The organism is Pseudomonas sp. BIGb0381, from assembly GCF_024809815.1.
GTDB lineage: Bacteria > Pseudomonadota > Gammaproteobacteria > Pseudomonadales > Pseudomonadaceae > Aquipseudomonas.
The window spans coordinates 170821-280112 of sequence record NZ_JANUEN010000009.1; the positions used below are offsets into that span (position 1 = coordinate 170821).

A 109292-nucleotide genomic window follows, 5' to 3' on the forward strand; every position below is an offset into this window, starting at 1 on the left:
GCAACCCTAGGTGGTTCGTTAGCCTGGCCGCTGCTGCGCCGACGCATCGGTATCCCCGGCTGCAATGCGCTGTTGCTGAGCCTGTTGGGCCTGGGATTGTGGCTGCTGATGCGCGCACCGAGCTACAGCATGGTGTTTGTGGCAGTGCTGATCCATGGCCTGGGCGCCGGGCTGCTGGTGCCCAACGCGATGGCGCCGGTGATGAATGCCCTGAGCGCGAAAACCCGTGGGCGCGGCTTGGGTGGGTTCACGGCGTTTCTGTATTTTGGTCAATTTGTCAGCCCGCTGGTGGTGGCCTTGCTCAGCGTTTACTCGGGTGACGTACGTCGTTCAATCCTGTGGCTGGCCTGTGCCAGTTTTGCCTCGGCCCTGGCCTGGGCACTGGCAGGCCTGCAAGCACGGCGCAAAGCGCTGACCCAGGCATTCGGATCAAGTCATTCATAATCAATAGGAGACGAACATGGACATCCACAACCTGCTGGACAGCGAGGACGCCACCGGTTTGGCCGAATGGGTCAGGCGCGGTGAGGTGCAGCCCGCCGAGCTGCTGGAAGCGGTGATTGAGCGTATCGAACGGGTCGAACCGCAGCTGAACGCGGTGGCCGAGCGGCTTTACGATTCGGCGCGGCAGTCGGCACGCGCATCGCGCCCCGGCCACGGTGTGTTTGCCGGGGTACCGACCTTGATCAAGGACCTGTTTTCACCGGTTAACGGCGCGGCGATGACCAATGGCTCGCAGGCGTTGGGAGGCGCTCGCGCTGACTTTGAAGCTGAACATGTAAGCCGTATCCGTCGTGCCGGGTGTGTGATTCTCGGCACCAGCACCTCACCCGAGTTCGGCACGTCGTACTCCACCGAGTCCAACCGCTTTGGCGCCACACGCAACCCCTGGAATATCGGCCACAGTGCCGGCGGTTCCAGCGGCGGCGCGGCAGCCTTGGTGGCGGCGCGCGTCGTACCGTTTGCCCATGGCAACGATGGCGGCGGTTCCTTGCGCGTGCCGGCGTCCTGCTGTGGGGTGTTCGGCTTCAAACCCAGCCGTGGGCTGTTGCCGTCCGGGCCGATGATCGGCGAGGGCTGGGCCGGCATGGGCACCCCCCATGCGATTACCTTGTCGGTGCGTGACAGCGCCGCGCTGTTGGATGCCACGGCCGGGATCGACCTGGGCGCACCTTATGCTGCGCCGCTGCAGGCACAGCCCTATGTCACCGCGCTGCAGCGTGATCCCCGGCCGCTGCGCATCGCCCTGGTTGAGCACCTCGGGCCTTGGCCGACTTCCAGCGAAAGTGTGGAAGCCGTGCGCCAGGCCGCCAGGTTGTGTGAATCCCTGGGCCACCGCGTTGAACCGGTCAGCTTGCCGGTGGTGTTGCCGACGTTTCTTGATCAGGTCTTCACCATCATTGGTGCAAGTACTCGCCACTATGTTGATGTGTTGGGCCAGATGCGCGGTTTCGCTGTGCAGCCTGAAGAGCTGGAAGCTCGCACCCGCATCATTTTGCGCAGCAAGGGCGATGTCAGTGGTGCGCAGTACGCGGGGGCCGTGGAGTGGATTCATGCCTTGGGTCGGCAGTTGGCGGTGTTCATGCAGGATTACGACCTGATCCTCACGCCGACCCTGGCACGCGAGCCGGTGCCAATCGGTGAGCTGGACCTGCAAGACGACCGTCTGAGCCTGGAAGATCTGATTGAACAGTTCCACAGCTACTCGCCGTTCACGGCACTGTTCAATGCCAGCGGGCAACCGGCGATGTCGGTGCCGTTGTACTGGAGCGCTGCCGGCTTGCCGATGGGCGCTCATTTCGCCGCGCGCTTTGGCGAAGAAAGTACCTTGTTTGCCCTCGCGGGGCAGTTGGAGCGGGCCCAGCCCTGGCGCGGTCGGGTACCGCAGGTCAATGCCTGTCGGCTATAAGCGTCCGAGGGGTTCTGCATTGGGCGGGTGACCGACCTGCCCGATGCGAAAAACCGCCTTGTCACTCAGCCGCAAATCGGCGCCTTTTTACCCGGTACATATCTCCGTCCGCATGGCTGAGCAGGCTATCGGCGTCCTCTCCGTCCTGGGGATAAACCGCCACGCCGATACTGCAGGACGGCATCACTACCCCGCCAAACTCTGGGCCCAGCGGCTCGGCCATGACCGCGAGTATCTGCACCACCTTGGCAGAAATAGCCTCCCGCGACGGGATGTCCGTCAGCAGCACCGTGAACTCATCACCGCCCATCCTCGCCACCAGGTCGCTCTCGCGCACGCAGCGTTCCAACCGTCGGGCAATCACACACAGCACCCGATCGCCCATGGCATGGCCATGCACATCGTTGATGCCCTTGAAATCATTGACGTCCAGAAACAGTAACGCCAAGTTGCGGTTGTGGGACTGTGCTAGGTGCAGGGCGCGGTCCAGCCGATCATTGAACAGTGACCGGTTGGTCAGGGCGGTCAGCGGATCATGATGGGCAAGGAAGCGCAGTTCTTCTTCGGCCTGGGTGAGCGCGGTCACGTCCCGTGCGACCCCGATGCGCGCGCGCACTTCTTGGGACCAGAAGGCCGCCCACAGGATGTGCACGACACTGCCATCCTTGCGTATGTAGCGGTTGCGGAAGTCGACATGGGATTGGCCATTCATGACCCGCACAATGGAGGCCCGGGTGCGCGCCAGGTCTTCAGGGTGCATGTAGTGGGTGATCAGGGTGCCGATCAGTTCGTCGGCACGGTAGCCGAGCAGGGCCTCACAGCCATCGCTGACGAAGACAATCTGGCTGTCACCGTCGACGACAAAGACCGTATCCAGCATCAGGTGGATCAGTTTCGGGTAGAGAGCTTGCAGATCAACAGACATGGGGCGTTGGGCATCCGGTTCATATCGGCCGATCATAGCCCGATCATGCACCGAGGCGTTGAGCAATCCTGCACATTTTTAGTCCGCTCAGTAACCGTCGAGAGCGGCCTGGCAGAGTCTTTCGTGTAGGCGAAGGCGCTGCGAACGGACAGGAAAGGTTGTCGTACAACCGAATGCGCTATGATGCGCGTTCCTCCGCTAACCGAGATACCCGTTCTTGATGGACAACCCGAACGTCCAGCCCACCGTTCGCCGCCGGCACCGCAGCCTGGCTGAAGAACTGGTCACCGAGCTTTCCCGGCGCATCTGTTCCGGTGAGCTGCCGCGTGCCACCAAGCTGCCCACCGAATCTGAAGTGATGGCCGAACATGGCGTGAGCCGCACGGTGGTGCGCGAGGCCATTTCGCGCCTGCAAGCCGCGGGCCTGGTGGAAACCCGGCACGGCGTCGGCACCTTTGTGAAGGATATCCCCAGCCCCAGCGGGTTTCGCATCGACCCGGACAGCATCGTGACCTTGCAGGATGTGCTGGCCGTGCTGGAGTTGCGCATCAGCCTGGAGGTGGAGGCCGCCGGCCTGGCGTGCGTGGGGCGCACCGACGAGCAGTTGCGGGTGATGCGCGACTCGCTGGATGCGCTGAACTCGCGGGCGGTGAGTGCCGACTATGCGGTGTCGGCAGACTTTCAGTTTCACCAGCAGATCGCGTTGGCCACGGGCAATCGCTACTTCACCGACATCATGTTGCACCTGGGGGTCAACATCCTGCCGCGCACACGCCTGCACTCAAAACGCTTGGCCAACGACAACAAGGAGCCCTTCCTGGAGCGCTTGAGTCGTGAGCATGAGGACATCTACAAAGCCATCCTGCGCCGTGACGCCGATGCGGCTCGGGCGGCGATGCGCCTGCACCTGTCCAACAGTCGCGAGCGTATGCGCCGGGCCTATGAAGCCGCCGCCGCCGAGTTATCGAACGGCCCCGCCGCGGTGAATGCGCCGCCCTGAAGCCGGCTGCCTGGTTCATCAGCCGGCGCTGGCGGTTGTTGCTCGACCTTGGCGCGAAACGCTTCCGAACTGTCCTTGGGTGCAAAGCCCAGGTGCTCCGTGTGCCGAGTGCTCCACCAGCGGTCCCGATTGTCCGAGACGCCATACACCACACTGTGCCCGACTTCCTTGGCCAGCAGGGCGCGCGCCACCAGATGGTCCAGGTCGGTGTAGCTAAGCCACGTCGAAAGCATCCGCCGGTTGCGCGGCTCGGGGAACGACGAGCCGATGCGCAAACTCACGGTTTCAATCCCGTAGCGGTGAAAGTAGAACGCCGCCAGGTCTTCGCCGTAGGCCTTGGAGAGGGCGTAGTAGCCATCCGGACGGCGCGGTGAGTGCACGTCCAGTTCAACGTCTTGGGGATAGAAACCGGTGACGTGGTTGGAACTGGCAAACACAATCCGCTTGACCCCCTGTTGTCGCGCCGCTTCATAAATGTGGAATGTGCCGCGAATATTGGCGTCGAGAATCTCCTCGAACGGCCGCTCCACGGAAATCCCGCCCAGGTGAACGATGGCGTCGACGCCGTTGACCAACGCCGCAACGGCGGCCTTGTCGGCCAGGTTGCAGGTGATCACTTCGTCGTGCTCACCACGGCTGGGCGCCATGGGGCTGATGTCCGAGGCGCGGACGATGCCGGCATGGGCGTGCAAGGTGTTCCGCAGGATTTGCCCCAGGCCGCCGGCGGCGCCGGTGAGCAAGATGCGCGTGAAGGGTTTGGGTTGTGTGGTCATGGTCAGGTCTTCCATTGAACGCTGAATGCAGGTGGCTTGCCTGTCGAGCGATGCGCACTCGCCAGGCAAGTCGTGGAGGCTTTACATGAAGTTGTACTGGATGCCCAGGCGCCACCGCGCCTGGCGGTCTTCGGACGTGGCGTTGACCTTCACATCACCAATCTCCATGAACGGGGCCCATTCCTTGTTGAGCTTGTATTTGACGCTCAGGTTCTGTTCGTAATCGCTCTTCTTGTTGTCGTAGCGGATGTAGTCAGTCTTGAAGTAGATGAACTGATATTCGTACGCCCACTTACTGGCCGGCGTGTAGCCGAGCCAGCCCTCGAAACGATGGGTGGTCTGGTCATCCTTGATGTGGTCGGGCAAGTCCTCGTTGACCTGATCGCGGTCCAGCTTCTTGGCATCCAGGCGATAGCGCGTGGCGGCGTAGAAGGCGTCGTTGATCTTGTAGTTGTACTTGAGGCCGAACTTGTAGGTGGTCGAGTCTTTCGAGCTGTCCATCTGGAACGCCGGGGTCAACGTCGATTGCGCGCTGAGTTTGTAGTTGTAGCTCACGGTGAACTCGTGCCCGTTGTTGACCATGTTGTCGTAGGCAACGTCTTCACGGTCTCCGGCGGTGCGGTATTTCATTTCCGCTTCAAATCCCAGGCCGCTGTCCAGGCGGTAGTTGAGCTTGATTCGGTCAGCGTGGGCGCTGTCCTCCTCGGTGAACTGGTGGCGGTAGTTGATGCTGGCAGAGTCAGCGCTGACATACAGCGGCAGGCCGAGGGTCAGGGCAGTAACGAGCGTGCGTAGGGTGGTGTTCATACGGTCTTCTTTTTTGTTTTTGTTAGGGTCGTTTGACGGTTGCTACGGCAGTGCGTTGTTGCGTATGGATCTCATCTAAGGTGCCGATATACGTTATCGTACGACAAGACGACTCGTCTATGGGTTATCGGTGGTTTTGAAACACTTTGAAATATATGTGCCCAATGAATAGGGCTTTACAGCAATCCTGGTTATTCCTTGGTTGTCTTTAAAAATAAGGGTTTTGTCGGGATTTACTGAAAATGTACGCAGGCGAGAGGCGGGTTATTGGGTCTTTTCAAGCGTTGTACGATGACCTATGATCGATCGCAACAGACGACACTTCCGTCACAAATCCAATAAGAAGGCTTACGACGTCCATGAGAATCACAGCAGTCAACGTCCAGGTATTTTCCTACCCGACCCGCCGCGCAGTGGACAGCGCCGGCCATGCGCACCCGGGTGATGTCACCCAGGCGCAGATGGCTTTGCTGCGCATCCAGACCGAAGACAGTCACGAGGGTTATGCCTTCGGCGCCCCTGAACTGATCCGCCCGTATGTGCTTGATGGTTTCGTGCGCAAAGTGCTGGTGGGGCAGAACGCCTTCGATCGCGAAAAAATCTGGCATGACCTCGCGCATTGGCAGCGTGGCAGTGCCAGCCAGTTGACCGACCGCGCCTTGGCGTTGGTGGAGCAGGCCCTGTGGGATTGGGCTGGGCGCAAACTGGGTGTACCGGTACACAAGTTGATTGGTGGTTTCCGCGACAAAGTGCCGGCCTACGGTTCCACCATGTGTGGCGACGAACTGCCCGGTGGCCTGGCGACCCCTGAAGACTACGGGCGTTTTGCCGAGACCCTGGTGCAGCGCGGCTACAAGGCCATCAAGCTGCACACTTGGATGCCGCCGGTGTCCTTCGCCCCGAGCCCGCGCATCGACGTGCAGGCTTGTGCTGCGGTACGCGAAGCAGTCGGCCCGGACATCGCCCTGATGCTCGATGGTTATCACTGGTACAGCCGCACCGAAGCGCTGTACATCGGGCGTGAGCTGGAGAAGCTCGACTTCGCCTGGTTCGAAGAACCGATGATGGAAGAGTCCGCCGAGTCCTATGCCTGGCTGGCGGGGCAGTTGGACATTCCGGTGCTGGGCCCGGAAACCCTGTCCGGCAAACACCTGAGCCGCGCCAGTTGGGTCAAGCACGATGTGTGCGATATCTTGCGCGCCGGTGTGGCGGGTGTCGGCGGTATTGCGCCGTGCCTGAAGGTTGCGCACCTGGCTGAATCCTTCGGCATGGATTGCGAGATTCATGGCAACGGTGCCGCCAACCTGGCTGTCGTCGGCGCGATCAAGAACTGCACCTGGTATGAGCGTGGCCTGTTGCACCCGTACCTGGATTACGACGAAGTACCGGCCTACCTCAAGCGTCTGGTAGACCCGATGGACAGCGACGGTTTTGTGCACCTGTCCGACTTGCCGGGCCTGGGTGAAGATATCGATTTCAACTTCATCGAGACCAATACGCTTAAAAGCTTCTGACGTGTACACGGTCAGTCCGGCATAAGTCGGGCTGATCAAGAGCCCTATAAATATAAAAAAGGCACTCTTGTTATGAACATTTTCCCCTCGCTGTGGGCGCGGGTATTCGTCGCCGCCCTGGCCGTTACCGCCGTACCTGCAAGCTTTGCCAAGACACCGGCCGATCAGCTGATCGTCGGCATGAGCATGATCAACCTGCTGTCCCTCGACCCGGCGGCGGCCACCGGCCTGGACGTGTCGGAGATCAACGCCAACCTCTATGACATGTTGCTGGTGCAGGACGTCGCCCAGCCGGATCGCCTGGTACCGGCGCTGGCCGAGCGCTGGCAGGTCAGTGATGACCGCAAGACCCTGACGTTCAACCTGCGCACCGGCGTGAAATTCCAGTCCGGCAATGACCTGAGTGCCGAAGACGTTGCCTGGTCGTTGCAGCGCGTGCTCAAGCTCAACCTGGCGCTGGCTTCCACCTGGAAGGCCTACGGCTTTACCGCCGAGAACGTCGAGCGCTACATGCGTGCCACGGATGCCGCGACCTTCGTGATCGAACTGCCTCGGCCGACCGACCCGCTGTTGGTGCTCAATACGTTGGCGACGTCGCCGAGTGCGTTCATCCTCGATCGCAAAAAAGTTCTCGAACACCAGAAAAACAACGACATGGGCGCCGCCTGGCTGGTGACTCACGCCGCCGGCAGCGGTGCGTTTGTGCTCAATGACTGGCGCGCCAACGACGTGATCCTGATGACCCGTTTCGATGGGTACTGGGGCGGTCCGGCCAAGCTCAAACGTATCGTCATGCGCAACATGACCGAGTCGCAGTCGTTACGCCTGATGATCGAACGCGGCGACCTGGACATCGCCAAAGGCATGTCCGCGCCGGACATCGAAGCCCTGCAGAAAAGCGACAAGGTCCGCACCCAGACCTTGCAGCGCGGCACGCTGTACTACGTAGCCCTGAGTGTGAAGCAACCGATGTTTGCCGATGCGCGTGTGCGCAAGGCCGTGCGTGCGCTGATCGATTACCAGGGCATCAACCAGACCGTCATGCCCCATTACGGCGTGATCAACCAACGGCCGCTGCCGCTGGGCCTGGCCGCGCGCCTGCCGGATCCGGGTTACACGCTCAACGTCAAGCAGGCCAAGGCCTGGCTGGCCGAGGCCGGTTACCCGAACGGTTTCAAGACCACCATCCGCGTGCTCGCCGAACCGCCGTTTATCAACATTGCCTCCAACCTGCAGTCGACCCTGGCCCAAGCCGGTATCGATGCCAGCATCATCACCGGCACGGGCAACCAGATCTACGGCGCGATGCGTGAGCGCAGCTTCGACATCATCGTCGGCCGCGGCGGTGGCGGCGCGGAGCGGCATCCGCACTCCAGCCTGCGTACGCTGGTGTACAACCCGGATAACCGCGATGAAGCCAAGCTCACCAACTTCCAGGGCTGGCGCACGTCCTTCTACAGCCCTGAGCTGAACCAGCTGATTGAGCGCGCGGAAGTCGAGCCTGACACAGGCAAGCAACTGGCCCAATACCGCGACATCCAGGAGCAGGTCGATCAGCAGGTCGGGGCCATTTTGCCGGTCTCGCAAATGACCGACACCGTGGTGGTGTACGACGACGTGGCCGACTTCCAGGGCCATACCGCCGCGACCACGCGCTACAAAGACGTCTACAAGAAGCGCTGACCGATTATCAGGAGCTCACTATGTTTGTTATGACTGCCTCTGTCATGGGCGCTCGCGCGTCCAACACAGCCCGGCGTGCCGGTACGGTGCTGGTGACCTTGCTCGGCCTGTTGGCCCTGACGTTCATCATCGGCCGGGTCATGCCGCTCGACCCCGTGCTGGCGGTAGTCGGGCCGGATGCCGACAGTTCCACCTACGATCAGGTGTACCGGTCGATGGGCCTGGACAAGCCGATCTGGACCCAATTCGGTCTTTACCTCAACGACCTGCTCCACGGTGACTTCGGCAATGCGCTGTTGACCGGCCACCCGGTGCTCGACGACATCCTGCGCGTATTCCCCGCGACGATCGAACTGGCCACCCTGGCGATCCTGTTCGGCGTGCTGATCGGCTTGCCGCTGGGTGTCTGTGCGGCCAGCAACCAGGGTCGTCTCGGCGATCACGTGGCGCGGGTGATCACTTTGTTCGGCTACTCCACGCCGATTTTCTGGCTGGGCATGATGGGGCTGCTGGTGTTCTACGCCTGGCTCGGCTGGGCCGGTGGAGCGGGGCGCATCGACCTGGCCTATGACGGCATGGTGCCCGAGGTCACCGGCCTGCTGCTGATCGACTCGACCCTGGCACGTGACTGGGAGGCCTTCGCCAGCGCCCTGCGCCACATCGTGTTGCCGGCGCTGATTCTGGGCCTGAATTCAGTGGCGTATATCAGCCGCATGACCCGCAGCTTCATGCTCGAGCAGCTGTCCCAGGAGTACATCATCACCGCGCGGGTCAAGGGCCTTTCCCGTCGCCAGGTGGTGTGGGGGCATGCGTTTCGCAACATCCTCGTGCAATTGCTGACGGTGGTTGCGCTGGCCTACGGCTCGTTGCTGGAGGGTGCGGTGCTGATCGAAACCGTGTTTGCCTGGCCGGGGTTCGGCCAGTACCTGACCAGCAGCCTGATGCTCGGCGACATGAACGCGGTGATGGGCTGCGTGCTGGTGATCGGCTTGATTTTCGTCGCGCTCAACCTGATCAGCGACGCCTTGTACAAGGTATTCGACCCCCGTACCCGTTAACGCACTGCGCCGTACCGATAAAACTATAAAAAGAAGGAATTTTGCATGAAGACGGTCTTTTCAACACTGCACCTTGGCCTGTTGACGGCGATACTCGCCCTTGGGCCGATGACAACGGCCAGCGCCAAGACCCCCGCCGATCAATTGATCGTTGGCATGAGCATGGTCAACCTGTTTTCCATCGACCCGGCCAATGCGCCCGGCCTGGATGCCTCCGGCGTCAACGCCAACCTCTACGACACGCTGATCAAGCGCGACCAGGGCAACCCGGAAAAACACCTGCCGCAATTGGCCGAACGCTGGGACATCAGCGAAGACGGCAAGCAGGTGACCTTTCATCTGCGTCAGGATGTGAAATTCCATTCGGGCAACCCGCTGACCGCCGAGGACGTGGCGTGGTCGCTGTACCGGGTGATGAAGCTCAATTTCGGCCTGGCCACCACATGGAAGGCCTACGGCTACAGCGTCGAGAATATCCAATCGCTGATCCGCGCTACGGACACCCACACCCTGGTCATCGACCTGCCGCAGACCATGGACCCGCTGCTGCTGGTGGACTCCCTGGCGATCTCGCCGAGCGCCGTGGTAGTGGACCGCAAGACGGCCCTGGCGCATGAAAAAAACGGCGACCTCGGCGCCGGCTGGCTGGTGACGAACGAGGCGGGCAGTGGCCCCTTCGTGCTGACCAAATGGAGCGCCAACGATTCGCTGCTGCTGACCCGTTTTGACGGTTACTGGGGCGGCGCGGCCAAGCTCAAGCGCGTGGTGGTGCGGCACATGACCGAATCCCAATCCTTGCGCCTGATGCTTGAACGCGGCGACCTCGACCTGGCCTACGGCATGGCGGCGCCCGACATTCGCGCCATCGACGGCTCGGACAAGATCCAGGTGCAATCATTGCCGCGCGGCACCATGTACTACGTGGCGATGAGCATGAAGCAACCCGAGTTTGCCAAGACTCAGGTGCGTGAAGCCGTGCGTAACCTGATCGACTACAAGGGCCTGGATGAACAGGTGATGCCGTATTACGGCAAGCTCAATCAGCAGCCGATGCAGTTGGGGCTGGAAGCGCGCTTGCCGGATCCGGGCTATCACATGGATGTGGCCAAGGCGAAAAAGCTGCTCGCCGAGGCGGGTTACCCCGACGGTTTCAACACTACTATTCGCACGCTGTCGGAGCCACCGTTCATCGACATCGCCGCGCGCCTGCAAGCGACCCTGGCCGAAGGTGGGATCAAGGCCAGTATCGTCACCGGCACCGGCAACCAGGTCTACGGCGCCATGCGCGCGCGCAATTTCGAGATCATCGTGGCCCGTGGCGCCGAGCGCTATCCGCATCCGTATTTCAGCCTGCGCACCTTCGCCTACAACCCCAACAACAGCGATGACGCTGGCTTGCCGAACTTCCAGGGCTGGCGCGCTTCATTCTTCAATCCGCAGCTCAACAGCCTGATCGACCAGGCGGGCGTAACGCGCGATTCGGCACAGCGGGTCAGCCTGTATCACCAGGCGCAGACGCTCTATGACCAGCAGGTGGGGCCGATCCTGATGATCTCGCAGATGACCGACACCGTGGTCAGCGCTGCCGACGTCAAGGGTTTCAGCGGTGACGATGCCGAGGCCACCCGTTACCTGGGTGTCTACAAGCAGCGTTGAGTGGGGCTGCGGCCCTTCAGAATTCACACAGAGAAGATGCTTATGAATGCCAATCTGTCTTCCATCGACACGGCGGCGAAGCGGCCGGTGGATCGCTCGCCGGGCTCCAGCTTCGATGCCTTCTGCAAGAGCGGCCTGCGGGTGCTGCGTCACCTGTTGCGTAACCCAATGACCCTGGCGGGCCTGCTGGTTGCGCTGTTATTGGTGGTGGTCGCGGCCTTTGCGCCGTGGATCGCCACCCATGACCCGGTCGCGCAAAACCTCGCCACTGCCTTGCAGGCGCCGGGCTCGGCGCACTGGTTCGGCACCGACGAATATGGCCGGGATATTTTCAGTCGGCTGGTCTATGGCTCGCGGATCACGCTGTACATCATTGCCCTGGTAACCGTGATCGTCGGTCCCATCGGGCTGTTTATCGGCACCGTCTCGGGCTACTTCGGCGGGGCGGTCGACACCGTGTTCATGCGCCTGACCGACATCTTTATTTCCTTCCCCAGCCTGGTCCTGGCGCTGGCCTTTATTGCCGCCCTGGGCCCTGGCCTGGAGCATGCGGTGGTGGCGATTGCCTTGACTTCATGGCCACCGATTGCGCGGCTCGCGCGGGCCGAAACCTTGTCCCTGCGCAACGCTGACTTTGTCGTCGCCGTGGAACTGCAAGGTGCGTCGCCGGCGCGGATTATCCTGCGCCATATCGTGCCGATGTGCCTGTCCTCGGTGATCATCCGCCTGACCATGAACATGGCCGGGATCATCCTCACCGCCGCCGCGTTGGGCTTCCTCGGCCTGGGTGCCCAGGCGCCGCTGCCGGAGTGGGGCGCGATGATCTCCACCGGGCGCCGCTACATGCTCGAGTGCTGGTGGCTGGTGGCGGTGCCTGGGGCGGCGATCATGTTGGTCAGCCTGGCCTTCAACCTGTTGGGCGATGGCCTGCGGGACATCCTTGATCCGCGCAGCGAATAATCGGAGAACACCTTATGTCCGCCATCAAACTGAATGTCGAAGGGCTTAATGTGCGCTTCGTCAGTGGCCAGAAAGAAACCCACGCCGTGCGCGATGTGTCCTTTACCTTGGGGCGGGAGAAACTGGCGATTGTCGGTGAGTCCGGCTCAGGCAAGTCCACCGTCGGGCGCAGCCTGCTCAAGCTGCATCCGCCCAGCGCCAGAATCACCGCCAAGGCCATGGCGTTTGGCGAGGTCGATCTGCTCTCGGCCAGTGAAAAGGCGATGCAGAAGATTCGCGGCCAGCGCATCTCGATGATCATGCAAGACCCCAAGTACTCGCTGAACCCGGTGGTCAAGGTGGGCGACCAGATTGCCGAAGCCTACCTGGCCCACCACAAGGCCAGTCGCAGTGATGCGCGCGAGCGGGTCATGCAGATGCTCGAGCAGGTGCATATCCGCGATCCGAAGCGGGTCTACAACCTGTACCCCCACGAGGTGTCCGGCGGTATGGGCCAGCGCATCATGATCGCGATGATGGTGATCACGCGTCCGGAAGTGATCATTGCCGATGAGCCCACGTCGGCGCTGGATGTCTCGGTGCGCCAGCAAGTGCTCAGCGTGCTGGAAGAACTGGTGGACCAGCAGCAGATGGGGCTGATTTTTGTCAGTCACGACCTCAATCTGGTGCGCAACTACTGTGACCGCGTGTTGGTGATGTACGCCGGGCGTGTCGTCGAATCCCTGGCTGCCTGCGACCTGCAATACGCCGAGCATCCCTACACCCGTGGCCTGCTGGCCGCGCTGCCGAGCATGGATAACCGTCGCGTGCACCTGCCGGTGCTCAAGCGCGATCCACTTTGGCTGACTCAATAAGGAACCTGACCATGCCCATGATCCAAGCGCACGCCTTGAACCTGAGTTTCGGCACAGGCGCTGCCATCAACCAGGTGCTGCACGATGTGAGCCTGAGTGTCGCCGACGGCGAATCGTTCGGCCTGGTGGGGGAGTCCGGTTCGGGCAAGACCACCGTACTGCGCTGCCTGGCCGGGCAATACCGGCATTGGAACGGGGAGCTGAGCATCGCCGGCGCGCCGTTGCAGCACAAGATTCCCAAGGAGCATTTTCGCAAAGTGCAGATGGTCTTCCAGGACCCCTACGGCTCCCTGCACCCCAGGCACACCATCGATACCGCCCTGCGTGAGCCGCTGATTATCCACGGGGTAGGAGACAAGGACGACAGGATCAACGAGATCCTGCTCAAGGTCGGCCTCAACGATAGCTTCCGCTTCCGCTATCCGCATCAGTTGTCCGGTGGGCAGCGCCAGCGCGTGGCCATTGCGCGCGCATTGATCCTTGAGCCCCGCGTGCTGTTGCTGGATGAGCCGACCTCGGCCCTGGATGTGTCGGTCCAGGCCGAGATCCTCAACTTGCTGGCGGACCTGCGTCAGCGCGAGAAACTCACCTATCTGCTGGTCACCCATGATCTGGGGGTGGTCACTCACTTGTGCGACCGGGTGGCGGTGATGCAGCACGGCAGGATCGTCGAATTGCTCGACTGCCAGGCCTTGAGTCAGGACCAGGCCGTGCACGACTACACGCGCATGCTGGTGCAGGCCAGCCGTGACTTCAGTCAGGAGTCTGTAGGGCGTAAGGTCGGCTGATCTCTATAGTCATCGTATGACTATGGCTTATTGATGATGCGTGACTTCATGTTTTGTTCACGCAAGCTTATGGTTTTATTGATTAAATAATAATGGCACAAACAAAAGCGCTTAGAACTAGCTAACGACCTTCTACAGTTGTACGATGACGTACCTCTTTAGGTATCCCCTTTATTTTTCGATTTGAGGTTTGCGAACATGACGCCACAAGAACTAAAAACAGTCCTGTCTTCCGGCTTGCTCTCGTTCCCGGTTACCGACTTTGACGCGGCCGGTGACTTCCGTGCCGACACCTATGCCCGCCGCCTGGAGTGGCTGGCACCCTACGGCGCCAGCGCGTTGTTCGCGGCGGGGGGCACCGGGGAATTCTTCTCCCTGGAAGCCAAGGAGTACACGCAGATCATCAAGACTGCCGTGGACACCTGCAAAGGCCAGGTGCCCATCCTCGCCGGGGCAGGGGGCCCTACACGCCAGGCCATCGCCTACGCCCAGGAGGCCGAGCGCCTCGGTGCCGCCGGTATTCTGCTGATGCCTCACTACCTCACCGAAGCCAGCCAGAAAGGCCTGGTGGCCCATGTTGAGCAGGTGTGCAACTCGGTGGATTTCGGCGTGGTGGTGTACAACCGCAACCTGTGCCGACTCAACGCCGACAGCCTGGAACAGTTGGCCGAGCGCTGCCCGAACCTGATCGGTTTCAAGGATGGCATCGGTGAAGTCGAATCCATGGTGTCGATCCGTCGCCGCCTCGGCGACCGCCTGACCTACCTCGGCGGGCTGCCGACCGCCGAAGTCTATGCCGCGGCCTACAAGGCCCTGGGCGTGCCGGTGTATTCCTCGGCGGTGTTCAACTTCATCCCGAAAACCGCGATGGATTTCTACCGCGCGGTGGCCGCCGACGACCACGCCACCGTGGGCCGCTTGATCGATGATTTCTTCCTGCCGTACCTGGCGATCCGCAACCGCTGCGAAGGTTATGGCGTGAGTATCGTCAAGGCCGGTGCACGCCTGGTCGGCCACGACGCCGGCCCCGTGCGTGCGCCGTTGACCGACTTGTTGCCGGAAGAAGTGGAGCAATTGGACGTGCTGATCAAGGCGCTGGGCGCCCAGTAAGCCCCTTGTAGGAGCGGGCTTGCCCGCTCCTACAACCGCCTTATCAACTACCTCGAAGAATCCGGGCGGCAGATGTAGCGCCCCTCGGTGTGAATACCGGCAAAAACAAGGAGAACAACATGCCGTATCAACCCTCGAAAAAAAGACCGGTGCGTTGCGCGCTGGCCCTGGTGGTCCTCGGTTGCAGCCCGCTGTCATGGGCGCTGCAAGCCCCGTCAAAACTGCAAGTACCGACGCTGGCCTTTGATGACCGGCAAATCATCCTGGTGTGGGAAAAGCCTGCCGATCACGCCGACATCAAGGATTACCGGGTCTACGCCAATGGCACGCTGCTGGGCAGCGCCAATGCCAACAATGACCAGGTGTCACCGGCCAAACCCTACATCGACCGGTTTTATCGGCAAGACACCGCCAACTTCCACCATCGCATCGGCATTCACAGCTTCACCGCCCAGGGCCTGAAGCCCGACACCGCGTACCGCTTCACCGTGCGCTCCGTGGATGGCAACGGCAAAGAGTCCGCCGACAGCGCCCCGGTGCTGCAGCGCACCACCCAGGTTGCGGCGGTATTTGACGTGAAAAAATACGGCGCCAAAGGCGATGGCAGCCATCTCGATACCCAGGCGATTCAGAACGCCATCGATGCCTGCAGCGTCGGTTGCAAAGTCTTGCTCCCTCAAGGCACCTACAAAAGCGGCGCGCTCTACCTCAAGAGCAACATGATCCTGGAGATCGCCGAAGGCGCGACCTTGCTCGGCTCCGAGCGCGCCGAAGATTACCCGTTGGCCGGCTACATCCAGTACCCGTATTCCACCACCGTGCGCCCGGCCTCGCTGATCAACGCGTTGCCTCGCGATCCACGCCAGCATCAGTCATTCGAAAACATCCGCATCGTCGGCAAGGGCACCCTCGACGGCAATGGCTGGAAGCGCAACGCCGATGTCGTCGACGAACGTGGCCAGGCACTGCCGTTCTACCTGCCCAGCGACAATACCCGCTATGCCCAGGACGGCATCCTCGCCAAGGCGCAGGTGGAACAGGCCGTGGCGCGCGGCATGAACGTCAAGGATGCCTACGGGCAGATGCGCTCCTCGCTGATCACCCTGCGCAATGTGAAGAACGTGTTCTACGGCGGCTTCACCGTGGTGAACCCGGCGTTCCACGGCATCATGAACCTGGAGACCGAGAACGTGGTGCTGGCCAACACCACCCACAAGACCTACGACGCCAACAACGGCGACGGCATCGAGTTCGCCAACAGCAAGGGGGCGATGGTGTTCAACAACTTCTTCGACACCGGTGATGACTGCGTGAACTTCGCTGCCGGCACCGGTGCCGATGCCGTGCATCAGCCGCCGCAGGAAGATGCGTGGATCTTCAACAACTACTTCCGCAAGGGCCATGGCATGGTGGTCGCCGGCAGCCATACCGGCGCCTGGATCCAGAACATCCTGGCCGAAGACAACGTGTCGGACGGCACTGATGCCGGGTTGCGCATGAAGAGCACCAACTTCATGGGCGGCGGCGCGCGCAACGTGACATTCCGCGACTCGGCGATCCGCAACACCGTCAAGCAGGCGTTCATTTTTACCCTCGACTACAACGACCCGAACGCCAAGCTCGACTATCAGCGCTCAACGATAGCGGGGCAGTTCAAGGACATTCGGGTGAGCGACGTGAGCGTCGAGAATGCCCAAGGGGCGGCGATCGAGGTCAAGGGTGATGCCTTGCACAACGCCTACCATCAGGGCCTGGTGTTCGAGCGTGTGCGCTTTCGCGGCGCAGCCAAGGCGCGTATTGATGGACTGAAAGACTCACGCTTCGACCACGTGGTCTTCAGCCAGACCGGCGGTGCCAATCCATGGCAGGTCAGCGATAGCCAAGGGCTGGTGTTCAAGGATGTGGAGCCGGCGCCGTAAGCGTAAACGTTATGACGAATGGACCCTTGTAGTGAGCGGGGCAAGCCCGCTCACCACAGGTACGGTGTTCGCTCTTAACTGAACGGTCCGCTCACCACTGGGGAATCTATTGCGTCCTGCGTTAATAGACCTGCGGCACGATGATTTCCACCGGCGTCGGGCTGCGCGAGTAGTCCTCCTGCCTGACCCGTTGCGGCAGCTCGATCACCGGCAGTTCCACTTCCTCATAAGGCATCTGCCCGAGCAGGTGGTGGATGCAGTTGAGTCGGGCTTTCTTTTTATCATCGGCCTGCACCACCCACCATGGCGCTTCGGCGATGTGGGTGCGCTCGAGCATGACTTCCTTGGCCTTGGTATAAGCCTCCCAGCGCCGACGCGACTCCAGGTCCATGGGGCTGAGTTTCCATTGCTTGAGCGGGTCATGAATGCGGCTGAGAAAGCGCAGGTGCTGTTCCTGGTCGGAAATGGAGAACCAGTACTTGATCAACTGGATGCCGGAGCGGGCGAGCATGCGTTCGAACTCCGGCACGGTGCGGAAGAATTCCTCGTACTGGTCTTCGTTGCAAAAGCCCATGACTTGTTCGACGCCGGCGCGGTTGTACCAGCTGCGGTCGAACAGCACGATTTCACCGGCGGCCGGCAGGTGCGAGACATAACGCTGGAAGTACCACTGCGTCTGTTCGCGGTCGTTGGGGGCGGGCAGGGCGGCGACGCGGCAGACCCGCGGGTTGAGGCGCTGGGTAATGCGCTTGATCACACCGCCTTTGCCGGCGGCATCGCGGCCCTCGAACAGGATCACCACTTTGGCGCCGGTCTTGACCACCCAGCTTTGCAGCTTCACCAGTTCGCCTTGCAGGCGAAACAGCTCGCTGAAATAAATCCTGCGCGCGGCCTTTTCCGGGCTTTCCTCGACGTGCTCATCGAACAGCGCATTCAGGTCGTGCCCGTCTTCGGACAATTCCAGTTCCAGCTCTTCGTCACTGTGATCCAGCAGCTCTCGGTGGATGCGCTGGATCAAGGCGTCGTCTACTGCAGACATGGGAGGCACTCGCGTCGTGGGGGGGAGATGGCAAAGTCTTAGTCGCATTTTGTTACCAACCAATTACATCGAAATGCATGGCAGTGGCGGAAAGGCGGGAAGAAATAGCGGTTTGCCACTCAATTTTCATAAAAGCGTAACAAAGCTGCTGCAAAGTGCCGGGAGCCCGTAATCACAAGGATTTCCCTGAATGAAACGTCTGATGAAGTCTGCTGCACTCGCCGTTGCGGTTTCTCTAAGTGCCACCTCGGTATTTGCTGCCGAGAACGTCCGTCTGACAGGTTCTGGCGCCAGCTTCCCGGCGCCGATCTACCTCACCTGGTTCAAGGATTTCAGCAAGAAGACCGAAGGCGTCACGGTTGACTACCAGTCCAAAGGCAGTGGCGCGGGTGTACAGGACTTCCTGAACAAAACCGTGGACTTCGCCGCCAGTGACTCGGCCATGAAAGATGAAGACATCGCCAAGGTCGCCGAAGGCGTGCAGTTGCTGCCGATGACCGCAGGCGAAATCGTGCTGGCGTTCAACCTGCCAGGCAATCCTAAAGAACTTAAGCTGCCACGCGATGTGTACTCCAACATCTTCCTGGGCAAGGTCACCAAGTGGAACGATCCGCAGATCGTCGCCGCCAACCCTGGCCTGAAACTGCCGGATATGCCGATCACCGTGGTCGTGCGTGCAGACTCCAGCGGTACCACTGCCGTGTTCACCAAGCACTTGTCGGCCATCAACCCACAGTTCCAGAAGGACTTGGGTGAAGGCAACACCGTCAACTGGCCAGCCAGCGACAAATTCATCAAATCGCCGAAGAACGATGGTGTGACCGCCACCGTACGCCAGACCCCAGGCGCGATTGGCTACATCGAATACGGCTTCGCCAAGCTGGCCAAGGTTGACTTTGCCCAGTTGCAAAACAAGGCTGGCAAGTACGTGGTACCTAACGCCGAAAGCGGTGCCGAAGCACTGGCGGCGGTGAAGATGCCGGAAAGCCTGGTGGCCTGGCTGCCAGATCCGGACGGTGCCAAGTCCTACCCGATCACCTCCTACACCTGGATGATCTTCCGCAAGGACAACGGCAACCCGGCCAAGGCCAAGGCCATGCGTGAAATGGTCGAGTACAGCCTGACCGAAGGTCAGAAAATCGCCGACTCGATGGGCTATATCCCGCTGCCGCCATCGGTGGTCGATCAGGTTCGCAAAGCGTCTGCCAACATCAAGTAACGCTCGTGAGGCCTCTCTCGGCGGGTGCTGTCAGCCTTGCTGGGAGAGTTACCCCCCTGTTCCGGAATTAGCCAATGAACACACCGTTTGTCGTACCGGGTAACCCGGATTCTGCCTGCCAGCCACCTTCTACGAAGGACTTCCTGGTTGACCGCACCTTCCGTGCGCTTGCGCGAATAGGCGTGGTTCTGGTGCTGGCGTTGGTGTTTGCCTTGGTGTTCGAAGTCGGCCGCAAGGCCCTGCCAGGCATGGAAAAGCACGGGTTTGACGTGCTGCTCGGCAGCGTGTGGGATGTCAACCAAGGCAAGTACGGCATTCTGCCGGCCATCTGGGGCACGCTCTACAGTGCTTTTATCGCGTTGCTGATCGCAGGCGTCTTTGGCGTCAGCATGGCGATTTTTCTCACCCAGGATTTTTTGCCGGCGAAGCTGGCGGCGGTGTTTCGTACCATCGTCGAACTGCTCGCGGCCATCCCCAGCGTCGTTTACGGCCTCTGGGGCATTTACGTGGTCATCCCGGCGATCCGGCCGTTGACCGCATGGTTGAACACTGAACTTGGCTGGATCCCCTTTTTCGGCACGTCCCTGAGCGGCCCGGGGTTGCTCCCGGCGGCGCTGGTACTGGCCATCATGATTCTGCCGACCATCGCCGCCGTGTCGCAGGATGCGCTCACCGCCGTGCCGATGAAAACCAAGCAAGCCGCCTACGGCATGGGTACCACCCACTGGGAAGCGATTCTCAAGGTGATGGTGCCGTCCGCCGCCACCGGCATCTTCGGTTCCCTGGTGCTGGGCCTGGGCCGCGCACTCGGTGAAACCATGGCCCTGGCCATGCTGGTGGGCAACGCCAACAACATCTCGCTGTCGCTGTTCGCACCGGCCAACACCCTGGCAGCCTTGCTGGCGCTGAACTTCCCTGAAGCCGGGCCGAACGAGATCGAAGTATTGATGTACGCCGCACTGGTGCTGATGTTGATCACGCTGATCGTGAACATCTTCGGCTCCATGATCATGATGTACGCCCAACGGGGTAATAAGTGATGACTGATCTCACTGCTGCAACCGACCTGACGTCCCCTGCAGGCGCACTGCCCAGCCTGCAGCGCCGGTTCGAAGGCCGTGCCCTGCGCAGCCTGGTGTTGACCACCCTGGTCTGGGCGGGCGCGCTGCTGGCCAGCGTACCGCTGATTTCCGTGCTCTACATGCTCATCACCCGCGGCGGTGCGCGCCTGAGCCTTGAAGTGTTCACCGAGCTGCCACCCACCGGTTTCGAGACCGGCGGCGGTTTCGGCAACGCGATGGCCGGTACCTTCGTGATGGTCGGCATTGCCGCTGCCATCGCCGTGCCGGTCGGCATCATGGCGGCGATCTTCCTCGCCGAACTGGGGCCGGACAGCAAGCTGGCGAACGCCGCGCGTTTTGCCGCGAAGATGCTCACCGGCCTGCCTTCCATCCTGGCGGGTGTATTCGCCTACGCCCTGGTGGTGATGACCACCGGCACCTACTCGGCCCCGGCCGGTGGTGTGGCGCTGGCGGTATTGATGCTGCCGATCGTGGTGCTGACGGCTGAAGAGTCGATGCGCATGGTGCCCAAGATCATGAAGGACGCCGCCTACGGCATGGGCTGCACCCGCTCCCAGGTGATCTGGAAAATCGTCCTGCCCACCGGCCTGCCGGCAATCCTCACCGGCGTGATGCTCGCCGTGGCCCGCGCCGCAGGCGAAACCGCGCCGCTGTTGTTTACCGCGCTGTTCAGCAACTACTGGATCTACCACGACGGCAGCCTGGCGGTGATGAACCCGACGGCCTCGCTGGCCGTGCTCATCTACAACTTCTCCGGCATGCCCTTCGACAACCAGCTTGAACTCGCATGGGCGGCGTCGCTGGTACTGGTAATGATCGTGCTGGTCGTGAATATCGTGAGCCGTATCTTCGGCAAGCCAAAGTATTGAAAACGGGAGCATCTGAATCTTGAACGTATCAACTGCGCAAATAGCCGCTCCGTTTGTCACCCAGGCGCCTGTGGTCATGGACTGCAAGCTGGACAAGATCTTCTACGGCAACTTCATGGCCGTGCGTGACAGCCATGTGCCGATCGAAAAGAACAAGATCACCGGCTTCATCGGGCCTTCCGGCTGCGGTAAAAGTACCGTGCTGCGTAGCCTCAACCGCATGAACGACCTGGTCAAGGGCTTCCGTTTCGAGGGCCATGTGCACTTCCTCGGCCAGGACGTCTATGGCAAGGGCGTGGACCCGGTGGTCGTGCGCCGCTATATCGGCATGGTGTTCCAGCAGCCGAACCCGTTCTCGATGAGCATCTTCGACAACGTCGCTTTCGGCCTGCGCCTGAACCGCTACAAAGGCGACCTGGGCGACCGCGTCAAGCACGCCCTGCAAGGCGCTGCGCTGTGGGATGAGGTCAAGGACAAGCTCAAGGTCAGCGGCCTGTCGCTGTCCGGTGGCCAGCAGCAACGCCTGTGCATCGCCCGCGCCATCGCCACCGAGCCTGAAGTGCTGTTGCTCGATGAACCCTGCTCGGCGCTTGACCCGATCGCCACGCGCCGGGTCGAGGAATTGATGGTCGAGCTGAAGAAGGACTACACCATCGCCCTGGTGACCCACAACATGCAGCAGGCGATCCGTGTGGCCGACACCACGGCGTTTTTCTCGGTGGATATTTCCCAGGGCACGCGCACCGGCTACCTGGTGGAGATGGGCCCGACGGCGCAGATCTTCGAGAATCCGCGTGAACAAATGACCGGGGACTACATCAGCGGCAAGTTCAGCTGATGCCCCTGCGGGAGCTCGGATGCTCCCGTATTTTCAACTGCTTATGGGAATGCCAATGCCTGCAACACGACGCCTTGATTTGCCCGCGATTGAACGCGCACTGCGTGAGGTGCAACAGCGCTTCGCCGAGCTCAGCCGGGACTTTACCGAGCCGCGCGATCCGTTGACCGACGAAGTGCTGCACAACGTGCTTGAAGGCTACGCGCTGATTGATGACTATGTGGCGCGGGGCGTCGACCTGTTTGACCTTCAGCAACTGAACCTGATGCTGGAGATCAACGCCACCGTACTCTGTGGCAGCGACCCGGCGCGCCGCCTGGAATACGCCCAGCACCTGGCGGCGACCGAGGAACACTTCTTCAACAACGTCGAGGGCGGCATCAAGGACTTGTACAACTGGTACTGCGCGTACCGCAGTGAATCAGTCTGGAAGCGTGCAGCCGGGGTGTATGTACGCATCCTCAGCAAGCCGCAGTTGTTCATTGAAGGCAACAACCGCAGTGGCTCCCTGATCGTCAGCTATTTGCTGATGCGTGCAGGCTTGCCGCCGTTCGTGCTGACGCTGGAGAACGCCGAGGGCTATTTCAACCCCTCGTCTGTCATCCGCAACTCAGCCAAACATGGAGTCAAGGCGTTGTACGAATTGCCCAAGATCAAGAAAAAATACGCCGCCTTCCTGGAAGAACAGGCGCCGGATCCGATGAAGTTTTTTCTTAAAGGCCAGTCCTTGCCCGTCTATCAAGGGGGCCATTGATGAGCGGTTATTCCCTGTTAGCCAGGGCAGGGCAGGCGCTCCAGCGCGTGCTCTCGATGCAGCTGGTCAAGCGGCCGCGCATCCGCATTTCGTTCGATATCGACGACACGTTGGCTTGCCAGCTCCACCACTGCGACGTCGAGCCGAGCCGGCTGCCGGCCTGCGTGCACCGTTGGCTGGGTGAGCCCTTGCGTATCGGCACACGGTCCCTGACCCGCGAACTACGCCGCCAGGGCTGCAGCATCTGGGTCTACACCTCGTCCGGTCGCACGCCGTCGTATATCCGCCGCTGGCTGATGCTCTACGGCATCCGCGTCGACGGTGTGGTCAACAGCGTGCTGCACAACCATGCGCTGACGGCGCACGGCCTGTCGAACGCACCCTCTAAATTCCCGCCGGCTTTCGACATCGACCTGCATGTGGATGACTCCGAAGGCGTGCGCAGTGAAGGCCATGACCATGGTTTTCGCGTGGTAGTGGTGGACCCCCAGGACGAGAACTGGGCACAGCGGGTGCTGGATGCCGTCGCCCAGGTTCAGGCGCAGCTTGTTCGACAGCAGCCGGTCCGGCACAAAACAACAACACAGGGTGCGCGGAGGTTTTTTCTGCCTGAGGCACTCTGAAGCCCCATGCAAAGGCCACCCTCGGCGTACTCTACGCCGCTGCGCGACGACCGTAGCCCAAGTCGGCCACCTCAGTCGGAGCGTTCAGCTTCCATATCGCGCCGAATGCGCATCAGGTCCTGATAGGCCTCGGTGCGCTTAGCGTCCGCCACCTGTTTTGCCTCGGTAAAACGCAACCACGCGCCGGCATCAGCCAGGCTGCTGCCAATGATGGCGTAGGCCTGCGTTTCCAGGCGGTCTGCCTCGTAGAACAGCTCGGTGTTCCTGGCCAGCTCTGCTTCCCAGTCGGTTTGTTTCGACGCTTCACGCATGTTTGCTGCCATGGCCTTCACCCCAAGGTCGTCATGTGCGAGCGAAGAGTGCAGGGGCCTGATCAAGGCCGCCGGGGTCGTAGCTCGCGTAGGAGCGACACAAGCCGCTCTCGTGTCTGATAGGTCCTTCAGTGTTGATGGATAAACGTGGGGGTTCGTTCAAATTAGTTCGGGGTGCGGGCCGCACCCTCGGCTCGATCTATGTGATACCGGCAGCAGGCTTGGTGCTGGTACTGGGCGTCTACCGGTTTATCTCCGAAGGCGGCGCACTGATCAATGTGATCGGCAACGGCGTGGCCACCCTGTTCATTGCCCGCTGGGATGGGGCGCTGGACCGTTAGCCACTCAAGCGGGAGTTGGGGCAGGTCTCAGAAAGCCTTGGTCAATCGGCCGGTTTGGCTGTGCCCAGCACGCGATTCAACTCGCCAGCGACAGCGATGAGTTGTTGTTCCAGTGCTTCAACCTCAGAAAGGCTAATGCCATTGTTGATAACTTGCAGGGTTTTAGCCCGCTTCTTTGGGGCGGGCGCCAGATTGTGTGCTTGTTGCGAAATCAACGCCTGACGCAACAGATTGTTGATCACGGTTTGATAGCCCGTACCGGCGCTTTCTGCGCGTTCACGGGCGGCATCGATTACCGCATCGTCAAGCATGATGGTGATGCGGGTCTTGCCCTTGTTGCTGGCGACAGCACCGCGTTTGCTGTGGGTGAAATCGTATTCGTCTTTCATTGTTCAAGCCTCCAGATAACGGCGCCGTTCATTTTTTGATGCGAGCCTGGCGCTGATAACGCGTACGAAATTCGGATCGCGGTAAGTGTATGTCACTACCAAAATTCGTCCCCTCGCGTCAGTGCCCATGGTCACCCAGCGCTCTTCATCGTGATCGTGGTCTTGTATCGTCAGGGCGATCTCATCGTTGAACACCGGTTCTGCGTCCGCCAGGCTTATGCCCTTGTGCTTCTGCTGATTGGCGATGTTTTTTGCCTCATCGTATTGAATCCTGAACATCTTCATTATGCATACTTTATATGTATGAAAAAGCGGTTGAAGGAACCGTCAGTCAGGAAGATGGCCAGCCATAAATAGCGGTAGTGTGAATTTGCCATGTTCCGCTCGGTCAGTTGGGTCTCGATCTTGCTGAGGTTGCCAACATATTTCCGTGCGTAATGGTTAATCCGTTACGTAGAAGGATTCTGTTTTGATTGTCGGAAGAGGCGAGCTTGAATAGGCGAGTAATCGGACAGATCAACGTTCGCGGGGCCGGATCAATACTAAGTTTGTTCACATCAACCCTTATTCCCCGGCATGCTCATTTCACTGCCCACGCCGGGGAAAAGGTCGGGACGCTACCTTCAACGCATATGCAAAATAATCGGACTGCTGCTGGCCGGGTCGGTATGCCCGCGCAGCTTGCCGACGGCCTTGGCATCGACCGCATCACCGTGGTTGCCCCAGGTGCTGCGCACGTAGGTCAGTACCTGGGCGATTTCCGCGTCGGACAGTTGCTCACGAAACGCCGGCATGCGGTAGGCGTCCGGTACGCCGGCGGCCACTACCCGTTGTGAGCCGTTGAGGGTGATGTTGATCGCCGAGGCGCTTTCCTTGGCCAATGCCGAGGTGGCGCCGGCCAGGGGTGGCATCCATTCGGGCTGGCCCTTGCCGTCAAGGCCATGGCAGGAGGCGCAGCGGGTCGCGTAGGTGTGGGCTCCGGGGGCGTCCTGGCGTGTATCGGCGGCCGCGTACTGCCAGGCTGTGCCGTCACGCTGTGGGTCGCCGGGCAGTGACTTGAGGTAACGGGCGATGGCGGCCAGGTCGGCGTCTTCCATGAACTGCGTGGAGTTGTTGAAGGCTTCGGTCATCGAGCCGTAGACCACCGCATGGGCATTGCGCCCGGTCTTGAGGAACTGCACGATCTGCGCCTCGCTCCAGCGCCCCAGACCGGTGTTCGGGTCCTGGCGCAGACTCGGAGCGTACCAGCCGTCGAGCAGGGCGCCGGCGAGGAACGGCTTGCCGGACTCGTCCAGGGCTTTTTCGTTGAAGGCCAGGCCGCGCGGCGTGTGGCAGCTGCCGCAGTGGCCAGGGCCTTGGACGATGTAGGCGCCACGGTTCCACAGCGCGTCCTGGTTGGGTTTGGCCGCGTAAGTGGCGGTCGGCGCGAAGAGGCCGTTCCACAGGGCGATGGGCCAGCGCAGATTGAGCGGCCAGGGAATGTCGCTGGGGATGTTGGGCTCGTTGGCCGGTTGTATGCCTTTCATGAAGAACGCATACATCGCGCGTATATCGTCGTCGCTGAGCTTGGCGTAAGACGGGTAGGGCATCGCCGGATAGAGCCGGCGGCCGCCCGGTGCGACGCCGTGGCGCACTGCACGGTCGAAGTCGGCGAGGCTGTAGGTGCCGATACCGTGGGTGCGGTCCGGGGTGATGTTGGTGGCGTGAATGGCGCCCAGCGGCGTGGCCATTTCCAGGCCTCCCGCGAACGGCGCCTTGCCAGGCAGGCTGTGGCAGGCAACGCAGTCGCTGAGGCGGGCGACATACTCGCCGCGACTGACCTGTGCGGGGTCGACGCTGGCGGCCTGTTCCTGCTCAAACGGGGTGGCGGGCTGGCGGGTGACATACCAGGCCAGCACGCCGGGGGCGACCAGGCAGGGCAGCACCAGCCAGCCTGCGGTTCTTGCGAATCGACGGTTGTTCATGGGCGGTCTCGCTCGGTCAGCTGAAGGTGTGTCGGCTTAATGGCAGGCTGCGAACACGCTGGCCGGTCAACTGCGCTACCGCATTGACCACGGCCGGCGCCACAGCGGGGAGCGGAGGCTCACCGATGCCGCCCATCTTCTCGCCACTCTCGACGATCTTTACGTGCACCTGCGCCATCCGTGAGGGCGGCAGGATTGGGTAAAGGTCGTAGTTGCGCGCCCGTGGCTTACCGTCCACGTACACCGCCTCCTCCAACAGGGTTTGCGATAAGCCCAGGGCCACCGCGCCATTGACCTGAGCTTGCACAATCGCCGGGTTGACGATGCTGCCGGGGTCGATGGCTTCCCAGATGTGGTGGACCCTGACCTGGCCGTTCTCAAGCGAGACTTCGGCGATCACCGCCGCGTGGGAGCCAAACGGCGAGGCCATGGCCACGCCACGGGCGCGCCGGGTGCCGTCTTCGGCGGTGTAGGGGCCACGCTTCCAGCCACCGGACAACTCGCCCACGGCCTTGAGCAGGGTGGTCAGCCGTGGGTTGTCACGCAGCAGGTGCAGGCGCAGCTCATAGGGATCGCGGCTGCCTTTGTCCGCCAGCTCATCGAGGAACGCTTCGTAGAAGAAGTCATTCAGCGAATTGCCCACCGAACGCCAGTAACCGAGCATGGCCGGGCCCTTGACGTAGATCTGCGCGATGCGTTTGTTGGGGATGGCGTAGCTCTTGCCCGACAGGCCTTCAAGGGCGGTGGGGTCGAGTTTTTCGCCCTGCTTGCCGGCGATGGCCTCGGTAGGGCCTTCGGTTGCGCTCACCGCTTCGATCGCCACCGGCAGGCCGTCGGCGTCCAGTGCGGCGCGGAACTTGACCACGGCGACCGGGCGCAACACGTCGCGCAGGAACTCTTCCTCACGGCTCCAGATCAGCTTGACCGGACGGCCCACCGCCTTGGCCAATGCAATGGCTTGCGGGTAAGGGCTGGCCGAGTCATACAGGAAGTGCCGGCCGAAAAAACCGCCCAGCAGCGGCGAGTGCAGGGTCACTTGCGCGGGGTCGAGCCCGGCGCGCTTGGCGATGTCGGCGCGGAACATATCGGGCGCCTGGTTGGGCAGCCAGATCTCCAGCGAACCGTCGGGGTTGAAGCGCGCCAGGGCTGACGGTGGCTCCAGCTGGGCATGGTTGAGGTATTGGTTGTGGTAGGTGGCCTCGACCTGGGTCTTGGCGTTTTTCAACGCGCCGGCCACATCGCCTTCGTTCTCGTCGTCACGGGCCGGACCTTGCTGGGCCGCGAGAAAATCGCGAAAGCCGTCGCTGGAGAAATCCGCGGGCATACCGCGCACTGTTGAGTCGGCCGTCGGTTCCTGCCAGTCGACCTGGATCGCCTCCACCGCACGCTTGGCGTGCCACCAGCGTTCGGCCACCACGGCCACCGCACCGGGCAGCACATGCACCGAGTGCACGCCTTTCATGGCTTCGACGTGCGATTGGTTACGCAGGCTGCCCACGGTCATGCCCAGGCGCGGCGCGTGCTGCACGGCGGCGTGGAGCATGCCGTCGACCTTCATGTCGATGCTGTACTGCGCCTTGCCGGTGGATTTGTCATAGGCATCCAGGCGCTTGACCGGCTTGCCGATCCAGCGGAACTGGCTCGGGTCGCGCAGAGTGATGCTGGCCGGGTCGGGCACCGGCATGTCCAGCGCACGGCCGGCCAACTCGCCGTAACCCAGGGAGCGGCCGGACGCGGCGTGGACCACACGGCCGGGTTGGGTGGTCAGTTGGGCCACCGGCACACCGAGCTGCTCGGCACCGGCCTGCAACAGCATGGCGCGGGCGAGGGCGCCCAGGCGGCGCATGACCGGGTAGCTCATGCGCACCGACATGCTGCCGCCGGTGATGCGCATGCCGTTGTCCATCACCACGTAGGCCTCACCGGGTGGCGCGGCTTCGACGATAAAGGTGGCGGGGTTGGCATCCAGTTCTTCGCCGACGATCTGCGCCATGGCGGTATGGGTGCCTTGGCCGCCTTCCATAAAGGGGCTGAGCAGGCGCACCGTACCGTCCGGGCGAATCTCCAGGAACGCGGGCACCTGGGTGCCGCGTTCTGCGGCACTGGCGGCCTGTACCCGCGCCGAGCCCAGCGGCAGGCCGAAACCGATGACCAGCGCACCCACGGCCGTACTGGCCAGGAAGCGTCGACGCGACAGGTTGATCGGCTCGCCCAGGGTGATGCCAGGGATGACGGATGGCGTGTTCATCAGGCGCTCTCCTTCCCGGCAGCCAGGTCATGCATGGCGGCGTGGATGGCGTTGTAGGTGCCGCAGCGGCACAGGTTGACCATGGCCGCGTCGATCTGCGCATTGGTGGGCGCGGGGGTGTGCTTGAGCAGCGCGGTGGCCGCCATCACCTGCCCGGACTGGCAGTAACCGCATTGCGCCACCTGATGCTCGACCCAGGCACTGACCACCCGCTTGCCGACTTCATCGGCTTCGATGGCCTCGATGGTGGTGATCTCACGCCCGACCACCCCGGCCACCGGCGTGACGCACGAACGCACGACATTGCCGTCCACCAGCACTGAGCAGGCGCCGCATTGGGCCAGGCCGCAGCCGTACTTGGTGCCGGTCAGCCCCAGGTCATCGCGGATCACCCACAGCAAAGGCGTGTCCGCGTCGGCGTCGACCTGATAGGCCTTTTGGTTGATGCGTAATTCCATGGCTGACTCACCTGCTGATCATCGGTTGGTATGGCTTGGTTCTTATAAGAAAGGCGATGGGCGCCCATTGTCGAACTTTAGATCAGGGCACAAGGGCCATCTACGAAAAAACCGAACATTCGGAGGATCAGGCAAGTATTCGAGAGGATTGAGTCAGTCAATCAAGGTGGTCGATCAACACGGGGACCAGCAGCCGATTGTTTTGGGAGGGTTTATTGATCTGGGTCAGTACAAACTCCTATTGGCTCAAGATGGCCGTCCGAGAGCGGTAGCGCCGTTTTCATGGGTGATATTATGGCGCCACTATCTTGGCGTGACAGGCGCCAGTCTGATCCATGGACATGAGGCTTTAGGGAAATGCTTAAGAACGCTCCGCTGCGTCTGAAACTGTTGTTGATACTGCTGCTGCCCATGCTCGGGTTCCTGACCCTGGCCGGCGTGTTTGTGGTGGACAACTACAAAACGCTGCGTGACATGAACACCACGGTGATGGCCAGCGCCACCGCCCAGAAGTTGAGCCAACTGATTACTACGTTGCAGCGCGAGCGCGGTGCCAGTGGCGTGTTCCTCGGCAGCGGCGGCAAGTCCATGGGTGATCGGATGGTGCAGATGCGCAGGGACTCCAGCGCAGCCGTCGAGGTGGTGCGCGGTTTGTCCACCTCCGGCAGTGCGAACCTGGACAACGTCCTGCGGGCCCTGGACCAGCTGCCGGCCATGCGTGGGCAGGTCGATAAACTGAGCATCAACAGCACCGAATCCGGCGCGCGTTATACCCAGATCATTCAAGTGCTGACCGGTTACACCCATTCCCTGGAAGCGAGCGTCAACAACGCGACCATCGTCAACGCGCTGGGGGCACTGAATCAATTTATCGAGATGAAAGAGCGGGCCGGGCGCGAGCGCGTGGTGCTGGGCCTGGTCTTCAGCCAAGGGCATTTCGATGAGGCGCTGTTGTCGCGCTTCAGCCGCAACCTGGGCGAGTTCGGCGCCTACTACGATGCGTTCCGACGCAAGGCGCCCGCGGCCTCGCTGGCGCAGTTCGACACGCAAATGCAACAACCTGCCGCCGTCGAGGTCGGCAAGTTGCAGCGCCTGGCGTTTGAGGTGCCGATGGGCCAGGCCCTGGGGATCAAACCCGAAGCCTGGTTTGAAACCTCCACCCAGCGCATTGACCTGATGAGCCAAGTCGAGGAAGCCTTGGGCCAGAGTGTCAGCAGCCTGGCGATGCACGAGCGGGATGACGCCAGCCGCGCTCTGTGGCTGACCGTCGGCGCGGTGATCGTGTCCCTGTTGGCGGTGGCGGTGTTGTCCTGGCTGATCATCCGCATGATCGATTCGGCGGTGCGCGACCTGAACCGCGTGCTCAACGACCTGGCAGACCGCGACCTCACCGCGCGGGCGACCTATGAGAGCAAAGACGAGTTCGGTCAGATCTCGCGCAACCTCAACCGCATGGCGCAAGAAATCAGTGGCGTGGTGCAGGAAATCGGCAACGCCACTGCACAGGTTGCAACGGCGGCGGAGGAGTCCTCGGCCGTGACAATGCAGACCAGCCAAAGCGTCGAGCAGCAGCGCCAAAGCACTGAACTGGTGGCCACGGCGATCAACCAAATGAGCGCCACCGTGCGCGAGGTGGCGCACAGCACCAACGATGCGGCGCAACTGTCGCAACGGGTCAATACCAGCACCACCCAAGGGCGCACCGAGATCGAAGGCACCATCACCCTGATCCGCCAGCTCTCGGGGCAGGCCGAGGACACCGCGCTGATCATTGATGAACTCAAACAGGAAAGCGATGGGATTTCCTCCGTGCTGGACGTCATTCGCGGCATTGCCGAGCAAACCAACCTGCTGGCCTTGAACGCGGCCATCGAAGCGGCGCGGGCCGGGGATCATGGGCGCGGATTTGCCGTGGTGGCCTCCGAGGTGCGGGTACTTGCGCAGAAGACCCAGGAGTCCACGGGGAACATTCAGCAGATGATCAGCAACCTGCAAAGTGGTTCGGATCGCGCGAGCTCGTCCATGCAGGAGACCTTGGGCAAGGCCCAGGACGGCGCGCGCAAGGTCGAACGTGCGGGTGAGTTGCTGTTGGAAATCGCCGAAGGCGTGGCCAGTATCAGTGATCGCAACCTGCAGATTGCTTCGGCGGCTGAAGAGCAGAGCGCGGTTTCAGAAGACATCAACCGTAACGTCAACGAGATCAACGACCTGGTCATCCAAGTCAGTGCCGGCGCCGAGCAAACCGCAATCACCAGCCAGGAACTGGCGCGTCTGGCCGAGCACCAGCAGGATCTGGTCAATCGTTTCAAAGTGGCGTGAGGCGAGGGCGGCCTGCTCCGACGGCGGTGGGGCAGTCGACCTCTACAGTGACTGACACTCCGCTATCGGGAGCAAGCCCCCTCCCACAGTTGTTTGGTGGCGATGGATGGATTGCAGCAAGGCTTTGATTTCGACGAGGCCTGTTCCATTAGTCCGCCCACCCGTCACGCACCGCACTGCGAATACCCTCCAGCAACATCGCGAATGCCGGGTTGTCATTGTTCTCGCGCCAGATCAAGTGCAGTTCACTCTGTGCGCCTTCGCCCAGGTCGATATCGCGAAACACCACGTTCTTGAACACCACGCTGCTGGCGCAACGCGGTACCAACGCCAAGCCCATGCCGGCGTTGACCAGGGCCAGGATGGTCAGGGACGAGCCCAGCCACTGCACATATTCGGGGGCGACACGGGCCGAGCGCAGCAGGCCGGTGAGCAGTTCGTTGAATGGCGGGTAGGCCGAATGGGCGTACATCAGGAAGGGCTGGGCGTCGAGGTCGTGGACACTGACGCTGTCGGCGCTGGCCAGTCGATGGCTGCTCGGCACCGCCAGCACGAAAGGCTCGCGCACCAGGCACTCGGTGGCATAACCGGGCTCCAGCAGGGGCGCGCGGACGATGCCAAGGTCGATGCGGCGCGCACGCAGGGCTTCGTATTGCTGGTAGGTGTTCATCTCCGAGAGGTCGATCCTGACCTGGGGCTGCTTGAGCCGTGCCTCGGCAATGACCCTGGGCAAAAACTCATACACCGCGCTGCCGACGAAGCTGATATTCACCGTTCCGATATCGCCCTCGGCAAAGCGCCGTGCGGTTACGGCCGCCTGCTGGGCCCGTTCCAGCAGGTTCTGGGCCTCGATAAAAAACGCCCGCCCCGCGGCAGTGAGCGCAACGCTGCGGGTGGTGCGGGTAAACAGCTCCACGCCGAGGTGATGTTCCAGTAATTGGATCTGCCGGCTGAGGGGCGGCTGGGTCATGTTCAGGCGTTCAGCGGCGCGGCGAAAATTCAGCTCGGTGGCTACGGTGGTGAAGCAGCGCAGTTGCGTCAGTTCGAACATTGATCTAATCCAGGTATCAATCAAATGCCAAGTTAGATTAGACGGGAACAATCCCCGGCGTCCATCATCGGAGCGTCCCTAAAAAAACAATGATTGGGAGTTGCCCTTGGATACCGTCCAGAATTCGCCCGACCCGCGCGTGCTTGCCCGAGCAGCCGCCAAGGTCAAGCGCCATGTACTGCCGTTGTTCGTGGTGATGTTCATCGTCAATTACATCGACCGGGTCAATATCGGCTTTGTGCGCAGCCATTTGGAGACCGACCTGGGCATTGGCGCCGCCGCCTATGGCTTGGGGGCCGGGCTGTTTTTCATCGGTTACGCCATCTTCGAAGTGCCGTCCAACCTGCTGCTGCAGCGCTACGGCGCACGGGCCTGGTTGACGCGCATCATGTTCACCTGGGGCGCGGCCGCGATGGCCATGGCCTTTGTCAAAGGCGAGACCAGTTTCTATATCCTGCGCTTCGTGCTTGGCGCGGCCGAAGCCGGTTTTTTCCCCGGCATCATCTACTACTTCACTCAATGGCTGCCGGCCGCCGAGCGCGGCAAGGCGATGGCGATTTTCCTCAGCGGTTCGGCCATCGCCTCGGTGATTTCCGGGCCGGTGTCGGGGGCGTTGCTCAACGTCAGCGGCTTGAGCCTGCATGGCTGGCAGTGGATGTTCCTGATCGAGGGCTTTGCCTCCGTCGTGTTGTGCGGGTTTGTGTGGTTCTGGTTGCAGTCTCACCCCCATCAGGCCAAGTGGCTCAGCGACGAAGAAAAACACGCGCTGGTGACGGCCATCGCGCTTGAGCAAACGGCCCGCGAAGCCACCCAGAGCGTGCGGCCGTCGATGTTCAAGCTGCTGGCCGACAAGCAGATCGCGCTGTTCTGCTTTATCTACTTTTCCATTGCCCTGACCATCTACGGCGCCACGTTCTGGCTGCCGAGCATGATCAAGAAAATGGGCAACCTGGGCGACTTCCAGGTGGGGTTGTTCAACTCGATCCCGTGGTTGATTTCCATCGTCGCCATGTATGGGTTCGCCGCCCTGGCCAGCAAGTGGAAACACCAGCAGGCGTGGGTGGCGCTGATGCTCGTGATCGCCGCCGTCGGCATGTTCATGTCCACCATGGGCGGGCCGGTGTTTGCGTTTGTCGCCATCTGTTTTGCCGCGATTGGCTTCAAGGCTGCCTCCGCGCTGTTCTGGCCGATCCCCCAGGGTTACCTGGATGCGCGCATCGCGGCGGCGGTGATTGCCTTGATCAACTCAGTCGGCAACCTCGGCGGTTTTGTTGCACCCACCACCTTCGGCCTGCTGGAGCAGACCACCGGTTCGATTGAAGGCGGGCTCTACGGCCTGGCCGCGACCTCGCTGGTGGCCGCGGTGGTGGTGTTTTTTGCGCGCACCGCACCACGGCCCGGTGTGCCCCCCACCTCCAAACCGACTAATCATCATCACGCCTTGCGTCCAGGCCCACAGGGAGCCGCCTCTTGAAAATCGTCCGAGTCACCGTCACCCCCATCGCCTTTCGCGACCCGCCGCTGCTCAACGCCAGCGGTATCCACGAAGCCTTCGCGTTGCGCTCGATCATCGAAATCGAGAGCGACACCGGCTATATCGGCCTTGGCGAAAGCTACGGCGATGCCCCGGCGCTGGCGATCCAGCAACAGGTCAAGGACCAACTGATCGGCCTCGATCCGTTCAACCTCAACCAACTGCGCGCCATCGTGCAGGCCACCGTGGCGGCACACAAACCTGTGAGCATTGCCGGCGCCGAACTGGCCCCCGGGTCCCATGCGAGCAAGGCGGTGAGCAATGCCTATTCGGCGTTTGAGGTGGCGTTTCTCGACCTGCAGGCGCACTCGCTGAATGTGCCGCTGGTGGACCTGCTGGGCGGCGCGATCCGCGACCAGATCCCGTTCAGCGCCTACCTGTTCTTCAAGTACGCCGAGCACATCGACTCGCCCTATAAACCCGACAGTTGGGGCGAAGCCCTCAACGAAGTACAGATCGTCGCCCAGGCGCGGCGGATGATCGAAACCTATGGCTTCAAAAGCATCAAGCTCAAGGCCGGTGCGCTGGACCCTGAACATGAAGTGGCGTGCATCAAGGCCTTGAAAAAGGCCTTTCCCGGCGTGCCGCTGCGCATCGACCCCAATGGCAACTGGTCCCTGGAAACCTCGATCCGCATGGCCGAACTGCTCGGCGACGACCTGCAGTATTACGAAGACCCGACCCCCGGCCTGGAAGGCATGGCCGAGTTGCACACACGCACCGGCTTGCCCCTGGCGACCAATATGGTGGTCACCGATTTTGACGAGTTCCGCCGCAGCGTGGCCCTGAACAGCGTGCAGATCGTACTCGCCGACCATCACTACTGGGGCGGCCTGCGCGACACCCAGGTATTGGCGAAGATGTGCCAGACCTTTGGCCTGGGCGTGTCGATGCACTCCAACTCACACTTGGGCATCAGCCTGATGGCCATGGCCCACGTGGCCGCGTCGGTGCCCAACCTCGACTATGCCTGCGACACCCACTACCCGTGGCAAGAACCGGACGAAGAAGTGATCAAGGGCGGCAAACTGCCGATCGTCGACGGCTGCGTGAAGATCACCCGCGCACCGGGGCTGGGCCTGGAGCTGGACCATGATCAACTGGGCAAGCTGCATGACCAGTACCTTACCTGCGGCATTCGCCAGCGCGACGACGTGAAGCAGATGCAGCGTTATCAACCGGATTGGAAGACCGTCAAACCGCGTTTCTGAAGCTGGTCGCTTCGTTTTGCCCGGTGACCTGCGTCACCGGGTTTTTTTTAGCTGAAATCTTCTTCGAAGTGCTCCTGTTCACCCCGTGTGTCGCTCTGGCGCCGCACCACCTCCATCTGCCGCAACTCAACCCGGCGGATTTTCCCGGAAATGGTCTTGGGCAACTCACTGACAAACTCGATCCGCCGCACCCGCTTGTAGGGCGCCAGGTGCTCGCGGGCGAAGGCGAGAATGTGCCGCGCCAGCTCGGCGTTGCCAGGGGCGTCGTGGGCCAGGATCAGGAACGCCTTGGGCACCGCCAAGCGCAACGGATCGGGGCTGGGCACCACGGCCACCTCCATCACCGCCGGGTGTTCGATCAGTGCGCTCTCCAGTTCGAAGGGGCTGATACGGTAGTCGGAAGCCTTGAACACATCGTCGGCGCGCCCGACAAAGGTGATGTAGCCGTCGGCGTCGATCTGCGCGGTGTCGCCGGTGCGGTAGTAACCGTCGCGCATTACCTCGGCGGTTTTCTCCGGGCTGTCTTCGTAGCCGAGCATCAGGCCCAGTGGGCGCACCTCAAGGGGCAGGGCGACTTCACCCTCGGTGCCCGGCACGCCGTCGGCGTCCAGCAGGGCCACCTGGTAGCCCGGCAATGGGCGGCCCATGGACCCTGGCTTGAGCAACTGGCCCGGCGTGTTGCCCACCAACGCGGTGGTTTCCGACTGGCCGAAGCCATCGCGCAGCGGCAGGCCCCAGGCCTGTTGGATCTGCTCGATGATCTCCGGGTTCAGCGGTTCACCGGCGCCCACCAGTTCGCGCAGGTTCAGGCGCGGTTTGTAGCTGGCCAGGTCTTCCTGGATCAGCATGCGCCACACGGTGGGCGGGGCGCACAGGCTGGTCACCCGGTACTGCTCCAGCGCGCCGAGCAACGCCTGGGCACTGAACCGCGCGACGTTATGGATAAAGATGCAGGCGCCGGCATTCCACGGCGCGAACAGGCAGCTCCAGGCATGCTTGGCCCAGCCCGGCGAGGAGATGTTCAGGTGCAGGTCGCCGGGTTGCAGGCCGATCCAGTACATCGTAGACAGATGGCCGATCGGGTAGCTCTGGTGGCTGTGCAGCACCATTTTCGGTTTTGAAGTGGTACCGGAGGTGAAGTACAGCAGCATCGGGTCCGTGGCCAAGGTACGCCCTTCGGCCTCGAACCGCTCGGGGTATTCGAAAGCGGCGCTGTGCGCGACCCAGCCAGTAGGCGCCGCCCCCACACAAATGCGGCTGCAACCCTCACCCAGGCCCTCGAACTTGCCGACATGCGCCTCGCCGACCACCAGGTGGCGTACCTGGCCCCGCTCGATGCGGTCGTGCAGGTCAACGGGGTTGAGCAGGGCGGTGGCGGGGATCACCACGGCGCCGAGCTTGAAGGCCGCCAGCATGGTTTCCCACAGCGCCACATCGTTACCGAGCATCAGCAGTACGCGCTCGCCACGCCGCACACCGAGGGCGCGCAGGTGGTTGGCGACCTGGTTGGAGCGCGCGGCCAGTTGCTGGAAGCTGTAGCGCTGCTCGCTGCCGTCCTCTTCGACGATCCACAGCGCGTCGGCGGCATTGCCCTCGGCCATGGCATCGAAGTAATCCAGGGCCCAGTTGAAGGCGTCCAGTTGCGGCCAGCGGAAGTCGCGGGCGGCGGTGGCGTAGTCGGTGCGGTGCGCGAGCAGAAAATCCCGGGCAGCCAGGAAGGACTGGGTCATGGTCGGTGTCCTTAATTATTGTTGTGGGGACTGACCCCCTCGGGTGCACCGAGAGGCTGGACCGAGTATAGGCACGCATAAATAAGAGCAAAACGCTCAAAAACACCGGAGCGTTGTGCAAAAAAGTCATGGGTGCGGCACCGGCAATGCCGGCGCCGATGATGATGAAGTCCGCGTGGCTCATAGCTGTCAGAGGGCGTTGGCCAGTGCGATGTCTTCCAGGCCCAGGCCGATGGAACGGCAAAATGCGAGCAGCCGTAAGCCGTGCGCTGGATACCTTTCTGGCGGGCTATGCGCTCGGGCCTCACAGCGTTGCCCCCTAGGGAAACGCGATCTGGCTCAATGGGCGGCGCTGGCCGTTTCACGGTAGAGCCTGGGCGGCATGCCGAATGCTGCCTTGAAATGGCGACTGAAGTGAGCGCTGCTGCCATAGCCCCAGGCGTAAGCAATGTCGGTGAGCGAGCGATGGCTGAGGTCACGGTTGCGTAGGTCTTGCGCGCAGCGCGCCACGCGGCGTTGCCAGATGTACTCGCTGACACTGCAACCGAATTCGTCCTGGAATGCCCGATGCAGACTGCGCACGGAACAGTGTTCGGCAAACGCGATGCGCTCGATACTCAGGTCGCGGTCGGCCAGGTGAAGTTCGATATAGCGCTTGAGGCGGTTCTGCTTGTAGTGACGGAAGTCGTGTTCGAGCTTCTTCTCTTCCTGCTTGTTGCCCAGCGCATTGTTCAAAAGCCCGACGATACTGTCGCCGACCAGCGCCGCCGACTGGCTGTTCAGCAGCGGATATTGGCTGTAGGCGTCAACGATCAGGTGCATCAACATCCGCCCAAGCCCGTTGCGTGCGCTGATATGCAGGTCGTCAGCGTCCAGTGCCTGCCCGGCGCCTTCGTTGAACAACAGGATGAAGTGCTCACAGCCTTGGGGGCTGCTGACGTTGAATGGCTGGGCGCAGTCAACCACCAGCAACTCGTCGGGCGCCAGGGCGTTGCTGTGCTTGCCTTGCTGGAAATGACTGACGCCGGCGGTTTGCAGAATCAACATGCGTGACGTATCGGGCGCCTCGACTGCTTTGCTCAGGTGACGGGAGTAGCGGTGCGCGCTGGCGGTCATGCGGCAAAAACGCAGTTTTCCAAGATCGCCGTATTCCAGGCGGCCCTGGAAGTCGGCATCGTGCAAGGGTTCGATGTAGGTGGACTCGAGGCGCTTGATGTACTCCGGCGTGCGGCCGAGGTTGTCACTCATAAACTCCTTCCACTTCATCAGGCGGTCGGAGCGCATCACTTGATCGGTAGAAACGCAGGCTAGATTGCTCATGGTTCGCCTCTTTTTATTGTTATGGGGTGGGCCACACCGGGTTGGCCCACCCTGTCTCCTAGAAGGGGTAGCGGTGGCTCCCGGCTTGCCAGGTCACCCAGTGCGCACGGGTGAATTCGTCCAGGGCATAGTGACCGTTGAAGCGTCCCAGCCCCGAGTTCTTTTCGCCACCGAACGGGGCATTGGGCTGGTCGTCCACAGTGATGTCGTTAATGTGCGTCATCCCAGCCACGATGCCACGGGAAAAGTTCAGAGCGCGGGCCATATCTTTACTGAACACGGCGCTGGACAGCCCATATTCGCTGGCGTTGGCCAGGGTCAGGGCATGTGCCTCATTGTCGGCGATCAATATTGGCAGCAAGGGCCCGAAGGTTTCATCGTGCGCCAGTTCGTGGTCGAAAGGGACATTCCCGTATACATGGGGCGGCAGCACCAGCCCGGACGCCGGACCACCGTGCAGTTTCTTCAGGCCCGCGCTGTCGGCGGCATTGACCTTGCGCAGCAAGCCGTCCAACTGGCTGCGGTTGATTACCGGGCCAATCACGGTATCGGCGAGGTTCGGGTTGCCGGTTTTCAAGTTGCGCACGCGTTCCACCACCAACGCGGTGAAGTCGGCGTAGAGCGAGCGGTCCACAATCACCCGGTTGACGCTCATGCAGATCTGGCCCTGATGCAGGAAGCGTCCGACCACTGCTGCATGCGCGGCAAGGTCGATATCCGCATCATCGAGCACCACCAGCGGCGCGTTGCCGCCAAGCTCCAGGGCGACTCGCTTGATGTGCTGGCCGCCGGTGGCGATGCGCCCGACATTGCGCCCGACATCGGTAGACCCGGTAAATGAGATCAGGCTGGGAACGGGGTGCCCCACAAAGGCATCGCCGATTTCCGAGCCGGCGCCGACTACTACATTGAGCGTGCCCTCGGGAAAACCCGCTTCTTCGAACAGGTGCGCAATCAGCAGGCCGCCGGTCACGGCCGTGTCGCTGGCCGGTTTAAGGACCACGGTATTGCCCAGTGCCAACGCCGGAACCACCGAACGCATGCTCAAGTACAGGGGGAAGTTCCAGGGGCTGATGACCCCAATCACCCCGAGCGGCTCACGGAACACGAAGCTTTGCTCGCCGGGCTTGTAGCTACTCAGGATGCGCCCCTCCACCTGCATGGGCAGCGCAATGCATTCACGCACCAGGTTGAGGGTGAATTGCCATTCCATGGTCGCTTTGATACGGGTACTGCCGGACTCGCGAATCAGCCAGTCGATGATCTCTTCGCTGCGTTGCTGGATGATGTGAACGAGCTTTTCCAGCTGGGCGCCGCGTGCGGTTGGATGCAACTGCGCCCACGGGGTTTGCGCGCGTTGTGCTGCTGCGTAGGCCGCGTCGAGGTCGGCAATGCTGGCCAGGGGCATTTCGAGCAATGTCTCGCCGTTGAAAGGATTGCGATCGTCCAGCTGTGCTGAGGAACGACCGGTGTGCCAGGTGCCGTCGATGAACTGGTCGCCGTTGAGGGCGTAAGGGGTTGGGCGTTGGGCAGTCATGGTTTTACCTTTGGGTCAGTGGGGCACGTGGTTTCAGAGCAAGACGGGCTCAGGTTCTGATCCACGCGCGCCCCCAGGAATTGAGGGTGTGTTCTTCTTGCGGCCAAGTGCCAGGAGGGTCGCTCGCTTCGGTGATTTGCAGCTCCGCCGAGAACTCCAGCCGGTTGCGATCGGCATCCACCACCATGAAGAACAGGTTGTCGCCGGGTCCATGACGGCCGGGGCCAAAGAAAATGCTGATGCGCTCCTTGGCAAAGCGATCACCCCAGTCCCGAATGTCATTCCATTCATTGGTTTCGTAACAGTGATGATCCCACTCGTTTTTCGAGCCGCGGAAGAACGCCAGCGAATGGTGCTCATCGTCCGAACGCAGAAAGCACACCATCAACAGGCCACTCTGTTGGTCGACCACGCTGTCGGACACCGTGAAGCCAACGGTGTTGACGTAGAACTCAATCATCGCTTCCAGCTCGGTGGTCTGGAATACCACATGCTGCAGGCGGCCGGGCATGCCGGGTGGGGTGGCATGAGTGTGCGCCTGGGATACGCCAAAAATCGTCTGGCGACCTTGAGGATCGCGTATTGCAAAGGCGCCCTGTGCGAGCAGGGGCGAGCTGATGTCTTCGGTGGTGCAGTTGCGCTCGCGCAGGCGACGGTGCAGCGTGGCAAGTTTCTCTGGGCTCGCCAGGTCATACGCCGCCGCCAGCAGGCCGCTGTGCTCGGCCGGGGAGAGCAGCATGGCGCGATTAGGCCCCCTGAGTAGCCAGTGGCCGTCGGCTTGGGGCTGGCCCTGCATGTCCATCATGCGTTGATAGAAGTCGATCTGCCGTTGCGGGTCTTTGCTCGCCAGGTGCAAGTAGCACAGGCGAGCAGGGGTGGACGTTTGCAATGTGTTCATACGCACCTCTCGAGCGTGACGGGTGTTGTGATGGACGGTCGGGGCGCGCGATCGCCCGCGGGCACGGCACCCAGCAAGGACTGCAAGGCCTCGGCAGTGATTGTCTCGGTGGCGCTGTGGAAAATCGCGGCAATGTAGCGATCAGGCCGCAGCAGGAAGAAGCTGGCGCTGGCGCCGAGCAATGCCTCGAGCGCCCCGGCATGATCGTGCAATACCGTGCAGCCCGGCAGGACAGGTGGCTCGCTGACGGAACCTGGCAGGATCAGAATCCGCTTCACCTCCAAGTGCGCCCAGAGCGGGTGCTGCAATTGATCCAGGCGTTCGCGGTGAGGGGCGCCGTATTGGATCAGGGCGAAACCTGCGCCGATGTAATCGTCGAGCAGGCGTTCAGTGCCCTGGCTGTCGGTGAGGCTTGGCTGAGGGAACATTTGCCCGCTGGACACGCTGCCCGCGGCACCGGCGGTGAGCACCAGGCCTTGGCGCAGCCGTGGTTTTGGCTTGAAGCGCATCTGCAGGAAGTAGTCACGCAGCGGCGGCACCAGCCCGATCAGCGAGAATGCACCACTGATCAATCGCGCCCGCAGCACGGTAGCGGGCGCCATCACCACCCCGAGGTTCAGCGCGAGCTTGATCAATGCCCACGCGTGATCGCGGCGCTCGGTTTCGTAGGTGAGCAAAACGGCCGGGGCCATTTTCCCGGTCAGCACGCCGATCAGTTTCCAGGCCAGGTTATGGGCATCGCGCACGCCGCTGTTCATGCCTTGTCCGGCATAGGGCGGAGTGAGGTGTGCAGCGTCACCGGCGAGCAACACACGGTTGACTTGCCAGCGTTCGGCGATGCGGGCGTGAAAGGTGTACACGGTTTTACGCACGATGGAGACCGGTGCATCGCCCTTGAACGGGCGTAGCAACGCTTGCAATCGCGCTTGGCTGAGCATCTGCGCGTCGCTTTCGCCGTCCTTGAGCATGAACTCGAAGCGCCGCGTGCGATGCGGGCCGGGGACCTCGACGGTCGGGCGGCGCGCATCGCAGTACACGCGGGTTTGCCAGAACGGGTCATCGTCCTGATCGGTGTCCACCACCAGCCAGCGCGACGCGAAGCTGGAGCCGACCATATTGATCCCAAGCTGTTTACGCACCGGGCTGCGCCCACCATCACAGGCGATCAGGTAGTCGGCCTGCACTTCCAGCAGTTCCTTGTTGGCGTCCACGACCAGCGCACGCACGCCGTGCTCGTCCTGGGTGAACTCCAGCAGTTCGTGGCTGAAGCGCGCGGTCAGGCAAGCGAAACGCAGCAGGCCGGTCCTCAACGTGCTTTCGAACAGCGGTTGGCGGAACGCATTGCGCTTGGGAAAACCATACAGCTTGCCGCTGGGTTCGACCTTGCCGAAGCACCGCCCGCCAGGGCGCGTAAAGTAATGCACGCCATAGCCGGCCACCACGTCCGCCAGCACCGCCTGGCTCAAGCCCATGGCCTGCATGGTGCGCAACGACTCATCATCGATCGAGACCGCGCGAGGCTCGGTGACGGTGCCCGGTTTGCTGTCGATAATCCAGGCATCCACGCCGGCCTGGCCCAGCAGGTTGGCCAGGGTCAGCCCGGTAGGGCCGGCGCCGACGATCAGGACGCGGGTATTGATACTGTTCAGGGTTGTCATTGTTGTTCCCCTACGACTGCATCAGTCCAATGGCTTGGAGGATGGGTTGGCGCTGTGGGTCAGCGCGAGCATGTGCCGCGAGAGCGTGTGGGCCAGCGCGACCATCTGCTCACCCTGTTCCTGCTCCAGCGCCTTGTGCCGCTCGGCTGCCGGGCGCACGCAACTGAGGCTGCCCACAACCTTGCCGTCGCCGTCGAATATCGGTGCGGCCAGGCCGTACACGCCGGGGTCGACTTCGCCTGCACTGGCTACATAGCCCTGGCGCCGCAAGCGTTGCAGCGACCGGCGGAAGTCTTCCCAGGTGGCGCCCAGGTTGCTGGCGCGCACCTCGTCAGGGTGTTCGAGAAACAGCTGGCTGTGCTGGCGAGCGTTCATGTGCGCAAGGATGGCTTTTGAGGTCGCGCCCATGAACAACGGCCGTGGCGAACCACGGGAATAGCTGACGGTGCTGGTCAATTCACCGCACTGGTGAACACACACCACTTGGTCTTTGAACAACCGGCAGATCAGCCAGACTTGTTGCTCACTCCAGCCTGGCAGGTTGGCCTCCAGCTGCTGCGCGGCGCGTACCAGCGGGTCGCTGAGCCGCAGTTGACGGTCCCAGGTAATGATCCTGGCCCCCAGTGCATAGCGCCCGGCCTCGACCTGGAACAACAGATTGGTCTCGGCCAGTTCACGCACGTAGCGGTAGGCGGTGGAGCGGGTAAACCCCAGCGCGCTGACCATGTCGTCGACCGCCCAGATCGGCTGCGTCTCGGTAAACAGATCCAGCACGCGCAGCATGCGCTCCAGGCTGGAGCCCTTGGTGTCGCGCTCTGGCGGTTGGGATGATTCATCGATCAGGGTCATGGTTTATTGCTCATCGACGATGGTGTTACGCAGGGTGCCGATGCGCGAGATCTCCACTTCCACCACATCACCGGGCTGCATCCACACCGGCGGCTCGCGGAAGGCACCAACCCCGCCGGTGGTGCCGCTGACAATCACGTCACCGGGGGCGAGTTCGGTAAAGGTGGAGCAGTACTCGATCAGTGCGCCGACGTCGAAGATCATGTCGCCTGTGGACGTGTGCTGCATGACCTCGCCGTTGAGCCGGGTGGTCAATTCGAGGTTCTGCGGGTCGCTGATTTCGTCACGGGTGACCAGCCACGGGCCAAAGCCGCCGGTGCTCGGGAAGTTCTTGCCGGGGACGAATTGAAGGGTGTGCTTTTGCCAATCGCGCACGCTGCCATCGTTGTAGCAGGCGTAGCCGGCGACGTAATCGAGGGCGTCGGCTTTGCGGATGTGGCGCGCGGTCTTGCCAATGATGATGGCGAGTTCGCCTTCGAAATCCAGCTTGTGCGAAACCGTAGGCCGCACGATGGGTTGCAGGTGAGCGGTCTGGCTGTCGGCAAATCGCGTGAAAATCATTGGGTAAACCGGCATGTCACGCCCGGTTTCGCGCACGTGGGTCGCGTAGTTGATGCCAATGCACAGCACCTTGCACGGGTTTGGAATGACCGGCAGCAGCGTCACGTCGGCCAGTGCCAGACGCGGCAGGCTCGACACCTGCTCATCGCTCATCGACCCCAGGCGGCCGAGGGCAAGCGCCTGCTTGAGATCCGCGCCGAGGGTGTTTTTCATCGATTCCAGATCAGCCACCTGGTCGCCTTCGACGATGCCATAGGTGTGACGGCCTTCAACGGTGAAGCTTGCAAGTTTCATTCGATAGTCCTTGTGGGCGAGGGAGGCGTGGACAGAATTTCACTCTATTCGCGCTTAAAAATCCTGTAAAGCGGGATTTTGCTTAAATCCCAAATTGCAGGAAAAATGTATATTTTTTGCTTTCGCGCAGCCGAGTGCCTGCCTTCGGGAGCAGGCCATTCGGTGTGCTGGCGGTCGGGTCTAGCCCAGGGTTATCCCTGTGCCCAGCAGCCGTGCAGGGACATGCGCATCCGTAATGGAACCTTGACCCGCGCAATGGGCCCGCTGGCCATGTCGCGCGAATCCAGGATCACCAGCTCGCTACGCGCCTGGTCCAGCACATTCAGCAGTGCGACCACGTAACCGTCGGCCTCTTCGGCATCCGAAGAACGAGGGATGAATATGGGCTCCTGGAAACAACTGTTGTCCCCTGGGAACCAGGCGTCGGTGCTGCCCGTCTTGAGGTTCAGATGGGCCAACTGGTTGAAAAACTGAAAGGGCATGGGGCCGTTTGCGGGGTTGTAGGGCAGTGTCGGATCAAAGGCGAGCACAAAGCCGTGTTCGTACGGGCGACCCAGATAGCGCTCATCGCAGCGGGGAAACTCACACATGTAGTCGGTCAACGGTTGCGGCTCGACGTCATCCCGCGCGTCGTTCAGATCAAACGTCCAGCGCATCAGGCTCGAAGGCAGGTCCTCGGGGGCGGGCACCGCACCGTCCGCCTGGGGGAAGAAATAAAACACGTTGCCGCCAGTAACCGGCATGTCCACGTACACTTTGCCGTCTTGATCGAAGGCATTGAGGGTGTGGCCTTGAAAGCTGTCCTTGGGGCCTTTGAACCAGCGGATAGCCTGCGCGTTGCCATTGCGCGGCAGCACGGCAAACAACTGCGGCAGATCAGGTTGCCACTGAAAATGCGGCCCGCCGTTTTTCATGCGTTCTACATCGACGGTCAGCGGAATCAGTGGGAACACGACGTAGTGCTCGGTGACCGCAAAGTCATGCACCATCGCCGCGTAAGGTGCCTGGAACCAGATCTCTTTGAGCAGCTTGCCGTCGGGTGAGAGTTCGAAATACGCCATATCCGGCGTGCCGTCACCTTTGGCTTCATAACTGAAGGCCAGCAGGTTGCCGGTGACGGGGTCGATCTTGGGGTGGGCGGTAAAGGTCGCCGACTTGATTTGCCCGGCAAAATCCCATTCGCCCAGGGTTTCCAGGGTTTGCAGGTCCATGGCCCAGGGCAGGGCGTCCTCCTTGAGCGCGAGCAGCCTGCCGTTGTGAGGGATCACCGACGTATTGGCGGTGGTGTTGTTTTTGGCCGCCAGTGGGTCATTGGTGTACGTGTTTCGATAGACGCCATTGAGGGAGCGGCCTTCACGGCGCTGCGCGAGCAAGCGATCTGTCTGCACGTAGCGTCGCCGCAGGGACACCTTGCCGTTAGCAAAATAGAAACCGCTGACCATCCCGTCACCGTTGAAAAACATATCGCTGCCCAGCATGGGCGGGTATTGCGGGTCGGGGGCCACTTGATAGAAGACGCCTAGGATGGACGCGGGAAGGGTGCCTTCGACCTCAAGGTCCAGCACCTCGGCTTCTACACGACTAGGGCTATACAGCGCCCCGGAAAATTCAGGGGTTTGCGGGAATCGGGTACTCATGGCTACGACCTCATGTGCGCAGTATTTATTTATCGAGCAGGCCGGCGGGCAGCGCAGGCGCGTCGGGTGTTGAAGGGCCGGACGCGCGGCGAAAACGGGCAACCATCCAGCAAGAGATGACCAGGGCGACGATATACGCCGAGGCCGCCAGCCAGCCGACCGCTCGGAAGTGTCCGTCACCGACGACCAGGGCCGCGCCAAACGGGCCGAGGCCCTGGCCCACGAAGATCGCAGCATTGCCCAGGCCTGCGAGTCGGCCGCTCGCGTCCAACTCGGCCGCCATCGAGAGCAGGTAGGGAAGGCTGAAGAACCAGACCATATGGATCAGGCATGCCGTGGTGGCGAACGCCATGGGGCTGTCGCCGTAGACCATGATCAGCGTGGCCATCACCGCCGTGCCGAACCCCAGCAACTGCGGAAACAGCAGTCCCAGGCGCCGTCCGATAAGTCCCGCCAGCGCAGCACCGAGTGCCCCGGCAAGAATACTGCCACCCAGGATGGCGCCGATCTGCTGGGGCTCCAGGCCGATACTTTTGCCGATGCGTTCCTGATACACCCACAGCGCCGAATGGCCAAAAAACAACAGCGCAAACAGCCCGATCAACAAGAGTGACGTCAGGCCGAACGGCTGGGCCAGCCGAGCCGGTGCTCCGTCGGCGGGGGTGTACCGCGCAGGCACGCGCCCGCAGCCGAACAGGGCCAAGGCACTGGCGCCGGCCAGCAGGTAAAACGCGCCGTTGACGCCAAAGGCCATGAGCACCGCTGGCATCGAGGTCACCAGTAACATGCCCCAGAACAGATTACCGATATTGATCACCGCGAACGTCGCGTCCTTGGATGTGCGCAGTGCCGCCGAGGCATACACCACCGCCATGACCGCGCCGCCGCTGGCGCCAGAGACGATGCGGCACAGCAGCAGCGATGTTTCGCTGTGGAACCGGGTACTCGCCAGATTGGCGCAGACCAGCACCAGCAAGGCGAGCTGCGCCACCCATCGGCGATTGACGCGGGTCATCAACAGGGCAGACACCCCGCAGGTGAGCGCCATGGCAATCAGTTCGCCTGCGAAAATCCTACCGATGGCATTGAGCGGGATACCGAGCTGATCGATAAAAGCCCCGCCCAGAATCGGTTGAATCTGCAAGGTGCCAAGGGACGTGACCATCATCAGGCAAATAGCCGCCAGTGATGTTTTGCTGTCGATGCCAGCGGATGCATTCATGAATGCAGTACCTCGATAGGGTGAGCGAGCGCTTGTCGGTCAGAAGGTGTGGGCGTAACGAACCTGCACGGCATAGTCCTGCCGGGAGCGGTTCTCGACACCGGTTTCCTTGTAAGTGTTGAGCCAGAAGCCTTGGCCTTCACTGATTTTCCAGAACATGCCGGGGCCTATGCCCAGCACTTTTTCCCGCGAGTCGCTCAGCCGGTCGCCGTTGATCTGGTCGTCGGTGATCTGCCGGAAGTAATAGCCGTTGATCCCCACCGACACGTTGGGGATGACTTCATAGGACGCCGTGAAGTTGGCCCAGGCCGACTGCCCGGCGCGGCTGTCACTCACCGGTTTGCCCTCGAAGGAGTCCTGCGAGCTGCTGGCCGGATCGCGGTTCTTGAAGTTGTACAGGTAATGCAGGCGCCAACTGACTTCCCAACGCGGTGCCGGCATCCAGGTTGCGGCCCAGTAGGGGTTCAGGGAGTAATAGTTCGACCCTGGGTTGAGGTCTTTGTGTTTGTCGTATTTACCGGTCGGCAGGATCGTGTCAAAGGCCACCCGCTGCACAAACACCGGGCGCCCGTGCGCATCGACGATAGGATCGAATTGGATCTGCGGCCCGACGGTGACATCGCCAAGCCCTGTGGCGTTGTCTTGCAGCGCCGGTCCATTACTGCCAAAGGTGGCATCCAGTGACACGACGGGCACCAGCAAGCTCCAGCCCAGGTGCGCACCGCCGCCAATGGTGTCGGGCGAGTAGTAGCTGAGTTGGTTGATCAGCGTGATCACGTTGATTTTGGGATTGTCGAAGGCGCTGTTGGCCTTGCCGCTGTTGGTCCTGAGACTGCTGGCGGTACTGAACTTCAAGTAGGTGAGATGGGACAGGCCGGGCGGCCCGGCAAAACCATCGTAGAAACTGGTGCCGCCGAGGTTGATGCCACTGGGCTCGGTCACCGAGGGCGCTGGCGGCCCATCGGCGGCGAAGACAACTGACGAGGCGAAGCTGAGCACCAGGCACGCTGGCAAGTATTTGAGTGGGCTCATGGACGTGGCTCTATTATTGGAATTGTGAGCAGAGGGAACTCCCTCGCACAATCACCCTAAGCCAAACCCCGCCGGCGTACTTGAGCGGTACCGCCAGAGTTGACTGATAGCGCCACGGGGCTCGTTTTAACGCCGGCGCTGTCAGCCCCCGTAGCGAAACCCACCCGACAACTTGCCCTTCAAATACCCCACCAACGCACTCACCGACTTCGGCACATGGGGCGAATACGGTCGGATCAGGTAGATCTCGTCGGCAAACGCGCCCCTGAGTGTCCAGCCCTTGAGCACCTGCACCAGCTTGCCGCTGGCCAGCGCCGCCTGGGCGCTGAAGTCCGGGAGCAGGGCGATGCCCAAGTGGTTGAGCGCCGAATCACGCAGGGCTTCGCTGTTGTTGGTGGCGAAGCTGCCGGCGATGGGCACGGTGAGGCGTTCCACGGTTTTGTTGCCGCGCTCGAACGTCCACGCGGGCTGGTCGGTGCCGCGTGGGTAGAACAGGCAGTTGTGCGCGGACAGGTCGCCGGGTTCGCGCGGTTCGCCGTGGCGTTGCAGGTAATCGCGGGTGGCGACCAGCACCGAGCCGGTGTCGCACAGTTTCCACGCCACGTGGGTTTCCGGCACCTGGAAGCCATGGCGCACCGCCAGGTCGTAGCCCTCGGCCGCCAGTGAACTCAGGGCATCCGACACATCCAGCTGGATACGCACCTGCGGGTACTGCTGCAGGAATTCCGACAAGTGCGGCACCAGCTGTTGCCGGGCGAATGCCACGGGGGCGGTCAAGCGCACCAGGCCGCGGATTTCCCCGGCGGAATCGCGCACCGACGAGAAGCTGCGCGCGATTTGCTCATAGGCACCGCGCACTTCACGGGTCAACGACAACCCCGCATCGGTCAACCGCACACTGCGCGTGGTGCGCGTCACCAGCCGTGTGCCGGTGGCTTTCTCCAGGTCGGAAATGCGCTGGCTGACTGCGGATTTACTCACCCCCAGGCGCGCGGCTGCGGCGGTGTAGGTGCCGTGTTCCTCCAGCACTGAGAGCCAGTGAATGTGGGTCCACAGCCCTTCGATCTCGGATTTTTCCATGGGCTTATTGTTCGCTTGTGAGGACAATCAGTTCTTGATTCTGCTCTGGTTTGGAACAAACCGAAAGCCTATCGTGTGTCCCAACGCAACCCACCTGGGATCTACTGCCATGACTACAACAATCGAGCACTACATCAACGACCAGCGCGTCAGTCGCGATGATCGCTATCAGGACGTCTACAACCCGGCCACCGGTGAAGTGACCGGCCGCGTCGCACTGGCCAGCAGCCAGACCGTGTCCGAAGCCGTCGCCGCTGCCCAGGCCGCTTTTGCCGGCTGGGCCGACACTCCGCCCATCCGCCGCGCCCGCGTGCTGTTCGAATACCTGCACCTGCTGCGTGAGCGCAAGGACGACCTGGCGCGCATCATCGTCGCCGAACACGGCAAGGTCTTCACCGATGCCCAGGGCGAAGTCGACCGTGGCATCGACATTCTCGAATTCGCCTGCGGCATCCCCAACCTGCTCAAGGGCGAGCATTCCGACCAGGTCTCCCGTGGCATGGACAACTGGACGATGCGCCAACCCCTGGGCGTCGTGGCCGGTGTCACGCCGTTCAACTTCCCGGTGATGGTGCCGATGTGGATGTACCCAATCGCCATCGCGGCGGGTAACACCTTCATCCTCAAGCCAAGCCCGACCGATCCAAGTGCTTCGCTGTTCATGGCTGAACTGCTGCGTGAAGCCGGCCTGCCCAAAGGCGTGTTCAACGTGGTGCAGGGTGATAAGGAATCGGTGGACGCGCTGATCGCACACCCGGACGTCAAGGCCGTGAGCTTCGTCGGCTCCACGCCGATTGCGCAGTACATCTACGAAACCGGTGCGCGCAACGGCAAGCGTGTGCAAGGCCTGGGCGGCGCGAAGAACCACATGGTGGTGATGCCGGACGCGGATATCGAAAAAACCGTCGACGCCTTGATGGGCGCCGCCTACGGCAGTGCCGGCGAACGCTGCATGGCCATTTCCGTAGCGGTGCTGGTTGGCGATGTCGGTGACAAAGTCATCGCCGCGCTGACCGAACGCGCCAAGCACCTGCGCATCACCGACGGCCGCGACCTCAAGGCCGAGATGGGCCCGATTGTGTCCCGCGCCGCACTGGAGCGCATCAGCGGCTACATCGAACAAGGCGTGCAGGCCGGCGCGCAACTGCTGCTCGACGGACGTGACTATGTACCCACCGAGGCTGGCCTGGAAAACGGTTTCTGGCTCGGCGCGACCTTGTTCGACCACGTGACCAAAGAGATGAGCATCTACCGCGAAGAAATCTTCGGCCCGGTGCTGGCCTGCGTGCGCGTGAATGACTTTGCCGAGGCGATCAAGCTGGTCAACGACCACGAATTCGGCAACGGCGTCAGCTGCTTTACCCGCGACGGCAACATTGCCCGCGAGTTTGCCCGGCGTATCGAAGTGGGCATGGTCGGCATCAACGTGCCGATCCCGGTGCCGATGGCCTGGCACGGGTTTGGTGGCTGGAAGAAGAGCCTGTTCGGCGACATGCATGCCTACGGCACTGAGGGTGTGCGCTTCTACACCAAGCAGAAATCGATCATGCAGCGCTGGTCGGAGAGCATCGAGCAGGGCGCGGAGTTTGCGATGCCGGTGTCCAAATAACGCTTGGAAGAACACCGTAGGGCAAAAGTGGGAGGGGCGGTGCGACGATTCGACTTGCCCCCTCCCACTTTTGGTTGTTTTTCACTTGAGGGTTGACGGCCAGGCGAATGACGAATACTGTACATAAACACAGTGTTTAAGCGCTGATCAACCAGGATGGCAACATCAGCCACGCCAAACACTGTGTGCAAGTTAATGGATTAACTTCATGCACAGGCTCGTTCTACCGAGCCGTTTTTATGTATAGAGAGGGAACTCATGTCGTATCCAGAAAGCAAACTCACCGGCTTGACCGGTTTCGCCCTTGCGGCAAAAGTGACCGGCGGCTGGTCTGGCCCTGTGGTCAGTATCACCAGCCTGGATCAACTCAAGGCCAATATTGGCGACACTACCCCACGGGTATTGGTGATCAACAGTAATATCTCGGCGTCGAGCCTGACCAAAGTCAACATGGGCGCCAACAAGACCCTGATCGGTTCGTTCCAGAACCGTACGTTGGAGAATATTCACCTGCGTGCAACCGCGCAGTCGCAGAACATTATTCTGCAGAATATTATCTTCAAGCATTCGGCGAGCATTAAGGCCAATGATGATATTCAGGTCTACCTGAACTACGGCAGCAAGTACTGGATTGACCATTGCTCTTTTGTCGGGCACAGCTGGTCAACCACTGACGGCAGTGAAGACAAACTGGTGTATATCGGTGAAAAAGCCGATTATGCCACCATCAGCAACTGCTTCTTTGGCAGCCACAAATACGGCCTGATCTTCGGTCATCCGGCGGATGATAATAAGGCGGAGTTCAACGGTTACCCGCGCCTGACGGTGTGCCATAACCGCTTCGAGAACATGGAAGTGCGCGCACCCGGCTTGATGCGTTACGGTTATTTCCATGTCTACAACAACTACATCAATAACTTCCACCTCGGTTTTACCCTGGCGCAGAATGCCAATATCCTCTCTGAAAGCAACTATTTTGGCGAAGGCAGCCAAAACAAAGGCATGTTGGATGATAAAGGCACCGGGACGTTCACTGATACAAACAGTGTGCCGCCGATCACCAATCAGAAGTCGCCCAAAGCACAATGGACGGCAAGTTCCAACTACGCCTATACCTTGAAGACGGCGGCACAAGCCAAGGACTTTACACAGAAAAATGCCGGGGCCCAGGCTGCGGCGCTGGTATTCGGTAGTTGAGTAGCTAGCTTTTTACTGAGCTGTCATTTATTGCAAGTGCCACTGTCTTTATATCAAGGATATAAATACAGTGATGGCCTTTGTAATCTAAATAATTCTTCATGTTGCGATAAGCGGGTGCCCATGTTAAACCTTGGTGCGCACTTGCAGGGCCAACTATCTCTTGCTCTTTCAGTCAGTATTAAGTTGCTGGCTGCCAGGTGCTATTTAATCTTCGCTTGTCATTTAAGCGTCAGCAAAAGGACATCATCATGAAACATGCGAATCACACACCCACTCGCTGGACACGGGCCGATGCGCTGAAAGTTAATGAGAATGACCCGACGACGACACAGCCGTTAGTGAGTCCTGACTTTCCTGTCATGAGCGACACGGTCTTTATTTGGGACACCATGCCGTTGCGTGAACTGGATGGCACGGTGGTATCGGTGAATGGCTGGTCGGTGATCTTCACCCTGACCGCCGACCGCCGCCCCCATGATCCACAATTCATCAATGCCGATGGCCGTTACGACATCAAGCGTGATTGGGAAGACCGCCATGGTCATGCGCGGATCTGCTACTGGTACTCGCGCACCGGCAAGGACTGGATCTTCGGCGGCCGTGTCATGGCCGAAGGGGTCTCGCCGACCACCCGTGAATGGGCGGGCACGCCGATCCTGTTGAATAACAACGGTGACATCGACCTGTATTACACCTGCGTCACGCCGGGTGCCACGATTGCCAAGGTCAGGGGCCAGGTTGTCACGTCGGACACCGGTGTCGAGCTGCGAGGCTTTACTCAGGTCAAGTCATTGTTCGACGCCGACGGCACCTATTACCAAACCGAAGCGCAGAATGCGACCTGGAACTTTCGCGATCCCAGCCCCTTTATCGATCCCGTCGATGGCAAGTTGTACATGGTGTTCGAAGGCAATGTGGCCGGCGAGCGCGGAACTCATGAAGTGGGCCCGAATGAAATAGGCCTGGTGCCGCCAGGGCATGAAGATGTCGGCGGCGCGCGTTATCAGGTGGGCTGTATCGGCATTGCGGTTGCCAAAGACCTCAACGGTGACGAGTGGGAGATTTTGCCGCCGCTGGTGACTGCCGTCGGGGTGAATGATCAGACCGAACGGCCGCACTATGTGTTCCAGGACAACAAGTACTACCTGTTCACCATCAGCCACAAGTTCACCTATGCGGATGGCGTGACGGGGCCGGATGGCGTCTATGGGTTCGTCAGCGATCACCTGTTCGGCCCCTATACGCTGATGAATGCGTCGGGGCTGGTACTGGGCAACCCGCCTTCGCAGCCGTTCCAGACGTATTCCCACTGCGTGATGCCCAACGGCCTGGTGACGTCGTTTATCGACAGCGTGCCCACCACCGGCGATGACTACCGCATCGGCGGCACCGAGGCGCCGACGGTCAGGATCGTGTTGAAGGGCGCTCGTTCGTTTGTGCAGGAGGCTTACGACTACGGTTACATTCCGGCGATGCGGGATGTGGTGTTGAGCCAGTGACCGCAGTGCAAAACCCAGCCTGATTTCATCAGGTAGGTGGGAGGGGGCTTGCCCCCTCCCACTTTTTTTGACCGCATTTCAGCCGCCTTCAACGCTCAAGTCCCCGCCCACCTGGCCGATACAGGCACTAGCACCACGAGTGATCCCGAACGCGTAGGTGCACACCTGGTCGTCGCTCAGGTCAACGAATAAAAATCAAAAGGGGTGGCCATGACCATATTGCAGCGTGTGATCGGCGGGTTCGCAGTGCTGGTGCTGTTACTGCTAGTCATGGCGGGGATCAGCTATCAGAACACGCAGTCCATCAGCAGTCGCTTGAACATTATCACCGGCCAGTCGGCACCCTTGAGCCGGGCCGCCAGTGAGTTATACGTGCATATCCTGCGCGCCAACCAGGCGTTGCTGGCCATTCAGATCAGCACCGACCCCAAGCAGATCGAGGACGGCAAGCGACCGTTCACCGAGAGCATCGCCCAGTTCAATCAATTGCTCGACAGCACCGTTGCCTATACCGGCGAGCATGAGGCGCTGCGCGCGAACCTGGCGCAGCAGCGCCAACAGGTAGCGGCCTACGCCGAACAGGCGCAGGCGTTGATGGCGTCACACTCGCAACATGTGCAGCAGTTGGCGCTGACGCGCAAACTTCAAGGCTACAGCAGTGCGCAAGCGATGCAGCTGACCAGCTATTTGCGCGATTACATTGCCCATGCCCGCAGTGTCGGCGAGCCGCAACAGGTGGCCGCAGCGGAAAAGCTGCTGTTGGAAGTCAACAAATCCTACGATGGCTTCGCGGCTCATACCGTTACGCCCGCTATTGATAAATTACAGCGCGTGCTCAACCTGCAGGACGAAGTGATCAGCACCCGGGCCCAGGCCCTGACGGCGATTGATCCCAGGGTCGGGCGGATTGCCGGCGTCATGGTCAATCGCCTGCTGACTGACCTGACCGCCCCTGACGGGCTGTTCCAGGCTTATCAGGTGGAGGCGAAACTGGCTGCGCAGGTGCAGCAGCAACGCAATGCGGTTGACGCGACCCTGAAAGCCACCCTGGACAGGATTGGCGAGTTCGGCAGCCAGTCCCTGGAGGTCGCCAACCAGGCCAGTCAGTCGGCCAATGCCACCATCGGCACCAGCCGCAGCTTGCTGTTGATCGCGTGTGTGCTGGCGGTGCTGGCGGCGGTGGCGATTGGTACGTGGGTCGCCTTCAGCCTGCGGCGTCCGCTGGCGGCGTTTCGCGAAGTGCTCAAGACGCTCACGGCGGGGGACATGCGGGTCAGTTTCGATGTCAGCCGTAAAGATGAGTTCGGTGAGTTGGGCGGCTACCTGAACGAACTGACCACGGCCCTGCGCAAAACCTTTCGTGAATTGATCAGCTCTGCCGATGCGCTGGCCGTGACCGCGGGCAGCAACGCCTTGAACAGCGAGCAGACCACCCGTGTGGTGGATGAGCAGAAGGACCGGTTGCAATCGGCAGCCTCGGCCATGACGCAGATGGAAAGCACGGTCGAAGAGGTGGCTCGGCGTGCGCAGGACACCCGCCAGGCCGTGGACGACACGAGTGAACTCACGCACAAGGTGCAGGCGCGCGTGGCCGAGACCATCGTCAACATCCGCCAGCAGGCCGACCAGGTGAACAAGGCCACGCAGGTGACCGATGAGTTGCAGAAGTACGGGCAGAATATCGAGGGCATTGTTGTCGCCATTCGCACCATTGCCGAACAGACCAACCTGCTCGCCCTGAATGCGGCGATTGAAGCGGCCCGTGCCGGCGAGCAGGGACGCGGTTTTGCGGTAGTGGCCGATGAAGTGCGCTCCCTGGCCAGCCGTACCCAGACCTCGACCAGCGAAATCCAGGACATGATCGGGCTCATGCAGGAAAAGATTCACTCGGTGGTGCACGTGATGAACGAAAGCCAGGCGCAGTCCACCCAGTGCGTGTCCCTGGCCTCGGGCGCGGGCGACTTGCTGCTGTCGATGAGCGATTCGGTCGACAGTATCCGCGACATGAATATCCAGATCGCCGCCGCCACCGAGGAGCAGAGCGCCACGGTGCAGGAAACCAGTCGGATGGTCATCCAGATCAACGATTCGGCCCAGCAGACGGCAAATGGCGCCGAGCAGTCCGCCATCAGCAGCCACGAGCTGTCGGACATGGCCAAGGTGCAGCGCGAGCTGCTCCATCATTTCAGCGTTTGAGCCGCGGGAGTCAGAACATGAAAGCATGGTTAATCCTCGCCTTGGGGGCGACGCTGTTCATACCGGGCCCAGCCCAGGCCGCCACGCCCTTGCTGGGTGTGGGCATGGCAAAGTACGACGATAACTTCCAGACCCTGCTGCGCAATGGCGTGCAGCACCAGGCCGACGTCATGAACGTCGACGTTTTTATGGAGAACGGGAAGGACAGCGTCGATTTGCAGATGCGTCAATTCCGCAACCTGGTCAATTCCAAGGTGGATGCGATCATCGTCGCGATGGTGGACGGCAAAAGTGCGGCGCAGATGATGCAGCTGGCCTCGGACGCCAAAATTCCGCTGGTCTTCGTCAACCGCAATCCGAACCCGGAAAAGTGGCCGGCGCAGACCGCATTTGTCGGCTCCAACGAGCTGGAGTCGGGGACCTTGCAGATGGAAGAGCTGGCGCGCCGGGCCGGTTACAAGGGCAACGTGGTGATTCTGGTGGGCGACCCGGCCAACGCGTCCTCCTTGATGCGCACCGAGGACGTGGAGAAAGTCGTCGCCAAATACCCCGATATGAAAGTCGTACAGAAAAAAGTCGGTAACTGGGAGCGTAGCCAGGCCGCCACTATTGTCATTGACTGGGTCAAGCAGGGCGTCGATTTTTCGATCATCGCGGCCAATAACGACGAAATGGCGATCGGCGCGATCATGGGCCTGGAAAAGGCCGGCAAGCAGGCCGAGGACTATTGGGTCGGCGGCATCGACGGCACCCCGGACGGGTTGAAATTGATGGCTGAGGGCAAGATGGCGGTCAGCGTGTTCCAGGATGCCGCCGGCCAGGCCGGTGGCGCCGTGGACACCGCGCTACGCCTGGTACGCGGCGAGGTGCTGGAGTCGACGGTGGTCTGGGTGCCGTTCAAGTTGATCACGCCAGAGAATCGCCAGGCGTTTGAATAGGACTGACCACCTCGCTCCCACCTTGGAATGCAGTCAAATGTGGGAGGGGGCAAGCCCCCTCCCGCAGGGTTATGGGGTGTTAGTGAGAACGGGCGTCAGCGCCGCCCCGTGCGCGTACTCACATCCACCCACACAGCTAACACCAGGATGCTGCCCTTCACAATCATCTGCCAGTAACTGTCCACGTCCAGCATCGACATGCCGTTATCCAGGCTGGTAATCACCAGCGCCCCGAGCAATGCGCCGTACACCGTGCCCGAGCCGCCGCGCATCGACGTACCGCCAATAAAGCACGCAGCGATGGCATCCAGCTCGCCCATGTTGCCCGCCGACGGTGAGCCCGCCGCGAGACGCGCGGTGTTGACCAGGCCGGCGAGGGCGCACATCACGCCCATGATGCCGAAGATCCACAGTTTTACCGCCTGCACGTTGATGCCCGACAGGCGCGTGGCTTCCATATTGCTGCCCACCGCGTATACACGGCGGCCGAACACGGTCTGGCTGGTGACGTAGCTGAACACGCCGAGCAGCACCAGCAACAGCAGCACCGGTACGGGGATGCCGTCGTAGCTGTTGAGGGTGGTGACGAACCCGGCGAGCACCGCGCCGATCACCCCCACGCGCAGCACATCGCGCATCAGGGCGTGCGGCGCCAAGCCATGCAGCGCGCGGTTGCGGCGTTGTTTCCAGGTCAGGAACAGGGTCAGGGCAAACAGCAGAACCCCAAGGCCAATCCCCACTGAATGCGGCAAATACCCCTGGCCTACATACACCAACGACGGCGACACCGGCGCAATGGTCGTGCCGCCGGTGATCCCCAGCAGAATCCCGCGAAACGCCAGCATGCCGCCCAGGCCAACGATAAAAGAGGGGATGCGCAAATAGGCCGTCATGTAACCGTTGGCCAAACCGATCATCAGCCCGCACAGCGCCACCAGGCTGAGATTGGCCAGCAGCGGAATGTGATAAACCACATCCAGGATCGCCGCCAACCCGCCCAACAACCCCAGCAACGAACCCACCGACAAATCAATCTCGCCGCTGATGATCACCAGCACCATGCCGCACGCCAGAATCCCGGTGATTGCCATCTGCCGCAGCAGGTTCGACAGGTTGCGCGGCGTGAGGAAACCGCCCTCGGTCTGCCAACTGAAAAACAGCCAGATCACCGCCACGGCGATCACCAGCGCAAGCATTTTGTAGCGGGTAAACAGCTGTTTGACCTGATTCATCTACGCGGTCTTCCGATCATTATTGTTGTTTTGGCTGAGCGCGGCGGCGAGCACCTGTTCCTGGGTGAGCCCTTCATTGATGAAATCGCCGCGCAACTGGCCGTCGCCGATCACCAGCACGCGGTTGGATACGCCGAGCACTTCGGCCAATTCCGAGGAAACCATGATGATCGACACGCCTTCGGCCGCCAGCGCGCCCATCAGTTTGTAGATCTCATACTTGGCACCGACATCCACCCCGCGTGTGGGTTCGTCGAGGATCAGCACTTTGGGCTTGGCCATCAGCATTTTCGCCAGCACGGCTTTTTGCTGGTTACCACCGGACAGGCTGGTGATCGGCAGGAACGGGCTGGCGGTCTTGAGGTGCATGCGTGCGATCTGCTGGTCGATGCTGCCCAGTTCGGCTTCGGCGTCGATGCGGGTCAGGTGGGCATAGGTGTCGAGCACCGCCAACGTGATGTTCTGGCCCACGCCCAAGTCGGGAATGATGCCCTGGCGCTTGCGGTCCTCGGGCACCATGCACAGCCCGGCGCGGATCGATTTGAGCGGCGTGCGCGTGTCGATCACCTGGCCGTCGAGCCACACCTCGGCGCTGTAGCGGCCGGGGTAGGCGCCGAACAACGCCGACACCAGCTCCGTACGCCCGGCGCCCACCAGCCCGGCTATGCCGAGGATTTCGCCGCGCTTGAGCACGAAGGAAATATCGTCGACGCGCTTGCGCTTGGGGTTGTCGACGTCATAGCAGGTGACGTTGCGCGCTTCGAAAATCACCTCGCCGATGGCATGGGGCTCGGTGGGGTAGAGGTTGCTCATTTCCCGCCCGACCATCTGCGTGATGATCTGCGGGATGTCCATGTCGGCCATGGCCGTGGTCGCGATGTGCTTGCCATCGCGGATAACCGTAATGGTGTCGCACACGGCCGCGACTTCATCGAGCTTGTGGGAGATGTACACGCAGGCCACGCCCTTGGCCTTGAGGCCGCGGATGATGTCGAGCAGCACCTCGATTTCCGAGCGGGTCAGGGCCGAGGAGGGCTCGTCGAGAATCAGCAGGCGCGCCTGTTTGTTCAGGGCCTTGGCGATTTCCACCAGTTGCTGGTAGCCGCCGCCGTACTGCGACACCGGCAACGCGACGTTCATGTCCGGTACCTTGAGCTCGCGCATCAACGCTTCGGCGCGGTGAAGCATCGCCGGGTAGTTCATGCGCCCGCCGGGCAAGGTCAGTTCGTGGCCCATGAAGATGTTCTCGGCCACCGACAGGTCGGGCACCAGGGTCAGTTCCTGGTGAATGATGACGATGCCGGCGGCCTCGGTCTCGCTGATGGACTGAGCCCTGAGCGGCTGCCCATCCCAGAGAATTTCGCCCTCCCAGGTGCCATGGGGGTAGACCGCCGACAGCACCTTCATCAGGGTGGATTTACCGGCACCGTTCTCGCCGCACAGGCCGACGCATTCCCCCGGCCGCACCTTGATGTCGATGCCGTTCAGCGCGTGGACACCGCCAAAGGTTTTGACGATGCCGTTCATTTGCAGCAGGTAGTCGGCCATGGCGGTCACTGCCCGCCGATCTGCTCTTTGGTATAGAACCCGTCCTTCTCCAACAGGTCGATATTGGCCTTGGTCAGCGGGGTCGGGGTGAGCAGGATGGTGTCGACTTTCTTGCTGCCGTTGTCGTACTGCGAGCTGTAGGTGGGCTTTTCGTTACGCGCCAGTTGCACCGAGAGCTTGGCGGCTTCGGTGGCGATCAACTTGAGCGGCTTGTACACGGTCATGGTCTGGGTGCCGTCGATCACGCGCTTGACGGCGGCGAGGTCGGCGTCCTGGCCGGAGATCGGCACCTTGCCCGCCAGCTTCTGTGCGGCCAGGGCCTGGATCGCACCGCCGGCGGTGGCGTCGTTGGAGGCGACGATGGCGTCGATTTTGTTGCTGTTTCGGGTCAGGGCGTTTTCGACGATGCTCAGGGCTTCGGTGGGGTTCCATTCCTTGACCCACTGCTGGCCGACAATCTTGATGTCGCCCTTGTCGATGGCCGGTTGCAGCACCTTCATCTGGCCTTCACGCAGCACCTTGGCGTTGTTGTCGGTGGGGGCGCCGCCGAGCAGGAAGTAATTGCCCTTGGGCGCCGCTTGCAGCACGCCGCTGGCCTGCATCTCGCCGACTTTTTCGTTATCGAAGGAGATGTAGGCATCGATGTCCGCGTTGAGAATCAGGCGGTCATAGGACACCACCTTGATCCCGGCTTTCTTGGCTTCGGCGACGGCATTGGTCAGCACGGTGGCGTTGAACGGCACGATGACGATCACGTCGACGCCCCGGGAGATCAGGTTTTCGATCTGCGAAATCTGCTTCTGCTCGTTGGCATCGGCGGACTGCACAAAGACCTTGGCATCGAGTTTTTCCGCAGCGGCGACGAAGTAATCACGGTCACGGGACCAGCGTTCCAGGCGCAGGTCGTCGATGGAAAAACCGATTTTCGGGTGGGCGGAATCGGCCATCACCGGCAGTGCGAGCAGGGCCAGGGCGGTGGCGAGCAGGGTACGTTTGAATGACTTCATGGTGGTGCGTCCTTTTATTGTTGTTGGAAAGACACAGCGTGATGCGGGTAGAACTGTAGAGCGTCCTTCGACGCTCCGTGCACAGATTTGTCGCGCAAATGTCACCGATAAATAAACCGGTTGACCACTCCCTCCAGCATCTCCTGCCGACCACTCACGGCCTGCGGGTTCAGTTCGTGGGCAAATGCATGTTCGGCCAGCGACTCCAGGCTGAACTCACCGGCCAGCACGGCTTGGCCCAGCGGCTGTTGCCAACCGGCATAACGCTGGTCCTTGAACTGCTGCAACCGGTCGTTTTGCACCATGGCCGCCGCACGTTCCAGTGCCAGCGCCAATACGTCCATGGCCTCGACATGCCCGTGGAACAGATCCACCTCATCCAGGCTCTGACGCCGTACCTTGGAATCAAAGTTATAGCCGCCGTTCTTGAACCCGCCAGCCTTGAGGATTTCATAGGTGGCGAGGGTCATCTCCTCGACGCTGTTGGGGAATTGGTCGGTGTCCCAGCCGTTCTGCGGGTCGCCCCGGTTGGCGTCGATGCTGCCGAAGATGCCCAGGGACACGGCCGTGGCGATCTCGTGATGGAAGCTGTGCCCGGCCAGGGTGGCGTGGTTGGCCTCGATATTCACCTTGATCTCGTGTTCCAGGCCGTACTCATGCAAAAAGCCGAACACCGTGGCGCTGTCGTAATCGTACTGGTGCTTGGTCGGCTCCTGGGGCTTGGGCTCGATCAGCAGGTCGCCCTTGAAGCCGATCTTGTGCTTGTGCTCCACCACCATGCGCATAAAGCGCCCGAGCTGTTCGCGCTCGCGCTTGAGGTCGGTGTTGAGCAGGGTTTCATAACCTTCACGGCCGCCCCACAGCACATAGTTGGCGCCCTTGAGCCTCAGGGTGGCGTTCATCGCGCTGAACACCTGGGCAGCGGCGTAGGCAAACACCTCCGGGTCCGGGTTACTGGCGGCACCGGCGGCAAAACGTGGGTTGCTGAAGCAGTTGGCGGTGCCCCACAGCAACTTGATGCCGGTCTGTTCCTGATGGCGCTCCAGGTGGTCGACCATCTGCGCAAAGTGGTTGCGGTACTCCTTGAGCGAACTGCCTTCCGGCGCCACATCGGTGTCGTGAAAACTGTAGTAGTCGATGCCCAGCTTGGAGAAAAACTCGAAGGCCGCCTCAGCCTTGCAGATGGCCACGTCCATCGGCTCGCCGCTGCGCTGCCACGGGCGTTTGAAGGTGCCCATGCCAAACATATCGGCGCCGGGCCACACGAAGGTGTGCCAATAACACGCGGCCATGCGCAGGTGCTCGCGCATCGGTTTGCCGAGGATCAGCTTGTTGGCGTCGTAATGGCGAAAGGCGAGGGGGGCGTCGCTGCTGGGGCCTTCGAAGCGAACCTTCTCGACACCGGGGAAGTACGGCATGGCGTTTTCCTTATTGTTCTTGGCGGTGTCTGGATACTAGCAACGGCTCCTGGCCCGCTGATTATGAAAATCATCAAGGTGTAGTGCGATTTTGAGTGGCAGGGGCTAGTCTGGTGTGACTGGCCTCAGGACAAAAACAATGAAAACCCTACCGCCCGTCCACCGCATCGCCCTGTTGTTCAACGGCAGCAAAATCTACGACCGCGGCATCATCGCCGGCATCGGCAATTACCTGAGCAGCACCCGCGCGTCCTGGGATCTGTTCCTGGAAGAGGACTTCCTCTGTCGCCTCAAAGGCATCGAGCGTTTTCAGGGCGACGGCATCATTGCCGACTTCGACGACCCGCTGATTGGCGAGGCATTGGCCGACAGTCAGTTGCCGGTGGTGGCGGTGGGCGGCTCTTATGAGGATGCACGCGCCTACCCCAAGGGCATTCCGTATGTGGCGACCGACAATGACGCGTTGATGAAGCTGGCGTACGAGCACCTGATCGAGGCCGGGCTGACGCGATTTGCCTGTTTCAGCCTGCCAGAGGCCCAGGCCAATCGCTGGGCCCAGGAGCGTGAAAAAGCCTTTCGCCGCCTGCTGCAACGCGATGGTTTGCACGTCGAGGTGTATCGCGGCCTGGGCACCAGCGCGCCGTTGTGGGACAGCGCGGTGGAACAGCAGATTGCCTGGCTGCACAGCCTGCCCAAGCCCATCGGCATCATCGCCGTCACCGACGCCCGCGCCCGGCAACTGCTGCAAGCCTGCCTCACTGCCGGCATCGCCGTGCCGGAGCAAGTGGCGTTGATCGGCATCGACAATGACCCCCTGACCCGCACCCTCACGCGGGTGCCGCTGAGTTCGGTGATCCAGGGCACGGAAACCATGGGGCGCACGGCCGCCGCCTTGCTGCACCAGATGCTGCACGGCAAACCGTGCGTGGGCACGCAGGTCCTGGTGCCACCGGAGGCGATCAATGTGCAGGCCTCCAGCTTGCATCAACCCTTGGGTAATTCGTACGTGATGCAGGCGCTGCTGTTTATCCGCCAGTACGCCTGCCAGGGCATCAAGACCGCGCAGGTGGCGGCCTATGTCGGCGTGTCGCGCTCCTCCCTGGAAGCGCACTTTCGCAAGGTGCGCGGCTGCAGCGTGCATGACGAGATCCTGCGCTTCAAACTCGCCGCCGCCGCCAAGGGCCTGGAAAGCCACGAACTGGCGATTGCCGATATTGCCGCCAGGTGCGGCTTCAAGTCGGCGCAGTACCTGCACACGGTGTTTCGTCGCGAGTTTGGTTGTACGCCACGGGAGTACCAGCAGGGTGCGTAGTATGCGTTGCCCGTGCCTGAGTAAGGCCTTACATACACTGCTGGACCCAATGTGGGAGGGGCGGTGCGACGATTCGACTTGCCCCCGATGACGGTGGATCAGTCAATCAATTCATTGACTGACACCGCCATCGGGGGCAAGTCGAATCGTCGCACCGCCCCTCCCACCTTTTTAACGCGTTCAGGCAGTTGCTTTAGAGGGCTTCAGGCATTCGATGGAGCGATCCACGGTGGTCTTGGCAATTTCCAGCAAATGCCACACGGCCAGAATCTTCGCCCGTTCGGGGTTTGGTAGCAGGTCACCGCAATCCAGCGCCGTGGCGGAAGCGCTGTCGAGCAAGCTGGCGGTGTAAAGCAGGGCGTCTTCGAAGCTCAGGTCTTCGTTGACCGAGTGGAGGCCTTGGGTGGGTAGGTAGTGGTCGATGGCGCGGTTGAAGGCGGCGCGGTCTTTGGCGGGGTCGTGGGGTGGATCGGGGATAACTTTATTCATGGTGTACCTTCGCGTTGGATGAGAGGCCGACACCCTTCGCGACTAAACGAGGGTGGCGGCTGTACGCAGGTTAGTCGACCGGCTCCAACGCGAAAATACCGGCGCACCCGAAGGTGCCCTGCGCACAGCCACCATAAAACTCATGGAGGACCATGCACGCGTTGGAAGGTCAGGCGACTAAACCCGATCACTGATTTGGCAGTGACGGACCGCAGACTAGCCAGCGATTCCAACAGGCACAAGGCGGCAGGGATTGTCTAGGAAACGTCCTGCAATTAAAAGCGACCCGACTTGCTGGCCCTTTACAAACCATGACCAAATGCCACTAACGATGCCGCTCAACTATTGAAATGCAGGCGATGTGTGAGGGGGCTTGTTGCCGATGCCGGAGCGCGGTGCAGGGGCACCGCGCGGACAGAGGGGTTATGGCAGGGCGTAGGCGATCACGTAGTCGCCACGGTCGGTGGACTGGCGCGCACCGCCGGCGGTGACGACGATGTACTGCTTGCCGGTTTTCGGCGACACGTAGGTCATCGGGCCGCCCTGGCTGCCGACGGGCAGGCGGGCCTTCCAGATTTCATCACCGTTGCCGCTGTTGAAGGCGCGCAGGTAGAAGTCCTGGGTGCCGGCGATAAAGATCAGGCCGCCCTGGGTCGACAGGGTGCCGCCGAGGGTCGGCAGACCGATCTTGATCGGCAGGTGCATGCGGATGCCCAGCGGACCGGTGTCTTCAACGGTGCCAACCGGCACTTGCCATGCGACTTTCTGGGTCTTCATGTCGATGGCGGTGAGGGTGCCGAACGGCGGCGCCTGGCACGGAATGCCGGCCACCGACAGGAAGCGGTTTTTGTTCACCGCATACGGCGTGCCCTTGAGCGGGACCGCGCCCATGCCGGTGTTCAGCGCTTCGCCACCGGACGAAGACTGGGCCTTGTTCTGCGACGGCACCATCTGGATCCACAGGCCCAGGCGCATGTCGTTGACGAAGATAAAACCATGCACCGGGTCGGTGGAAATACTGCCCCAGTTCATGCCGCCCAGGGAGCCCGGGAAGCTCAGGGATTTATCGGTGCCCGGCGCGGTGTACAGACCGTCGTAGCGCATGCCCTTGAAGTCGATGCGGCACAGCAACTGGTCGTACGGGGTGGCGCCCCACATGTCCGACTCGCTCAGGGTCTGCGCGCCGATCTGCGGCATGCCCACGGATTTCGGCTGGGTTGGCGAGTAGGGTTCGTTGGGGATGTTCGCGGCTTTGACCGGGACTTCCTTGACGTCGGTCAGCGGCTGGCCGGTGGCGCGGTCGAGCACGTAGATCTGCCCGGCCTTGGTGCCGATTACCACCGCGGGTACCGCCTTGTCGCTGCCCGGTGGGGTGAAGTCGATCAGGCTTGGCTGCATCGGCAGGTCGAAGTCCCACAGGTCATTGTGGACGGTCTGGTACACCCACTTTTCAGCACCGGTGGAGGCATCCAGCGCCAATACCGAAGCGCCGTATTTATGGTTGAGCGGGGTGCGCTCCACGCCATAGATGTCGGTGGACGAGCTGCCCATCGGCAGGAAGACCGTGTTCATCAACGGATCGTAGGACATCGGCGCCCAGCTGTTGGGGGTGCTGCGCACATAGGTGCTGCCGGCGGCCGGTGCTTGTTTGTCTTCAGGGTTGCCCGGGTCGAAGGCCCAGCGCATTTGCCCGCTGATCACGTCAAAGCCACGGATCACGCCGCCGGGCATATCGGTTTGTACGTTGTCGGCCACGCGACCACCGACCACCACGGTGGTACCGGCGATCAATGGCGCGGAAGACAGCTGGTAGTAGCTGTCCGGCACATTGCCCAGGCCGGCTTTCAGGTCCACCTGGCCGTGGGTGCCGAAGTCTTCGCAGAATTTACCGGTGTCGGCATCTACTGCGATCAGGCGCGCATCGATGGTGTTGGTCAGCAAGCGGCGCTGGCATTGCGCACCGGCTGGAACGCTGGCGGCAATGATCGGCGAGCTGTTGGGCTGGCTCGGTTGGGCAATCGGCGCGGTGGCGTCGAAATACGCCATGCCCCGGCAACGCTGCCACACCGCCGACTTGGCGTTGACTTCGTTCTTCCACAGCTCTTTGCCGGTGTCGGCGTCGAGGGCGATCAGGTTGTTGTGCGGGGTGCAGATAAACACCTTGTTGCCGATCTGCAGGGGCGTGAGCTGGTCTTCGGCGCCATTGCCGTCGCTGAGAGCCACGTCACCGGTGTGGTAGGTCCAGGCCACTTTGAGCTGGTTGATGTTGTCGCGATTGATCTGGTCCAGCGCGGCGAAGCGGCTGCCACCTTCGGTGTTGCCGTAGTGCGCCCAGTCCTTCTGCGCGTCGGCGGCGGCCACGGGCGTGATGCCTGGGCCTGCACCGGTTGGGGCGACACTGGGGTGGGCGACAAACATATTGCCCGCCGCCACTGCCACGCCCACCGCCAACACGGCGGCAACGCCATAGGCACCGCGCGCAGGTCGGCCCGCCAGCAGCGGATACACCAGCGCCACCACCAGGCCGATGACCGCGAACATGAACAGCCGCGAGAACAGCGGCCAGAACACCAGGCCCACATCCGCCACCGCCCAGATGGCCGTGCCGATCAGGAACGCCGCGAACAGCCATGCACCTGCGGTCTTTTGCCGGGCAATCAGCAGGCCGGAAACCGCCATGGCCACGCCGCCGATCAGGAAGTACCAGGAACCGCCGAGGCTGACCAGTTTGGCGCCGCCAACGGCCAGCGCGAGGCCGAGCAGGGCGATGATCACGCCCAGACCCAGGAGTAAGAATCTAGAGACGCCAGTGGCGCGCGATGCTCGTTTCATGTCGAAAGGACTCGAGTGAGAGAGGGCAAAGACGCGATTTTAGCAAGATAAGTAACCAGATAGTACATTTTGCCGTGTGCACAGCGATCCAATCCTCTTTCTGTGCGGGCAATCAGCACTCAAGGGGAGGCGCCCGCCAGGAAACATTTATTAATAAATACGCGCGCTGATTGGTTGTACGACGTCATATCAACTGTGTTCGACTATCTCCGCTCTCACAAAAAAAACAACGGAGACTCCCCCTATGACCGATTTCCCTTCGATAGAAGGCAAGTCTGCCGCACCCGTAAGCGGCCATGTTGTACGACTACTCAAGCTATTAGGCCCAGGCGTGATCGCCGTCCTGTCTTGGCTGGGTGCCGGCGATTTGATTACTTCCTCCGTTGCCGGCGCCAATTACGGCTACGCCATGATGTGGGTGCTGGCAGTTTCTCTGCTGCTCAGGTACCTGATCGTCAACATCATTGCGCGCTTTCAGCTGTGCAATAACCAAGGCATGACGATCCTTCAGGGGTATGCCCAGTTGAACCCGTTCTTCGCCTGGTTCCTGCTGGTGTATGCGCTGCTGATGGGGCATTTGATGAATGCCTACATGATCAAGGGTGCGGGTGAAGCCCTGGCCATGCTGTTCAAGACTGACTACGCGCTGCTGTGTTCGGTGGCGGTGGTGTTGGCGGTGTGGCTGCTGGTGGGGCGCAATATCTATTCGATGATCGAAGGCGTGATGAAAGGCCTGCTGGCAATCATGACCCTGGCGTTCATTGCCTTGGCGGTGATGTCCGGGCCGGATATGGCGGGCATTGTCAAAGGGACTATCGGTTTCAGCATTCCGCCGGATGAGGGCGTACACGGGGCGTTGCTGGTGGCTGTCTCGGTGATCGGCGCGGTGGCGGGCTCGATTGCTAACTTCGTGCACCCTTATGTCATGCGCCAGAAAGGCTGGGTCGGCCCACAGCACAAGCGCATCCAGCGTAACGACCTGCTATTCGCCGTGTTCGTCGGCATTGTGATCAACCTGGCGATCTGGATTGTGGGCGCCGAAATCCTGCGGCCCAACGGTATTGAAGTGAAGACCTTGGGCGACCTGGGCAAGGCGCTCGAAATCTTCTTCGGGCCGATCGGCTGGTACATTTTCTTTATCGGTGTATTCGCTACGCTGTTTGCCAGCATCTCCGGCAAAACCACGGCCTTCCCGATGCTGATCACCGATGCCTTCCAGCACGTACGGCCTGGACGCCGTGAGCGTTACGGCAAAGAGTTCCACCATGACCCGATGCACAAGTGGTTCATGTTGTTCATTCTGGTGACCCCGCTGATCTGGTCGCTGCCGGGCATGCCGGACTTTGTCACGCTGACCATCGGCGTCAGCGCGTTGAACATCATTGGCTTGCCGGTAATTTCCCTCGGCTTGCTGATTATGTCCAACCAGAAGTCGCTGCTGAGCAAGGAATACCGCAATAACCTGTTCGAAAATATTGCGCTGCTTTTCGCCACGGGGTTGGCGCTGTGGGTCGCGTTCCAATTGGGTGTCGAACTGTTCAGTTGATGCCGGGCGGGCAGGCGTCGCACCTGTTTGGCGCGACGCCTGCAATCAATCAACGAAACGCCGGCACCACCTGCTCGATAAACAGCGCCAACGACTTCTTCTTCTCGGCATGGGGCAGGCTGTTGTCGCACCAGAAGCTGAACTCATCCACGCCCAGTTCCTGGTAGTAGCGGATGCGCGGGATGATTTCTTCGGCGGTGCCGATCATCGCGGTCTTGTGCAGGCTGTCCAGTTCGAACTCCGGGCGGGCGGCGAATTTTTCTTCCGGGCTCGGTGCCAGGAAGCCATTCACCGGCACCTCTTTATTACCGAACCAGGCATCGAAGGTGCGATAGAACTTCGAGATCGCCTTGGCCCCGACTTTCCAGCCGTCCGGGTCATCGGCGGCATGCACGTGGGTGTGACGCAGCACCATCAGTTGCGGGCGCGGTACGCCGGGGTTGTTGTCGAGGGCGGCCTGGAATTTGTTTTTCAGGTCGAGGACTTCTTCGTCGCCCTTCATCAGCGGCGTGACCATCACGTTGCAGCCGTTGGCGACTGCGAAGTTGTGCGAGTCCGGGTCGCGGGCGGCGATCCACATCGGCGGGTTGGGCTGCTGGATCGGCTTGGGCACGCTGGTGGAGGTGGGGAATTTCCAGATGTCGCCGTCGTGGGCGTAGTCGCCTTTCCACAACGCACGCACCACCGGCACCATCTCACGCAGCGCCTGGCCGCCGCTGGAGGCGGGCATGCCGCCGGCCATGCGGTCGAACTCCACCTGGTAAGCACCACGGGCCAGGCCGACTTCCATGCGCCCGTTGCTGATCACGTCGAGCAAGGCGCATTCGCCCGCCACCCGCAGCGGGTGCCAGAACGGCGCGATGATGGTCCCGGCGCCCAGGTGAATGGTGGTGGTCTTGGCCGCGAGGTAAGCCAGCAGCGGCATCGGGCTCGGCGAGATGGTGTATTCCATGGCGTGGTGTTCGCCAATCCATACGGTGCTGAAACCGCCGGCCTCGGCCATCAGGGTCAGTTCGGTCAAGTCTTCGAACAACTGGCGGTGGCTGACACTTTCGTCCCAACGCTCCATGTGTACGAACAGGGAAAACTTCATGACGCTTACCTCGGATCTATTGTGATCGGCCTGTCGACTGCGGGCCCTTAAGTGCTCTCGCCAATGTGAAGCATGCCAGTGATGATGGCTGTTCGGCGGATTGATTGTTGGTATACCATAATACGGAATATCCGCAAAACTTTTCTCTCCAACGGTTGCATCTGTACCTCACGACCAAGGCGGGCAGTGGTTCAAACGTGTTGTCTCGTCATGGGTTTGCACGATGCCTGGAGCGCAGGCGTGGTCAGCCCGTATGTGTCAGGAGGGAGCAACGTCGATGCCGATCAAGTCCGGTGAGTATCGGTTGCGGGCCAGTGATGATCAGCGGCGCAGTGCGAGTCATCCGCTGATGAGGTCCTGCGGATTGTCACGCTCGCGAATTACTCTCTGCGCTTCCAGAGCCTGATCAAGGCTGAGCGTTAGCTCCTCATCATTCCAGGGTTTGCTGATGTAGCGGAAAACGTACCCCTCGTTGATCGCCTGCGTGATCATGCTCATGTCCGCATAACCCGTCAGCAAGATATTCATGCAGGCCGGATTGCGCTTGTGCACCTCGCGAAGCAGCGTTGGACCGTCCATGAACGGCATGCGTGCATCGCAGATGATCAAGTCGATAGCGTGCTGTTCGAAGAGAGTCAGCGCCTGGGCGCCACTCGTTGCCAGAAGCAAGTCGTAAGGTTTTGCGCGCAGCAAGCGTCGCAGGCTGTTGAGTATGCTTTCTTCATCATCCACGAGCATCACGGTGTGGCGTTTTACGCTATGAGAGATAGTGTCCATGATCAGCATCCTTCACTGGCGAAGAGAGAGGGCGCCTGTACCGCGGGCTGGCGTAGGGGGAGCCACGCGCGCAAGCAACTGCCTCTACCGGGCTTGCTTTCGACGGTAAGCCTCCCATGGTGCTTGACTATGATGCTGTACGACAGCGACAGGCCGAGGCCCGACCCCATGCCCACCGGTTTGGTGGTGAAGAACGGTTCAAATATTCGGCTTTGGATTTCAAGGGGGATGCCATGACCGTTGTCGGCGATCTCGACAAATACCCCGCCGTCTTCACGCCCACTTCTGATCGTGATTTCTCCGTCAACGCCCACAGCATGGCTTGCGTTGATGAGCAAGTTCATAAAAACCTGATTGATCTGTGAGCCCATGCATTCGATGGGCTCGATATCCCCATAGCACTTAATCACCTGGGCCTTGAACTTGATCTCGTTCCAGATAACGTTGAGGGTACTGTCGAGCCCCTTGTGCAGATCGGCCAACTGCCATTCGTAACTGTCGACATGGGAGAACTCACGCAGGTCCTTGACTATGCGGGTGACCCGGTCAAGCCCGTCGGCCGACTCGGCCAGCAGGTCGTCGATGTCCTGGCGCATGAAGGTGTAATCCATCTTGTCCCGCATCACCGCAAGCTCGGGATGAGCACTGGCATGCTTGTCATCGGTCGCCTGTTCATGGGCCTCGAGCAGCGCGAAGATGTCCACGAGGTAACGACGCAGGCTGTTGACGTTGGAACAAACAAAGCCAATCGGGTTATTGATCTCGTGGGCCACCCCCGCAGCCAATTGCCCGATCGCCGCCATCTTCTCAGACTGCAGCAACTGCGCCTGGGCATCTTCAAGCCGCGCGATAAGCAGTGCCTGGGCGCCCTTTTCTTCTTCCAGCAACTGGTTGAGGTGCGTCAACTCAAGTTGTCGGGCAGCAGTGTCGGTCGTATCACTGATGGCCAGGCCCACGCCAAGGTTGCTGCCATCGGCATCCTGCACGGGGAAAAACGTGCAGTTCTGATACATGAGCCGGACCATGCCACTGATGGGCCGGGTGCTTTCGAAATTGAACAGGTGCGGTCGTTGCTGCCACGAAGTGAAAGCAAAGTTTTGCAGAGTCATGACGCTGTTGATCTTCTGCCGGGTCCAGACTTCCGGCAGTTCCGGAAAAGCTTCGAACAGCGTACGGCCGATCAGTTCTTCAGCGCTGCGGCCGCTGTTGATGGACATAAAGTGATTGGAGAACAGCACCTTGCAGTCCTGGTCGACCAGCAGCACGCCCATGTTGATGGCCTTGAGCATCGACTCAAGGGTTTCCCGGGAGATTGCCTTATTGTCTGTCATGGGAGCCCCCTTCAAAGCTCGTCCAGCAAACGATCAATGGCCCGAACGACAACGCCTGCTGTACGTTCAGTGATGCAGATCAGCAGGTCGCAGGAGAATTGATGAGCCTGAACCTCGAAACGGATTTCCAACACCATCGCAAGGTGTTCATTCAGGTTCAATTCATCCAGTGCGCTCGCCGATTCTTCTCTGTGGACCAGAATCGACGGCGCGTCGTAGCTCACTTGTATCGCCACCTGCTTGGCCAGGCCGCTGATGCAGGCACCGGACAGAATGTTGGTGACATCCAGCATCAGCTCTTCCTGTTGCGCAGGGTCGCCGTCGTTGTAGCCCAGCAGCTCGGCGAGCTTGTCGGCTCCCATCGAGCCAAAGCCCACGAACACCTCTCCGCGCAATTCACCCAGGAAAGACTGGCGGGTGACGATCTTGAAGCTTTGGCGCAGATGGTCCGGAATCGCCAGGTTATTCTGTTCCCGGATCAGCGGATGAATAAAAGGAACCGAAAGCGTCACCATGGTATTGGTCAGCAGGGCCAGTCGCTCGGCCGCTTGTCCCATGGCGATATTCATCAGTTCCTGCATGGCATCACGTTGGTCTTCGGTGAGCGCGGCCAAGGTTTCCATCAAAGTACTCCTATGACGTGCAAAGCACTGAGTACGGCTTCTGAAGTAACCGGCTTGGCGACGAATGCAGCCGCGCCGAGATCGGATACGCGCTGCCTGGCCAGGGGCTGGATGTCTGCGCTGATCACCACCACGACCACATTGGCGTCTTCACGCTTGAGCGCCTCAAGGGTCTGGAAGCCATCCATGACCGGCATCGTCAGGTCGAGGAAAAGCAGGTCCACCAAACCGGCGTGATAGGCCTCCATCACTTCGGCACCGTTACAGGCCTGGCGAACGTCCTCGGTCAATGATTCCGGGAGGGCACGCAAGACCATCTTGCGGGACATGGATGAGTCATCGGCGATTAAAACTTTCATGATGAACTCCCTATTTTTGAATGTGTTGTGCGGCTTCATTCGAAGCCGGAGAAACCAGGATTTCTTTAAGTCTTTTATTCACTCTAGCGCGCAGCATGGCAAAGAGCCATCAGAAGGTACTGGTAGTAGGGTAGTCATTTGCGAAGTTTGTAGGGATTTTCCTACGAGACGGTCGGGTCATGTTTCAGGCCGCCGTAAGCTGCACGATGATGAAAAAACTCACGGGTAAACCAGAGAATGCAGTTCGTCACTTTTTCCGTATAAAAAACCCATAAGGCATGAAAAAAGGACATAAAAAAAAAGCCAACCTACTTTTATTTTCTATTAAGATGAGATCAAAGGGCCATCACTCAAGTAAAGCTGACCTCAGGCGATTAAAATATGAAATAAAGCGTCGAATTGCGCACATATGCAGAGAAGGTGTCTACTGCGCTTGCAGTCAACTGACGACAACAACGCTCCTAAAAAAGGGCACCGTCCGTTATTGTAATGTTACTTAAGCACGCGGTTTCATTGGGTTTCAGACGCCTCGGATCAAAAATCTTGAAGTTGGCTTTGCCCGGGTGTCGGATCAAGAAGTGGTGGGTATATGTTCTCAAGCGTAAGCGCTGAAGCTGAAATCGTCATTATCGATGACAGTTTGACCAATTTGATTTTATTGAGCTCTTGCCTTAAATCCTTTGGGCTAAATAAAGTCCGGATTTTTTCCGACTCTGCGGAGGGCCTGGAATGGTTGATGAATAACCAGTGGAACCTGGCTCTGCTTGACCTGAGTATGCCATCTCCTGATGGCTTTGAAGTACTTGATTGCCTTAGCCAGCGCAATCGCGCTGAATACCCCATTATCATCGTGACCGCCCTGAATGATCCAGAGAGTCGTCGAAAGGGGCTTGAAAGAGGGGCTAATGATTTCATCTCAAAACCTATTGACCTCCCTGAGGTATTACTCAGAGTCCGCGGTTGCCTGGAGTTGGCAGAAGCATCAAGAGTGCTGCGTAATGCTAATGCGGAGCTTGAGCGCAAGGTGGAAGAGCGAACGGCACAACTTGAAGACAGCTACAAGGCGATTATCAATAGCCTGACCAGAGCCGCCAGTTATCGCGATGATGATACGGGTGAGCATATTCAACGCATTGGTGAGTCGGCGGCGATCCTGGCAAAGGCCATCGACATGCCTACGGCGTGGTGTGATTTGATTCGCATGGCTGCTCCCATGCATGACGTCGGAAAGATTGGTATTGAAGACGCTATCTTGCAGAAACCCGGGCCCCTCACCGATGAGGAGCGCAAGTCCATGCAGAGACACGCACGTATTGGCTATGACATTCTGTTGGATCCTAACCGGTCTGCGGTGACTGATATGGCCGCAGAAATAGCCTTGGCCCACCATGAACGTTGGGATGGTCAAGGATATCCTAATGGTTTAAAGGGCGATGCCATTCCTCTCAGCGCACGAATAGTTGCAATTTGTGATGTTTACGATGCACTGAGAATGCCCCGCCCTTATAAAAAACCGTGGAGTAAAGAGGACGCTCAACATTATATTCGGGATCAGGAGGGAACCCATTTTGATCCTCACCTCGTGAAGGTATTTTGCACCCTGTTCGATTCTATCGAGGCGTTGCGTGATTTAAAAAGTTGAGTCCCGTTTTAGTGATCAAGCTTTTTTATAAAGCTGAATGCAATACCTCCTGAGTCATGAAGATTGTTGAACAAGTTTGGTGAGCGTTACGTGCTTTTCAGTAAGATGAAATAAGCCCTGATGAGTCCTCCTTTGCCATGTTGTGAGACATAGGAATTATAAGATGGAAGACTTTCGACGGCAGGGAGCGTTAAGGCGAATACACCATTCTGCAGTGGTCATTTTTCCTGTTGTGCTGCTGGCTATGGGGTTATTCATAACGGCTGCACTCTGCTTATGGGGTATCGAGCGCAACCGGCAGAGCACTGCTGAAGCGATGGTTGCTGCGACTCAACAAACCCTTGAGGCGATCGAGTTTCAGCTACAGCGCTACCATTACGGCCTCCACGGTGCCCGTGGGGCCGCACTGGTAGCCGGTGAGCACACCCTGACGCGAGACAAGTTCAGGCGCTACATTGAGAGTCGTAACCTGGCAGTCGAATTCCCTGGTGCTCGAGGCTTCGGTTTTATACGACGTGTACCTGAATCGGAGGAAAGTGCTTTTATAGCGAGCGCACATCTAAATGGCATTTCCGATTTTTCTATTCGGCAGCTGTCTCCTCATGCGGGTGAGCGTTACGTCATTCAATATGTTGAGCCACTGGAGAAGAACCGCCAGGCGATTGGGTTGGACATTGCGTCCGAGATCGACCGTAGGGAAGCTGCGCAGAGTGCCATGCGCAGTGGTGAAGCCAGGCTGACGGCGCCTATAACATTAGTTCAATCGACTGGCGTACCCCATCAGTCCTTTTTGTTCTTAATGCCAATTTACCGTACCGCAAGTACACCTGCGACGGTCTCGGAAAGAGTAGAAGCTACTTATGGTTGGGCTTATGCAATCCTGAGCATCCAGGACGTACTAAGTAGCAGCGGGCTCAACCTTCAGCATGCCAAACTGGATCTACAGGACGTGACAGCCGATAGCGGGCCTAACACTTTTTACGCCACAGCCGCACCTCAAGGAAATCCCCCGGCACTGGATAGTTATTCGAAAACTCATACCTTTAATGGGAGAGTCTGGAAGTTAACCTTTAGCATATATCCTCACTTCTCGGACCGACTTCCTTTGGTACCTGTCAGCGCACTCGCCATCGTTGGCGTGTTAATGAGTGCAATCCTGGCAATCCTGGCATTCTTCTGGAATATGAGCCAGCAACGACGCCGTGAGTTTCTAGAGGAGAGACTGTGGCTGGCTGCCGTTGTTGAAAGCTCCCATGACTGTATTATTTTTAATGATGTAAGCGGCATCGTCATTAGTTGGAACAGGGGCGCTGAACAACTTTTTGGGTATACCGTTTGTGACACGTTGGGGCGCTCTCTTTCTTCATTAATAACACCGCCAGAGTTTCATCATGAAGACGCAGAATTTCTGACGCGGATTGCCAACGGGCAACGAATTGAGAACTTTCATACCTCGCGTCATCGCAAGGATGGTCAAGTCATCCAGGTCTCCATATCGGTATCTCCGGTCTACGACTCTTTCGGGTGTATCGTTGGGGCATCCACGACGGTAAGAGATATTTCTTTGGAGACGGCGGCTAAGGCTCAGGTATTGGAGGCCAATGCCAGACTGGAATACCAGGTCAACGAAAGAACGTTGCAGTTGGAGACGGCACAGCGTGCTATGCGCACGGTTCTGGATGGCGTACCGTCTATGATCAGTTACTGGGATGCTCAACTGATAAACCGCGTTGCCAACCATGCTTATTTTATTTGGTTTGGTATTGATCCGTTGACATTGCCCGGTCGGTCAATGCAGGACGTTTTGGGAGAAAAGTTATTTCAGGCTAACCGTTGCTATATTGAGGGTGTACTACGCGGTGAACCTCAGACGTTCGAAAGAGAGATTCCCGGACCAGACGGAAGAATTCGCCACTCGCTGGCTCACTATCTGCCTGATATCTCACAAGGTGAGGTTAAAGGGTTTTTCGTGATAGTTCATGACATCTCAGAACTCCACGAGAGCCAGATCAAGTTGGCAGGAGCGCTGCGTGAAAACGAGTTGTTGCTACGTACCATCAACGAGCAGTTACTCTACTCAGCCACTGACGCCACAGGTTTGATTAATGACGTCAATGAGCACTTTTGTTCAACGCATGGATTTACGCGAGCAGAACTATTGGGGCAGGATCACCAGGTGCTCGACTCGGGGGTGCACCCGAAGACGTTTTGGCAAGAGATGTGGGCTGACTTAAACAGAGGCATCGCCTGGCGTGGTGACATTTGCAATCGCGCGCGTGATGGAAGTCTGCATTGGTTTGATACTTTCGTCGCACCCAGCTTTAACTCATCGGGTGCAATAGAACGCTACATCGCGCTGCGTATCGATATCACCTCTCGCCGGGCCGCTGATGAGGAAGTGTCCAGACTTCATTTATTATTAAGCAATGTTCTGCGAGCAGCCTCTGAAGTCTCAATCATCGCAACGGACGGAGAGGGCGTCATTACGCTATTTAATACAGGGGCTCAGCAGATGCTGGGATATGAAGAGGATGAGGTGGTGGGTGTGGCGACACCTCAACTGTTTCATCAGGCAAAGGAGGTCGCTGATCGCGCATGCGTTCTGAGTGCGCAAATGAATCAACCCGTCAGTGGGTTTCGAGTTTTTGTCAGCGTACCAGAGGCTGTGGGTTCTGAAACACGTGAATGGACCTATGTCAGAAAGGACGGCACCCACCTGACCGTTTCCCTGATCGTCACAACCATACGCGATTGGACGGGGAAAATTTTGGGGTATGTGGGAATCGCCACGGATATTACCGAACAGCAGATTCAGCGGCGCGACCTTGCTGCGGCGCGCGATCAACTTGTCCTCGCCGCCGAAGCGGCGAAGCTGGGGATCTGGAGTTGGTTGCTGGGTGACGATGTAGTGGACTGGAACGATCGGATGTTCAGCCTCTATGACCTGCCTGATAGTCTGAACCACAGCGGTGAGCTGTATGGTCACTGGCGGTCGCGTATACATCCGGATGATATTTTAACGACTGAGGCAAGCCTCGAAGCCGCTATAAATGGAAACAGCAAATATAAACCTGTGTTTAGAGTACTTCGGCCTGATGGCTCTATTCGTTATGTACAAGCCGGGGCTTACGTTGAACGTAATTCTGAGGGAAAAGCGACTCGAATAACCGGGGTCAACTTCGATATTACTGAACGCAAGGAATTCGAGTCTCAATTGCTTAACGCCAAGCAGCAAGCAGAGCAGGCAAGTTCCATCAAAAGCCAGTTCGTCGCCAATATGAGTCATGAAATCCGCACCCCGATGAATGCTGTTCTGGGGATGCTGCAACTGCTTCGTAAAGCAGGTCTGGATACACAACAGGATGATTATGCGAGTAAAGCCCAGACGGCTGCTCGCGCTTTGCTCGCATTGTTGAATGACATACTGGACTTTTCTAAGATCGAAGCCGGAAAACTTGAACTCGACCTGCATCCGTTCAGCCTGGAAAAACTAATGCGCGATCTCGCCGTTGTCCTTTCCGGCAACCTCAAAAACAACGAAGTTGAATTGTTGTATGAAGTTTCACCTCAATTACCTGGTGTCTTGATCGGGGATCAACTTCGCCTGCAGCAGATTCTGATTAATCTAGCGGGTAACGCGATGAAGTTCACGCGAGAAGGTTATGTGTTAGTGAAGTTGACCGAACTCGCGCGTGACCAGAACCAGATCACCCTGCGCATTTCTATCAACGATACAGGTATTGGTATAAGCCCTGACCACCTTACGCATATTTTCGAAGGGTTCACACAAGCCGAAGCGTCCATAACACGTCGTTTCGGTGGCACCGGACTCGGGTTGCCAATCTGCAAGCATCTTGTCGAACTGATGGGCGGAAAATTGAACATCGAGAGCGAGCCAGGAAAGGGCAGCACGTTTTGGTTCGATCTCACCCTCACCATGGCTGACGAGACGCCTCTTATCGCGGTGCAGAAACTTTCAAGGCGAAAACGCCGCATCTTAGTGGCTCACGACAATATTTTATCAGGCAGGCTCCTGGCTCAAACTATTGAAGCGCTTGGATGGGAAGCGGTGTATGTCGCGGATGCGAGGACCCTCGTCGAACGGTTGACTCAGTCAAAGAACGAACCTTTCGACGCAGTGATCATGGACTGGCGAATGTCCGATCTGGATGGATTGGCTACGACAAAAGCAATTAAAAATGCGCCCTGTACTCAAAAGCCTCCCGTTATTGTGATGGTCACGGCCTACGGTCGTGAAGAATTGGAGAATGTGATCGCTCAAAAAGACGCTCCGTTCGAAGACTTCCTCACTAAGCCGGTGACGCCACAGCAGCTTTTCAGTGCGATTCAAAAAGTGCTCGGTAATGCACCTGCGCCACGCAGTAGGGTTGAAGAGGAACCGGCAGCTTTTCCGTTATTGGGTTTGCGTTTGTTGGTGGTGGAGGACAATGAGTTAAATCGACAAATCATAAATGACTTGCTCACAGCCGAAGGGGCAAGAGTGACCATGGCGGTGTGTGGCTTGGAGGGTGTGGAGCTGGCTACCAGGTCGGTCGGCGAGTTTGATGCGGTTATCATGGATGTGCAAATGCCAGATATAGATGGGATGGAAGCGACACGCCGTATTCGATCAGACAGTCGATTCACCTCACTTCCCGTTCTTGCCATGACCGCCAATGCATCAGACTCAGACCGAGGCGAGTGCCTGGCGTCCGGTATGAATGAGCATCTGGGTAAGCCAATTGATATGACGCAGGTTGTGCCGTTGCTACTCAGGCTCACCGCGAAGCAAGAGAGCGGTTCGGATCGCCCTGTTGAGACAAATGAGCTCGACCGACACGAGATTACCGAGCCCATGGTGAAGGTTCTCCAGCGCCTGGGAGGGCTTCGCGAAGTCTACCGAGCGGCTTTGGATAGCTTCAGTCTGGAGGGGGAGAGATTGCTGGGTAATCTCAAGAAGCTTTCTATGGACGGCAGTGCTGATGACATTGCCAAGGCATGCCATGCGATCAGGGGCGTAGCAGATACACTCGGTGCCGTAGCACTCGCGCGGCGGGCAGGTGTATTAGAAAATATGGCCAAGGCCAGGCTTCACGCTGACGGGGCGCAGTTATTGCCAGAAGAAACCCTGGATGAACTGGAAAAGTTGTTTAGGGATAGCAACGAACGATTAAAAACAGCCTTTTACAACGAATAAGCTGGCTGTTTCACCGCCATCGGGGGCGCAAGCCCCCTCTCACAGAATGATAGGTGTTGCTCAGGCCGGCATCGGCAACGCGCCCATCTTGCCGTGGCAATACACCAGTGGCCCGGCGTTCTGCCGGGGCACGATCAGGTTTTTTACTGCGCCGACCATGATCGCGTGGTCACCGCCTTCATATTCGCGCCACAACTCGCACTCGATCACCGCCGTGGCATTGGCCAGGATCGGGTTGCCCAACTCACTGAGCGTCCATTCGATGCCCTGGGCCTTGTCCTTGCCCTTGCGCGCAAAGGCATAGGCTTCGGTTTGCTGCCCACCGGAAAGCACATGAATGGCAAAGCGTTTGTTCTTGATCAACACCGGGTACGAGTCGGAGCTGTAGTTGGGGCAGAACAGCACCAGGGCCGGGTCCATGGACAGTGAGCTGAAGGCACTGGCGGTCAGCCCGACGATTTGCCCGTCGTCATCGAGCGTGGTGATCACGGTGACCCCGGACGGAAACGAACCCATCACTTGTTTGTAGATAGCGGCATCGATCATGGGGCGGTCCTCTGCGGGTAAAGCGGTTTTTATGGGTTTGTAGGTCTGATGGTATACCGTAATACAGTTGATGCAACCGCTTTTTCAGTCGCCCGATGAACGTCAATCCTGGGGCTTATAGCCAATAAATACGGGAGCCATGGTAGGAAATAACAGGGTGCCCTGTGGCACACTTGCGGATCAGATGCGTGCTGAAACTACGGATCAGTCTTGTGAAAATGTTGGAATACCATAATATGGTGTTCATCTGAGGGGCGGCCAGAGAGCTCCCCCGGTTTGGCGTCAAACAACTATAAGATCAGACAAACGCGAGTTCATTTCCATGCCCCAGATGTCCCGGCAAGACCCCCTGATCGAGCATCACACGGTCGATTACGTCCCCCTCGCAGAGCGCCATGGAAAGGCCCGCGACCTGTTCACCTTATGGTTCAGCACCAACATCGCACCGCTGCCGATCGTCACCGGTGCCATGGTCGCCCAGGTGTTCCATCTCAATCTGGCGTGGGGGCTGCTGGCGATTGCCCTCGGGCATCTGCTCGGCGGCATCGTGATTGCCCTCGCATCGGCCCAGGGCCCGCGCATGGGCATCCCGCAGATGGTGCAGAGTCGTGGCCAGTTCGGCCGTTACGGCGCGCTGCTGATCGTGTTCTTCGCCGCACTGATCTACATCGGCTTTTTCATCTCCAATATCGTCCTGGCCGGCAAGTCCATCGTGGGCATCGCACCGTCGGTGCCGGTGCCGGCGAGCATCCTGATCGGCGCCCTCAGCGCCACCGCCATCGGTGTGATCGGCTACCGCTTTATCCATACCCTCAACCGCATCGGCACCTGGGTGATGGGCAGCGCGTTGCTGGCCGGTTTTATCTACATCTTCGCTCATGACCTGCCAGCAGACTTCCTGACCCGAGGCGGCTTCAACGCCGCTGGCTGGTTGGCCACCGTGTCGCTGGGGGTGATCTGGCAGATCAGCTTTTCGCCCTACACCAGCGACTACTCGCGCTACCTGCCGGCGGATATCGGCATCACCCGGCCGTTCATTGCGACCTACCTGGGCGCCACCCTCGGCACCATCCTCTCCTTTGCCTTTGGCCTGGTTGCCGCACTGGCCACGCCCGAAGGCACCGAAGCCATGGTCGCGGTCAAGCAAGCCACCGGCTGGCTGGGGCCGATCCTGATGGTGCTGTTCCTGCTCAATATCATCAGCCACAACGCCCTGAATCTGTACGGCGCGGTGCTGTCGATCGTCACCTCGATCCAGACCTTCGCCAGTCACTGGACCCCGAGCATCAAGGTGCGCGTGGTGCTCTCAGGCGTGATCCTCACCGGTTGCTGCGTAGTCGCCTTGGGCGCGTCGGCGGACTTCATCTCGCAATTTATCGGCCTGATCCTCGCGCTGTTGCTGGTGCTGGTGCCGTGGGCGTCAATCAACCTGATCGACTTCTACATCATCAAGCGCGGGGTCTATGACATTGCCTCGATTTTCCGGGCGGATGGCGGGGTGTATGGGCGTTTCAACCTGCATGCGATCGTGGCGTACTTCATCGGCATCATCGTGCAACTGCCGTTTGCCAATACCTCGCTGTATGTGGGGCCGTGGGCCAACCTGGTGGAAGGCGCGGACCTGTCGTGGCTGGTGGGACTGGTGGTGACGTGCCCGTTGTATTACTGCCTGGCGACACGTCAACACACCCAAAAGGTCAGGGCGGCGCGGTTGGGCTACACCGACTGAGCCACCCCGCCGAACTCCTCCAACGCATCCCGTAACGCGCCCTCGAAGTATGCCTTCGAGGCGCGATCCCAGAGGATATGAAACGCCGGCAGCTCCACACTCCCTGTGTGGATGACAATCGCATTGATCCGCGCCACCGACGTCTGCGCCACCGTCCCCGGCTTGAAGGCCGGGAAACTGAGATCCACCCCGCACAGCTTGGCCATCACCTGCGCAATCACGCCACCGCTGAGCCGCACGCAGGCATGGCTGTCCTGGCGCGGCAGCAGGTAATTGGCGCGGTGGTCCAGTTCCCAACGCGCTTCTTCATCGGCAATCCGCTGCCCCTGATCCTGCGGGCTGCCCAGTAGCAGGTATTCGTTCTGGGACAGGCGCGCCACCCAACTGCCGTCCGCTTGCGCGCTGGCTTGGTTGGGCGCGCCCGGCAACGTGAAGCCGCGCGCCGTGAGGTACTCGGCGCTTTGTGTGCCGCGAAAGCCGACCCGGGGCAGGTCGGTCTGGTCCTGCAGCTGGCAGGGCGGCGTGAACAATTCGTGGGCTTTCAGACTGGTCATGGCTTAACCCTCCTGGCGTTGGTTGGTGGGGTCGAAGAACGGCAGTTGCACCACCTCGGCCTGGACGACGATGCCGCCTTCGACGCGAATCGGAATGCGCTGCCCCGGTGTGCTCTGGTCGATCCCGGCGTAGGCCAGGCCGATGATGCGGCCCAGGCTGGTGGAGTATTCGCAGGAGGTGACGTTGCCGCTGATGTCCGCGCCGTTGAGCACCAGGTGGCCTTCCAGCGGTTGCACACTGCCCTTGGGCAGGCTGAAGCCCACCAGTTTGCGTTTCAGCGGCTGGGCTTCGAGGATGTCCACCGAGCGGCGGCCGACGAAGAATGGCTTGTTGCGGTTGACCGCCCAGCCCATGTCGATTTCTGCCGGGTGAGTCATGCCGTCAGTGTCCTGGCTGATGATCACGTGGCCTTTTTCCAGGCGCAGCAGGCGTTGGGTTTCGACGCCGAAGGGGCGAATGTCAAAGGCCTTGCCGGCCGTCATCAACGCGTCCCACAACGCCAGGCCGTGGCGCGCCGGTACGTGGATTTCATAGCCCAATTCGCCGACGAACCCCACCCGCAGCAAGCGTGCCTTGATCCCGGCCACCGTACCCTGGCGCACGCCCAGGTAGGGGAAGCCTTCGGCACTGAGGTCGATGTCGCTGCACACCTGCTCCAGCACCTTGCGCGAATCCGGCCCGGCGACGTTCACCGCACAGATCGCCGCAGTGACGTTGGTCACGTCCACGTCCAGGCGCCACTGCGCGTTCCACTTGAGCATCTGCTGGTAGATGCGGTCGACGCCGCTGGTGGTGGCGGTGACGTAGAAATGGTTGTCGGCCAGCCGCGCGCACACGCCATCGTCGATCACCACGCCGTGTTCGTTGGTCATCAGCGCATAACGCGAACGGCCCACCGGCTGCTTGAGGAACGCAAAGGTGTACATGCGGTTGAGCAATTCGGCGGCGTCCGGGCCGCGCACGTCGAGGCCGCCGAGTGTGGACACATCGATCAGCCCGACCTTGTTGCGCACGTGCAGCGCTTCGGCCTGCATGCATGCTTCGCGGTCCTCGGCCTTGCCGTAATAGGCCGGGCGCTGCCAGATACCGGCGGGCATCATCTTCGCTCCGGCTTGCACATGGCGTGCGTGCATCGGCGTTTGGCGGTAAGGGTCGAAGGCGCGCCCGGCGACATGCGCGAGTTTCTCCGCCACGAACGGCGGCCGTGCGGTGGTGACCCCGGTTTCGCTGATAGTGCGCTGGGTCGCCCAGGCCACCAGCCGTGCGGTCGGCAGCGCCGAGTGGCGCCCCTGGGACGGGCCCATGCCGACCGTGGAGTAACGCTTGACCAACTGCACATCGCGGTAGCCGATGCGGGTGGCGTTGACGATGTCCGCCACCTGCAGGTCTTCGTCGAAGTCGACAAAATCCTTGCCTTTGGGGTGCGGGAAGATCGGCCAGTGGAAGTTGACCTGGGCTTCACTGCGCAGCGCTGCAGGCGAGCCGGCGCTGTTCAAACCGAGGGCGAGCAGGCTGTCGGCGGCGGCGTTGGTCGCTTCCGCCAGCACATTGTCCAGTTGATGCCGCCCGTGTACGGACCCCGCCACGCCCAGGTTGCGCGGCAGGCCACTGAGGCTGAACTCCGCCCGCGAGTCGTCATAGGCCAGCTTGCCACCGGCCTGGCATAGCAGCTGATAGACCGGCATATAACCGGCCGACATGCACAGCAGGTCGCAGTCGATCACTTGCCCGCTGGCACTGACCTGGCCCTGGCCGGTGATCTGGCGCACGTCGACGCCTTTCACATGGCGCAGACCTTTTTCATGCAGGGCTTCGAACACGGTGCTGTTGCTCAGGCACGGGATCTTGCGCTGGGCCAGGGCGCCCGGCAGGGCTTTGTCCGCCGGGGCGTGACGCAAGTCGATCACGGCGGCCACGTCCACGCCCTGGTCATGCAGGTCGAGGGCGGCGAGGTAGCCGTCATCGTTGCCTGTGAGTACCACTGCGCGCTTGCCGGGCTTGACTGCATACAGCTTCATCAGGCGTTGCGCGGCGCTGGTGAGCATCACCCCCGGCAGGTCGTTGTTGCGGAAGACCACCGGTTGGTCGAACGAACCGCTGCACACCAGGCACTGTTGCGCGCGCACTTTGTACAGGCGCTTGCCCTGGATCACCGGCAGGTAGTTGTCGGTGAACCAGGCATTGCAGGTGGCGTCGGTGAGCACCTGGATATTCGCGTGTTGCTGCACCGCGCCGAGCAACTCGCGGCGCAGGGTGTCGGCACGGGTGCCGGCAATATCGAAGCGCGCGTAGGTCAGCGACCCGCCGAGGATCGGCTGCTGCTCGATCAGCAACACCTTGGCGCCGGCATTCGCGGCGGTCAGCGCGGCCTGCAAGCCAGCGGGGCCGGCGCCGATCACGGCGAGGTCGGTGAACAGGTAGGCCTTGTCGTAGTACTCGGGTTGGAACGTCAGGTCGAGCACGCCCAGGCCGGCTTTTTTGCGGATGATCGGCTCCCAGACTTTCCACATGCCCTTGGGCTTGTAGAACGAACGGTAGTAGAAACCCACTGGCATGAACTTGGAGAACTTGCCCAGGTAGGCGTCCTTGTCGTTGTCCAGCGAGCCGTTGACGTTCTGCGCCGTCACCGCCAAGCCGGCGGACAGCGCGTGGGCATCGGCCAATACGTTGGGTTCGCGGGGCAGTTGCACCAGGCTGTTGGCGTCATGGCCGGCCATGGTCAATGGGCCGCGTGGGCGGTGGTACTTGAACGAACGCGACATCAGGAAGCGCCCGTTGGCGAGCAGCGCGCTGGCGATGCTGTCGCCCTGCAAACCTTGGTAGGGCAGGCCGTCGAAACTGAAATCGAGTGGCTGGTCACGCTGGATCAGCAAGCCCATGGGGGCGGGGAGGCGGTTCATCCGGCGATCTCCTTGGCGGTGGTGAAATCGACGCGGGTGGTGAACACTTCGCGCGGATCGAAGGTGCGCACGATCTCGTCGGTGACCGTGTGGCGCTCGGCGAGGAACCAGTAGCTGGACGGCGTGTGCATCCACCATTCGCGCACCACACCGGCGAGGTTGTCGGTGTTGAACACGTAGTCGGCCCATTCGGCATCGCTGCAGGTCACCGGATCGGGCATCGGTTTGAATTCACCGCCGTAGGTGAACTCGCTGATATTGCGCGGCCCGTTGAGCGGGCAAATCATGATTTTCATCGTCTGCTCTCCGTCAGTGGCTGGCCGCTGTGGCGCCCATTTCGTTGACTTGCTGGAAGGTCGAAAAGCGTTCGAGGCCGAAGGGCTTGATCAAGTCCGGCACCTTGCCGCCGCTGGCGACCAGCTCGGCCATGGTTTTGCCGCAGATCGGGGTGGCCTTGAAACCCCAGGTGCCCCAGCCGGCGTCGAGGTAGTAATTCTTTACCGGCGACAGGCCCATGATCGGGCTGTAGTCGGGGGTCATGTCGGTGATCCCGGCCCACTGGCGCATCAACTTGGCGTTGGCCAGGAACGGGAACATCTCGATGGCATGGGCCAACAGGCTTTCCTTGAGGTCCAGGGTCGAGCGCGTGTTGAACAGCGGGTACGGGTCGGAACCGCCGCCGAACACCACTTCGCCACGGCTGGTTTGCTGCACGTAGCAGTGCAGGGCCGAGGAACTCACCAACGGGTCGAGGAACGGCTTGAACGGTTGGGTGACCATGGCCTGCAACGGGAAGGTCTGGATCGGCGAACGGATACCGGCCTTGGCCATCAGCAGCGAACTGTGCCCGGCAATCGCCTGCACCGCGCAGCCGCAACGGATGGTGCCGCGATTGGTTTTCACTGCGGTGATGGTGCCGTTTTCGATGATCAGGTCCTGCACTTCGGTGAGCTGGTGGATTTCCACGCCACGCTTGGCCGCCTGCTTGGCGTAGCCCCAGGCCACGGCATCGTGACGTGCGGTGGCGCCGTCGATATGCCAGAGCCCGGCGAGCACCGGCAAGTGGCCGGGGTCGAGGTTGAGGCTGGGCACCAGCTCGCGGATCTGCTGGCGGTCGATCATCTCGGTACGCCCGCCGAAGTGCTTGTTGACCTCGGCGCGTTGGCGGAACGAACGCACGGTGGCGTCGGTGTGGGCCAGGGTCAGTTGGCCACGCTCGGAGTACATGATGTTGAAATCGAACTCGTTGGACAGCGACTGGAACATCTTCACCGACTCGGCGTAGAAACGAACGCCTTCGCTGGTGAGGTAGTTGGAGCGGATCACCGCCGTATTGCGCGCGGTATTGCCGCCGCCCAGGTAGGCCTTTTCCAGCACCGCTATATTGGTGATCCCGTGGTACTTGGCCAGGTAGTAGGCCGTCGCCAGGCCATGGCCACCGGCGCCAATGATCACCACGTCGTAACTCGACTTGAGTTCCTTGGGCGGTGGCAGGTCCACCTCCACCGGGTACTCCGAACTCAGCCCGTATTTCAATAGATTGAATGGCATACGGCCTCCGATTGGCTGCGTAGGGCGTGGTGTTGCGCCAGGGCGGCGGCCACGGTGTTTTTCATCAGGAAGGCAATGGTCATCGGCCCGACACCGCCGGGCACCGGGGTGATGGCGGCGACATGGGGCAGGGCGCTGTCGAAGTCGACATCACCCACCAGGCGGCTGCGGCCGTCGTCGTCGATGCGGTTAATACCGACATCGATCACCACCGCGCCGGGCTTCAACCAGCTCGCGTCAATCAAGCGGGCGCGGCCCACGGCGGCGATCACGATATCGGCCTGGCGACACAGGGCCTGGGCATCGTGGCTGCGTGAATGCAGCACGGTCACCGAGCAATCCGCCTTGAGCAGCAGCGCGGCCATGGGCTTGCCGACGATGTTCGAACGGCCGATCACCACCGCGTGTTTGCCACGCAGGTCGCCGCAGGTTTGCTCCAACAGATACAGGCAACCGCTCGGGGTGCATGGCGTGAGCACCGCGCGGCCCTGGCTGAGGCCGCCGACGTTCTGGCTGTGAAACCCGTCGACGTCCTTCTCCGGCGCGATGGCTTCCAGGGCGCGCAGTTCGTCCATCTGCGCCGGCAACGGCAATTGCAGGAGGATGCCGTGGATCGCCGGGTCGGCATTCAATTGGCCGATCAGAATCAATAATTGTTCGGTGCTGGTATCGCCGGGCAGGCGATGCTCCACGGAGCGGATGCCCACCTCTTCGGCGCGCAGGATCTTGTTGCGCACATAAACCTGGCTGGCCGGGTCGCTGCCCACCAGGATCACCGCCAGCGCCGGTTGAATATCTTGCCCATGCAGCCGCGCCACGTCCTCGCGCACTTGCAGCAGCACTCGCGCCGCGGCGGCTTTGCCGTCGATCAGTTTATGCGCGCTCACCGGAACACCACCGTTCTATCCTGATTGAGGAAGACCCGGTGCTCCAGGTGGTACTTGACCGCCTTGGACAGGGCCACGGTTTCGGTGTCGCGGCCGATGGCGACGAGGTCGTCGGGCTTGTACACGTGGTCGACGCGCTGCACTTCCTGCTCGATGATTGGGCCCTCATCCAGGTCGCTGGTCACATAGTGCGCGGTGGCGCCGATCAACTTCACACCGCGTTGATACGCCTGGTGATAGGGCTTGGCACCCTTGAAACCGGGCAGGAACGAATGGTGGATATTGATCGCCCGCCCCGACAGTTGCCGGCACAGGTCGTCGGAGAGGATCTGCATGTAGCGCGCCAACACCACCAGCTCGGTGCGGGTGTCATCGACGATCTTCATCAACTCGGCTTCCTGCGCGGCCTTGTTGTCCTTGGACACCGGCAGGTAGATAAAGCGAATGCCCTCGCGCTCGGCCATCGGCCGCAGGTCGAGGTGGTTGGAGACGATGGCGGTGATGGTCATGTCCATCTCGCCCTTGTGGTAGCGGTAGAGCAGGTCGGTGAGGCAGTGGTCGAACTTGCTCACCATCAGCATCACGCGCATCGGTTCGCGGGTGTCGTACAGCTCCCACTGCATGTCGAAGGCCTGGGCGACATCGGCGAAACCGTCTCTGATCTCTTGCAGGTCCCCTGTGTGCCCATCGTTGAAGCGGAACACGGCGCGCATGAAGAAGCGGCCGCTGAAGTCATCGTCGAACTGCGCCATTTCCCCGATGTAGCACGCCTTGTCCGCCAGGTAAGTGGTGACGGCAGCGACGATGCCGGACACGGCGGGGCACGTCACCTTGATGATGAAATGGTTTTTTTCGTGTTGCATGACACGTCCTCGGGATGATGGCGGCAGCTCATCGCATAGCGAAAAAATGTCTGAGGACAGCAGGCTCATTCCTTGAGCGCGTTTTCTTGTGGGGAATAAAATATTCCTGAAGTGGCTTTATAGGGGAATGGGGGCAGGGCGTCCAGGGGTTTTGGGAAAGTTTTTTAACTGAGGAGAAATTTTTAGCGGGCAGGACGGCATCGAATGCAGTCAAAAATGTGGGAGGGGGCTTGCTCCCGATAAGGGTGGGTCAATGACAAATGCATTCACTGACATTCCCTTATCGGGAGCAAGCCCCCTCCCACAGTTGAATCTCTGTGCTTCAGGTGTATCGCGAGTTCGGATTATTCCTTGTCGTTGCCGTAGTTCATGATCGACAACAACCGAATCGGCACCTGTACCAACTGCTCCGGCCCGTGTGGAATCTCGCCCTCAAACGTCAAGCTGTCGCCAGCCTCCATCCGATACAGCTGGTTGCCATGCCGGTAAATCAACTCCCCCTCCAGCAAATGCAGAAACTCCGTCCCCGGATGAGCAAAGGTCGGAAACTCCTCACTGGCGTCATCCATGCTGACCATGTACGCCTCGAAGCTCTTCTTCGGTCCGCGCGTGTGGTTGAGCAGGTGATAGGTATGCCCCTTCTCCGTCCCACGGCGCACCACTTCCATGCCCTGGTCGGCCTTGACCAGCAAGGCGCTGCCATCCTGCTGATCGTATTCGCTGAATAACTTCGACAGCGGCAGCCCGAGCACATCGCACAGGCGGCTCAATGTATCGAGGCTGGTGGAGACCTGGGCGTTCTCGATCTTGCTCAACATGCCCTGGCTTATATCGGCAATCTTCGCCACGTCGGACAGCTTCAGGTCCTGGGCCTGGCGCTGGCGTTTGATCTGCAGCCCCAGGTATTGCTCGAGCTTGAGGCGCGGGGCGGTTTCGGTGGACATGATCATCGGCTCCTGCACGGTTTCCGTTCAGTAATATTATTTTCGCACTGGGAAAGTGCAAGGTCTGGCGCTTGAAGGCCACCCCGCTGTGCGTATTCCTGCGGGGAAAAGAATTTTCCCATATATACAGCACAAAAGCGCAGCGCCACCCACTTCGATGTGTCGACCACGAATCTGGCAAGGGTATTGCATTCCTGTAGGGAAACTAACTTTCTTTTTAGGAATAAAAAGACAGCCTAGGCCCACCCACACGGTTTTGCCTTTCGCGAGGAGTGACACGCAATGTTGCCAGCAGAAACCCAGCGCCTCATCGACAAGCACGGGATCAAGTACGTGCTTGCGCAGTTTGTGGATATACACGGTGCGGCCAAGACCAAGTCGGTGCCCATCTGCGGGCTCAAGACCGTGGCCGAAGAGGGCGCGGGGTTTGCCGGGTTTGCCATCAGTGGCATGGGTATGGAGCCCCACGGCCCGGACTTCATGGCGCGTGGCGATCTGTCGACCTTGACCCCGGTACCCTGGCAGCCAGGTTATGGGCGCGTGGTGTGCGTCGGGCATGTCGACGGCAAGCCTCATCCCTACGACAGCCGCTACGTGTTGCAGCAACAAGTGCAGCGCCTGCAGGACAAGGGCTGGACGCTTAACACCGGCCTGGAGCCCGAGTTCAACCTGATGCGCCGCGACGAGCAGGGCAAGTTGCAATTGGTAGACCCCAGCGACAACCTCGACAAGCCTTGCTACGACTACAAGGGCCTGTCGCGTTCGCGGGTGTTTCTCGAGCGCCTGACCGAAGCCTTGCAGGCGGTGGATTTCGAGGTCTATCAAATCGACCATGAAGACGCCAACGGCCAGTTCGAGATCAATTACACCTACAGCGACGCCTTGACCTCCGCCGACCGTTTCACCTTCTTCCGCATGGCCGCCGGCGAGATCGCCAATGACCTGGGCATGATCTGCTCCTTCATGCCCAAGCCCGACCCGAAACGCGCCGGTAATGGCATGCACTTTCACCTGTCGATCAGCAGCGCCGAGAACAAAAACCTGTTCCATGACGCCAGCGACCCGAGCGGCATGGGCCTGTCGAAACTCGCCTATCACTTCGCCGCCGGCTTGCTCGCCCATGGCCCGGCGCTGTGTGCGTTCGCCGCGCCTACGGTCAACTCCTACAAGCGCCTGGTGGTCGGCAACTCGTTGTCCGGCGCCACCTGGGCCCCGGCCTTTATTGCGTTTGGCGCCAACAACCGCTCGGCCATGGTGCGCGTGCCGTATGGCCGCCTGGAGTTCCGCCTGCCGGATGCCGGCTGCAATCCCTATCTGGTCAGCGCCGCGATCATCGCCGCGGGCCTGGACGGTATTGATCGCCAGCTGGAAATCGACCACGTCTGCAACGAAAACCTCTACAGCCTGAGCCTCGAGCAGATCGCCGAGCGCGGCATCAAGACCCTGCCGCAATCCCTCAAGGAAGCCTGCGACGCGCTGGAAGCCGACGCGCTGTTCGCCGAAGTGCTCGGCCCGCAGATCGTGGGCGAGTTCATCAAGCTCAAGCGCATGGAGTGGGTGGAGTACAGCCGCCATGTGAGCGACTGGGAAATCCAGCGCTATACCGAATTTTTCTGACACCGTGTGACGGAGACTTATTATGTGTGGAATCGTAGGCCTGTACCTGAAGAATCCGCAGCTGGAACCCCAGCTCGGCAAGCTGTTTGAACCCATGCTGCAAGCCATGACCGACCGTGGCCCGGACAGCGCCGGTTTCGCCATCTACGGCGATGAAGTCGCCGATGGCTGGGTCAAGCTGACCCTGCAAGCCACCACCGAAGCCTTCGATTGGAAAGGCTTGATGGGCGAGCTGGAAGGGCGCCTCGGCTGTTCCCTGGACTGGTTCCAGAACGCCAGCGCCGCCGTATTGAAGATCCACGCCGACGAAACCCCGGTGCGCCTGGCCCTGGCCGAACTGGCGCCGAGCGTGCGCATCATGAGCGCCGGGCAGAGCATCGAGATCCTCAAGGGCATGGGCCTGCCCCAGGAGATTTCCCAGCGCTTCGGCCTGGCAAACATGCAGGGCAGCCACATCATCGGCCACACCCGCATGGCCACGGAAAGCGCGGTGACCATGGAGGGCAGCCACCCGTTTTCCACCGGCGCCGACCTGTGCCTGGTACACAACGGCTCGCTGTCCAACCACTTCCGCCTGCGCCAGGAACTCAAGCGCGAAGGCATCCACTTCGAAACCGACAACGACACCGAAGTCGCCGCCGGCTACCTGACCTGGCGCCTGCAACAGGGCGACTCGCTCAAAGAGGCGCTGGACCATTCCCTGGAAGACCTCGACGGTTTCTTCACCTTCGCCATCGGCACGCGCAACGGTTTTGCGGTGATCCGCGACCCGATTGCGTGCAAGCCGGCGATCCTCGCCGAGACCGACGACTACGTCGCCATGGCCTCCGAGTACCAGGCGCTGTCGAGCCTGCCGGGCATCGAGAACGCGCGGATCTGGGAACCGGCACCGGCCACGTTGTACATCTGGGAACGCCAGTCAGCTTAAGGAGCGCACACATGAAAACCATCGATCTTTCCACCGCCACCGTGCGTGACCTCAACCAGGCGCTGCACGCCCAGGCCATCGACAACGAGTGGCGCGTGACCCATTCCAACGGCAAGCACAACCTTGCGGTGGGGGTGAACCAGGCCGTGTCCATCGATATCGAGGGCCACGCCGGTTATTATTGCGCAGGCATGAACCAGCAGGCGTCGATCACCGTGCACGGCAATGTCGGCGTGGGCTGCGCCGAGAACATGATGTCCGGTTCGGTGCGCGTCAAAGGCAGCGCGTCCCAGGCGGCCGGGGCCACGGCCCATGGCGGTTTGCTGGTGATCGAGGGCGATGCGGGCGCGCGTTGCGGGATCTCCATGAAGGGCATCGACATCGTCGTCGGCGGCAGCATCGGCCATATGAGCTGCTTCATGGGCCAGGCCGGGCGCCTGGTGGTGTGCGGCGACGCCGGCGATGCGCTGGGCGATTCGCTCTATGAAACCCACATCTACGTGAAAGGCACGGTGGAGTCCCTGGGCTCGGACTGCGTCGAAAAAGAGATGCGCAGCGAGCACCTGCAAGAGTTGCAGGAGCTGCTCGACCGCGCCGGTTTCGCCCACCAGGCGGCGGATTTCAAGCGCTACGGCTCGGCCCGTCAACTCTACAACTTCAAAGTCGATAACGCCTCCGCGTACTGATCAGGAGCTCCACCATGACTGAACAAACCCCTCCGGTCCTGCGCGAGTCGGCCACCTTCGACCGCCTGACCATCCAGGAAATCCAGCGTGCCGCCGAAACCGGCATCTACGACATTCGCGGTGGCGGCACCAAGCGCAAGCTGCCGCACTTCGATGACTTGCTGCTGCTCGGCGCCAGCGTGTCGCGCTACCCGCTGGAAGGCTATCGCGAGAAGTGCGGCACCGATGTGATCCTCGGCAACCGTTTCGCCAAGAAGCCGATCCACCTGAAGATCCCGGTGACCATCGCCGGCATGAGTTTCGGTGCGTTGTCGGCCAACGCCAAGGAGGCCCTGGGCCGTGGCGCGACCATCGCCGGCACCAGCACCACCACCGGTGACGGCGGCATGACCCCGGAAGAGCGCGGCCAGTCCCAGCACCTGGTGTATCAGTACCTGCCATCACGCTACGGCATGAACCCGGATGACTTGCGCAAGGCCGATGCCATCGAGATCGTCCTCGGCCAGGGCGCCAAGCCCGGGGGTGGCGGCATGTTGCTCGGCATGAAAGTCACCGAGCGTGTGGCCGGCATGCGCACCTTGCCGATCGGCGTGGACCAGCGCAGCGCCTGTCGCCACCCGGACTGGACCGGCCCGGATGACCTGGCGATCAAGATTGCCGAGCTGCGCGAAATCACCGATTGGGAAAAACCGATCTACGTGAAAATCGGCGCGAGCCGGCCGTATTACGACGTGAAGCTGGCGGTCAAGGCCGGTGCCGATGTGATCGTGCTCGACGGCATGCAAGGCGGGACTGCCGCGACCCAGGAAGTGTTTATCGAGCATGTGGGCATCCCGATTTTGTCGGCCATCCCGCAAGCGGTACAGGCTTTGCAAGAGATGGGCATGCACCGCAAGGTCCAGTTGATCGTGTCGGGCGGGATTCGCAACGGTGCCGATGTGGCCAAGGCCATGGCGATGGGCGCGGATGCGGTCGCTATCGGCACGGCGGCGCTGATTGCCCTGGGCGATAACCACCCACGGCTGGACGCGGAACTGAAAAAGATCGGCTCGGCCGCCGGCTTCTACGACGACTGGCAGAACGGCCGCGACCCGGCCGGCATCACCACGCAAGACCCGGAGCTGTCCAAGCGCCTCGACCCGGTGGAAGGCGGGCGGCGGTTGGCCAACTACCTGCGGGTGATGGTGCTGGAGGCGCAGACCATGGCCCGTGCGTGCGGCAAATCGCACCTGCACAACCTCGACCCCGAGGACCTGGTGGCGCTGACAGTGGAATCGGCCGCCATGGCGCGGGTGCCGCTGGCGGGGACCAGTTGGGTGCCGGGTTCGGGTAGCGGTTACTGAGGCGGGAGAAGAACCTGTGGCGAGGGAGCTTGCTCCCGTTCGACAGCGCAGATGGAGCCGGCTTTTTAGGGCTGCTTCGCACCCCAGCGGGAGCAAGCTCCCTCGCCACAATAGATAGGCAAATCAAGGAGCCCGCCTAGAGGCTCTCCAAACAACAACTGCTCGCTGCCCGACACTTCCCATTTCTTTTGCAGGAGCTTTGAACATGGTCAATCGTCTTCTCGGCAAATCCCTCTCCGGTTTATTGGTGGCCAGTGCCTTTGCACCCTTGGCCCAGGCCGCCGACGCCCCCACCTTGAACACCGGCAGCACCGCCTGGATGGTCACCGCCGCCGTGCTGGTGCTGTTCATGTGCTTGCCGGGGCTCGCGTTGTTCTACGGTGGCCTGGTCCGTGCGAAAAATATGCTCTCGTTGTTCACCCAGTGCTTCGGCATTGCCGGGTTGGTGGGCGTGCTGTGGGTGATCTACGGCTACAGCATGGTGGTCGACACCACCGGCATGGTCGAAGGGCAGGTGACCTTCAACAGTTTTGTCGGCGGCCTGAGCCGCGCCTTTCTGGCGGGCATGACCCCGGAAAGCCTGGTGGGGGATATTCCGGAAGGGGTGTTCGTGACCTTCCAGATGACCTTCGCCATCATCACCCCGGCGCTGATCGCCGGCGCCTTTGCCGAACGCATGAAATTCTCGGCGGCGCTGCTGTTCATGGCCCTCTGGTTCACCCTGGTCTATGCCCCGGTGGCGCATATGGTCTGGGGCGGTTCGGGGGCCTTGATGCATAACTGGGGCGTGCTCGATTTTGCCGGCGGCACCGCCGTGCACATCAATGCCGGTGTGGCTGCGCTCGCTGCGTGCCTGATCCTCGGCAAGCGCAAGGGCTACCAGAACACGCCGATGCCGGCGCATAACCTCAGCCTGACCATGGCCGGCGCGGCGATGCTCTGGGTCGGCTGGTTCGGCTTCAATATCGGCTCCGGTGGCGGCCTCAGCGGCACCTCGGGCATCGTCATGCTCAACACTCAGTTGGGCGCCTGCGCCGGGATTCTGGGCTGGATGTTCACCGAGTGGTTCAAGGTCGGCAAGCCCAGTGCCCTCGGCCTGGCCAGCGGCGCGTTGGCCGGTCTGGTGGGGATCACCCCGGCGTGTGCCTACGTGGGCGTCGGCGGTGCGTTGGCCATCGGCTTGCTGTGCGGGGTGTTCTGTTATTTGAGCGTGACGGTGTTGAAGCGCCGCTTCGGCTACGACGACAGCCTCGACGTGTTCGGCCTGCACGGCATTGGTGGGATGATCGGCGCGGTGTTGACCGGTGTGTTCTGTGTACCGTCCATGGGTGGCCTGGTGGAAGGTGTGACCATGGGCGCTCAGGTTGTTGCCCAGCTTAAGGGGGTGCTGCTGACTACGGTGTACTGCTTTGTGATCAGTTGGGTCATCCTCAAGGTGGTCAATGCCCTGGTTGGCTTGCGTGCCCATGAGTCGGTGGAGGAGATGGGGTTGGACCTGGCCGAGCATAATGAGCGGGCCTACAACCACTGATCATTCCCCCTGAGTAAACGCAGCTCAAAATGTGGGAGGGGCGGTGCGACGATTCGACTTGCTCCCGATGTCGGCCTTTGGGCCGACCATTTGTTGGAGTTGGAATGAGTACATATCCGTTGCTGCGGTAACGGCCACTTAGGGTTCCGCTCTTACAGCGGGTCACTTTTGGAAAAGAGCCCCAAAAGTAACCAAAAGGGCTCTTGCCCCACCACTCGGCACCTCGCCCAGGCTCGGTGTGCCCGTAATCCGACAGTGATTCGGGGGGCCGCCGCCACGCGCCATCCATGGCGCGGGGCGGCTAAACCGGCATCCCTGCCGGTTTACCCCCCAAATCACTATCGGATTACGGCCAGCGTGGTTAACGGGGCGCCTGAGATCAAGATCAAGATCTACAGCAAGATCAAGAGCGGCTCGCTTCGCATCGTGGTTACCGTTGTGGATACCTCGCCTACAGCGGTCTGTCAGTCAGCTTGGTTGTAGCTGAGCTACGGCCATCGGGGGCAAGTCCCCTTCCGCATTTGCCTTGCTGCGTTGCAGCTGGCTCGCCACCAGGGTGTTCTTCAGCAGGTAGGCAATCGTCATCGGTCCCACACCGCCGGGCACTGGCGTGATTGCGCTGGCAATGGTGCGTGCGCTGGCGTAATCCACATCCCCCACCAACCGCGTGCCGGTCTCGGTGGTGATGCGGTTGATCCCCACATCAATCACCACTGCGCCGGGCTTGAGCCAACTGGCATCGATCAACTGCGGCCGGCCTACGGCGGCGACGACGATGTCGGCCAAACGGCACAGCGCCGGTGCATCGATGCTGCGCGAGTGCACCACGCTGACCGAGCAGTTGGCCTGCAGCAGCAGGGTTGCCATGGGTTTGCCGACAATGTTCGAACGTCCGATCACCACCGCGTGCAAGCCGCTCAAGTTGCCGCAGGTTTCGTGCAGTAGGCGCATGCAGCCACTGGGCGTGCACGGCGTGAGCACTTCGATGCCTTGCACCAGGCCACCGACGTTTTCGCGGTGGAAGCCATCGACATCCTTGATCGGGTCGATCGCATGGATCACCGCCGCTTCGTCGATATGCGCCGGCAGCGGCAACTGCACCAGGATGCCGTTGACCGTCGCATCGGCATTCAACTGGGCAAGCAGGTCGAGCACTTGCGTCTGGCTGGCATCCTCCGGCAGCCGGTATTCCAGGGAGCGAATCCCGACTTCCTTGGCCCGCAGCAGTTTATTGCGCACGTAGACGTGGCTGGCCGGGTCATCGCCCACCAGCAATACCGCCAGGGCCGGGTAGATTTGCTGCGAGGCAAGCAGCAGGACCTCTTCGCGAACCTCGTCGAGCACCTGGGCAGAGATGGCCTTGCCGTCGATATCGCGGGCAAGCGTGGGGAGAGAGCTGGTCAAAAGCGTCACCGTTGTCTGGGGAAATAAGGCGCTGAGGGATAGGAATCCCTCAGCCATAGGCAGGCCAGAAGGCTCAGGCTACCAGTTGATGGCAGGCATACACCACCAGCACACCGGCGACCAGCGTGGCATAGGGCAGCCAGCCGGCGCGGCGTTGGCCGTCATCGGCCTGGATATACAGGTCAGTGAGCATGGCGGCGGGGAAGCGGCCCTTGTCCTGAACATAGTGGCGGTAGCAGAACACCGGCAGGATCAGCAGCGCCAACAGCAAGCCGGTGACCAGAGTGCCTGCGCCCCAGATGTCCGCGCCCAGGCCCATGCAGGCCAGGTTGACGAAACTCAGCACGCCGCCGGCCGCCAGCAGCACGGTGGGGGCTTTGTACGGGCGCACCCAGTCGGGGCGGTCCAGGCGGTGGATCCAGCCGGCATTGAGGTTGAGGAAGTTGAAGATGATGTAGCTGACGTTGGACGCCGCAAGCACGAACACGTAGTCCGACATCAGCAACAGCAGCAGGTTGAACGACAGGTCGGTCCACATCGCCGCCGTCGGCGCGCCATGTTCGTTGGTGCGCCCCAGGTACTTGGGCAGCCAGCCATCCACCGAAGCCTGATACAGGGTGCGCGACGAACCGGACATCGAGGTCATGATCGCCAGCAACGTCGCCAGCACCAGCATGATCAATACGATATTGGCCACCACTTTGCCGCCGCCGATGCTGTCGGCCAGCACCTGGCCAACGCCCATGCCGCTGTAGATCGCCGGCGAGAGCAGGCCGCTGTACACCGCGGGCGTCACGGTTGCGCCACTGGCGTCGAGCACCGCCGGCGTCACCAGTTGGCCCAGCCCGAGGCTGCCTTGAAATGCCAGCGGCACCAGGGTGAACACCAGGATGCACAGCAGGCCGGCGTAGAAGATCGCCTTGAAGGTGTCGCGCTTGGGGTCCTTGAACTCACGGGTGTAGCACACCGCCGTTTCAAAGCCGTAGGTGGACCACGCCGCCATGAACAGCCCACCGGCCATCAGTGACCAGCCGGATATATCCCACGGTCCATCGATGACTTGCCCGGCCGCGTCATGGGCCAGGGGGTACAGCGGCAGGAAGTTGGCCTGGGTCGCATCCCCGGTGAACAACGGCACCACGCCCACCAGCAGCAGCGGAATCAACGAGGTGACGCCGAGCACCAGGGTCAGGCGCGCCGACCGCAGGATGCCGCCGTGCTGCACGGCAAACACCGTGAGCAAAATCAACAAACCTATGGCGAACGTCGCGTTGATGCGCAACGACAGACCGCTTTTCACCCAGCCCAGGTCCAGCAGGGTCAGTTGCCAGGTGTTGATCAGCGCATCGGCGGGAAACAGCGCCGTGAGGATATACCCCGCCGCCAGCCCCGAACCGATGGACAGCACCGGCGACCAGGCCAGCCAGTTGCACCACACCGACACCGGTGCGATCAGCTTGCTGTAGCGCACCCAGGCCACCGCGCCGTACACCGAGGCGCCGCCGGATTTGTGCGGGAACAGCCCGGCGATCTCGGCGTAGGTGAAGGCCTGGATAAACCCGAACAGGATCGACACGATCCACACGATCCACGCCGGTTTGCCCACCGTGGCGGCAATCGCACCGATGGAGAACAACACCAGCGCGGGCACACCACTGGCGACCCAGAATGCCCCGCGCCAATCGATCTTGCGGTGCAGGCTGCCCACCGAGCCGGTAGCCTGCGGTACAGCCTCGAACGTCGTCGCTTCCATCTTCGTATTCCCATGTCTGAATAGCGGTTAGGTTGGGGCAGTCAAAATGGGGTGGCACACCCGTTTCGGGACGATCAGCTACGCACCCGGCTTTTGTCCGGGTCGTAGAAAATCGCTGCGCTGACCGTGGCGCTGATGCGCTTCTGCAGGCCATCGACTTTGCCAATCTCAAGTTCAGTGCCGGGCTCGGCGCAGCTCACGTCGACCCGGCACAGCGCGATATTGCTGGCCAGCAGCGGTGAGCGGCAGGCACTGGTGATCACCCCGACCTGGGCCCGGCCCTGGTACACCGGGTCGCCATGGTGGGCGGTCTCGTTGCCGCTCAGGTGCAGGCCGACCAGCTTGTGGCTGGGATGGGCGCTGCGCCGCAGCAGGGCGTCGCGACCGATAAAGTCATCGGTCTTGCTCTTGAGCGGCACGCTGAAACCGATACCGGCCTCGAACGGATCGGTCTGGTCGCTGAACTCGTAGCCGGCGAAAATCAGCCCGGCTTCTATGCGCAGCAGGTCCAGGGCTTCCAGGCCCAGGGGCACCAGGCCCAAGGGTTGGCCGAGTTGCCAGATGCGGTCCCAGACCCGTTCGGCGTCTTCGGGCTGGCACCACACCTCAAAGCCCAGTTCGCCGGTGTAGCCGGTGCGCGAAATCATCAACGGGCAGCCGTCGAAACCGTCCAGCCGACCGACCAGGAAGCGAAACCAGCCGAGGGTTTCCACACTCGGTTGCGTGGGCGCAGTCCAGACCATCTGCTTGAGCAGCTCGCGGCTCAGCGGCCCCTGCACCGCCAGGTTGTGAATCTGTTCGCTGGCGGACTTGACCCACACCTTCATGCCCAGTTTCTGTGCCTGTTCGCGCAACCACACGCCGGCGTAGTCTTCGCCGCAGATCCAGCGGAAGTTGTCCGGGCCCAGGCGCAGCAGGGTGCCGTCGTCGAGCATGCCGCCGTGGGCGTGGCACATCGCCGAATACACCACCTGGCCCACCGCGAGGCGCCGTACGTCGCGGGTCAGGCAGTACTGCAACAGGGCTTCGGCGTCGGGGCCGATGATTTCGAATTTGCGCAGGGCGGTCAGGTCCATCACCGCCACCCGTTCGCGGCAACCGAGGTATTCCTCGGTGACGCCGTAACCGTCGTAGCGCAGCGGCAGCCACCAGTTGCGGTAGTCGGTGAAGCTGCCGGTGAGGGCGCGGGTACGTGAGTGAAACGCGGACTCACGGGTGAGGATCGGGTCGGCATCCGCCGTGGTTCGAGTGCTCATGGCGATGGAAAAACGCTCCTTCTCGCTGTAGATGCGGACATGGATGTCGGTCGGGTTCCAGCCATTGGCCGGGTCAATGTCATCCGGGCACGAGGTACTGCCACACAGCAGGTCGGTCATGGCCCGCAGCAGCACGTAATCGCCGGGCCGTGACCAGGGTTCATCCAGGGTCATCTGCTGGTGCGCATCGATACCGGTGTTGAAGAAGAAATTGATCGCCGGCCAGCCGTTGCGCGCCTGCACGCCATGGGGGGCGAGGACGCGGCTGAGGTTGTCGCTGCAGTTGTCGTGCCCGAAATAGCCATGGGTTTCGTAGTAGCGCGCCGCGCAGGCCAGGGCGAATGAATCGTGGCGCCCGACGGTGTCTTGCACCACCTCCAGCATCGGTTGCATATGGCGGTCGAAAAACTTCGAGAACAGCCCCGGTGCCGGGTAGGCGCTGCCGTTCAGGGTGCGCGTGACGGTCTGGTCCAGGTCCAGCTCGACGCCGCGATCCAGGGCTCGCCGGTCGAGGGCGACGAAGTCCGAACACTGGCGGCCTGCGACGTCCAGCACCTGGATGTACTGCCCTCTGGCGACGGTGTAGCTGTGGGCCGTGCCCGCGCGCAGGGTGAATTCGTCGAGTACATCGCCCAACGGTTCGGGCAGGGCCGGTACCAGCAGCGGCGAGGGGTTGGCCCGCGTCACCAGCAGGCGCAGCTCGCTGGGCCGGTATTGCCGGTCGACGGCGGTGGCCTCGGCGGGGGCGGCGACGATTACCAGCAGCGCGTCCTCGGCGACAAACTGTCGGCTGTGGCCGGGCGGGCTGTCGGCGTCCCACAGCGAGGCAGCCAGCGGCAATGCCTGTGCGTCGATGCCGCGCCGCAGGAGTGCCTGGCCGATACGTCCAGGCACGCTGCACGCCGTTGACCCGCTCAGACCCCAGCTCGCCAGGGCGCTGCGGCCGCCGGCGTCGAGGGCCAGCAGTGCGCAGGTTTGCCGGCCTTCGACGTCGATCACGTGCAGGCCGTCGCCAGGCTGCAAGTCGACCAGGGTCACGCCGCCGACGGCCACGCGGTAGCGTTCCAGGTTCGGCGCGCGGGCAAACAGCCCGGGTTCACGGGGATGGGAAACACGCGGTGCATTCATCATCAGCCGACCGACTTGATGGGTGTCGCGGGCTCGCCCAGGTAAGCTGCCATCGAGTCATCCAGGGCCTGCAACCACGGCGTGTGGTGCGGCGGTGACTGAGTGCCGGTCATCAGCGAGCGATAGGACTTGTCGCGATAGCCCATGATGTTTTCCGCCTTGTCGTGCTTCCAGTGCAGAAAGGTTTCGTTGACGGCGGCGATGTCGAAATTCGGGTAGTCGGTGGCGTCCACCAGTTGCTGGATATAGGCGCCCTGGTACTCGAACATCTGCTGGTTGGTTTCCAGGGTCTGTTCCCGTGCGTGCCACGCCTGGCTGTCGGCGACCATGTCGGCGTGGCCGGGCAGTTGAATGCGCCCGAGGATCACATCGCGGGCATACCAGGCCTGGGCGTCGAACATGTTGAAGGAGTACCACTGGTCCTGCATGCCGAGGTAGATCAGGCGTGGGTTGGGTTCCCAGAACACGCCCTTGTAGAGGTTCATCGGCCACAGGCGGTTGTCGGTCTTGAGGCTCAGTTCATCGGGCAGGAACGGGAAGTGGTGCTTGTAGCCGGTGCACAGGATCACCGCGTCGATGTGCTTGCTGCTGCCATCGATAAAGTACGCGCGGTTGTTTTCCAGGCGCTGGAGCAGCGGTTTTTCTTCCCAGTTATCCGGCCAGGCATAGCCCATGGGCGCGCTGCGGTAGCAACTGGTGATGCTGCGCGCGCCGTATTTGTAGCATTGCGAGCCGATGTCCTCGGCCGAATAGCTGCTGCCGACGATCAGCAGGTCCTTGTCCTTGAACTCCAGCGCCTCGCGAAAATCGTGGGCATGCAGGATACGCCCGGCGAACTGTTCGAAGCCTTCGAAGTACGGCACCTTGGGCGTGGAAAAGTGGCCGCAGGCGTTGATCACGTAGTCGAATTCCTCGCAGGTCAAGGTGTCGCTGGTGTAGTCGTGGGCGTAGAGGGTGAAGCGCTGGCTCTGTTCGTCGAAGGTGACTTGGCGCACCACATTGTTGAAGCGGATGTAGTCGCGCACGCCGGCCTTTTCCACGCGGCCCTTGATGTAGTCCCACAGCACTTCGCGCGGCGGGTAGGAGGCGATGGGCCGGCCGAAATGCTCTTCGAAGGTGTAGTCGGCGAACTCCAGGCATTCCTTGGGACCGTTGGACCACAGGTAGCGGTACATGCTGCCGTGCACCGGCTCGCCGTTCTCGTCGAGGCCGGTGCGCCAGGTGTAGTTCCACATGCCGCCCCAGTCCTGCTGTTTTTCAAAGCACACCAGCTCAGGGATGGCGGCGCCTTTGTCGCGGGCCGACTGGAACGCGCGAAGTTGCGCCAGGCCGCATGGGCCGGCACCGATGATTGCTACACGTAGGGTCATGAGCGTGCCTCCTGAAGGTTTCAGCGAAAGATCACTGTCTTGTCCTGGTTGATGAACACCCGGTGTTCCAGGTGGTATTTCAGGGCTTTGGAAAGGGCCACGGTTTCGGTGTCACGGCCGATGGCGACCAGCGAATCGGGCAGGTGGGTATGGTCGACGCGCTGGATTTCCTGCTCGATGATCGGGCCTTCATCCAGGTCGCTGGTGACGTAGTGGGCGGTGGCGCCGATCAGCTTGACGCCACGGTCATAGGCCTGGTGGTAGGGCTTGGCGCCCTTGAAACCGGGCAGGAACGAGTGGTGGATATTGATCGCCCGGCCCGACAGTTGCTGGCACAACCCGTCGGACAGGATCTGCATGTAGCGCGCGAGCACCACCAGATCGGTCTGGGTGTCTTCGACGATGCGCATCAGCTCGGCTTCCTGGCCGGCCTTGGTGTCCTTGGTGATCGGCAGGTAGATGAAGCGGATGCCTTCGCGTTCGGCCATCGCCCGCAGGTCCAGGTGATTGGAGACCACGGCAGTGATGTGCATGTCCATCTCGCCCTTGCGGTGGCGGTAGAGCAGGTCGGTGAGGCAGTGGTCGAACTTGCTGACCATCAGCAGCACGCGGGTCGGTTGGCGTGAGCTGAACAACTGCCAGTGCATGTCGAAGCCACCGGCAAGGTCGCCGAGGCCTTTGCGCAGGGCGTCGATGTCGCCGCTCACGCCGGTGTTGAAACGGAACACCGCGCGCATGAAAAACTGCCCGGTGAACTCATCGTCGAACTGTGCCAGCTCGCTGATGTAGCACTGCTGTTGGGCCAGGCACACGCTGATCGCGGCGACAATCCCGGACGCCGCCGGGCAGGTGATCTTGAGGATGTAATGTTCGCTGGAGGCGTCCATCGAAGGCTCCTGAATTCAGTGAAGGAAGGTTCAGCCCTTGGCCGTGCGCTTGGTTTTTTGCGGGTCGTCGAAGGGCAGGGCGTGGGTGCTGGCGCTGGCCTCAAGGCTGCCGCGAACCTGCAAGGCAATACCGGGTTCGGAACAGGCGACGCTCATGCGCGCGATGGCCATCGAGCGTTTGCTCAGGCGCGAATACATGCCGCAGGTGATCACGCCGACTTGCTGGTTGCCCTGCCACACGGTGTCGCCGGCCTCGGCGGCGCGGACGCCCTCAAGCAGCACGCCGGTGATCTTGAAGCGCTCCTGGCCGCGCAGGCGCAGGTGTTCTTCGGCGCCACGGAAGGCGTTCTTGCCAGGTGAAACAGTGAAATCCAGGCCCATTTCCCAGAGGGTGTCGCCGGCCTTCTGGTCGGCGAAGGGGTACATCTGCGAGTTGTCGTAGGGGAAAAACATCAGCGAGCTTTCCACCCGCAACCAGTCCAGGGCGGTGAAGGCGCAGGGGATGATCCCCAGGCTCGCGCCTTGTTCGAGGATGCTGTCCCACAGGAACGGCGCATCGGCGGCCTTGCAGAAAATCTCATAGCCACGTTCGCCGGTGTAGCCGGTGCGCGAGATCATCACCGGGCGGTCGAACAGGCGGGTTTGCAGGTGGTGGAAGTACGCCAGCTGGCGGATGCCGGGCACGTGTTCGGCGAGGAAATCCACCGCCAGCGGGCCTTGCAGCGACAGGTCGTGCAGGTCGTCATCGAACAGCACCGCCACTTGCCGGCCCTGGGCCGAGCGCACGAGCATTTCATGCCCGGTGCCGGCGCCATGCACCACCATGAACGCGTTGGGGCCGGTGCGGTAGACGATGCAGTCATCGACGAACTTGCCGTCCTCATCGAGCATCGAGGCATACACCGATTTGCCGGGGTAGAGCTTGGCGATGTCGCGGGTGGTGGCCCACTGCAACAGGCTCTCGGCGTGGGGGCCCACGTAATGGACTTTTTTCAGGCCGGACACGTCCATCAGGCCGGCGCGGGTGCGGATCGCCTGGTGGTGGTCGGCGAGGTCACTGCTGTAGGTCCAGGCAGTGCCCATGCCATTCCAGTCTTCGAGGTGGGAGCCGAGGGCGCGGTGCCGTTCGGCCAATGCAGAAATACGCCATGAGTGGGTCATGTGAGGTTCCTTGTCGTAGAAGAAGGGGCGTCAGGCCTGTGGGTCGAACTGGCTCAGCCACTCGACCAGCGTGTGGCGGTAGCGGGTCATGCCCTTGTAGTCGGCGATGGGGTCGGGCAGGTCGCGCAGCACGCGGTGCAGGCGACAGCCCCAGCCGGGTTGCGTGACCAGCTCGTCCAGGCTGATCAGGTAGGTGCGGATGCTGAACATCACCGCGTGGCTGCGCGGCAGGCGCGCCATCACTTGCAGCTCGACCCGCAGGTGCACCTGTTGCCCGACGTTCTGCGCGGTGATCTGGCCGCGATCGGCGCCCCATTCATGGAAGGTTTCCGGCGACGAATCCAGTCGCGGGTTGATGGTCAGGGTCCAGTTCAAGCGCCGTACCGGCTGGTCGACCTGCAGGTTGAGCAGGTACTTCAGCGCCCGTTCGAACACGCCCATCTGATGGGCCATGGGCACCGGTGCGTGCCATTGCTTGAAACTCATGCCGGCGTCGAACGCCAGCGACCAGTCGGCCGGGCTGGTGACCAGGCCGGCGTCCATGTACAGGTCGCCGTCGCGCTGGTCGAGCAGGGCGAAATCCCCCTGTACCTGACGGCCGATGTACTCCAGCGGCGCGCAGGGCAGGCTGGTGGCATCGCCGAAGATGAAGTGCTGGTCGATGTCCAGGAGGTGGTTGCGCCACTGCCAGCGCTCGCCGTTTTGCGTCAGGCTGAACGACTGCGGGTAGTCGGCGGCCAGGTGTTCCATGATCATCTGCAGCGCATCCCAGGCCGCCACTTGCATGTGCGGCATCACCAGGTAGCGGCGCGGGTCCTTGTCCAGCACCAGGGCGCGCTCGGCCATTTCCGAGCGGTAGTGCTCGTCGATGTCGAAGGCGTGCTCATAGATCGAGCCGGGGTCGCGGGAGATGGCCGGTTCGATGTTCACCGAGTACAGGTAGCTGTCCTCGATAAAGGGAAAGGGAAAACGCCGGATCGCTGCCGGGCTGTTGCGAAAGCTGAAATCGTCGCGATAGCTCAGCACGGGGCTCGTTTGCAGGGGCATGGCACTCACTCCTATAGGTCCAGCGAAACGCAGGGGCCGCTGCCGCGCGAGACGCAGGGCATCAGAAAGTCGGCCTGCTCGGCCGGGCTGAGGAAGCTGTCGCGGTGTTCGATGGCGCCGCCTTGGTGGCGCGTGATGCACTGGCCGCAGACCCCGCCACGGCACAGGTTGGGCACCTGTAATCCTGCGTGTTCCAGGGCTTCGAGCAGGCTTTGCTCGGCCTCGACCCGCAGGCGTCGGCCACTGCGCAGCAGGTGCAGGTCGAATGGCTGGCCGGGTTGTGCGCCCTTGAAGGCTTCCGAATGCACACGCTTGAGCGGCCAGCCGAGGCGTGCGGCGTGTTGCTCAACCGCCTCGAGCAAGGGCTGCGGACCGCAGGTGTAGACGTGGCTGCCCAGCGGTCGATTGCCGAGGATCCGGTCTAGGTCCGGGCGCCGATCGTAGGTGTGCAGGCGCGGGCCGAGGCGCTCTTGTAACTCGTCGAGATAGGCGTCGCTGAGGCCCGGACGGAACAGGTAATGCAGTTCGAAGTCGGCCTGCTGTTGTTCCATCGCGGCGATATAGGCCATGAACGGCGTGATCCCGATCCCCGCGGCGATGAGGATATGCAGGCGCGCGGTGCCATGGGGTGCGAACAGATTGGCCGGTGGTGAAATCTGCAAGGTGTCGCCGACCTGCACCTGCCTGTGCAGGTACTGCGAGCCACCGCGCGAGGCGTCTTGCAGGCGCACGGCGATGCGGTAGTGCTGGGGGTGCGCCGGGTCGCTGGTGAGTGAATAGGCGTTGCGCACCGTGCCTTCGGCCAGCGGCAGATGCACCTGCACATGGCTGCCGGGCGAAAAGCCGGGCAGGCTGCCCGTGGCGGGTGTCAGGGTGAATTCGCGCACCACCGGCGTGAGCATGCGTGCCGCGCTGACCTGGACCTTGAGGGCCGCGCTCATGGCTGGAACCCCGCGTAGGGTTGGTCGGGGTTGATGCACACGCCGAGATACGCCCCCAGGCGCCGGGAAAAATGCGTGCGGACCTCCAGCCCGACGTGGCAGCCGATGCAGTTCAACAGCGGCTCCGGCCCGGCCGCCTGGGTCAGGCCGCAGTGTGCGCAATACACCTGGCGCAGGCCCGGCGTGGTGCAGGTCATGTCGATCTCGTCGTCTTCCAGGCCAGCGGCGCGGGCCTCGCCGTGCACACGCCAGATAAAGGCTTCGTCGCCCAGCAGGTAGAGCCGGCAGCCCACGGTGGCGCTGGCCAGCGCCTGTTGCAGGCGCCGCGCAAAGTCGGGGTGTTCGCCGTTCAACAGCACGGGCATGTGCAGTTCGCTGATGAACGCTGCGCTGGCGGCGGCTGATTGCATCACCACGATGGGGCGGCTGCGGGTAGGCGTCATGCGGGCTCTCCACGGTGTGTGTTTGTTTCCTGTTGGGAGAGATACTTTCCTATGGGGAAAATCTTCTCAATCTGGAAAAAGGGCTATGCCTTTGGAGATAAGCCTTGTGCGCCGGCCATTCGGGGCATGGAAGTTGCTGGGCCTTTCGACCATGCAGAGCAACCGGACGGGGAGTTATCAAAGAGTGCTGACACGACCAAAAGGCTGGCCGCTCTGGTTGGGGCCTATACGCCGCGAACAGGCGCGCAGCGTGCGCAGGTTGTTGGCCGAGTTACCCCTGCACGCTGACGGTGCCTTGTCGGGTTTCCTGGACCGTTTCGACGCACTGCTGCCGCCTGCCAGGCTTAACCTGATCCTCGGCGGCGAAGACCTGGGCCCGACGCGGCGAGGGTGGGTCGACGGCTGCCAGGAGGTCGCGCGTTGCCCCTGGCGCGACGCGAGCGTGACGGACGCCCCTCAAGCCTGCGGACCGTGCAGGCAACGGGGCGTGCACCGTCTGGTGTGCGCGTTGCCCGAGGGTGAAAAGGGCGCATTGCTGCTCGACACCCCCCGGCGCGCCGGTGCCAGTTGGCGCCAGTTACTGGAAGAGGCGGCGCAGGCGGTAGGCGTGACCGTACGCCTGCGCAGCCATAACCGTGAGCAGCAGCGCAAACAGGCGACCTCCCGCCACGGCGCCCTGGCCCGTGAGCTGCATGATTCAGTGGCGCAGCAGTTGGGCTACCTGTCGTTCCAGGCCCATGGCTTGCAGTCGCAGCTGGGCGAGCCGGCACTGCAGGACCTGTGCACCGGCCTGAGCCAACTGCAACGCCAGGTGCGCGAGCTGATCACCAGTGCGCGCCTGACCATGGACGGGCGCTCGCTGCGCCAGGCCCTGGCCGACTCGGTCGCGGAGTTCTCGCGGCGCTGCATCATTGTCTTCGAACTCGACAACCGCCTGGCCGACGACGCCCTGAGCCCTGAAACCGAATTGCAGATCCTGCAGATCATTCGCGAGGCCTTGGCCAATGCCGTGCGGCACTCCCACGCGCGCCACGTGCGCATCGAACTGCGCCAGACCCAGGATGGCGACGCCTCGGTGTCGGTGGAAGACGATGGCATCGGCTTGATCCCGGCCTGCGACGAGCACAACCATTTCGGCCTGGCGATTATCCGCGAGCGCGCCGCCAGCATCGGCGCACGGCTGAGCATAGAAGCGATCCGCCCGCACGGGGTGCGTGTGCACCTTGGCCTGCGTCGCCACCACGATCTGCCACAGGGGAGTCTCGATGGACTGCACGACCTTATTACTGATCGATGATCACCCGTTGTTTCGCAAGGGCCTGGCGCAGTTGTTCGATGCCAGCGGCGACTTCGAAGTGGTGGGGCAGGCGGCCAGCGGCCGCGAGGGCATCAACCTGGCTGTGAGCCTGACGCCGCAACAGGTGCTGCTGGATTTGCACATGCCGGGCCTCAGCGGATTACAGGTGCTGGATGAACTGCGCCAGTTGCGCCTGGATTGCCAGGTGGTGGTGCTCACCGCCTCCATGGACCGCGCCGAGTTGCTCACGGCCTTGCGCCTGGGCGCCAGCGGTTATGTGCTCAAGGAAACCGAGCCGGATGCGCTATTGGCGTATATGCGCAACTGTCACAAGGGCGCGATCGTGCTGGACTCGACCCTGATTGCCTTGCTCGCCGACCAGGCCGAGCCCACGCAAGCGTGTGAGGCAGCGGGCAGCGAAAACCTTACCGAGCGCGAAGGCCAGACCCTGGCGCTGATCGCCGCCGGCATGAGCAACAAACAGATCGGCCGGGAGCTGGGGATCAGCGACGGCACGGTGAAAATCTACGTGCGCAGCCTGTTGCAGAAGCTCGGCCTGCATTCGCGCCTGGAGCTGGCGGCCTGGGTGCACAGCGGCGCCTTGATGAAACACGAGGAGCGCCACTAGATGAGGGACAGCCCCGAAGCGTTTGCGCCGCCGCCAATGGACTTGATGGATTGCTTTCCCGCCGCCTTATTGCAACTGCGCGACAACGGTCAGATCGCCCATTTCAACCTGGCCTGGGCCGAGTTGATGGGCCCGCCCGGCGCGGAGCGCAACCTGATGGACTACGTGCATCAGGAAGACCGCCCGCTATGGCGCCAGGCCCTGAATGAACTGCGCCGCCGCCCCGACACCTCATTCAACCAGCGCCTGCGCTTTGTGCACCCCAACGGCGAATTGCGCTGGTTCGAGATCAGCCTCAAGCGCGGCCCCCAAGGTTTCTACCTGGTGGCTGGCGATGTCACCACGCACAAGCGCCGCGAAATCGCCTGGCAGGCCAGCCAGCGCAGCAGCATGAGCTTGCTCGACAGCATGCCGGGCCTGATCTATCGCGGCCGCAACAACCGCGACTGGACCATGGAATTCGTCAGCGCCGGCTGCCTGGAGCTGACCGGCTACCCCGCCGAGCGCCTGGTGGACAACCATGAGTTCACCTACAACAGCCTGATCCTGGCGCAGGATGCCGACTATGTGTGGCGCGAGGTGCAATATGCGTTGTCACGGCAGGAGCCGTTCGAGCTCAATTACCGGATTCGCTGCGCCGACCGGTCGATCAAGCACGTGTGGGAGAAGGGCGTGGGGATTTATGCGGATACCCGTGAGGTGTTGGGGATCGAGGGGGCGATTTTCGAGCGCCAGCTTTAACGGGTAAATGCAGCTCAAATGTGGGAGGGGCGGTGCGACGATTCGACTTGCCCCCGATGGCGGCCTGACAGCCGACCAGGATGTCAGGCCGAGTACATATCCGTTGCTGCGGTAACGGCCACTTAGGGTTCCGCTCTTACAGCGGGTCACTTTGGAAAAGAGCCCCAAAAGTAACCAAAAGGGCTCTTGGGTATGACTCACCCACATGGGTTACAAATCAGTTCACACACATAGGTAACAGTTTTTAACTGGCAGGGTCGATTTCGCGAGGATCTGACCATGCC

General features: G+C 61.2%; 89 protein-coding genes and 2 pseudogenes (1 of these 91 running past the window's edge). 41 read left to right on the top strand and 50 right to left on the bottom strand.

Annotated features, from left to right (window positions below):
- Positions 1 to 444, top strand: partial view of an MFS transporter gene (locus M2397_RS22810; RefSeq protein WP_131698840.1) — the end only. Its footprint begins 792 nt before the window's first position; 444 of the gene's 1236 nt are visible here — the last part of the coding sequence; the start codon falls outside the window, past its left edge; its stop codon occupies positions 442 to 444.
- A gap of 16 nt (positions 445 to 460) precedes the next feature.
- A complete protein-coding gene (locus M2397_RS22815; RefSeq protein ID WP_259244469.1) occupies positions 461 to 1909 on the top strand; it encodes an amidase in 1449 nt (482 codons plus the stop codon).
- Positions 1910 to 1970: 61 nt separating this feature from the next.
- Here the strand turns inward: M2397_RS22815 and M2397_RS22820 are convergent, their stop codons facing one another.
- Positions 1971 to 2834, bottom strand: coding sequence for a sensor domain-containing diguanylate cyclase (locus M2397_RS22820; protein ID WP_145337172.1), 864 nt, complete (start codon positions 2832 to 2834; stop codon positions 1971 to 1973).
- 220 nt (positions 2835 to 3054) lie between these two features.
- Here M2397_RS22820 and M2397_RS22825 point away from each other — a divergent pair, with 220 nt between their 5' ends.
- A complete protein-coding gene (locus tag M2397_RS22825; protein ID WP_131698837.1) occupies positions 3055 to 3834 on the top strand; it encodes a FadR/GntR family transcriptional regulator in 780 nt (259 codons plus the stop codon).
- Here M2397_RS22825 and M2397_RS22830 read toward each other — a convergent pair.
- Positions 3774 to 4607: an NAD(P)-dependent oxidoreductase gene (locus M2397_RS22830; protein WP_131698836.1), complete on the bottom strand. Its 834-nt coding sequence runs from the start codon at positions 4605 to 4607 to the stop codon at positions 3774 to 3776. The genes M2397_RS22825 and M2397_RS22830 overlap by 61 nt on opposite strands.
- Positions 4608 to 4688: 81 nt before the next feature.
- Positions 4689 to 5414, bottom strand: a complete 726-nt coding sequence (locus M2397_RS22835) for an oligogalacturonate-specific porin KdgM family protein (protein WP_259244471.1) — start codon at positions 5412 to 5414, stop codon at positions 4689 to 4691.
- A gap of 359 nt (positions 5415 to 5773) precedes the next feature.
- On the opposite strand from M2397_RS22835, the gene M2397_RS22840 reads away from it, so the two are divergent.
- The 9 genes from M2397_RS22840 (at position 5774) to M2397_RS22880 (ending at position 16956) form a co-directional block, all read left to right on the top strand.
- Positions 5774 to 6928 carry a mandelate racemase family protein gene (locus tag M2397_RS22840; RefSeq protein WP_259244472.1) on the top strand — a complete coding sequence of 385 codons (1155 nt, stop codon included), beginning with the start codon at positions 5774 to 5776 and terminating at the stop codon, positions 6926 to 6928.
- Positions 6929 to 7000: 72 nt separating this feature from the next.
- Positions 7001 to 8611 carry an ABC transporter substrate-binding protein gene (locus M2397_RS22845; RefSeq protein ID WP_145337174.1) on the top strand — a complete coding sequence of 537 codons (1611 nt, stop codon included), beginning with the start codon at positions 7001 to 7003 and terminating at the stop codon, positions 8609 to 8611.
- Positions 8612 to 8631: 20 nt separating this feature from the next.
- Positions 8632 to 9669 carry an ABC transporter permease gene (locus tag M2397_RS22850; RefSeq protein ID WP_065923970.1) on the top strand — a complete coding sequence of 346 codons (1038 nt, stop codon included), beginning with the start codon at positions 8632 to 8634 and terminating at the stop codon, positions 9667 to 9669.
- A gap of 45 nt (positions 9670 to 9714) precedes the next feature.
- Positions 9715 to 11325, top strand: coding sequence for an ABC transporter substrate-binding protein (locus M2397_RS22855; protein ID WP_167654941.1), 1611 nt, complete (start codon positions 9715 to 9717; stop codon positions 11323 to 11325).
- A gap of 42 nt (positions 11326 to 11367) precedes the next feature.
- A complete protein-coding gene (locus tag M2397_RS22860) occupies positions 11368 to 12285 on the top strand; it encodes an ABC transporter permease (RefSeq protein WP_027603510.1) in 918 nt (305 codons plus the stop codon).
- Between the two features lie 14 nt (positions 12286 to 12299).
- Positions 12300 to 13139 (top strand): ABC transporter ATP-binding protein, encoded by an 840-nt coding sequence (locus M2397_RS22865; protein WP_027603511.1) that lies wholly within the window; start codon positions 12300 to 12302, stop codon positions 13137 to 13139.
- A gap of 11 nt (positions 13140 to 13150) precedes the next feature.
- Positions 13151 to 13927 carry an ABC transporter ATP-binding protein gene (locus M2397_RS22870; RefSeq protein ID WP_053139627.1) on the top strand — a complete coding sequence of 259 codons (777 nt, stop codon included), beginning with the start codon at positions 13151 to 13153 and terminating at the stop codon, positions 13925 to 13927.
- A 198-nt stretch (positions 13928 to 14125) separates the two neighbouring features.
- Entirely contained in the window at positions 14126 to 15037 is a 912-nt protein-coding gene (gene kdgD, locus M2397_RS22875; protein WP_046035395.1) for a 5-dehydro-4-deoxyglucarate dehydratase, read from the top strand.
- 119 nt (positions 15038 to 15156) lie between these two features.
- Positions 15157 to 16956: a glycoside hydrolase family 28 protein gene (locus tag M2397_RS22880; RefSeq protein WP_259244473.1), complete on the top strand. Its 1800-nt coding sequence runs from the start codon at positions 15157 to 15159 to the stop codon at positions 16954 to 16956.
- Positions 16957 to 17077: 121 nt separating this feature from the next.
- Here M2397_RS22880 and ppk2 read toward each other — a convergent pair whose 3' ends face one another.
- Entirely contained in the window at positions 17078 to 17995 is a 918-nt protein-coding gene (gene ppk2 / locus M2397_RS22885) for a polyphosphate kinase 2 (RefSeq protein WP_131698828.1), read from the bottom strand.
- A gap of 190 nt (positions 17996 to 18185) precedes the next feature.
- On the opposite strand from ppk2, the gene pstS reads away from it, so the two are divergent.
- The 6 genes from pstS (at position 18186) to M2397_RS22915 (ending at position 23380) form a co-directional block, all read left to right on the top strand.
- Positions 18186 to 19214 (top strand): phosphate ABC transporter substrate-binding protein PstS, encoded by a 1029-nt coding sequence (gene pstS, locus M2397_RS22890; protein WP_131698827.1) that lies wholly within the window; start codon positions 18186 to 18188, stop codon positions 19212 to 19214.
- A 74-nt stretch (positions 19215 to 19288) separates the two neighbouring features.
- A complete protein-coding gene (gene pstC / locus M2397_RS22895) occupies positions 19289 to 20254 on the top strand; it encodes a phosphate ABC transporter permease subunit PstC (protein WP_053139617.1) in 966 nt (321 codons plus the stop codon).
- A complete protein-coding gene (pstA, locus tag M2397_RS22900; RefSeq protein ID WP_131698826.1) occupies positions 20254 to 21165 on the top strand; it encodes a phosphate ABC transporter permease PstA in 912 nt (303 codons plus the stop codon). Before pstC ends, pstA begins: the two co-directional genes overlap by 1 nt.
- Before the next feature lie 76 nt (positions 21166 to 21241).
- Positions 21242 to 22003 (top strand): phosphate ABC transporter ATP-binding protein PstB, encoded by a 762-nt coding sequence (gene pstB, locus M2397_RS22905; protein ID WP_010210300.1) that lies wholly within the window; start codon positions 21242 to 21244, stop codon positions 22001 to 22003.
- Positions 22004 to 22058: 55 nt separating this feature from the next.
- Positions 22059 to 22757: a hypothetical protein gene (locus M2397_RS22910; protein ID WP_259244474.1), complete on the top strand. Its 699-nt coding sequence runs from the start codon at positions 22059 to 22061 to the stop codon at positions 22755 to 22757.
- Positions 22757 to 23380 (top strand): hypothetical protein, encoded by a 624-nt coding sequence (locus M2397_RS22915; RefSeq protein WP_259244475.1) that lies wholly within the window; start codon positions 22757 to 22759, stop codon positions 23378 to 23380. The genes M2397_RS22910 and M2397_RS22915 overlap by 1 nt, the downstream gene beginning before the upstream one ends.
- Positions 23381 to 23451: 71 nt before the next feature.
- Here the strand turns inward: M2397_RS22915 and M2397_RS22920 are convergent, their stop codons facing one another.
- On the bottom strand, positions 23452 to 23703 hold the full coding sequence (locus M2397_RS22920) for a hypothetical protein (protein ID WP_145337183.1): 252 nt from the start codon (positions 23701 to 23703) through the stop codon (positions 23452 to 23454).
- Positions 23704 to 23873: 170 nt separating this feature from the next.
- Here M2397_RS22920 and M2397_RS22925 point away from each other — a divergent pair.
- Positions 23874 to 24032 (top strand): annotated as a pseudogene (locus M2397_RS22925) (C4-dicarboxylate transporter DctA); the annotation flags it as partial.
- Positions 24033 to 24073: 41 nt separating this feature from the next.
- On the opposite strand, the gene M2397_RS22930 reads toward M2397_RS22925, so the two are convergent.
- From M2397_RS22930 to M2397_RS22950, 5 genes are all read right to left on the bottom strand, one after another.
- Positions 24074 to 24421: a BrnA antitoxin family protein gene (locus M2397_RS22930; protein WP_027603523.1), complete on the bottom strand. Its 348-nt coding sequence runs from the start codon at positions 24419 to 24421 to the stop codon at positions 24074 to 24076.
- A 3-nt stretch (positions 24422 to 24424) separates the two neighbouring features.
- On the bottom strand, positions 24425 to 24706 hold the full coding sequence (locus M2397_RS22935; RefSeq protein ID WP_131698822.1) for a BrnT family toxin: 282 nt from the start codon (positions 24704 to 24706) through the stop codon (positions 24425 to 24427).
- Between the two features lie 338 nt (positions 24707 to 25044).
- Complete coding sequence (locus M2397_RS22940) at positions 25045 to 26385, bottom strand: cytochrome c (protein ID WP_259244477.1); 1341 nt, start codon at positions 26383 to 26385, stop codon at positions 25045 to 25047.
- A gap of 16 nt (positions 26386 to 26401) precedes the next feature.
- Positions 26402 to 28633, bottom strand: coding sequence for a xanthine dehydrogenase family protein molybdopterin-binding subunit (locus M2397_RS22945; RefSeq protein WP_259244478.1), 2232 nt, complete (start codon positions 28631 to 28633; stop codon positions 26402 to 26404).
- Positions 28633 to 29091 carry a (2Fe-2S)-binding protein gene (locus M2397_RS22950; protein WP_090402472.1) on the bottom strand — a complete coding sequence of 153 codons (459 nt, stop codon included), beginning with the start codon at positions 29089 to 29091 and terminating at the stop codon, positions 28633 to 28635. The genes M2397_RS22945 and M2397_RS22950 overlap by 1 nt, the downstream gene beginning before the upstream one ends.
- Before the next feature lie 489 nt (positions 29092 to 29580).
- Between M2397_RS22950 and M2397_RS22955 the strand changes: the two genes are divergently transcribed.
- Complete coding sequence (locus M2397_RS22955; RefSeq protein WP_405046494.1) at positions 29581 to 31410, top strand: methyl-accepting chemotaxis protein; 1830 nt, start codon at positions 29581 to 29583, stop codon at positions 31408 to 31410.
- A 148-nt stretch (positions 31411 to 31558) separates the two neighbouring features.
- Here M2397_RS22955 and M2397_RS22960 read toward each other — a convergent pair whose 3' ends face one another.
- Complete coding sequence (locus tag M2397_RS22960) at positions 31559 to 32461, bottom strand: LysR family transcriptional regulator (RefSeq protein ID WP_092488300.1); 903 nt, start codon at positions 32459 to 32461, stop codon at positions 31559 to 31561.
- 106 nt (positions 32462 to 32567) lie between these two features.
- Between M2397_RS22960 and M2397_RS22965 the strand changes: the two genes are divergently transcribed.
- Together M2397_RS22965 and M2397_RS22970 are read left to right on the top strand one after the other, a co-directional pair.
- On the top strand, positions 32568 to 33935 hold the full coding sequence (locus tag M2397_RS22965) for an MFS transporter (protein ID WP_131698818.1): 1368 nt from the start codon (positions 32568 to 32570) through the stop codon (positions 33933 to 33935).
- Positions 33932 to 35206, top strand: a complete 1275-nt coding sequence (locus M2397_RS22970) for a glucarate dehydratase family protein (protein WP_259244480.1) — start codon at positions 33932 to 33934, stop codon at positions 35204 to 35206. The genes M2397_RS22965 and M2397_RS22970 overlap by 4 nt, the downstream gene beginning before the upstream one ends.
- Before the next feature lie 47 nt (positions 35207 to 35253).
- Here M2397_RS22970 and M2397_RS22975 read toward each other — a convergent pair whose 3' ends face one another.
- The 11 genes from M2397_RS22975 to M2397_RS23025 form a co-directional block, all read right to left on the bottom strand.
- Positions 35254 to 36936, bottom strand: coding sequence for an AMP-binding protein (locus tag M2397_RS22975; RefSeq protein WP_259244481.1), 1683 nt, complete (start codon positions 36934 to 36936; stop codon positions 35254 to 35256).
- Positions 36937 to 37275: 339 nt separating this feature from the next.
- Positions 37276 to 38256: a helix-turn-helix domain-containing protein gene (locus M2397_RS22980; RefSeq protein WP_145337188.1), complete on the bottom strand. Its 981-nt coding sequence runs from the start codon at positions 38254 to 38256 to the stop codon at positions 37276 to 37278.
- A gap of 58 nt (positions 38257 to 38314) precedes the next feature.
- Positions 38315 to 39793, bottom strand: a complete 1479-nt coding sequence (locus M2397_RS22985; RefSeq protein ID WP_259244482.1) for an aldehyde dehydrogenase family protein — start codon at positions 39791 to 39793, stop codon at positions 38315 to 38317.
- Positions 39794 to 39842: 49 nt separating this feature from the next.
- Positions 39843 to 40691, bottom strand: a complete 849-nt coding sequence (locus M2397_RS22990; RefSeq protein ID WP_167654932.1) for a VOC family protein — start codon at positions 40689 to 40691, stop codon at positions 39843 to 39845.
- Positions 40688 to 42349: a bifunctional 3-(3-hydroxy-phenyl)propionate/3-hydroxycinnamic acid hydroxylase gene (locus M2397_RS22995; protein ID WP_259244483.1), complete on the bottom strand. Its 1662-nt coding sequence runs from the start codon at positions 42347 to 42349 to the stop codon at positions 40688 to 40690. Before M2397_RS22995 ends, M2397_RS22990 begins: the two co-directional genes overlap by 4 nt.
- Before the next feature lie 21 nt (positions 42350 to 42370).
- Positions 42371 to 43198, bottom strand: a complete 828-nt coding sequence (locus M2397_RS23000; RefSeq protein ID WP_145337191.1) for an IclR family transcriptional regulator — start codon at positions 43196 to 43198, stop codon at positions 42371 to 42373.
- Positions 43199 to 43201: 3 nt separating this feature from the next.
- Positions 43202 to 44053 carry a fumarylacetoacetate hydrolase family protein gene (locus M2397_RS23005; protein WP_259244484.1) on the bottom strand — a complete coding sequence of 284 codons (852 nt, stop codon included), beginning with the start codon at positions 44051 to 44053 and terminating at the stop codon, positions 43202 to 43204.
- Positions 44054 to 44244: 191 nt separating this feature from the next.
- On the bottom strand, positions 44245 to 45690 hold the full coding sequence (locus tag M2397_RS23010; protein ID WP_259244485.1) for a carotenoid oxygenase family protein: 1446 nt from the start codon (positions 45688 to 45690) through the stop codon (positions 44245 to 44247).
- Positions 45691 to 45715: 25 nt separating this feature from the next.
- Positions 45716 to 46912 carry an MFS transporter gene (locus M2397_RS23015; protein ID WP_167654928.1) on the bottom strand — a complete coding sequence of 399 codons (1197 nt, stop codon included), beginning with the start codon at positions 46910 to 46912 and terminating at the stop codon, positions 45716 to 45718.
- 39 nt (positions 46913 to 46951) lie between these two features.
- The gene (locus tag M2397_RS23020; RefSeq protein ID WP_131698807.1) at positions 46952 to 47944 is read right to left on the bottom strand and encodes a transporter; all 993 of its coding nucleotides are present in this window, start codon (positions 47942 to 47944) and stop codon (positions 46952 to 46954) included.
- Positions 47945 to 48085: 141 nt separating this feature from the next.
- Entirely contained in the window at positions 48086 to 49024 is a 939-nt protein-coding gene (locus M2397_RS23025) for a LysR family transcriptional regulator (protein ID WP_131698806.1), read from the bottom strand.
- A 109-nt stretch (positions 49025 to 49133) separates the two neighbouring features.
- Here M2397_RS23025 and M2397_RS23030 point away from each other — a divergent pair, with 109 nt between their 5' ends.
- The 6 genes and pseudogenes from M2397_RS23030 to M2397_RS23050 all read left to right on the top strand — a co-directional run bounded on the left by M2397_RS23030 (position 49134) and on the right by M2397_RS23050 (position 56466).
- The gene (locus M2397_RS23030) at positions 49134 to 50633 is read left to right on the top strand and encodes a CoA-acylating methylmalonate-semialdehyde dehydrogenase (protein ID WP_259244487.1); all 1500 of its coding nucleotides are present in this window, start codon (positions 49134 to 49136) and stop codon (positions 50631 to 50633) included.
- A 258-nt stretch (positions 50634 to 50891) separates the two neighbouring features.
- The gene (locus tag M2397_RS23035; protein WP_131698805.1) at positions 50892 to 51830 is read left to right on the top strand and encodes a pectate lyase; all 939 of its coding nucleotides are present in this window, start codon (positions 50892 to 50894) and stop codon (positions 51828 to 51830) included.
- 251 nt (positions 51831 to 52081) lie between these two features.
- Positions 52082 to 53332, top strand: a complete 1251-nt coding sequence (locus M2397_RS23040; RefSeq protein ID WP_131698804.1) for a glycoside hydrolase family 68 protein — start codon at positions 52082 to 52084, stop codon at positions 53330 to 53332.
- A gap of 918 nt (positions 53333 to 54250) precedes the next feature.
- Positions 54251 to 54670: pseudogene (locus M2397_RS30575) on the top strand (HAMP domain-containing protein); the annotation flags it as partial.
- Positions 54671 to 54772: 102 nt separating this feature from the next.
- A complete protein-coding gene (locus M2397_RS30580) occupies positions 54773 to 55528 on the top strand; it encodes a methyl-accepting chemotaxis protein (RefSeq protein ID WP_371920981.1) in 756 nt (251 codons plus the stop codon).
- Positions 55529 to 55545: 17 nt separating this feature from the next.
- Positions 55546 to 56466 (top strand): substrate-binding domain-containing protein, encoded by a 921-nt coding sequence (locus tag M2397_RS23050; protein WP_259244488.1) that lies wholly within the window; start codon positions 55546 to 55548, stop codon positions 56464 to 56466.
- A 95-nt stretch (positions 56467 to 56561) separates the two neighbouring features.
- Here M2397_RS23050 and M2397_RS23055 read toward each other — a convergent pair whose 3' ends face one another.
- The 4 genes from M2397_RS23055 to xylA form a co-directional block, all read right to left on the bottom strand.
- Positions 56562 to 57698 (bottom strand): sugar ABC transporter permease, encoded by a 1137-nt coding sequence (locus M2397_RS23055; protein WP_259244489.1) that lies wholly within the window; start codon positions 57696 to 57698, stop codon positions 56562 to 56564.
- On the bottom strand, positions 57699 to 59246 hold the full coding sequence (xylG, locus tag M2397_RS23060; protein ID WP_259244490.1) for a D-xylose ABC transporter ATP-binding protein: 1548 nt from the start codon (positions 59244 to 59246) through the stop codon (positions 57699 to 57701).
- Positions 59247 to 59251: 5 nt separating this feature from the next.
- A complete protein-coding gene (gene xylF, locus M2397_RS23065) occupies positions 59252 to 60253 on the bottom strand; it encodes a D-xylose ABC transporter substrate-binding protein (RefSeq protein ID WP_259244491.1) in 1002 nt (333 codons plus the stop codon).
- A gap of 101 nt (positions 60254 to 60354) precedes the next feature.
- On the bottom strand, positions 60355 to 61671 hold the full coding sequence (gene xylA / locus M2397_RS23070; RefSeq protein ID WP_259244492.1) for a xylose isomerase: 1317 nt from the start codon (positions 61669 to 61671) through the stop codon (positions 60355 to 60357).
- A 139-nt stretch (positions 61672 to 61810) separates the two neighbouring features.
- On the opposite strand from xylA, the gene M2397_RS23075 reads away from it, so the two are divergent.
- On the top strand, positions 61811 to 62983 hold the full coding sequence (locus M2397_RS23075) for a XylR family transcriptional regulator (protein ID WP_259244493.1): 1173 nt from the start codon (positions 61811 to 61813) through the stop codon (positions 62981 to 62983).
- Between the two features lie 180 nt (positions 62984 to 63163).
- Here the strand turns inward: M2397_RS23075 and M2397_RS23080 are convergent, their stop codons facing one another.
- Complete coding sequence (locus tag M2397_RS23080; protein ID WP_184746579.1) at positions 63164 to 63472, bottom strand: DUF6124 family protein; 309 nt, start codon at positions 63470 to 63472, stop codon at positions 63164 to 63166.
- 423 nt (positions 63473 to 63895) lie between these two features.
- Positions 63896 to 66304: a glucose/quinate/shikimate family membrane-bound PQQ-dependent dehydrogenase gene (locus tag M2397_RS23085; RefSeq protein ID WP_184746580.1), complete on the bottom strand. Its 2409-nt coding sequence runs from the start codon at positions 66302 to 66304 to the stop codon at positions 63896 to 63898.
- A 244-nt stretch (positions 66305 to 66548) separates the two neighbouring features.
- Here M2397_RS23085 and M2397_RS23090 point away from each other — a divergent pair, with 244 nt between their 5' ends.
- A complete protein-coding gene (locus tag M2397_RS23090) occupies positions 66549 to 67850 on the top strand; it encodes an Nramp family divalent metal transporter (protein ID WP_074846027.1) in 1302 nt (433 codons plus the stop codon).
- A gap of 49 nt (positions 67851 to 67899) precedes the next feature.
- On the opposite strand, the gene M2397_RS23095 is transcribed toward M2397_RS23090, so the two are convergent.
- From M2397_RS23095 to M2397_RS23115, 5 genes are all read right to left on the bottom strand, one after another.
- A complete protein-coding gene (locus M2397_RS23095; RefSeq protein WP_064052580.1) occupies positions 67900 to 68943 on the bottom strand; it encodes an LLM class flavin-dependent oxidoreductase in 1044 nt (347 codons plus the stop codon).
- Positions 68944 to 69282: 339 nt separating this feature from the next.
- Positions 69283 to 69720 carry a response regulator gene (locus M2397_RS23100; RefSeq protein WP_131698794.1) on the bottom strand — a complete coding sequence of 146 codons (438 nt, stop codon included), beginning with the start codon at positions 69718 to 69720 and terminating at the stop codon, positions 69283 to 69285.
- A 2-nt stretch (positions 69721 to 69722) separates the two neighbouring features.
- Positions 69723 to 71009, bottom strand: coding sequence for an ATP-binding protein (locus M2397_RS23105; RefSeq protein WP_259244495.1), 1287 nt, complete (start codon positions 71007 to 71009; stop codon positions 69723 to 69725).
- A 53-nt stretch (positions 71010 to 71062) separates the two neighbouring features.
- Entirely contained in the window at positions 71063 to 71674 is a 612-nt protein-coding gene (locus tag M2397_RS23110; protein ID WP_184746584.1) for a chemotaxis protein CheC, read from the bottom strand.
- Complete coding sequence (locus M2397_RS23115) at positions 71674 to 72033, bottom strand: response regulator (RefSeq protein ID WP_184746586.1); 360 nt, start codon at positions 72031 to 72033, stop codon at positions 71674 to 71676. The genes M2397_RS23110 and M2397_RS23115 overlap by 1 nt, the downstream gene beginning before the upstream one ends.
- Positions 72034 to 72622: 589 nt before the next feature.
- Here M2397_RS23115 and M2397_RS23120 point away from each other — a divergent pair.
- Both M2397_RS23120 and M2397_RS23125 read left to right on the top strand, forming a co-directional pair.
- The gene (locus M2397_RS23120) at positions 72623 to 73675 is read left to right on the top strand and encodes an HD domain-containing phosphohydrolase (protein WP_184746588.1); all 1053 of its coding nucleotides are present in this window, start codon (positions 72623 to 72625) and stop codon (positions 73673 to 73675) included.
- 163 nt (positions 73676 to 73838) lie between these two features.
- Positions 73839 to 78872: a PAS domain S-box protein gene (locus M2397_RS23125; RefSeq protein ID WP_259244496.1), complete on the top strand. Its 5034-nt coding sequence runs from the start codon at positions 73839 to 73841 to the stop codon at positions 78870 to 78872.
- 60 nt (positions 78873 to 78932) lie between these two features.
- On the opposite strand, the gene M2397_RS23130 is transcribed toward M2397_RS23125, so the two are convergent.
- Positions 78933 to 79418, bottom strand: a complete 486-nt coding sequence (locus M2397_RS23130) for a flavin reductase family protein (protein ID WP_115489020.1) — start codon at positions 79416 to 79418, stop codon at positions 78933 to 78935.
- 322 nt (positions 79419 to 79740) lie between these two features.
- Here M2397_RS23130 and M2397_RS23135 point away from each other — a divergent pair, with 322 nt between their 5' ends.
- Positions 79741 to 81147, top strand: a complete 1407-nt coding sequence (locus M2397_RS23135; protein ID WP_131698788.1) for a cytosine permease — start codon at positions 79741 to 79743, stop codon at positions 81145 to 81147.
- Here M2397_RS23135 and M2397_RS23140 read toward each other — a convergent pair.
- From M2397_RS23140 to M2397_RS23170, 7 genes are all read right to left on the bottom strand, one after another.
- On the bottom strand, positions 81135 to 81701 hold the full coding sequence (locus tag M2397_RS23140) for a sarcosine oxidase subunit gamma (protein ID WP_259244497.1): 567 nt from the start codon (positions 81699 to 81701) through the stop codon (positions 81135 to 81137). The genes M2397_RS23135 and M2397_RS23140 overlap by 13 nt on opposite strands.
- Before the next feature lie 3 nt (positions 81702 to 81704).
- Positions 81705 to 84602 (bottom strand): 2Fe-2S iron-sulfur cluster-binding protein, encoded by a 2898-nt coding sequence (locus M2397_RS23145; RefSeq protein ID WP_131698786.1) that lies wholly within the window; start codon positions 84600 to 84602, stop codon positions 81705 to 81707.
- Positions 84599 to 84898 (bottom strand): sarcosine oxidase subunit delta, encoded by a 300-nt coding sequence (locus tag M2397_RS23150; protein ID WP_065939715.1) that lies wholly within the window; start codon positions 84896 to 84898, stop codon positions 84599 to 84601. Before M2397_RS23150 ends, M2397_RS23145 begins: the two co-directional genes overlap by 4 nt.
- A 13-nt stretch (positions 84899 to 84911) precedes the next feature.
- Positions 84912 to 86153 carry an FAD-dependent oxidoreductase gene (locus M2397_RS23155; protein WP_131698785.1) on the bottom strand — a complete coding sequence of 414 codons (1242 nt, stop codon included), beginning with the start codon at positions 86151 to 86153 and terminating at the stop codon, positions 84912 to 84914.
- Complete coding sequence (gene folD, locus M2397_RS23160; protein ID WP_131698784.1) at positions 86135 to 87040, bottom strand: bifunctional methylenetetrahydrofolate dehydrogenase/methenyltetrahydrofolate cyclohydrolase FolD; 906 nt, start codon at positions 87038 to 87040, stop codon at positions 86135 to 86137. The genes M2397_RS23155 and folD (M2397_RS23160) overlap by 19 nt, the downstream gene beginning before the upstream one ends.
- Positions 87037 to 87903, bottom strand: a complete 867-nt coding sequence (gene purU / locus M2397_RS23165) for a formyltetrahydrofolate deformylase (protein WP_090402534.1) — start codon at positions 87901 to 87903, stop codon at positions 87037 to 87039. Before purU (M2397_RS23165) ends, folD (M2397_RS23160) begins: the two co-directional genes overlap by 4 nt.
- 344 nt (positions 87904 to 88247) lie before the next feature.
- On the bottom strand, positions 88248 to 88847 hold the full coding sequence (locus tag M2397_RS23170) for a helix-turn-helix domain-containing protein (protein ID WP_053139883.1): 600 nt from the start codon (positions 88845 to 88847) through the stop codon (positions 88248 to 88250).
- A 282-nt stretch (positions 88848 to 89129) separates the two neighbouring features.
- On the opposite strand from M2397_RS23170, the gene glnT reads away from it, so the two are divergent.
- From glnT to M2397_RS23195, 5 genes are all read left to right on the top strand, one after another.
- Positions 89130 to 90464 carry a type III glutamate--ammonia ligase gene (gene glnT, locus M2397_RS23175; protein WP_131698782.1) on the top strand — a complete coding sequence of 445 codons (1335 nt, stop codon included), beginning with the start codon at positions 89130 to 89132 and terminating at the stop codon, positions 90462 to 90464.
- 22 nt (positions 90465 to 90486) lie between these two features.
- On the top strand, positions 90487 to 91392 hold the full coding sequence (locus M2397_RS23180) for a glutamine amidotransferase family protein (RefSeq protein ID WP_259244498.1): 906 nt from the start codon (positions 90487 to 90489) through the stop codon (positions 91390 to 91392).
- 11 nt (positions 91393 to 91403) lie between these two features.
- Positions 91404 to 92078 carry a protein glxC gene (locus M2397_RS23185; protein ID WP_027603580.1) on the top strand — a complete coding sequence of 225 codons (675 nt, stop codon included), beginning with the start codon at positions 91404 to 91406 and terminating at the stop codon, positions 92076 to 92078.
- A gap of 14 nt (positions 92079 to 92092) precedes the next feature.
- Positions 92093 to 93421 carry an FMN-binding glutamate synthase family protein gene (locus tag M2397_RS23190; RefSeq protein WP_078732729.1) on the top strand — a complete coding sequence of 443 codons (1329 nt, stop codon included), beginning with the start codon at positions 92093 to 92095 and terminating at the stop codon, positions 93419 to 93421.
- Positions 93422 to 93626: 205 nt separating this feature from the next.
- The gene (locus M2397_RS23195; RefSeq protein WP_184746043.1) at positions 93627 to 94952 is read left to right on the top strand and encodes an ammonium transporter; all 1326 of its coding nucleotides are present in this window, start codon (positions 93627 to 93629) and stop codon (positions 94950 to 94952) included.
- A 468-nt stretch (positions 94953 to 95420) separates the two neighbouring features.
- Here the strand turns inward: M2397_RS23195 and folD (M2397_RS23200) are convergent, their stop codons facing one another.
- The 9 genes from folD (M2397_RS23200) to M2397_RS23240 form a co-directional block, all read right to left on the bottom strand.
- A complete protein-coding gene (gene folD, locus M2397_RS23200; RefSeq protein WP_259244499.1) occupies positions 95421 to 96356 on the bottom strand; it encodes a bifunctional methylenetetrahydrofolate dehydrogenase/methenyltetrahydrofolate cyclohydrolase FolD in 936 nt (311 codons plus the stop codon).
- 73 nt (positions 96357 to 96429) lie between these two features.
- Complete coding sequence (locus tag M2397_RS23205) at positions 96430 to 98109, bottom strand: APC family permease (RefSeq protein WP_259244500.1); 1680 nt, start codon at positions 98107 to 98109, stop codon at positions 96430 to 96432.
- A gap of 74 nt (positions 98110 to 98183) precedes the next feature.
- Positions 98184 to 100493: a DUF1989 domain-containing protein gene (locus M2397_RS23210; protein WP_259244502.1), complete on the bottom strand. Its 2310-nt coding sequence runs from the start codon at positions 100491 to 100493 to the stop codon at positions 98184 to 98186.
- Between the two features lie 2 nt (positions 100494 to 100495).
- Positions 100496 to 101863, bottom strand: coding sequence for an NAD(P)-binding domain-containing protein (locus M2397_RS23215; protein WP_131698776.1), 1368 nt, complete (start codon positions 101861 to 101863; stop codon positions 100496 to 100498).
- A 20-nt stretch (positions 101864 to 101883) separates the two neighbouring features.
- Positions 101884 to 102750: a formyltetrahydrofolate deformylase gene (purU, locus tag M2397_RS23220; protein ID WP_131698775.1), complete on the bottom strand. Its 867-nt coding sequence runs from the start codon at positions 102748 to 102750 to the stop codon at positions 101884 to 101886.
- 30 nt (positions 102751 to 102780) lie between these two features.
- The gene (locus M2397_RS23225) at positions 102781 to 103911 is read right to left on the bottom strand and encodes an aminomethyltransferase family protein (protein WP_092488268.1); all 1131 of its coding nucleotides are present in this window, start codon (positions 103909 to 103911) and stop codon (positions 102781 to 102783) included.
- A 30-nt stretch (positions 103912 to 103941) separates the two neighbouring features.
- The gene (locus tag M2397_RS23230) at positions 103942 to 104958 is read right to left on the bottom strand and encodes a DUF3445 domain-containing protein (RefSeq protein ID WP_131698774.1); all 1017 of its coding nucleotides are present in this window, start codon (positions 104956 to 104958) and stop codon (positions 103942 to 103944) included.
- A gap of 11 nt (positions 104959 to 104969) precedes the next feature.
- Positions 104970 to 105899, bottom strand: a complete 930-nt coding sequence (locus M2397_RS23235) for a PDR/VanB family oxidoreductase (RefSeq protein ID WP_145338777.1) — start codon at positions 105897 to 105899, stop codon at positions 104970 to 104972.
- On the bottom strand, positions 105896 to 106342 hold the full coding sequence (locus tag M2397_RS23240) for a dimethylamine monooxygenase subunit DmmA family protein (protein WP_145338776.1): 447 nt from the start codon (positions 106340 to 106342) through the stop codon (positions 105896 to 105898). The genes M2397_RS23235 and M2397_RS23240 overlap by 4 nt, the downstream gene beginning before the upstream one ends.
- A gap of 250 nt (positions 106343 to 106592) precedes the next feature.
- Between M2397_RS23240 and M2397_RS23245 the strand changes: the two genes are divergently transcribed.
- Genes M2397_RS23245 through M2397_RS23255 form a run of 3 tightly spaced genes read left to right on the top strand, consistent with a single transcriptional unit; the run spans position 106593 to position 109008 of the window.
- Positions 106593 to 107639: an ATP-binding protein gene (locus M2397_RS23245; RefSeq protein ID WP_167655034.1), complete on the top strand. Its 1047-nt coding sequence runs from the start codon at positions 106593 to 106595 to the stop codon at positions 107637 to 107639.
- Positions 107608 to 108267 carry a response regulator gene (locus M2397_RS23250; RefSeq protein ID WP_131698771.1) on the top strand — a complete coding sequence of 220 codons (660 nt, stop codon included), beginning with the start codon at positions 107608 to 107610 and terminating at the stop codon, positions 108265 to 108267. The genes M2397_RS23245 and M2397_RS23250 overlap by 32 nt, the downstream gene beginning before the upstream one ends.
- Positions 108268 to 109008: a PAS domain-containing protein gene (locus tag M2397_RS23255; protein ID WP_131698770.1), complete on the top strand. Its 741-nt coding sequence runs from the start codon at positions 108268 to 108270 to the stop codon at positions 109006 to 109008.
- The last annotated feature ends 284 nt before the right edge of the window (positions 109009 to 109292 follow it).

Bases quoted from the DNA above. Each gene is read 5' to 3' on its own strand.
- M2397_RS23005 (WP_259244484.1), bottom strand. From the start codon at position 44,053: ATGAAACTTGCAAGCTTCACCGTTGAAGGCCGTCACACCTATGGCATC.
- M2397_RS22975 (WP_259244481.1), bottom strand. From the start codon at position 36,936: ATGACCCAGTCCTTCCTGGCTGCCCGGGATTTTCTGCTCGCGCACCGC.
- M2397_RS22835 (WP_259244471.1), bottom strand. From the start codon at position 5,414: ATGAACACCACCCTACGCACGCTCGTTACTGCCCTGACCCTCGGCCTG.
- M2397_RS23125 (WP_259244496.1), top strand. From the start codon at position 73,839: ATGGAAGACTTTCGACGGCAGGGAGCGTTAAGGCGAATACACCATTCT.
- M2397_RS23215 (WP_131698776.1), bottom strand. From the start codon at position 101,863: ATGACCCTACGTGTAGCAATCATCGGTGCCGGCCCATGCGGCCTGGCG.
- M2397_RS23050 (WP_259244488.1), top strand. From the start codon at position 55,546: ATGAAAGCATGGTTAATCCTCGCCTTGGGGGCGACGCTGTTCATACCG.
- xylA (WP_259244492.1), bottom strand. From the start codon at position 61,671: ATGCCGTACTTCCCCGGTGTCGAGAAGGTTCGCTTCGAAGGCCCCAGC.
- M2397_RS22930 (WP_027603523.1), bottom strand. From the start codon at position 24,421: ATGAAAGACGAATACGATTTCACCCACAGCAAACGCGGTGCTGTCGCC.
- M2397_RS23055 (WP_259244489.1), bottom strand. From the start codon at position 57,698: ATGAATCAGGTCAAACAGCTGTTTACCCGCTACAAAATGCTTGCGCTG.
- M2397_RS23140 (WP_259244497.1), bottom strand. From the start codon at position 81,701: ATGACCAGTCTGAAAGCCCACGAATTGTTCACGCCGCCCTGCCAGCTG.
- M2397_RS22955 (WP_405046494.1), top strand. From the start codon at position 29,581: ATGGCCAGCGCCACCGCCCAGAAGTTGAGCCAACTGATTACTACGTTG.
- M2397_RS23010 (WP_259244485.1), bottom strand. From the start codon at position 45,690: ATGAGTACCCGATTCCCGCAAACCCCTGAATTTTCCGGGGCGCTGTAT.
- M2397_RS23190 (WP_078732729.1), top strand. From the start codon at position 92,093: ATGACTGAACAAACCCCTCCGGTCCTGCGCGAGTCGGCCACCTTCGAC.
- M2397_RS23110 (WP_184746584.1), bottom strand. From the start codon at position 71,674: ATGGAAACCTTGGCCGCGCTCACCGAAGACCAACGTGATGCCATGCAG.
- M2397_RS22850 (WP_065923970.1), top strand. From the start codon at position 8,632: ATGTTTGTTATGACTGCCTCTGTCATGGGCGCTCGCGCGTCCAACACA.
- M2397_RS23250 (WP_131698771.1), top strand. From the start codon at position 107,608: ATGGACTGCACGACCTTATTACTGATCGATGATCACCCGTTGTTTCGC.
- M2397_RS23230 (WP_131698774.1), bottom strand. From the start codon at position 104,958: ATGCCCCTGCAAACGAGCCCCGTGCTGAGCTATCGCGACGATTTCAGC.
- M2397_RS23205 (WP_259244500.1), bottom strand. From the start codon at position 98,109: ATGGAAGCGACGACGTTCGAGGCTGTACCGCAGGCTACCGGCTCGGTG.
- purU (WP_131698775.1), bottom strand. From the start codon at position 102,750: ATGGACGCCTCCAGCGAACATTACATCCTCAAGATCACCTGCCCGGCG.
- M2397_RS23180 (WP_259244498.1), top strand. From the start codon at position 90,487: ATGTGTGGAATCGTAGGCCTGTACCTGAAGAATCCGCAGCTGGAACCC.
- M2397_RS23100 (WP_131698794.1), bottom strand. From the start codon at position 69,720: ATGGACACTATCTCTCATAGCGTAAAACGCCACACCGTGATGCTCGTG.
- M2397_RS22880 (WP_259244473.1), top strand. From the start codon at position 15,157: ATGCCGTATCAACCCTCGAAAAAAAGACCGGTGCGTTGCGCGCTGGCC.
- M2397_RS22840 (WP_259244472.1), top strand. From the start codon at position 5,774: ATGAGAATCACAGCAGTCAACGTCCAGGTATTTTCCTACCCGACCCGC.
- M2397_RS22915 (WP_259244475.1), top strand. From the start codon at position 22,757: ATGAGCGGTTATTCCCTGTTAGCCAGGGCAGGGCAGGCGCTCCAGCGC.
- kdgD (WP_046035395.1), top strand. From the start codon at position 14,126: ATGACGCCACAAGAACTAAAAACAGTCCTGTCTTCCGGCTTGCTCTCG.
- M2397_RS23240 (WP_145338776.1), bottom strand. From the start codon at position 106,342: ATGACGCCTACCCGCAGCCGCCCCATCGTGGTGATGCAATCAGCCGCC.
- M2397_RS22815 (WP_259244469.1), top strand. From the start codon at position 461: ATGGACATCCACAACCTGCTGGACAGCGAGGACGCCACCGGTTTGGCC.
- M2397_RS22950 (WP_090402472.1), bottom strand. From the start codon at position 29,091: ATGGAATTACGCATCAACCAAAAGGCCTATCAGGTCGACGCCGACGCG.
- M2397_RS23155 (WP_131698785.1), bottom strand. From the start codon at position 86,153: ATGCCATTCAATCTATTGAAATACGGGCTGAGTTCGGAGTACCCGGTG.
- M2397_RS22825 (WP_131698837.1), top strand. From the start codon at position 3,055: ATGGACAACCCGAACGTCCAGCCCACCGTTCGCCGCCGGCACCGCAGC.
- M2397_RS22935 (WP_131698822.1), bottom strand. From the start codon at position 24,706: ATGAAGATGTTCAGGATTCAATACGATGAGGCAAAAAACATCGCCAAT.
- M2397_RS23185 (WP_027603580.1), top strand. From the start codon at position 91,404: ATGAAAACCATCGATCTTTCCACCGCCACCGTGCGTGACCTCAACCAG.
- M2397_RS22820 (WP_145337172.1), bottom strand. From the start codon at position 2,834: ATGTCTGTTGATCTGCAAGCTCTCTACCCGAAACTGATCCACCTGATG.
- M2397_RS22920 (WP_145337183.1), bottom strand. From the start codon at position 23,703: ATGGCAGCAAACATGCGTGAAGCGTCGAAACAAACCGACTGGGAAGCA.
- M2397_RS23085 (WP_184746580.1), bottom strand. From the start codon at position 66,304: ATGAAACGAGCATCGCGCGCCACTGGCGTCTCTAGATTCTTACTCCTG.
- M2397_RS23035 (WP_131698805.1), top strand. From the start codon at position 50,892: ATGTCGTATCCAGAAAGCAAACTCACCGGCTTGACCGGTTTCGCCCTT.
- M2397_RS22980 (WP_145337188.1), bottom strand. From the start codon at position 38,256: ATGAGCAATCTAGCCTGCGTTTCTACCGATCAAGTGATGCGCTCCGAC.
- M2397_RS23095 (WP_064052580.1), bottom strand. From the start codon at position 68,943: ATGAAGTTTTCCCTGTTCGTACACATGGAGCGTTGGGACGAAAGTGTC.
- M2397_RS22845 (WP_145337174.1), top strand. From the start codon at position 7,001: ATGAACATTTTCCCCTCGCTGTGGGCGCGGGTATTCGTCGCCGCCCTG.
- ppk2 (WP_131698828.1), bottom strand. From the start codon at position 17,995: ATGTCTGCAGTAGACGACGCCTTGATCCAGCGCATCCACCGAGAGCTG.
- M2397_RS22830 (WP_131698836.1), bottom strand. From the start codon at position 4,607: ATGACCACACAACCCAAACCCTTCACGCGCATCTTGCTCACCGGCGCC.
- M2397_RS23225 (WP_092488268.1), bottom strand. From the start codon at position 103,911: ATGACCCACTCATGGCGTATTTCTGCATTGGCCGAACGGCACCGCGCC.
- M2397_RS23080 (WP_184746579.1), bottom strand. From the start codon at position 63,472: ATGAATAAAGTTATCCCCGATCCACCCCACGACCCCGCCAAAGACCGC.
- purU (WP_090402534.1), bottom strand. From the start codon at position 87,903: ATGCAACACGAAAAAAACCATTTCATCATCAAGGTGACGTGCCCCGCC.
- M2397_RS22870 (WP_053139627.1), top strand. From the start codon at position 13,151: ATGCCCATGATCCAAGCGCACGCCTTGAACCTGAGTTTCGGCACAGGC.
- M2397_RS23105 (WP_259244495.1), bottom strand. From the start codon at position 71,009: ATGCTCAAGGCCATCAACATGGGCGTGCTGCTGGTCGACCAGGACTGC.
- xylG (WP_259244490.1), bottom strand. From the start codon at position 59,246: ATGGCCGACTACCTGCTGCAAATGAACGGCATCGTCAAAACCTTTGGC.
- M2397_RS23210 (WP_259244502.1), bottom strand. From the start codon at position 100,493: ATGAATGCACCGCGTGTTTCCCATCCCCGTGAACCCGGGCTGTTTGCC.
- M2397_RS22985 (WP_259244482.1), bottom strand. From the start codon at position 39,793: ATGACTGCCCAACGCCCAACCCCTTACGCCCTCAACGGCGACCAGTTC.
- M2397_RS22960 (WP_092488300.1), bottom strand. From the start codon at position 32,461: ATGTTCGAACTGACGCAACTGCGCTGCTTCACCACCGTAGCCACCGAG.
- pstC (WP_053139617.1), top strand. From the start codon at position 19,289: ATGAACACACCGTTTGTCGTACCGGGTAACCCGGATTCTGCCTGCCAG.
- M2397_RS23150 (WP_065939715.1), bottom strand. From the start codon at position 84,898: ATGAAAATCATGATTTGCCCGCTCAACGGGCCGCGCAATATCAGCGAG.
- M2397_RS23040 (WP_131698804.1), top strand. From the start codon at position 52,082: ATGAAACATGCGAATCACACACCCACTCGCTGGACACGGGCCGATGCG.
- M2397_RS23130 (WP_115489020.1), bottom strand. From the start codon at position 79,418: ATGATCGATGCCGCTATCTACAAACAAGTGATGGGTTCGTTTCCGTCC.
- M2397_RS22910 (WP_259244474.1), top strand. From the start codon at position 22,059: ATGCCTGCAACACGACGCCTTGATTTGCCCGCGATTGAACGCGCACTG.
- pstS (WP_131698827.1), top strand. From the start codon at position 18,186: ATGAAACGTCTGATGAAGTCTGCTGCACTCGCCGTTGCGGTTTCTCTA.
- M2397_RS23115 (WP_184746586.1), bottom strand. From the start codon at position 72,033: ATGAAAGTTTTAATCGCCGATGACTCATCCATGTCCCGCAAGATGGTC.
- M2397_RS23015 (WP_167654928.1), bottom strand. From the start codon at position 46,912: ATGAATGCATCCGCTGGCATCGACAGCAAAACATCACTGGCGGCTATT.
- pstB (WP_010210300.1), top strand. From the start codon at position 21,242: ATGGACTGCAAGCTGGACAAGATCTTCTACGGCAACTTCATGGCCGTG.
- xylF (WP_259244491.1), bottom strand. From the start codon at position 60,253: ATGAAGTCATTCAAACGTACCCTGCTCGCCACCGCCCTGGCCCTGCTC.
- M2397_RS22995 (WP_259244483.1), bottom strand. From the start codon at position 42,349: ATGACAACCCTGAACAGTATCAATACCCGCGTCCTGATCGTCGGCGCC.
- M2397_RS23195 (WP_184746043.1), top strand. From the start codon at position 93,627: ATGGTCAATCGTCTTCTCGGCAAATCCCTCTCCGGTTTATTGGTGGCC.
- M2397_RS22940 (WP_259244477.1), bottom strand. From the start codon at position 26,385: ATGAACAACCGTCGATTCGCAAGAACCGCAGGCTGGCTGGTGCTGCCC.
- M2397_RS22865 (WP_027603511.1), top strand. From the start codon at position 12,300: ATGTCCGCCATCAAACTGAATGTCGAAGGGCTTAATGTGCGCTTCGTC.
- M2397_RS23090 (WP_074846027.1), top strand. From the start codon at position 66,549: ATGACCGATTTCCCTTCGATAGAAGGCAAGTCTGCCGCACCCGTAAGC.
- M2397_RS23145 (WP_131698786.1), bottom strand. From the start codon at position 84,602: ATGAACCGCCTCCCCGCCCCCATGGGCTTGCTGATCCAGCGTGACCAG.
- M2397_RS22855 (WP_167654941.1), top strand. From the start codon at position 9,715: ATGAAGACGGTCTTTTCAACACTGCACCTTGGCCTGTTGACGGCGATA.
- M2397_RS22945 (WP_259244478.1), bottom strand. From the start codon at position 28,633: ATGAACACGCCATCCGTCATCCCTGGCATCACCCTGGGCGAGCCGATC.
- pstA (WP_131698826.1), top strand. From the start codon at position 20,254: ATGACTGATCTCACTGCTGCAACCGACCTGACGTCCCCTGCAGGCGCA.
- M2397_RS23075 (WP_259244493.1), top strand. From the start codon at position 61,811: ATGAAAACCCTACCGCCCGTCCACCGCATCGCCCTGTTGTTCAACGGC.
- M2397_RS23120 (WP_184746588.1), top strand. From the start codon at position 72,623: ATGTTCTCAAGCGTAAGCGCTGAAGCTGAAATCGTCATTATCGATGAC.
- glnT (WP_131698782.1), top strand. From the start codon at position 89,130: ATGTTGCCAGCAGAAACCCAGCGCCTCATCGACAAGCACGGGATCAAG.
- M2397_RS23255 (WP_131698770.1), top strand. From the start codon at position 108,268: ATGAGGGACAGCCCCGAAGCGTTTGCGCCGCCGCCAATGGACTTGATG.
- M2397_RS22860 (WP_027603510.1), top strand. From the start codon at position 11,368: ATGAATGCCAATCTGTCTTCCATCGACACGGCGGCGAAGCGGCCGGTG.
- M2397_RS23025 (WP_131698806.1), bottom strand. From the start codon at position 49,024: ATGGAAAAATCCGAGATCGAAGGGCTGTGGACCCACATTCACTGGCTC.
- M2397_RS23030 (WP_259244487.1), top strand. From the start codon at position 49,134: ATGACTACAACAATCGAGCACTACATCAACGACCAGCGCGTCAGTCGC.
- M2397_RS23170 (WP_053139883.1), bottom strand. From the start codon at position 88,847: ATGTCCACCGAAACCGCCCCGCGCCTCAAGCTCGAGCAATACCTGGGG.
- M2397_RS23235 (WP_145338777.1), bottom strand. From the start codon at position 105,899: ATGAGCGCGGCCCTCAAGGTCCAGGTCAGCGCGGCACGCATGCTCACG.
- M2397_RS23020 (WP_131698807.1), bottom strand. From the start codon at position 47,944: ATGAGCCCACTCAAATACTTGCCAGCGTGCCTGGTGCTCAGCTTCGCC.
- M2397_RS23000 (WP_145337191.1), bottom strand. From the start codon at position 43,198: ATGACCCTGATCGATGAATCATCCCAACCGCCAGAGCGCGACACCAAG.
- M2397_RS22990 (WP_167654932.1), bottom strand. From the start codon at position 40,691: ATGAACACATTGCAAACGTCCACCCCTGCTCGCCTGTGCTACTTGCAC.
- M2397_RS23135 (WP_131698788.1), top strand. From the start codon at position 79,741: ATGCCCCAGATGTCCCGGCAAGACCCCCTGATCGAGCATCACACGGTC.